The 115,343-nt window shown below is 34.3% G+C and carries 80 protein-coding genes, 3 tRNA genes and 1 pseudogene (2 of these 84 running past the window's edge); 45 read left to right on the plus strand and 39 right to left on the minus strand.

Translation table 11 applies throughout. The features are described 5' to 3' along the window. The 9 genes in view from J3U36_RS04515 to J3U36_RS04555 are tightly spaced (at most 34 nt apart) and all read left to right on the plus strand, a layout consistent with a single transcriptional unit that may run on beyond the window. On the plus strand, positions 1–1,287 hold the 3' portion of the coding sequence (locus J3U36_RS04515) for a glycosyltransferase family 2 protein (protein WP_267377966.1). Its footprint begins 465 nt before the window's first position; the window shows 1,287 of its 1,752 coding nt (coding positions 466–1,752); the start codon falls outside the window, past its left edge; its stop codon occupies positions 1,285–1,287. Then, positions 1,277–1,693 (plus strand): acyl-CoA thioesterase, encoded by a 417-nt coding sequence (locus tag J3U36_RS04520; RefSeq protein WP_065559108.1) that lies wholly within the window; start codon positions 1,277–1,279, stop codon positions 1,691–1,693. Before J3U36_RS04515 ends, J3U36_RS04520 begins: the two co-directional genes overlap by 11 nt. A 2-nt stretch (positions 1,694–1,695) precedes the next feature. After that, positions 1,696–2,301, plus strand: a complete 606-nt coding sequence (locus tag J3U36_RS04525) for an outer membrane lipoprotein carrier protein LolA (protein ID WP_267351646.1) — start codon at positions 1,696–1,698, stop codon at positions 2,299–2,301. 4 nt (positions 2,302–2,305) lie between these two features. Beyond that, positions 2,306–4,594, plus strand: a complete 2,289-nt coding sequence (locus J3U36_RS04530) for an MMPL family transporter (protein ID WP_267377963.1) — start codon at positions 2,306–2,308, stop codon at positions 4,592–4,594. A gap of 34 nt (positions 4,595–4,628) precedes the next feature. Further along, complete coding sequence (locus J3U36_RS04535) at positions 4,629–5,207, plus strand: DUF3261 domain-containing protein (RefSeq protein ID WP_267351650.1); 579 nt, start codon at positions 4,629–4,631, stop codon at positions 5,205–5,207. Next, entirely contained in the window at positions 5,204–6,385 is a 1,182-nt protein-coding gene (locus tag J3U36_RS04540; RefSeq protein ID WP_267377960.1) for a beta-ketoacyl-[acyl-carrier-protein] synthase family protein, read from the plus strand. Before J3U36_RS04535 ends, J3U36_RS04540 begins: the two co-directional genes overlap by 4 nt. Then, on the plus strand, positions 6,385–6,855 hold the full coding sequence (locus J3U36_RS04545; protein WP_267377958.1) for a 3-hydroxy-fatty acyl-ACP dehydratase: 471 nt from the start codon (positions 6,385–6,387) through the stop codon (positions 6,853–6,855). The genes J3U36_RS04540 and J3U36_RS04545 overlap by 1 nt, the downstream gene beginning before the upstream one ends. Positions 6,856–6,868: 13 nt before the next feature. Then, positions 6,869–7,600 (plus strand): 3-ketoacyl-ACP reductase FabG2, encoded by a 732-nt coding sequence (locus J3U36_RS04550; RefSeq protein WP_267377956.1) that lies wholly within the window; start codon positions 6,869–6,871, stop codon positions 7,598–7,600. Next, complete coding sequence (locus tag J3U36_RS04555) at positions 7,597–8,823, plus strand: beta-ketoacyl-ACP synthase (protein WP_267377954.1); 1,227 nt, start codon at positions 7,597–7,599, stop codon at positions 8,821–8,823. Before J3U36_RS04550 ends, J3U36_RS04555 begins: the two co-directional genes overlap by 4 nt. A 93-nt stretch (positions 8,824–8,916) precedes the next feature. Here the strand turns inward: J3U36_RS04555 and sohB are convergent, their stop codons facing one another. Then, complete coding sequence (sohB, locus tag J3U36_RS04560; RefSeq protein WP_267377952.1) at positions 8,917–10,026, minus strand: protease SohB; 1,110 nt, start codon at positions 10,024–10,026, stop codon at positions 8,917–8,919. 152 nt (positions 10,027–10,178) lie between these two features. Here sohB and J3U36_RS04565 point away from each other — a divergent pair, with 152 nt between their 5' ends. Continuing rightward, positions 10,179–11,879, plus strand: coding sequence for a formate--tetrahydrofolate ligase (locus J3U36_RS04565; RefSeq protein ID WP_267377950.1), 1,701 nt, complete (start codon positions 10,179–10,181; stop codon positions 11,877–11,879). Then, a complete protein-coding gene (locus J3U36_RS04570) occupies positions 11,879–12,301 on the plus strand; it encodes an RnfABCDGE type electron transport complex subunit B (protein WP_220216642.1) in 423 nt (140 codons plus the stop codon). The genes J3U36_RS04565 and J3U36_RS04570 overlap by 1 nt, the downstream gene beginning before the upstream one ends. 62 nt (positions 12,302–12,363) lie before the next feature. Here J3U36_RS04570 and typA read toward each other — a convergent pair whose 3' ends face one another. Together typA and hemG are read right to left on the minus strand one after the other, a co-directional pair. Continuing rightward, positions 12,364–14,190: a translational GTPase TypA gene (gene typA, locus J3U36_RS04575; RefSeq protein WP_065559098.1), complete on the minus strand. Its 1,827-nt coding sequence runs from the start codon at positions 14,188–14,190 to the stop codon at positions 12,364–12,366. 155 nt (positions 14,191–14,345) lie between these two features. Next, the gene (gene hemG, locus J3U36_RS04580) at positions 14,346–14,888 is read right to left on the minus strand and encodes a menaquinone-dependent protoporphyrinogen IX dehydrogenase (RefSeq protein WP_220216641.1); all 543 of its coding nucleotides are present in this window, start codon (positions 14,886–14,888) and stop codon (positions 14,346–14,348) included. 137 nt (positions 14,889–15,025) lie between these two features. Here hemG and glmU point away from each other — a divergent pair, with 137 nt between their 5' ends. Then, complete coding sequence (gene glmU / locus J3U36_RS04585) at positions 15,026–16,402, plus strand: bifunctional UDP-N-acetylglucosamine diphosphorylase/glucosamine-1-phosphate N-acetyltransferase GlmU (protein WP_267377947.1); 1,377 nt, start codon at positions 15,026–15,028, stop codon at positions 16,400–16,402. A gap of 13 nt (positions 16,403–16,415) precedes the next feature. Then, positions 16,416–18,186: pseudogene (glmS, locus tag J3U36_RS04595) on the plus strand (glutamine--fructose-6-phosphate transaminase (isomerizing)). 144 nt (positions 18,187–18,330) lie between these two features. On the opposite strand, the gene J3U36_RS04600 reads toward glmS, so the two are convergent. Then, complete coding sequence (locus J3U36_RS04600) at positions 18,331–18,648, minus strand: hypothetical protein (protein ID WP_267377941.1); 318 nt, start codon at positions 18,646–18,648, stop codon at positions 18,331–18,333. 517 nt (positions 18,649–19,165) lie between these two features. Here J3U36_RS04600 and J3U36_RS04605 point away from each other — a divergent pair. The 5 genes from J3U36_RS04605 to J3U36_RS04625 all read left to right on the plus strand — a co-directional run bounded on the left by J3U36_RS04605 (position 19,166) and on the right by J3U36_RS04625 (position 24,730). Continuing rightward, positions 19,166–19,360, plus strand: coding sequence for a hypothetical protein (locus tag J3U36_RS04605; RefSeq protein ID WP_267377939.1), 195 nt, complete (start codon positions 19,166–19,168; stop codon positions 19,358–19,360). Between the two features lie 87 nt (positions 19,361–19,447). After that, positions 19,448–20,332 carry a hypothetical protein gene (locus tag J3U36_RS04610; RefSeq protein ID WP_267377937.1) on the plus strand — a complete coding sequence of 295 codons (885 nt, stop codon included), beginning with the start codon at positions 19,448–19,450 and terminating at the stop codon, positions 20,330–20,332. A 169-nt stretch (positions 20,333–20,501) separates the two neighbouring features. Next, positions 20,502–21,767, plus strand: coding sequence for an HlyD family secretion protein (locus tag J3U36_RS04615; protein ID WP_267377935.1), 1,266 nt, complete (start codon positions 20,502–20,504; stop codon positions 21,765–21,767). Continuing rightward, positions 21,767–23,887, plus strand: coding sequence for a peptidase domain-containing ABC transporter (locus J3U36_RS04620; RefSeq protein WP_267377933.1), 2,121 nt, complete (start codon positions 21,767–21,769; stop codon positions 23,885–23,887). The genes J3U36_RS04615 and J3U36_RS04620 overlap by 1 nt, the downstream gene beginning before the upstream one ends. Before the next feature lie 669 nt (positions 23,888–24,556). Beyond that, entirely contained in the window at positions 24,557–24,730 is a 174-nt protein-coding gene (locus J3U36_RS04625) for a hypothetical protein (RefSeq protein ID WP_267377931.1), read from the plus strand. 602 nt (positions 24,731–25,332) lie between these two features. Here J3U36_RS04625 and J3U36_RS04630 read toward each other — a convergent pair. Further along, positions 25,333–25,857, minus strand: coding sequence for a DUF4225 domain-containing protein (locus J3U36_RS04630; protein WP_324169797.1), 525 nt, complete (start codon positions 25,855–25,857; stop codon positions 25,333–25,335). 391 nt (positions 25,858–26,248) lie between these two features. Between J3U36_RS04630 and J3U36_RS04635 the strand changes: the two genes are divergently transcribed. The 4 genes from J3U36_RS04635 to rlmKL all read left to right on the plus strand — a co-directional run bounded on the left by J3U36_RS04635 (position 26,249) and on the right by rlmKL (position 32,199). Next, positions 26,249–28,150 carry a PTS mannitol transporter subunit IICBA gene (locus J3U36_RS04635; RefSeq protein WP_267377929.1) on the plus strand — a complete coding sequence of 634 codons (1,902 nt, stop codon included), beginning with the start codon at positions 26,249–26,251 and terminating at the stop codon, positions 28,148–28,150. A gap of 77 nt (positions 28,151–28,227) precedes the next feature. Continuing rightward, positions 28,228–29,406, plus strand: a complete 1,179-nt coding sequence (locus tag J3U36_RS04640; protein ID WP_267377927.1) for a mannitol-1-phosphate 5-dehydrogenase — start codon at positions 28,228–28,230, stop codon at positions 29,404–29,406. Then, positions 29,396–29,947: an MltR family transcriptional regulator gene (locus J3U36_RS04645; RefSeq protein ID WP_267377926.1), complete on the plus strand. Its 552-nt coding sequence runs from the start codon at positions 29,396–29,398 to the stop codon at positions 29,945–29,947. The genes J3U36_RS04640 and J3U36_RS04645 overlap by 11 nt, the downstream gene beginning before the upstream one ends. A gap of 131 nt (positions 29,948–30,078) precedes the next feature. Next, positions 30,079–32,199, plus strand: coding sequence for a bifunctional 23S rRNA (guanine(2069)-N(7))-methyltransferase RlmK/23S rRNA (guanine(2445)-N(2))-methyltransferase RlmL (rlmKL, locus tag J3U36_RS04650; RefSeq protein ID WP_267377925.1), 2,121 nt, complete (start codon positions 30,079–30,081; stop codon positions 32,197–32,199). 82 nt (positions 32,200–32,281) lie between these two features. Here rlmKL and J3U36_RS04655 read toward each other — a convergent pair whose 3' ends face one another. Then, positions 32,282–32,710 (minus strand): universal stress protein, encoded by a 429-nt coding sequence (locus tag J3U36_RS04655; RefSeq protein WP_267377924.1) that lies wholly within the window; start codon positions 32,708–32,710, stop codon positions 32,282–32,284. A 582-nt stretch (positions 32,711–33,292) separates the two neighbouring features. Here J3U36_RS04655 and J3U36_RS04660 point away from each other — a divergent pair. Next, on the plus strand, positions 33,293–33,877 hold the full coding sequence (locus J3U36_RS04660; RefSeq protein WP_267377923.1) for a Maf family protein: 585 nt from the start codon (positions 33,293–33,295) through the stop codon (positions 33,875–33,877). 34 nt (positions 33,878–33,911) lie between these two features. Here the strand turns inward: J3U36_RS04660 and J3U36_RS04665 are convergent, their stop codons facing one another. The 10 genes from J3U36_RS04665 to J3U36_RS04710 form a co-directional block, all read right to left on the minus strand. Beyond that, positions 33,912–34,580 (minus strand): ABC transporter ATP-binding protein, encoded by a 669-nt coding sequence (locus J3U36_RS04665; protein WP_267377921.1) that lies wholly within the window; start codon positions 34,578–34,580, stop codon positions 33,912–33,914. Further along, positions 34,580–35,791: an ABC transporter permease gene (locus J3U36_RS04670; protein ID WP_267377919.1), complete on the minus strand. Its 1,212-nt coding sequence runs from the start codon at positions 35,789–35,791 to the stop codon at positions 34,580–34,582. The genes J3U36_RS04665 and J3U36_RS04670 overlap by 1 nt, the downstream gene beginning before the upstream one ends. Before the next feature lie 49 nt (positions 35,792–35,840). Next, entirely contained in the window at positions 35,841–36,314 is a 474-nt protein-coding gene (locus tag J3U36_RS04675; RefSeq protein WP_267377917.1) for a DUF4418 family protein, read from the minus strand. A gap of 15 nt (positions 36,315–36,329) precedes the next feature. After that, on the minus strand, positions 36,330–36,989 hold the full coding sequence (locus J3U36_RS04680; RefSeq protein WP_267351683.1) for an ABC transporter ATP-binding protein: 660 nt from the start codon (positions 36,987–36,989) through the stop codon (positions 36,330–36,332). 9 nt (positions 36,990–36,998) lie between these two features. Next, complete coding sequence (locus J3U36_RS04685) at positions 36,999–38,141, minus strand: ABC transporter permease (protein WP_267377914.1); 1,143 nt, start codon at positions 38,139–38,141, stop codon at positions 36,999–37,001. 16 nt (positions 38,142–38,157) lie between these two features. Beyond that, positions 38,158–39,444, minus strand: coding sequence for an ABC transporter permease (locus J3U36_RS04690; protein ID WP_267377912.1), 1,287 nt, complete (start codon positions 39,442–39,444; stop codon positions 38,158–38,160). A 23-nt stretch (positions 39,445–39,467) separates the two neighbouring features. Next, positions 39,468–40,718, minus strand: coding sequence for a Fe-S-containing protein (locus tag J3U36_RS04695; RefSeq protein ID WP_267377911.1), 1,251 nt, complete (start codon positions 40,716–40,718; stop codon positions 39,468–39,470). Positions 40,719–40,816: 98 nt separating this feature from the next. After that, on the minus strand, positions 40,817–41,383 hold the full coding sequence (locus tag J3U36_RS04700) for an iron transporter (RefSeq protein WP_267351689.1): 567 nt from the start codon (positions 41,381–41,383) through the stop codon (positions 40,817–40,819). 77 nt (positions 41,384–41,460) lie between these two features. After that, positions 41,461–42,666: an FTR1 family iron permease gene (locus J3U36_RS04705; RefSeq protein ID WP_267377909.1), complete on the minus strand. Its 1,206-nt coding sequence runs from the start codon at positions 42,664–42,666 to the stop codon at positions 41,461–41,463. A gap of 6 nt (positions 42,667–42,672) precedes the next feature. Beyond that, positions 42,673–43,311, minus strand: coding sequence for a nitroreductase family protein (locus J3U36_RS04710; protein WP_065559077.1), 639 nt, complete (start codon positions 43,309–43,311; stop codon positions 42,673–42,675). A 452-nt stretch (positions 43,312–43,763) separates the two neighbouring features. On the opposite strand from J3U36_RS04710, the gene J3U36_RS04715 reads away from it, so the two are divergent. Beyond that, complete coding sequence (locus tag J3U36_RS04715; protein WP_267377907.1) at positions 43,764–44,720, plus strand: TIGR01212 family radical SAM protein; 957 nt, start codon at positions 43,764–43,766, stop codon at positions 44,718–44,720. Positions 44,721–44,783: 63 nt separating this feature from the next. Then, positions 44,784–45,113, plus strand: coding sequence for a DUF2645 family protein (locus tag J3U36_RS11395; RefSeq protein ID WP_411596944.1), 330 nt, complete (start codon positions 44,784–44,786; stop codon positions 45,111–45,113). 340 nt (positions 45,114–45,453) lie between these two features. Here the strand turns inward: J3U36_RS11395 and J3U36_RS04720 are convergent, their stop codons facing one another. Continuing rightward, positions 45,454–45,924: a hypothetical protein gene (locus J3U36_RS04720; RefSeq protein WP_267351697.1), complete on the minus strand. Its 471-nt coding sequence runs from the start codon at positions 45,922–45,924 to the stop codon at positions 45,454–45,456. Between the two features lie 227 nt (positions 45,925–46,151). Here J3U36_RS04720 and J3U36_RS04725 point away from each other — a divergent pair, with 227 nt between their 5' ends. Genes J3U36_RS04725 through J3U36_RS04735 form a run of 3 tightly spaced genes read left to right on the plus strand, consistent with a single transcriptional unit; the run spans position 46,152 to position 49,719 of the window. Continuing rightward, positions 46,152–47,276, plus strand: a complete 1,125-nt coding sequence (locus J3U36_RS04725; RefSeq protein ID WP_267377905.1) for a glycosyltransferase family 4 protein — start codon at positions 46,152–46,154, stop codon at positions 47,274–47,276. Next, positions 47,269–48,072 carry a lipopolysaccharide core heptose(I) kinase RfaP gene (gene rfaP / locus J3U36_RS04730; RefSeq protein ID WP_267377903.1) on the plus strand — a complete coding sequence of 268 codons (804 nt, stop codon included), beginning with the start codon at positions 47,269–47,271 and terminating at the stop codon, positions 48,070–48,072. Before J3U36_RS04725 ends, rfaP begins: the two co-directional genes overlap by 8 nt. 15 nt (positions 48,073–48,087) lie before the next feature. Next, on the plus strand, positions 48,088–49,719 hold the full coding sequence (locus J3U36_RS04735) for a DUF2813 domain-containing protein (protein WP_267377901.1): 1,632 nt from the start codon (positions 48,088–48,090) through the stop codon (positions 49,717–49,719). A 54-nt stretch (positions 49,720–49,773) separates the two neighbouring features. On the opposite strand, the gene ettA is transcribed toward J3U36_RS04735, so the two are convergent. Then, entirely contained in the window at positions 49,774–51,441 is a 1,668-nt protein-coding gene (ettA, locus tag J3U36_RS04740) for an energy-dependent translational throttle protein EttA (protein WP_267351704.1), read from the minus strand. A gap of 230 nt (positions 51,442–51,671) precedes the next feature. Between ettA and J3U36_RS04745 the strand changes: the two genes are divergently transcribed. Continuing rightward, entirely contained in the window at positions 51,672–52,532 is an 861-nt protein-coding gene (locus J3U36_RS04745; protein ID WP_267377899.1) for a hypothetical protein, read from the plus strand. A gap of 53 nt (positions 52,533–52,585) precedes the next feature. Here the strand turns inward: J3U36_RS04745 and nfsB are convergent, their stop codons facing one another. Further along, complete coding sequence (nfsB, locus tag J3U36_RS04750; RefSeq protein ID WP_267377897.1) at positions 52,586–53,230, minus strand: oxygen-insensitive NAD(P)H nitroreductase; 645 nt, start codon at positions 53,228–53,230, stop codon at positions 52,586–52,588. A 448-nt stretch (positions 53,231–53,678) separates the two neighbouring features. Between nfsB and leuA the strand changes: the two genes are divergently transcribed. The 4 genes from leuA to leuD all read left to right on the plus strand — a co-directional run bounded on the left by leuA (position 53,679) and on the right by leuD (position 58,466). Further along, positions 53,679–55,226, plus strand: a complete 1,548-nt coding sequence (gene leuA, locus J3U36_RS04755) for a 2-isopropylmalate synthase (RefSeq protein ID WP_267377896.1) — start codon at positions 53,679–53,681, stop codon at positions 55,224–55,226. 69 nt (positions 55,227–55,295) lie between these two features. Further along, positions 55,296–56,375 (plus strand): 3-isopropylmalate dehydrogenase, encoded by a 1,080-nt coding sequence (gene leuB / locus J3U36_RS04760; protein WP_267351712.1) that lies wholly within the window; start codon positions 55,296–55,298, stop codon positions 56,373–56,375. A gap of 68 nt (positions 56,376–56,443) precedes the next feature. After that, the gene (gene leuC / locus J3U36_RS04765; RefSeq protein ID WP_267359070.1) at positions 56,444–57,853 is read left to right on the plus strand and encodes a 3-isopropylmalate dehydratase large subunit; all 1,410 of its coding nucleotides are present in this window, start codon (positions 56,444–56,446) and stop codon (positions 57,851–57,853) included. Between the two features lie 10 nt (positions 57,854–57,863). Next, positions 57,864–58,466, plus strand: coding sequence for a 3-isopropylmalate dehydratase small subunit (gene leuD / locus J3U36_RS04770; protein WP_267377894.1), 603 nt, complete (start codon positions 57,864–57,866; stop codon positions 58,464–58,466). A 322-nt stretch (positions 58,467–58,788) separates the two neighbouring features. On the opposite strand, the gene J3U36_RS04775 is transcribed toward leuD, so the two are convergent. The 5 genes from J3U36_RS04775 to yccX all read right to left on the minus strand — a co-directional run bounded on the left by J3U36_RS04775 (position 58,789) and on the right by yccX (position 62,438). Then, a complete protein-coding gene (locus J3U36_RS04775) occupies positions 58,789–60,204 on the minus strand; it encodes an RNA polymerase factor sigma-54 (protein WP_411596973.1) in 1,416 nt (471 codons plus the stop codon). Continuing rightward, positions 60,204–60,929 carry an LPS export ABC transporter ATP-binding protein gene (gene lptB / locus J3U36_RS04780; protein WP_065559064.1) on the minus strand — a complete coding sequence of 242 codons (726 nt, stop codon included), beginning with the start codon at positions 60,927–60,929 and terminating at the stop codon, positions 60,204–60,206. Before lptB ends, J3U36_RS04775 begins: the two co-directional genes overlap by 1 nt. Position 60,930: 1 nt before the next feature. Beyond that, a complete protein-coding gene (lptA, locus tag J3U36_RS04785; protein WP_065559063.1) occupies positions 60,931–61,491 on the minus strand; it encodes a lipopolysaccharide transport periplasmic protein LptA in 561 nt (186 codons plus the stop codon). A gap of 3 nt (positions 61,492–61,494) precedes the next feature. Next, positions 61,495–62,058 carry an LPS export ABC transporter periplasmic protein LptC gene (gene lptC / locus J3U36_RS04790; RefSeq protein WP_065559062.1) on the minus strand — a complete coding sequence of 188 codons (564 nt, stop codon included), beginning with the start codon at positions 62,056–62,058 and terminating at the stop codon, positions 61,495–61,497. Positions 62,059–62,159: 101 nt separating this feature from the next. Further along, complete coding sequence (gene yccX, locus J3U36_RS04795) at positions 62,160–62,438, minus strand: acylphosphatase (protein WP_267359064.1); 279 nt, start codon at positions 62,436–62,438, stop codon at positions 62,160–62,162. A gap of 162 nt (positions 62,439–62,600) precedes the next feature. Between yccX and J3U36_RS04800 the strand changes: the two genes are divergently transcribed. Next, a complete protein-coding gene (locus J3U36_RS04800; protein WP_267377890.1) occupies positions 62,601–63,200 on the plus strand; it encodes a CHAP domain-containing protein in 600 nt (199 codons plus the stop codon). Positions 63,201–63,342: 142 nt separating this feature from the next. Here the strand turns inward: J3U36_RS04800 and J3U36_RS04805 are convergent, their stop codons facing one another. From J3U36_RS04805 to J3U36_RS04835, 7 genes are all read right to left on the minus strand, one after another. Continuing rightward, positions 63,343–65,979, minus strand: coding sequence for a filamentous hemagglutinin N-terminal domain-containing protein (locus J3U36_RS04805; protein WP_267377888.1), 2,637 nt, complete (start codon positions 65,977–65,979; stop codon positions 63,343–63,345). 332 nt (positions 65,980–66,311) lie between these two features. Then, positions 66,312–69,242, minus strand: a complete 2,931-nt coding sequence (locus tag J3U36_RS04810) for a filamentous hemagglutinin N-terminal domain-containing protein (RefSeq protein WP_267377886.1) — start codon at positions 69,240–69,242, stop codon at positions 66,312–66,314. A gap of 707 nt (positions 69,243–69,949) precedes the next feature. Beyond that, positions 69,950–72,535, minus strand: coding sequence for a filamentous hemagglutinin N-terminal domain-containing protein (locus tag J3U36_RS04815; protein WP_267377884.1), 2,586 nt, complete (start codon positions 72,533–72,535; stop codon positions 69,950–69,952). A 513-nt stretch (positions 72,536–73,048) separates the two neighbouring features. Continuing rightward, on the minus strand, positions 73,049–75,883 hold the full coding sequence (locus tag J3U36_RS04820; RefSeq protein ID WP_267377882.1) for a filamentous hemagglutinin N-terminal domain-containing protein: 2,835 nt from the start codon (positions 75,881–75,883) through the stop codon (positions 73,049–73,051). Between the two features lie 734 nt (positions 75,884–76,617). After that, complete coding sequence (locus tag J3U36_RS04825; protein WP_267377880.1) at positions 76,618–79,407, minus strand: filamentous hemagglutinin N-terminal domain-containing protein; 2,790 nt, start codon at positions 79,405–79,407, stop codon at positions 76,618–76,620. Positions 79,408–80,416: 1,009 nt separating this feature from the next. After that, positions 80,417–83,431 (minus strand): filamentous hemagglutinin N-terminal domain-containing protein, encoded by a 3,015-nt coding sequence (locus J3U36_RS04830; protein WP_267377878.1) that lies wholly within the window; start codon positions 83,429–83,431, stop codon positions 80,417–80,419. An 831-nt stretch (positions 83,432–84,262) separates the two neighbouring features. Then, positions 84,263–85,954 carry a ShlB/FhaC/HecB family hemolysin secretion/activation protein gene (locus tag J3U36_RS04835; protein ID WP_267351733.1) on the minus strand — a complete coding sequence of 564 codons (1,692 nt, stop codon included), beginning with the start codon at positions 85,952–85,954 and terminating at the stop codon, positions 84,263–84,265. Positions 85,955–86,147: 193 nt separating this feature from the next. Between J3U36_RS04835 and J3U36_RS04840 the strand changes: the two genes are divergently transcribed. Continuing rightward, the gene (locus J3U36_RS04840) at positions 86,148–86,717 is read left to right on the plus strand and encodes an anthranilate synthase component II (RefSeq protein ID WP_267377876.1); all 570 of its coding nucleotides are present in this window, start codon (positions 86,148–86,150) and stop codon (positions 86,715–86,717) included. 7 nt (positions 86,718–86,724) lie between these two features. After that, on the plus strand, positions 86,725–88,479 hold the full coding sequence (gene pabB / locus J3U36_RS04845; RefSeq protein ID WP_267377874.1) for an aminodeoxychorismate synthase component I: 1,755 nt from the start codon (positions 86,725–86,727) through the stop codon (positions 88,477–88,479). 45 nt (positions 88,480–88,524) lie between these two features. Here the strand turns inward: pabB and J3U36_RS04850 are convergent, their stop codons facing one another. From J3U36_RS04850 to J3U36_RS04860, 3 genes are read right to left on the minus strand one after another with little or no spacing between them, the layout of a single operon-like run. Continuing rightward, positions 88,525–89,109 (minus strand): PqiC family protein, encoded by a 585-nt coding sequence (locus tag J3U36_RS04850; RefSeq protein ID WP_267351737.1) that lies wholly within the window; start codon positions 89,107–89,109, stop codon positions 88,525–88,527. Beyond that, the gene (gene pqiB / locus J3U36_RS04855) at positions 89,109–90,746 is read right to left on the minus strand and encodes an intermembrane transport protein PqiB (protein ID WP_267377872.1); all 1,638 of its coding nucleotides are present in this window, start codon (positions 90,744–90,746) and stop codon (positions 89,109–89,111) included. Before pqiB ends, J3U36_RS04850 begins: the two co-directional genes overlap by 1 nt. 15 nt (positions 90,747–90,761) lie before the next feature. Continuing rightward, positions 90,762–92,012 carry a PqiA/YebS family transporter subunit gene (locus J3U36_RS04860; protein ID WP_267377870.1) on the minus strand — a complete coding sequence of 417 codons (1,251 nt, stop codon included), beginning with the start codon at positions 92,010–92,012 and terminating at the stop codon, positions 90,762–90,764. 501 nt (positions 92,013–92,513) lie between these two features. Between J3U36_RS04860 and recA the strand changes: the two genes are divergently transcribed. From recA to J3U36_RS04895, 7 genes are all read left to right on the plus strand, one after another. Continuing rightward, the gene (recA, locus tag J3U36_RS04865; protein ID WP_267351741.1) at positions 92,514–93,554 is read left to right on the plus strand and encodes a recombinase RecA; all 1,041 of its coding nucleotides are present in this window, start codon (positions 92,514–92,516) and stop codon (positions 93,552–93,554) included. Further along, positions 93,554–94,054 (plus strand): regulatory protein RecX, encoded by a 501-nt coding sequence (locus J3U36_RS04870; protein ID WP_267377868.1) that lies wholly within the window; start codon positions 93,554–93,556, stop codon positions 94,052–94,054. Before recA ends, J3U36_RS04870 begins: the two co-directional genes overlap by 1 nt. 206 nt (positions 94,055–94,260) lie before the next feature. Further along, the gene (gene alaS / locus J3U36_RS04875; protein WP_267377866.1) at positions 94,261–96,894 is read left to right on the plus strand and encodes an alanine--tRNA ligase; all 2,634 of its coding nucleotides are present in this window, start codon (positions 94,261–94,263) and stop codon (positions 96,892–96,894) included. Between the two features lie 135 nt (positions 96,895–97,029). Then, positions 97,030–97,230 (plus strand): carbon storage regulator CsrA, encoded by a 201-nt coding sequence (gene csrA, locus J3U36_RS04880; protein WP_065559044.1) that lies wholly within the window; start codon positions 97,030–97,032, stop codon positions 97,228–97,230. A 129-nt stretch (positions 97,231–97,359) separates the two neighbouring features. Further along, positions 97,360–97,452: transfer RNA gene (locus J3U36_RS04885), tRNA-Ser, on the plus strand. 20 nt (positions 97,453–97,472) lie between these two features. Beyond that, positions 97,473–97,549, plus strand: a tRNA-Arg gene (locus J3U36_RS04890). A gap of 17 nt (positions 97,550–97,566) precedes the next feature. Further along, positions 97,567–97,643 (plus strand) — tRNA-Arg (locus tag J3U36_RS04895). Positions 97,644–97,903: 260 nt separating this feature from the next. On the opposite strand, the gene J3U36_RS04900 is transcribed toward J3U36_RS04895, so the two are convergent. Continuing rightward, a complete protein-coding gene (locus tag J3U36_RS04900; RefSeq protein WP_267377864.1) occupies positions 97,904–98,152 on the minus strand; it encodes a DUF4190 domain-containing protein in 249 nt (82 codons plus the stop codon). A 594-nt stretch (positions 98,153–98,746) separates the two neighbouring features. Here J3U36_RS04900 and serS point away from each other — a divergent pair. Both serS and rarD read left to right on the plus strand, forming a co-directional pair. Beyond that, entirely contained in the window at positions 98,747–100,039 is a 1,293-nt protein-coding gene (gene serS, locus J3U36_RS04905; RefSeq protein WP_267377862.1) for a serine--tRNA ligase, read from the plus strand. 68 nt (positions 100,040–100,107) lie between these two features. Further along, positions 100,108–101,004 (plus strand): EamA family transporter RarD, encoded by an 897-nt coding sequence (rarD, locus tag J3U36_RS04910; RefSeq protein WP_267377860.1) that lies wholly within the window; start codon positions 100,108–100,110, stop codon positions 101,002–101,004. A 62-nt stretch (positions 101,005–101,066) separates the two neighbouring features. Here rarD and pflA read toward each other — a convergent pair whose 3' ends face one another. The 4 genes from pflA to J3U36_RS04930 form a co-directional block, all read right to left on the minus strand. Beyond that, positions 101,067–101,849, minus strand: coding sequence for a pyruvate formate lyase 1-activating protein (gene pflA / locus J3U36_RS04915; protein ID WP_218837373.1), 783 nt, complete (start codon positions 101,847–101,849; stop codon positions 101,067–101,069). 237 nt (positions 101,850–102,086) lie between these two features. Further along, positions 102,087–104,369 carry a formate C-acetyltransferase gene (gene pflB / locus J3U36_RS04920; protein ID WP_220215723.1) on the minus strand — a complete coding sequence of 761 codons (2,283 nt, stop codon included), beginning with the start codon at positions 104,367–104,369 and terminating at the stop codon, positions 102,087–102,089. Positions 104,370–104,438: 69 nt separating this feature from the next. Further along, positions 104,439–105,287: a formate transporter FocA gene (gene focA / locus J3U36_RS04925; protein ID WP_267377857.1), complete on the minus strand. Its 849-nt coding sequence runs from the start codon at positions 105,285–105,287 to the stop codon at positions 104,439–104,441. A 417-nt stretch (positions 105,288–105,704) separates the two neighbouring features. Further along, a protein-coding gene (locus J3U36_RS04930) for an SdrD B-like domain-containing protein (RefSeq protein ID WP_267377855.1) crosses the window boundary here: on the minus strand, positions 105,705–115,343 show its 3' portion. Its footprint extends 246 nt past the window's final position; the window shows 9,639 of its 9,885 coding nt (coding positions 247–9,885); the start codon falls outside the window, past its right edge; the stop codon is at positions 105,705–105,707.

Below are 115,343 nucleotides of genomic sequence, written 5' to 3' on the forward strand. Positions count from 1 at the left end.
TCAATTAAAGATAGCATGTGCGGATTACGTATCTATCCTTTGCAACAAACATGTAATTTAATTGCGCATTATCAAATTGGCAAAAGAATGGATTTTGATACAGATATTATGGTGAGGTTGTACTGGCAAGGTATGCCAACAATTTTTGTTCCTACTCAAGTCACTTATCCTAAAGATGGCATTTCACACTTTAAACCATTAAAAGATAATTTACTCATCACATGGATGCATACCCGATTATTTTTTGGTATGTTGCCACGTATCCCAACATTAATTAAACGAAACACATTCCAAAAGGCTTCACCGTCACATTGGTCACAGATAGAAGAAAGAAAAGGTCTTTGGGGAATCAAATTGATCCTCAAACTTTACCAAATTTTTGGTAAAAAAGTGGCAAAAACGATCATGTTTCCGGTTATAAGTTATTTTTGGTTAACCGGAAAAAAACAACGTCAAGCATCAAAAAACTATTTGCAACAAGTTAAACAATTTTATGAAAATGTCCCGTTAGTTGATAAAAAACAACTGACTTCTTTTCGGCATTTTCAGCGTTTTGGCGATTCACTCTTAGATAAATTAGCCAGCTGGCAAGGGGATATTAACATTCAAGATATTTATTCATCCAGCAAACAAATATTTTTCGATTTAATAAATAAAAAACAAGGCATAGTATTAATCTGCTCACATCTCGGTGACATAGAAATGTGCCGAGCCATTGCAGAGTATTCACATGATGTAAAAATTAATGCATTAGTGTTTAAAAAAAATGCCGCACGATTTAACCAAGTATTAAAAGAAGTCAATCAAGCCTCAACCTTTAATTTAATTGAAGTTGATAGCTTAGGGCCAGATACAGCAATCTTACTTAAACAAAAGCTTGAAGCCGGTGAATGGGTCGCTATTGTGGGTGATAGAACATCAAGCAATCCTCACCAAAGAATTCAAGAAAACAGCGTAATCTGGGCTGATTTTTTGGGTAAACCAGCGCCATTTCCTAAAGGTAGTTTTGTTTTGGCATCAGCTTTAGGTTACCCTGTCTATTTAGTTTGGGGGCTGAAACCCAATGGGCGTTATCAAGTCTATTTAGAGCATTTTGCTGATAAACTGATTACATCAAGAAAAAATCGCCAAGCTGAACTTGAAATGATCATTCAAAATTATGCAAAAAGATTAGAATATTACTGTCTTTTATCCCCTTTAGACTGGTTTAATTTCTTTGATTTTTGGCAATTCAGTCAACCCGATCCCAATAAATTAAATATAAGAAATAAAAGTAATGAAAAATGATTTGAAACACAGCGTAACAATTGAATATACCACTTCATTCCATGATACAGATGCAATGGGAGTGGTATGGCATGGTAATTATCTAAAATTTTTTGAAAAAGCAAGAGAAGCCCTATTCCAAAAATTTAATTACGGTTATCAAGAAATGATCGACTCTGGCTATTTGTGGCCGATTGTTGATACGCGAATAAAATACATATCGCCGACGATAGCAGAACAAACATTAAAAATTGTTGCTACCTTGGTAGAATACGAACATCGGATAAAAATTAATTATCTCATTTTAGATGCTAAAACCGAAAAAAAAATGACATCGGGCTATACCATACAAGTTGCCGTCTCTGCTTCAACACAAGAAATGAGCTTTATCACCCCTCAAATTTTCTTAAATCAATTTGGATTATAAAAATGAATAAATTTATTGCGCTCCTATTGACTACCCTTGCAATATTTTTTTCAAGCCTAACTTACGCTATCACACTTGATGAACTGCAACACCAATTCAGTAAAAATGAAGTGATTCGAGCGAATTTTACGCAAAATCGTTATATAAATGGATTATCCAATCCGCTTCATTCAACCGGAAAGATGATTTTATCCCAAAAATGGGGATTATGGTGGCAACAACAAACGCCTTTTACGATGACTTTGAAAATGAATAATCAAAGAATGGAGCAACGCATCGATGATCAAACGCCTCAAATTATTACCGCTGAAAATCAACCTCAATTATTCGAATTTAACCATCTGCTAACAGCTATTTTCACTGCTGATAAACAAAAGTTAGAAAATAACTTCATGATAAATTTGTCAGAACAAGAGCATCAATGGACACTTATCCTTACCCCCAAACTTGCGCCATTGAACAAAATATTTAAAGAGATAATTCTGACTGGTCATAAACATTTAAATACGATAACACTCAATGATATGCAACATGATAAAACAGTGATCACTTTTTCAAAACATCAAACGGCTAATTTGACAGAACATGAACTATCATTATTCAAATAATTCAATGAAATCAAAAAAACGAGCTTTTTGGTGGCTGTTAGTCGTTATGGGTTTGATGCTTGCGCTCGGTTATCTTATTTTGAATAGCAAACTTAACAGTAGTGTCTTATCACTGTTACCGAAAGAACAAACTCACGATGTGCCGACAGAACTTATTAATGGATTTCAAGACAGGCTTGATAAACAACTGGTTTGGTTAATCAAACCGACAGATCCCCATAATTTAGCCCCCATAACATGGTGGTACCAAAATCTAAAACAACAGTCTTTCATCGCTCAAGTTAATGGGCTAATTGATGAAAATTTTCAGCAAAATTGGGGGACTTTTACTTATCAATATCGTTATCAATTATTGGATGCAAAAACCATTGAACGACTTAAAACTGGCACTCAATTTAGTTGGATTCAAAGCCAACTTTATTCGCCATTTAGTGGTGTTAGTGCAGCTGAACTTAACCACGATCCCTTATTACTTACCCGTTCATCTCAACTAAATCAACTAAGTGACACGCATCATTTAACAATAAAAAATAATTGGCTAGCAGCCCAAGATGCACAAGGTGATATCTGGTATATGATTTATGCTGAATTAAACGGTTCATCGTTTAATATGAACGCTTCACATCAAATGGTGACACAACTTAATTTGTTAGCTGAACAGTTAAAAACAAAGTGGCCTGATACTCAAATTTTAAAACGGGGCGTACTGTTCTATAGTGATCACGCAAGTACTGAGGCAAAAGCAGATATTACCACGATTGGCAGTTTATCCATTATTGGCATTATTATATTAATGATTACGGTATTCCGCTCTGTCAGACCTGTTTTTCTTTCATTGTTATCAATTTTTATTGGTATGATTTGTGGATTAGTTGCGGTTCTCTCAATATTTGGTGAAATTCATATTATGACACTTGTCATGAGTACCAGTATCATCGGCATCACAATTGATTATTCATTGCACTATCTAACCGAACGTTTGCTTCATGGCAATCGTGAATCAGCAATGAGCAGTTTGAAAAAATTAATTTCTACATTGTTCATTGCATTATGCACCAGCTTTATAGCCTATCTAATTTTATTAATTGCCCCATTTCCTGGTTTAAAACAACTTTCTGTTTTTGCTGTATTTGGTTTAACTGGTGCATTTTTAACAGTCGTATGTTGGTATCCTTTTTTAGTTAAAAAATTACCTGTTCGTGAACAAGTTGGTCAACATTTATTAACTTTTTGGCTTCAGCTTTGGCAATCGAGCGTGATGCAATGGGGCATGGTGATCTTTGCATTAATCTTTATTGCTTATGGATTAATACATTTAAAAGTTGATGATGATATTAGTAAATTACAAACTTTGCCAGCCGAACTACAACAACAGGAAAAACAGATAGTCAGTATTACACACCAATCAAACGAACAAAAGTGGTTTATTGTTTTTGGCGATAATGCTCAGCAAACATTACAGCGGCTTGAAAATTTTATCCCACAATTAGAACATGCAAAACAACAAGGCGTATTTGCACAATATCAAATAATTAATTTACCTTCTATTAAAAAACAGCAAAAAAATGTTGCGCTGATTCAGCAATATGCCCCTGAAATCCTAGCTTCATTGCAACAATTAGGTATTAATGCAAATCCACCAAACATTGTGCAACCTATTGATGTTATCACTCCCGAACAATGGCAACAAAGTGTAATTAGTCAAGGTAGAAAGTTACTCTGGTTATCATTGAAAGATGGGAAAAGTGCAACATTAATTCCCATTAGTGGGATTGAGCAATTAACTGAACTTAAAGCGTTATCCAAACCAGATCAAGGTATTTATTGGTTAGATCGCCGTTCAGAATTTAATACCATGTTTACCCATTATCGAATCCATTTATCACAATTAATGGTTGGAGCCGTATTAATTATTTGTTTGTGCTTTATTTTTTATAATATCAAACAAGGTTTAAAATTTGCGTTAAAAAGCACATTACCTACACTGTTATCAATTGGTATCGCGCTATCGGTACATGGTATAATAGGGCAAACAATAAATTTATTCTCAATGTTAGCACTGATTCTTGTCATTGGCATCGGTATCGACTATAGTCTATTTTTAAGTAATGATAAAAGCCAAACTCAAAGTGCACTATTGGCAGTGATTTTGGCTGCCTTAACAACATTATTATCGTTTGGTCTACTCATTATTAGCCATACTAGTGCAATTATGGGATTTGGTTTAGTTTTAACAAGTGGCATATTTGGCGCTTTTTTATTTGCTCCACTTGTTATAAGAAATAAAACATAAAACACAAATAAATAGAAATATCAGGAATTTTTGGATGAAGAAATATTTAGTTTTACTGATTTTAGCACTAACAACACTCATTTCAGCATGCGCACATCAATCTGAACAACCAAAAGCTTGGTTAACTAAGCAAATTAATATCAAATTGCCATCGCCCAAATTTAATCAACCTTATCACGACCAACAACTTCTTAAATTTAAATACCACAATCACGAAAATTCAATTATTACGTTAGTGGATGCGAATCAAAATCAATTGAAAGTTGTGGCATTATCTGCATTAGGAGTGCGGCTATTTGAACTTGAATATGACGGAAAAAATGTTAAAACTAAACAGAACATTTTTGTTAAAGAACTGCCTCCTCCAGAGCAAGTTCTATCAGATATTTTGTTTAGCATTTTACCAACCAAAGAGTGGCAATCTTCATTACCGAAAGGTTGGATTCTGGTTGATAATGAATTTAACCGAATCTTATCAGATGATAAAAATGAACCTATACTGACCATAACTTATCAAGAAAAACTGTCTGATCAGATCCGCAAACCGATCCGAATTGAACATCAAATATTTGGATATCAAATTATTATACAAAGTATGGATACAGCTAAATGATATATATAGCGGCACTTGGTGCAATTAATGCTTTAGGTAATAACCTTACAGAGATAAAACAAAATTTAACAGAAAAATCTGGCGCCAGACACTGTCTGGTTGAAGAAAATCACTGGTTATTAAATGGTAAAAAAACCTGGTTAGGCAAAGTGAAAGACAACTTGCCTGATATTCCAGAACATTTATCCCAATATGGAACACGCAATAATCAATTATTGTATGCAGCTTATTTACAAATTCAGCATGAAATTCATCAAACTATCGAAAAATACGGTACTCAACGTGTTGCTATCATAATGGGAACCAGCACATCAGGAATTCATGAAGGTGATATTTATATTAAACATTGTTTAACCAATAATAATCAACAAAACTTATTTACCTACAATCAGCAAGAATTGGGGGATCCGTCTTCGTTCCTTAAGGCTTTACTAAAATTACAAGGCCCAAGCTATACCATATCAACTGCTTGTACGTCGAGCGCAAGAGCAATTATCAGTGGTAAGCGACTTATTGAAGCAGGTATTGTTGATGCTGCAATAGTGGGCGGTGCAGATAGTCTTGGTAGAATGCCTATCAATGGTTTTAATGCCCTAGAAGCCCTATCAGAAAATCCTTGTATGCCTTTTGCCCAAAATCGTAATGGAATAAATATTGGTGAAGCAGGCGCAATATTTTTATTAACGAAAACTGAAACCAGTGACATTGCTGTTTTAGGTACTGGCGAATCCTCGGATGCTTATCATATATCTTCACCTCATCCCGAGGGCATTGGCGCTGAACAAGCGATGCAATTAGCGCTGGATGATGCCAAATTACAACCAAGCCAAATTGGTTATATTAATTTACATGGTACAGCAACCATATTGAATGATATCTCTGAAAGTAAAGCAGTCTACCGATTATTTAATCAAACATTACCACCCTGTAGCTCAACAAAACATCTGACCGGGCATACTTTAGGTAGTGCGGCTGCCACCGAATTAGCTATTAGTTATTTATTACTTGAACAAAATATTTATCTACCTAAACAAGATTTTTCAATATCGCAATATGATGAAAATCTGGATAAAATCAACATAGTTACTCAAGAAATGATGTTAAAAAAACCTATTATAATGTCAAATTCTTTTGCATTTGGAGGCAATAATACATCACTTATAATTGGAAAAGTTTAATGCAATATCATTTAGCAAGTTATTATTTACCACACGAAAAACCAATGGTCATGATTGAAAAGGTTCACTTTGTTGATGCACAGCAATGCATTTGCAGTATTGAGGTGAATAAACAAGGCATACTATCCCCTTTTTTAAATGAAGATGATACGTTACCAAATTTTTATGCCATTGAGTTAATGGCTCAAACTATAGGTGTATGGAATGGTTATCATGGCATGGTGAGTGATAAAAAACCCACACTTGGTATGTTATTAGGCGGACGCGCAATTAAAAGTACGTTAGACGCCTTTCCATGCAATAGTCATTTAATGATTCATGCAAATTTGGTACTTAATGATGCCAAATTGGCTAATTTTGAATGCAAAATTATGATCAATCAAGAAATCGTTACAACCGGAAAATTAAATGTTTATGAACCAGATGAATGCGAATTAGACAATTTATTTGGTCAACAGCGATTTGGATAGGAGAAGAACAATAATGGAAAGAACAGTACTTGTCACTGGGGCAAGTAAAGGAATTGGTCAAGCGATTGCTTACAAACTTTCACAAGATGGTTTCACTATCGCTGTTCATTACCACAGTGATAAGCAAGGCGCACTTGATACTCAAGCTACCATTGAAAAATTGGGTGGTAAAGCACGTTTAATACAATTTGATGTCAGTAACCATTCGCAATGTCAACAAACGATTGAGCAAGATATTGCACTTAACGGCGCCTATTATGGTGTTGTGAACAATGCAGGAATCATACGAGATGGCGCCTTCCCTGCACTAACAGAAAATGATTGGAAAGATGTTATTCATACAGATCTCGACAGTTTTTATAATGTTCTTCATCCTTGTATTATGCCAATGATTGGACTACGCCGTGGCGGGCGTATTATTGTTATCTCATCTGTCTCTGGCATAGCAGGCAATCGAGGGCAAGTTAATTATAGCGCAGCAAAAGCGGGGGTAATCGGCGCAAGTAAAGCATTAGCACTTGAACTGGCTAAACGAAAAATCACTGTTAATTGTATTGCTCCGGGATTAATTGATACTGGCATATTAGATATGGAGCCCATTGCACTGCAAGAAGCAATGAAAATGATTCCATTAAAACGAATGGGACAGGTTGAAGAAGTTGCGGGGCTTGCCAGCTATTTAATGTCAGATTTAGCAGGATATATCACACGCCAAGTCATTTCAATCAATGGAGGAATGATATGACCAAAAGAGTCGTTATAACAGGTATGGGTGGTGTCACGGCATTTGGCAATGACTGGTTAAGTGTACAAACAAATTTAAAGCAATTAAATAATGCCGTCAGATATATGCCTGAATGGGAAATTTATGACGGACTGCACACAAAATTGGGTGCCCCTATCGACAATTTTACCTTGCCAGAACATTATACCCGTAAAAAAACTCGCTCTATGGGTAGAGTGTCATTACTGTCTACTAAAGCAACAGAACTAGCGTTAGAAAAAGCAGGATTATTAGATGATCCAATCCTAACGAATGGTGAAACAGGTATCGCTTTTGGTTCTTCAACAGGAAGCACTCAGCCGGTTGCTGAATTTGCAACTATGTTAAACGAAAAACATACTAACAACATAACGGCGACCACCTATATACAAATGATGCCACATACAACAGCGGTAAACACTGGCTTATTTTTTGGATTAAAAGGTAGATTGATAACAACCTCGAGTGCTTGTACTTCTGGAAGCCAAGCTATTGGATATGCTTATGAAGCCATTAAATACGGGATGCAAACTATTATGGTTGCTGGAGGCGCTGAAGAGTTATGCCCTTCCGAAGCTGCTGTATTTGATACTTTATTCGCAACAAGCCAATTAAACGATCAACCAGAAAAATCACCACGACCTTATGATCGGGATAGAGACGGACTGGTTATTGGTGAAGGAGCCGGTGTACTTATACTGGAAGAGTATGAACATGCCAAAGCCCGAGGTGCTAAAATATATGGTGAAATTATCAGTTTTAAAACCAATTGCGATGCTAGTCATATCACACAACCACGCCAAGAAACCATTCAAATCTGTATGGAACAAGCTTTACAACAAGCAAGATTAGATCCTAAACAAATTGGTTACATTAGTGCTCACGGTACAGCTACCGCCAGAGGTGATATAGCCGAAAGTAATGCTGTTGCCAATATCTATGGTAGCCAAACCCCAATATCGTCATTAAAAAGCTATTTTGGACATACACTTGGGGCTTGTGGTGCAATTGAAGCTTGGTTATCTGTCGAAATGATGCATAGTGGTTGGTTCAACCCAACTATTAACCTTGAAAATGTCGATCCTGCTTGTGGTGACATGGATTATATTGTCGGTTCAGGTCGAAATTTGGATATTGAATATATGCAAACCAATAATTTTGCTTTTGGCGGTATCAACACTTCAATTATTATTAAACGTATCTAGTTTTTTTAAAAATAACAACTGTATAACTTAATTACAGTTGTTATTTTCTAGGGGAAGTAATTAATACTCAGTTTCAGGCGAATAAAAAGGGCATTACAGGCCATTTCCTTGCCTGAAAAACAATCTTTCAACGCTTTTTACCACATTTTTTGAGATTTTCTCAGAAAGTTTTTGTCTACGTTGATAACTGACAGAAATAATCTTATGCGAATCTAAATGAGATAAAATAAAATCATCACTGGTACTGATTTCATCCACCAAGCCTTTATCTTTCGCTTGTGTTGCAAACCAGTGTTCACCCGTTGCCACTTGATCGATATCGATATTGGGACGATACTCTTTAACAAAATCTTTAAATAACAGATGAGTTTCTTCAAGTTCTTGTTTGAATTTTTGGCGACCTTCATCAGTGTTTTCACCAAACATGGTTAACGTTCGTTTATACTCCCCTGCTGTTTGTAATTCAATATCCACATCATGCTTTTTAAGTAAGCGATTAAAGTTAGGAATCTGAGCAACCACACCAATCGAACCAACGATAGCAAAAGGTGCTGCAACAATTTTATTGGCAGTACATGCCATCATATATCCACCACTTGCTGCCACTTTATCAACGACAGCAGTAAAAGGAATATTACGAGTTCTGAAACGTAATAATTGTGACGCAGCTAATCCATAACCATGTACAACACCACCAGGACTTTCAAGTTTAATCACGACTTCATCTTCAGGTTTAATAATCGCTAATACCGCCGTAATTTCTTGACGTAATTCTTCAACTTCGTGCGCATCCATACTACCATTAAAAGATAACACAAATAGTTTGGGTTTGGTCTTTTCGTCCGTTTGGTTAATGGTCTGTGAATCTGGCGAATCTTCGGTGAGCCCAGCTTTAGGCTGTTCGCCCGCTTTTTCCTGTTTCTTTTTTTGCTTAGCGGCTAATTTTGCCTGTTTCTTCTCAAGCTTTTTCTGTTTTTTGAGATCTTTCATAAACTGCTTAGCTTCGAGCTCGTCCATGCTCGACATTAACATTTCATCTTTAACTTGTTCATACTCTTGACTGACATCTTTTACCGATAAGCGACCAGCAATCGTTGCCGATTTGCGACGCTGACTTAATATGAAGATCAGCACGGCTAAAATTGCAACAACAACAGTAGCTGTTTCAGCTAAGAAAAGAGAATATACTGAAAACCAATTCATTTAATAATTATCCTTTGATTGAATATTTTATTTATTATAACAATATAATTGAGGATTGTGCCGAAAATCAACAAAGATAAAAATTGTCGCTTTATTCGGCAATTCAAATTATTTATACTGTTAGCCCAATTTATTGTTATATGAGAACGAATATGTCTTTACGCCCAATTACCGAAATTGCCAATCAATGTAATATACCTGAAGAATTTGTCCTTCCTTATGGTAAACATGTAGCCAAGATCGATTTATCCATTATCAAAGAAAATCAAAACAAAACAACAGGCAAATTGGTACTTGTTACTGCTATTACGCCAACTCCCCTTGGAGAAGGTAAAACGGTCAATACCATTGGGCTAAGTGAAGGATTGAATTACTTAGGCAAAAAAGCGATTGCTTGCATTCGTCAACCCAGTCTTGGACCGGTATTTGGCGTAAAAGGTGGCGCAGCCGGTGGTGGGCAAGCCGAAGTATTACCGATGGAGACATTAAATTTACATTTAACAGGTGATATCCATGCGATAACAGCAGCGCATGATTTAGCATCGGCAGCATTAGATTCACGACTTTATCACGAAGATCGTCTTGGTGATGAATTCACAAACGAAACGGGATTACCTCGTTTAAATATTGATATTAATCGCATTGTTTGGAAACGCGTCATTGATCATAACGATCGAGCATTACGTAAAATCACTGTTGGCGTCGGTGGTGGTGTAAATGGCGTTGAACGACAAGATGGATTCGAAATTACCGCAGCTTCGGAGCTTATGGCAATTTTAGCTTTAGCTTCGGATTTACAAGATATGCGTGAACGCATTGGACGTATTATTTTAGCTTATAATACTAATGGTGAACCAATAACGGCTGAACAACTTGAAGTTGCAGGTGCAATGACAGTCCTACTTAAAAATGCCATTAACCCAAATCTGATGCAAACTGTCGAAAATACACCGGTTTTAATTCATGCCGGCCCTTTTGCCAATATTGCGCATGGTAACTCTTCTGTTATTGCGGATCGCATTGCATTAAAACTTGCTGACTATGTGGTGACTGAAGCAGGATTTGGATCGGATATGGGGATGGAAAAATTCTTCAATATCAAATATCGCCAAGCAGGAATCAAAGCTGATTGTGTTGTATTGGTAGCAACTGTACGAAGTTTAAAATCTAACAGTGGTAAATATAACATTAAGCCGGGTCAACCCATTCCAAAAGAGATATCGGAATCTAATGTTGAATTACTTGAAATTGGCGCAGCTAACTTGGCATGGCATATCAATAATGCCAAAAGTTACGGTTTACAAGTCATTGTAGCTATAAATCGCTTTCCACATGATAGCGAAGAAGAACTTGCTTTCTTACAAAAATACGCGGTTGAACATGGCGCATTGGCGTGTGAAATTAGTGAAGTCTTTACACAAGGTGGTAAAGGTGCTGAAAAACTGGCTGAGCATGTTATCAAAGCTTGCGCTATGCCGAGTAAAATTCAATTGCCCTACCCAGATAACATGCCATTGATTGATAAGATTCAAACTATGGTAAAAAAATATGGTGCTAATAAAGCAAATTTATCCGCTAAAGCATTGGAAAACATTAAAGAGATCGAAGCATTGAAACTGGATCATCTGCCACTTTGTATTGCTAAAACTCCTATGTCAATTAGTGCTGATGCCAACTTAAAAAATGTCCCTACGAACTTTAATGTCGATATCAGTCATTTAGCCATATCCGCTGGTGCTGGTTTTATCCGAGTTTATGCAGGAAACGTCATGACCATGCCAGGACTTGGTACCAATCCAGCTTATAGGCAAATTGATATTGACAAAGATAGTAATATAATAGGTTTAAGCTAATGCAAGAAGTGATTATGCAAACCAAACAACAATATAAAGCATTTATAGATGAACAAAACTGTATTGGCTGTGGCAAATGTATTCGCGTTTGTCCAACCGATGCAATTGTTGGCAGTAAACAAGTTTTACATACCATTTTGCCACAATTATGTACCGCATGTAGTAATTGTATTAATACCTGCCCAACGGACTGTATTACTTTAAGCACATTAGGCGTGAGACTAAGTGACGCAGAAGAGTTACAGTTAACGCAGAAAAAGCAGCAACGGCTCAATCACAATCAGTTAGTTCCACCGACAATATTATTTCCTCGCACTGTGCCAGCAAGTAATACTCAAAATGTAGTAAACCAAACCGATCGAAAACAGTCGATTGCTGACGCGATTGCCAGAGTAAAAGCCAAAAAAAACCTCGCTAAGTAGCGAGGTTTTTATTTAAGACTCAATGCCAACCAATTATTCATTCGGTTAACATCAAACATGTATTAGTCTTTATTGCCACTTCTGAATGCTCGTTTACGATCATTTTCAGTTAAATGACGTTTACGAATACGAATCGATAATGGTGTAACTTCGACTAATTCATCATCATCAATAAACTCTAATGCTTGTTCTAATGACATCTTAACAGGTGGTGAAAGCGTTGTCGCTTCATCAGTACCTGACGCACGCATATTGGTTAATTTTTTACCTGTTAAACAGTTAACCGTTAAATCATTTGATCGAGTATGAATACCAATAATTTGACCTTCATAAACTTCAGCACCATGACCTAAGAATAATTTACCACGATCTTGCAAGCTATAAAGCGCATACGCTAATGCTTTACCCGTACCGTTCGAAATCATTACCCCGTTATTACGTTGTCCAATTTCACCCGGACGCACATCATCATAATGACTGAATGTAGAATAAAGTAAACCGGTACCCGAGGTCATTGTCATAAATTCAGTTCTAAAACCGATAAGACCACGGCTTGGAATCACATAATCTAAACGTACACGTCCTTTACCATCAGGTAACATATTGGTTAAATCACCTTTACGTAAACCAAGTGCTTCCATCACTGAACCTTGATGTTGCTCTTCGATATCAAGCGTCACTTGTTCAAATGGTTCTTGTTTTTTACCGTCAATGTCACGATAAATAACTTTCGGGCGTGATACCCCTAATTCATAACCTTCACGACGCATATTTTCGATTAATACTGATAAATGCAATTCACCTCGACCAGATACTCTAAATGCATCCGGATCTGGCGTTTCTTCTACACGAAGCGCAACATTATGCACGAGTTCTTTTCTTAAACGTTCCAAAATTTGACGTGAAGTGACATATTTACCTTCTTTACCGGCAAAAGGTGAACTGTTGACATTAAAGAACATCGTTACAGTTGGTTCATCAACACTTAAAGCAGGTAAAGCTTCAACACAACTATTATCACAAATCGTATCAGAAATACCTAACTCACCTAATCCGGTTAAAGCAATAATATCACCAGCTTCAGCAACTTCTGCTTCATAACGTTGCAAGCCTAAATGACCTAAAACTTGCCCTACTTTACCCGTTCGTTTATTCCCTTCACTATCAATAATAGTGACTTGTTGATTTGGTTTTACACGACCTCGTTTAATGCGACCAATGCCTATAACGCCAACATAATTATTATAATCAAGTTGTGAAATTTGCATTTGGAATGGGCCGTCTAAATCAACTTTCGGTGGCTCAACATATTTTACAATCGCTTCGAATAATGGCGTCATATCTTCAGCCATATTTTCATGGTCAAGCCCTGCGATTCCCATTAAAGCTGAAGCATAAACAATCGGAAAATCTAATTGTTCATCAGTCGCACCTAAATTGACAAACAAGTCAAACACTTGATCGACAACCCAATCAGGACGAGCACCCGGACGGTCAACTTTATTAATAACAACGATTGGCTTTAAACCATGAGCAAACGCTTTTTGTGTCACAAAACGTGTTTGTGGCATTGGGCCGTCCATTGCATCAACCAGCAATAGCACAGAATCCACCATAGACATAACACGTTCAACTTCACCACCAAAATCAGCATGTCCTGGGGTGTCAACAATATTTATACGGTAACCATTCCAGTCAATCGCTGTGTTTTTAGCTAAAATGGTAATACCACGCTCTTTTTCAAGCGCATTTGAATCCATTATTCGCTCGTTATCGTCACCACGCAAATTATCAAGCGTACCTGACTGTTTCAACAATTTATCAACCAAAGTTGTTTTACCATGGTCAACGTGAGCAATAATGGCTATGTTTCTTAAATTTTCAATCACAATTAAAATCCCAATTAGGAGACAGATTCTTTAGGCGCAATATTGTACACCTTTTTGATCCAAATGTTGATCTATATCATAAAGTTTCTTTAAAAGAGTGCAATAAATTGATAACCATTTAGAATTTTTAAATTATATTACAAAAAATTAGATTATTAACACACTTCGGCATAAAACTGATCAGCAAACTCTTCTACTTTTGACCAATCTGTATATTCAATCATGGGTTTACTTACATCGGTATCACCTTTTCCAAGCCACATAATAAAACGGATCATATTACGGTCAAACCAATTATATTGTGGATAATAAAGTGCCCCAGCAAAGACAGCTTTGATGGTCGGTTTCCATAATATTTTAGCTAAAAACTTTCTGGTATATAAATTGGTTTCAGGGGTATTTTTATTGGGCTTTCTTGCCACCATATTCACCCCAAAAAATCCAGACTTTATTTGATTTAATTGCTGATAATGAGCATCAATAAATTTTTTCATTATTTTACTGTAAAAACCATAACGAATTGAACTTCCAAGTAGCACAGCTTGATAGGGTGTTAAATCGATTTTGGTATCCGGTAATAACTCAATCACGTCACAATCACACTTGTGACCCAAACGATTTTTTATTCGCTCCATGATTTTGAGTGTTTGTTTTTCGTGCGTTGTATAAAGTAACAAGACTTTAATAGCAGTAGTCATAACATTGCCTCTTTATTTTAAATATCGACTAATTATCAATATTACTTTTTTTATGATAAAAATTAACAAATTCGGGATGATTTCATGCAAAACTTTGATTATAGTATTAAGCTAATTTAACCAGACCGGAACTGAATATGACGATTTCACCTCCAAAACTGAGTGCAATTATTTTGGCGGCAGGAAAAGGCACACGGATGTATTCCAACCTTCCTAAAGTTTTACACAAAATCGGCGATAAACCGATGTTACAACATGTTATTGATACTGTTCAACAACTTAATCCCCATTATATCAATATTATTTATGGACATGGCAAAGATCAGCTTGAAAAGGCACTGGAAAATCAATCCGTAAATCTTGTTTTTCAAGCTGAGCAACTCGGAACAGGACACGCAGTCCAGCAAGCCATACCTTATATTCAAGATGAAGAAGATATTTTGATTTTATATGGTGATACGCCACTTATATCGGTTCAAACATTGCAAACTTTAATTGACAATAAACCCAAACAAGGTATTGCACTGTTAACCGTTAAACTGGATGATCCAACTGGCTATGGACGTATTGAGCGTAAAGATGGCAAAGTGACCGCCATTGTTGAACAAAAAGATGCCACGCCAGAACAGCAAAAAATTAATGAAATTAATACGGGTATTATGATCGTAACAGGAAAACTATTGAAAAACTGGTTATCTCGTTTAACAAATCATAATGCACAAAAAGAGTACTATCTTACTGATATTATCAATTTTGCTTATCAAGATGGATATGACATTATTACTGCTCACCCTATTGAACAATTTGAAGTTGAGGGAGTCAATAATCGTCTACAATTGGCCACACTAGAGCGCCACTATCAACAGCGACAAGCAAAACGTTTACTTACCGCTGGCGTGACTCTACTTGATCCCGAGCGATTTGACTTACGAGGTACACTTTCACATGGTATGGATGTCACCATTGATTGTAACGTCATCATCAATGGCAATGTCAAATTAGGGAATAACGTCTTTATCGGTGCTGGATGTATCTTAAAAGACTGTATCATTGGCGATAATAGTGAAATTAGTCCTTATAGCATAATTGAAGATTCAATCATTGCTGAACAATGTACGATAGGGCCTTTTGCTCGATTACGTCCAGGCTCAAAACTCGATGAAAAGGCACATGTCGGCAACTTTGTTGAACTTAAAAAAGCCCATTTAGGCAAAGCCAGTAAAGCGGGTCATTTAAGTTACCTTGGAGATAGTGAAATAGGGAGTAACGTTAATATCGGTGCAGGCACTATCACTTGTAATTATGATGGTGCAAACAAATTTGAAACCATTATTGAAGACGATGTCTTTGTTGGCTCTGATACACAGTTAATTGCTCCAGTGAAAATTGGAAAAGGCGCAACCATTGCAGCAGGAACAACGGTTACTAACAACGTGGGGGACAATGAACTTGTGGTAAGCCGTGTTAAACAAAGACAAATTAGTGGCTGGAAGCGACCTACAAAATCAAAATAGCGAGGAGTAAACTGTGTGTGGAATTGTCGGTGCCATTGCTAACCGTGATGTAGCAGAAATTCTGTTAGAAGGCTTAAAACGATTAGAGTATCGGGGTTATGATTCGGCTGGTCTTGCCATTATATCGCCTCAAGGTGAATTACAAAGAGTAAGGCGAGTTGGAAAAGTCAATAAACTGAAAGAAGCACTTGATAGCAAACCATTAAAAGGCTCGATAGGCATTGCGCATACACGTTGGGCTACACATGGTGAACCGACAGAACTCAATGCGCATCCCCATATTTCCGATTATATTGCCGTTGTTCATAATGGTATTATTGAAAACTATGAACCACTCCGTCTTAGTTCACGATATTATTTCAACTGATAATTGTTCATTAATTAATGCGGTAAAAAAAGCCATACCATTACTACGAGGAGCTTATGGTACCGTAATTATGGACATACGAAATCCTGACCAACTTGTGGCGGCTCGTTCCGGTAGCCCGTTAGTAATTGGTTGTGGTATCGCTGAGCATTTTATTGCCTCAGATCAACTTGCTTTATTACCCGTGACCAATCAGTTTATCTATTTAGAAGAAGGTGATATTGCACTGATTACACACAAAACCGTTTCTATATTTGATAAAAATAACAATCAAGTTAAGCGCCCATTTGTCACCTCTGATGTTAAATATGATGCAGGAAGTAAAACAGGCTATAACCATTACATGCAAAAAGAGATATACGAACAACCTAATGCAATTAAAAATACATTGGAAGGTCGTATACAGCATGGCAAAGTCAATTTATCCGAATTAGGCGAACAATCTAACACGATACTTAAGCAAGTTGAGCACATCCAAATTGTTGCTTGCGGTACCGCGTATAATGCTGGTATGGTTGCTCGCTATTGGTTTGAAGCATTAACAGGGATTCCTTGTGATGTTGAAATAGCCTCAGAATTTCGCTATCGTAAACCTGCTAAGCGTAAAAATAGTTTATTTATTTCACTATCTCAATCGGGTGAAACCGCTGATACACTTGCCGCATTAAGGTTAGCAAAAGAAAATCACTATTTAAGCACCTTAGCCATATGTAATGTCGCTGCTTCAACGTTAGTACGTGAAGCCGAACTGGTATTATTAACCAAAGCAGGGGTTGAAATTGGTGTAGCTTCAACGAAAGCATTTACCACTCAATTGACTGTATTACTACTACTTGTTGCCAAATTAGGTCGATTAAATCAGATGGCTCAAAGTACGGAACAAGCAATTGTCCATGCTCTCCAAACCTTGCCCAATCGTATTGAACAAGTACTCATGGCGGAACCGAAAATCAAAAAACTGGCCGAACAATTTGTTAATAAACATCATGCACTCTTTTTAGGACGTGGCGAGCAATACCCGATTGCCATGGAAGCATCATTAAAATTAAAGGAGATCTCGTATATCCATGCAGAAGCCTATGCCGCAGGTGAACTAAAACATGGGCCTTTAGCCCTTATTGATGCCGATATGCCCGTTATAGTGATGGCACCCACAAACGACATGCTAGAAAAGCTAAAATCAAATATTGAAGAAGTTCGGGCTCGGGGCGGTCAACTTTATGTTTTTGCCGAACAAGATGCAGGATTTGTAAGCGATGATACAATGCATATCCTTAACCTGCCTTATATTGAAGAGTTAACGGCACCTATCTACTACACGGTACCAACCCAATTGCTTGCTTACCATGTAGCTTTAATCAAAGGCACAGACGTTGATCAACCTCGTAATTTGGCAAAATCGGTGACTGTTGAATAGCTTTTTAAATATATTATCTAACAGTCTTAAATTTTAAATTGACCTATCAGACAAGCCTCTTTTTTAACGAGTTCAAATAACCCAATATTATCCTTAGACTGATTGGGTTAAGTAAAAATGGATTAATTCAAAAATTATTTAAGTTTAAGCTGTAGCTTTTTTCTTTTTGAATATAAAGAATAGAATGAATGCGATTAGCATTAAAATGACATGGAAACCTACATAGAAAAAATAAACACCGCTATTTCCGCCATTATTAGCTGCACTTGCTAGTAATAATGAAGGCGATAAAAACGCAGTACTAATAATATTGATTCCGAATGTAACGCCTGAAAGTGTAGGGAATTGGACAAAAGTGATCAAAGCTAAAATGCTACAACCCATAGCAATCCATAAACCACCAACTGGAATAAAAATAGATAATGCTGCAAAGATTAATGCAATAATAGATAATGCTTTCATGTATACCTCAATGTAAAAAACTAATCCTAAAATGAATATTTCATTTTCGAAATTATAAATATTAAAACTGCCTTGTAAAGGCAGGTAGTAATGATAACAGAAATTAACTTTACATCAAGTTAAAAGAATCAAATGGTTATCTAAAATATTTCGCTAAAGACCCACTGCAAAGCTTGTTTGAATTGTAATTCAATGACAATCAACAACCGATAAACGGAGTTATTCATAAATATATATAAAAATTTATTTAAAAATTCATATTGACCAACTTCAAAACAAAACCTTAAGTATCATCAGAGCTTATAACGAAGTTAATCAAACTTAACTCAAAACAATAAATGTTATTTAAATTAATTATTAATATCAAATATTATTTCCTGCAATTAAATAATTAAATTTTTACTTATCTAAAAAATTTACGAATTATTTAAATTTTATTGACATTAAAAAAATAATAAATTAACATTTATTTGACGTTGTTAACGTCATTTTTACATTTAAATTACAAGGAGCTATTATGTTTATTAAAACAAACAAATCTTTAGAGACATCAAAACTCAACGGGTCTCAAATAATCGACCTTAACGAAAATGAGATTAATTTAGTTAACGGTGGTCGTCGTCGTGGAACCATTGAAGGCGGTTGTCAAATTTCAAGAGGAAATGGTAAAAATAAATGGCATTGTGGTGTTACTGTCGGCACGTCATGGTAAATTCTAACTGAGTTTCACTAATATTTATGCAGTAATATAAACTTTTACTGCATAATTTTTTGTCATACAAATTATAGAACAGTTAAAATGAAAAAAATATTATTAAGTGTAGCTTTTTTTTCAATAATTCCATTTTTATCACAATCCCAAGAATTAGAATGGTTCTTAGATGAAGATGAGCAAGGTCTACTATTTATAGCATTAAAAATTAATGATCTTGATGAAGAACTTACATGTATACTAGATACAGGAACTACAGAGGTCTTAAATTTACCAATAGATACTATTAATAAAATTGAAGATAAAGTTGAAAAAGATGATAAACGAAAGCGTACTGATATACTAGGCAACATCCAATATTCTCGTCAATTTATGTTACGAAACGTTAAAATTAATAATTTATTTTATGAAAAATTAGAAATTGAAGAGTATAAACCTTGGGGAGCTATTTTAGATATAAATACTGGAGAGAAAAAAGCAAAAAAAGAGCAAAATTTTGATTATCAACATGTTGCAGTAGCTGGTTTAGGCTTTTTTGTAAATAAAGTCGTTACTTTTGATATCATAAGTAACAAACTCATTTTATCTGATAATTTTACAAAACAAATTGAAAACGATTGGTTAGAAATACCTTTCACTAAAGGTTCAAAAGGACATTTAATATTAAATGCTACTGATGATGTCAAAAGTTATGCATTAATATTCGATACTGGTGCAGGAAAAAATATAATTAGTTCTAAAAAACTTTCTAATAACAAAGAATTAATAAAATTAAAGGAGTTTCCTTTTTATATTACGGAACTATCTTTTGTCAATATTCCTAATTTCAAAGATGATTTTATAGTACTTGATGGGTTAACTGATGATTTGCCTGCTGATGGCATACTTGGCAATGATTTTTTATATAGTTATATCGTAAAGATTGATTTTAAAAATCAGAAAATGTGGATAAAACCTCAACCGGAAGAATAATATATCGTAAATTTGCGGTATTTAAACTTATACCCTATCAACATATGCAATATATAAAACAAGAACCAATTTAAAACAATAAAATTGGCATTAAATATAAAAACTCCATCATAACTAAATTTATAGTAATAATGGGAAAATTTAATAAGTCAAAAATTAAATTAAAAATATGAATGAATCGAATGAATCTTTATTTAGAAGCGAATGTATTGAAAACAATAAAGTTACGATAGTTGGTCAAATAATGCTTGTTACTCCGTTTAGTATAACATTAATCAATATTTTTTTTCTTATAATATTTATAGCAATAATTTACCTTTTTATTTTTTTTGATTATGGAAGAAAAATACATGTAACTGGCACTTTGTTACCAGTTGAGGGAGTTGTAACAATTTTGTCAGCTGAACCTAGTATCGTTGACCAAATACTAGTGAAAGAAAATCAAAAGATAAAAATGGGTCAAACGTTATTTGTTTTAAGAAATTTGAAATATAGCTCCACACATGATGCAGTACAAAAATTCTTAGTTAACAAAAAAAATAGCTTAACCCATCAGCATAATATTTTTCTTAATCAAAATAATATTAAAAAAATATCATTAGAAAAAACTTTAAAAAATTTAGAAGAAGAAAAAAATATTTTACAAACACAGATTTTAGTACAATCAGAACGAGTAGAAATCGCAAATGAAATATCAGAAAAATTTAAAAAACTCATAAAAGCAGAATCAGTTTCAATAATTGATTACAATAACAAGCAATCAGAATTACTTGATCAAAAATCTATATTATTTGATCTTCAACAAAAACTTACATCAACAGATCGTAATATTTCAGATCTTGAAACTGAACTTCTTCAAATACCCTTACAAGAAAAGCAAGAGATATCAAAATTTGAACAAGAATTAAGTTTAATAGAAAAAGAGCTGATTGAAAACGAGGGGCTTATGTTGATGAATATTGTTGCTCCTAAAGATGGAGTTATTAGTACTATTATGATTTCGAAAGGACAAAGCATTGGAGATGATGCCATCATAGCTACACTTTTGCCTGAAAATCAAAATCTTGAAGCTAATTTATTTATTCCATCTAGTGCAATTGGTTTCTTAAAAGTTGGATTGCCTGTATCAATTAGATATGATGCTTTTCCATACCAAAAATTTGGTCAACATAACGGTATTATTAATGAAATTTCTAATAACACCCTATATTTAAATGAATTAAAATCAATTGGTATCTATTCCCAAAAATTTAACGATGAAAAGGATGCATTTTATCGCGTCAAAGTAAAATTAGATGATCAAACTATGAAAGCTTATGGTAAGAACTATCCTTTGAAAGTTGGTATGACTTTAGAATCAAATATTATTCTGGAAAAAAGAAAGATTTATGAATGGATATTTGAACCTATATTTAGTATTAAAGGTAATAAATAATGCAACATCAATTAAATTTATCATTTATTAGTAAAAGAAAGTTACCTTTATTTTTACAAAGTGAATTATCTGAATGTGGTTTAGCATGTATTGGTATGATTGCTCATTATTGGGGAAAAGAATTTAGTTTAAATGATCTAAGACAAAAATACCCTTTTACTTTACGAGGAGCTTCACTTAAAAATATTATAGATATTGCGGTAGATTTAAAATTTAATTGTCGTCCAATAAAATTAGATATCGATAACTTAAAAAATTTAGCATGCCCTTGTATTTTACACTGGGATTTAAATCATTTTGTGGTATTAAAAAAAGTAAAAGGAAATAATGCTTATATTCATGATCCTGCTATAGGTAAAATAAAATTAAATATTCAACAGGTTTCAAAACATTTTACTGGAATTGCAATTGAAATCACACCTTCATCATCATTTTCTCCCTATAAAGCAACTTCTAAAATAACTTTTAAATCTGTAATGGGGAAAGTTATTGGATTAAAAAAAGGGTTGCTACAGTTATTTATGTTAGGCATCCTCATTCAAATATGTATGCTTATTTCACCATTATATTTACAATGGATTGTTGATGATGTAATTGCTGTAAATGATAAAAACTTATTAATAGTTTTAGGCTTTGGGTTTATATTATTAGCTTTATTACGCGTTTCAATAGAATTTATAAGGGATTGGTTTATAACAATTTTCTCAACTCAATTAAACTATCAATGGAGAGGAAATGTATTTAACCATATATTAGGACTACCAATAGAGTGGTTTCAAAAACGCTCTTTAGCTGATATTTTATCTAAATTTCATTCTATTCAAGAAATACAAAATGGTATAACAACAAAAGTAGTGGCGAGTCTAGTTGATGGTATTTTAGTTATAACAACATTCATCATGATGTTTTTATATAATACTACATTAGCCATAATTTCTTTTATAAGTATATTTATTTACGCTATTTTAAGAAGAATAGCTTTTGATTTGCAAAAAAATCTTTCATCAGAATATATAATTAATCAAGCAACCCAAGAAAGTCATTTTTTAGAGACAATAAAAGGAATGCAAACTATTAGATTATATAATTATGAAAAAGAACGCGCCATAAAATGGATGAATTTATCAGCAAAAGAATTTAATGCCCATCTAAGATATGAAAAATGTTCTTTACTAATTAATTTTTCTAATAAATTAATTTTTAGTTTAGATAGAATTTTTATAGTTTGGTTTGCTACAGTTTTAATTTTGAATACTTCTTTTTCAATTGGTATGCTATTTGCTTTCGTAAGCTATAAAGATCAATTTACAGATAGAATAATTTCATTAATTGATAAAATTAGTGACATTCTAATGCTAAGGATACATGTAGAACGCTTAGCTGACATTGTATTATCAAAAACTGAAAGTTCATCAAACAATAATTTAATTTCTACCAAAAATATGATATCTGATTTAACTATTAAATTAGAAAATGTTTCTTTTCGCTATTCACAAAATGAGCCTTATATTTTAAATAAAATAAATTTGACAATTCCTATGGGTCAATGTATTGCAATTACTGGAGCATCAGGATGTGGAAAGACAACATTAATGAAAATAATATTAGGTTTACTTTCTCCCACCGAAGGAGAGGTTTTCATTGGTGATATTCCACTTTCTCTTATCGATAAAAAAGCTTATAGAAACTTGATAGCAACCGTAATGCAAGAAGATAATTTATTTACGGGAACAATCGCTGAAAATATCTGCTTTTTTGAAGCAACACCAGATTTAGAAGAAATAGAAAGATGTGCTATTGATTCAGCTATTCACAATGAAATCATTAATATGCCAATGAATTATAATACCCTCATTGGGGATATAGGTACAGGATTGTCAGGTGGGCAAAAACAACGAATTTTATTGGCAAGAGCTTTATATCGCAGACCTCAAATATTAGCGCTTGATGAAGCTACAAGTCATCTAGACATATCAAATGAAGTTAAGATAAATAAGTCAATGGTGAAATATAATTTTACTAAATTAATTATTGCACATCGTCAGGAAACCATTAATTCATCAGAAAGAATTATTATGTTAAAAGACGGTTATATAATTTCAGATAGTTTTTTGAATTGATTATTTTATCTTTTTTTATTTATTAGTATTTTTTGGGTTTTGAATAAAATTGAAATTGATATTAATTTATGTATACATAATTATAAATTCATTAAAAAATTTCAGCCAAATTTAATTTTGAAAAGATAAATGATATAAAGTCAATTTTCTATTCTTAATTTAGTATTATTTTTAAAAAATAATAATTATAAGCAATGATTATTTTAGCACCCATATAAATTTAAACATATTTATAATGAAGATTTCATTTTTCTTCTATACAAAAAGAATTTGTTATTAAATATCAAAAAATTTTAAAGAAATTACCATAGATGTGATAAAAACTAAATTTAGGTAAAAGTTCGAGCTAATTGCTAAGTTAATTAATATCTACAATTCAAGCATTAAGAAAATAATATTATATTTAAATTATAACCTATTATTTTAATAACTAGCTAACTTATTGAACAAATATTATAAATAACATTTATTATTTTGATTTATTTAAACCTTAAATTAATCCAATTATCCACAATTCTTAATAAAATACTTCTATAAAAATAATTTGCAAATAACATTTAAATTACAAATAATTTATTATATATTGACAGATTACAATCATTTGCTTTACAATTAATTTAATAGTTAACTATGTTATTACAATAAATTTACAATCAGCAAGGAGTTATTATGTTTATTAAAAAAAATGAAAGTATAGATTTTTCTGCATCTAAAGCATTTCAAATGAGAGAGCTTAAGGAAACAGAAATAAATCTAATTAATGGTGGGGTCAAATCAGGTTGTATATACGACCCAAAAGCACGAGACAGAAGAAAACGTCGAGGAAGAGATTTCTGGTTCTGAAAAAAATATTAATGAATTTTAATTAATATTTCCAAACAAAAAAGAATGTATGATTTATTACATTCTTTTTTCTAAAATTTTATTTTCTTATGCTATATCAAAAACATTAATTGAACTTGCAAAGTCAAAATAATTCGCTCTCATTAAACTCAATATTAATAGCCCAATTATTATTTGTTAATTTGTTACTGTTAACCATTTTAGTTGACTAATTATGCTACAATAACTACTTAAGTATATGTAAATTTATCTTCATCAAACATGAAAAAATCAAATACTTTATTTCCATTTTTTCTTTTTGTTAAATTCTTTAGGATATTCAACCCACCATATCGCAAAAAAATCAATAAAAAACAATACAAATGTTGACCATATTAAAAAATTATAATCTGAATTATACTTGGAAATATCTCCCCCTTTAGATAATAAAACACCATGAGAAATAGTGACAATATAGCTATAAATTAGACTGATACGCCTCTTCCATATTAACTTAGCATTATATCGATAATCATTAACGGTATGTTTTCTAAATTGAAAAGAAATAATAATTCCGAGAAAAGAATACAAATAAAATAAAAAATAATTTAAAAACACCACGTTTATTCATTAACCTCTTCATTATTTTCATCGGAATATATAGGATATGTTGAACCGTCTGGTGTGATACATTTGTAATAACCCGAACTTTTATTAGGATCCGAATTGTCTGCCATAACAAAATTACATGAATGGATTATTTCACCTACATTATTAATATTTTCTGGTTGAGGAATATATAATGCAGGTTCATCAGTCTCTTTATTTTTAAAGAAAATATTTTTAGCTTCATCTACAATGTCAGTTAGAGATATAGCATCACTCACTATCTCAACCGTTAGCCATTTTCCACTCATCCTTTTGAATGCTCTTTGCAAATCCTGAACACCATAATAATATAATTTAAAAACTTCTTTATTTACTGGATTAAATTCATTGATTTTTAATGTTTTATCTAATTTAGGTTCTAATTTTAGTTTACCATGAACTGAAATGCCCAAATCGACGAAATCATAAGCAAGCGAACCAACATATTTAGACATACCCAGCGCTTGAGCAAATTTTGATCGTGATGATTTTATAAATATTAAACGATATTATCAAGGCAAATAATTTAATTAACTTTATGATTTAAAATTTCTTTTTTTATTATTGGTTATATTTTAAACCGATTAAATATAACCATGATCAACTATAATCAGTCTTTTTGAAAATCATTTTTGTTATCGTTTTAAATTATCAATTAAAAATATTACATACTGTTTTTTCGAAATTTTTCAGATTATTTTCCTGCTGCTTTTGAATATTTTTAATTCATCACTCTTAAAATGTGATTTATATCACAAATTTTAAAAATACCCCTCCTTTTGCAACGTGATCTTGATCACGTTTACTGACATTTTCTAATGAATGCACGCCATGAACGTATCTAAAATAGTGTTAATTCAATGACATCAATCAATAAGGAAGGTAACGAAAATGAGTCGTTCAAACATAAAAGTGAAAGTCCAAAATTTTGGGCGTTTTTTAAGCAACATGGTTATGCCAAATATTGGCGCATTTATCGCATGGGGGTTGATCACCGCTATTTTTTTATACAATGCAAGAGATCCCAGTGCTGGGGGTTGGTTTCCAAATGAACGTGTATCAACATCGTTTATTGGGCCGATGATCACTTATTTACTGCCACTATTAATTGGTTATACCGGCGGTAAACTCATGTATAACGACCGTGGCGCCGTTGTTGGTGCGATTACGACTATTGGCGTAATTGTCGGGTCATCTATACCAATGTTTTTAGGCGCAATGATAGCTGGTCCTTTAGGCGGCTTTATGATCAAGCAATTTGATCGCTTAATAGATGGTAAAGTTAAAAGTGGTTTTGAGATGTTAGTCAATAACTTTTCAGCTGGCATTCTTGGTATGATGCTTGCACTAATTGCTTATTTTGCTATTGGTCCAGCCGTGGCTTGGTTAACCAATATATTGATTATCGCCGTCCAATTTATGGTTGATCATAGATTATTGCCACTCACCTCTATTTTGGTCGAACCGGCTAAAGTTTTGTTCCTCAACAATGCCATTAATCATGGTGTCTTTACCTCATTGGGTGTTACACAAGTAGCAGAAACCGGTAAATCGATTTTCTTTTTAATTGAAGCCAATCCTGGTCCCGGTTTAGGGCTTTTATTAGCCTATATGTTTTTTGGTAAGGGTGCCGCAAAAGGATCGGCTAGTGGTGCTGCGATCATTCATTTTTTTGGCGGAATTCATGAGATCTACTTTCCCTATGTGTTAATGAATCCCCGCTTGATTATTGCCGTTATTATGGGCGGAATGACCGGAATATTCACGTTAACAGTTTTTCATGCTGGTTTAACAGCTCCAGCTTCGCCCGGTTCGATTTTTGCTGTAATGAGTATGGCAAAAGGTTCCTATCTTGGCGTAATGCTTTCGGTCATGGCGGCGACGGCTGTCTCTTTTGTTATGTCAGCGATTTTATTAAAAACAACCAAAACATCGTCTAAAAGTCTTGATGATGCCAAATTAAGTCTCTCAAGCATGAAAGATGAGGCTAAAGGAAGAAAAAATGAAACGTTTGATATAACTAAAGTCAAAAAAATAATCGTGGCTTGCGATGCAGGCATGGGCTCAAGTGCAATGGGTGCCGGTGTTTTACGCAAGAAGATTGAAAATGCCAACTTGGCAATCAATGTTAGCAATCTAGCCATTAATGATCTGCCCGATGATGTAGATATCGTCATTACGCATCAAGATTTAACGCACCGAGCCAGACAGTATGCCCCCAATGCTTGGCATATTTCGTTAACTAACTTTTTAGATAGTGAGTTATACAGTCAATTAGTCGACCAACTTAACCAGGCATTAGGAATTGAACAAAAGATAACGACAAAAAATGCCCCCCAAACTTCCGATAATTCCCCTCTCTTCCAATTAACCGACAAAAATATTTTTTTAAATTTAACCGCCAAAACAAAAGAAGAAGCCATCCGTTTTGCCGGTCAAAAATTAGTAGAAAATGGCTATGTTGACCCTGCCTACATTGAATCGATGCTAGAACGTGAAAAATTGACTTCAACCTATTTAGGTGAATTTATCGCTGTCCCTCATGGCACCATTGAATCTAAAAACAGTGTAATTAATACAGGTATCGTATTTTGCCAATACCCCTCAGGTGTTCAGTTCGGTGATAACAAAGAGGATGAGGATTACGCCAAAATTGTTATTGGGATAGCTGCACGTAACAACGAACATTTGGACGTGATTGCAAAGCTGACCAACGCTCTCGATAACCCCAATACCATTACAAAACTCACAACAACTCACAGCGTGAAAGAGGTTTTAGCCTTATTAGGCTAATGCTGTTTTTGTACGCCTTACGTTTAAGTAAGAAAACTCGAACATTATTGAAACTCACAAGATATAAGGTATAAATTATGAAAGCATTACACTTTGGCGCGGGTAATATTGGACGCGGTTTTATTGGTAAATTATTATCTGATGCAGGATTTCACGTCACTTTTGCTGATGTCAATCAGCAAATTATTGATGAATTGGCACATCGTCATCAATATTCGGTCAATATAGTTGGAGAAGAAGCAAGTACTGAGATAGTCTATCACGTCGATGCCATTAACAGTACATCACCTAACATTTGCCACCACATTGCAACGGTTGATTTAATCACTACCGCTGTTGGTCCACAAGTATTGAATAAGATTGCCCCAATTGTTGCTCAAGGTATTTTGAAAAGATATCAACACGATAATCAAGCGCCGCTAAATATTATTGCCTGTGAAAATATGGTTCGTGGTACTACTCAATTTAAGCAAGCAATCTTTGCACAATTACCTGAAAGCTTACATCAATGGCTAGAAACACATATTGGTTTTGTTGATTCTGCAGTCGATCGCATTGTGCCACCGACCCTATCACCATCAGGTGATATATTAGCCGTAACGGTTGAAACCTTTTCAGAATGGATTGTCGATAAAAAACAATTTATTGGTACTATTCCGAATATAGCCGGTATGGAGCCTGTCGATAATCTTATGGCTTTTGTTGAACGTAAATTATTTACGCTCAATACCGGGCATGCCATTACGGCCTATTTAGGCTTTTACTACAATTTCGCAACTATTCGTGATGCAATATTGAATGAGCAAATTCGTTTCATTGTTCGTGGAGCAATGGAAGAAAGTGGGCAAGTATTGATTCATCGCTATAATTTTGATGATCAAAAACACATGGCATATATCGAAAAGATTTTATCCCGTTTTGAAAATCCCTATTTACACGATGATACCGCCAGAGTTGGACGTCAACCCATACGAAAATTAGGAGCAAGTGATCGTCTCATAAAACCGCTACTTGGCACATTTGAATATCAGATTAACAATTGTAATTTATTGATTGGTATTGCTGCTGCCCTTAACTATCGGAATAATGATGATGAACAAGCAGTGCAATTAGCAAAACAGATTGTTAATCATGGAGTGATACCCACTTTTTGTCAAATTTCGGGCATTGATAGTCATAATCCAGTTGTTCAACCAATCGAAGAACTTTATACTGCAATGCAAAATCATCAATTTTTATTAAAAGATGTCGGATAAAAGGCTACAAGAAGATAGAATCCTAGAAAAACTCAATCAGCAAACTGATATTCACAGTTTGCTGACTGTCGCCATTAAACTGATCAACAAAAGTGTGAATCGGTTGATTCTCAACATTTTTTGTAAGGAACCCCATGCCATTAAATTTGTAATTCCTTCACTTATTGGTAAAAATGGGCCTTTAAATGATACATCTGTTTGTTTAAAATTGCTTTTTGCTTTGGGCATTTTAAGCCGTGCAGATTATGAAGATATCGAATTACTTATTGCCATTTTAGATGAGCTGGATCTTAGTGATAAACACTATCATTATAGTGATGACGAGATTCTTGGACCGATAAGCTTATTACATGATATGGTGTTACCGCAAAATTGGGTGTTACAACAAGATCAAGTTGCCGAACTCGGGATTGTCGATAATTTTAAATCATCCATTTTACAAAATCGTTATCAGCAAATGATCCGTTCAGCGCTGATTATTGCGATCACCGCTCTTATACTTCGAATAAGTAATAAACCCAAACATAAAGATCATGATTAACTGTCTATTACCGACTTTTTAACGTAAAAATTATTTTAAGTGGGTAAAGTTAGCAGTAATGATCGGCTTTATTTCCCACTCTTTCATTTAGTCGGTATAATGCCACCATTTTATTGTAAATTGGGTTATTCATGAAAACGTTATTTGCCAGCACCTCGCGCGGACTTGAGGAGTTACTTAAGAAAGAGTTAGAAGAGTTAGGCTCGATCAATTGTAAAATTACTCAAGGTGGTGTCTATTATGATGCCGATGAAACAACGTTATATCAGTCTTTATTATGGTCTCGTTTAGCATCACGCATTCTATTACCGCTTGCTGAATTTGATATATATAGTGATTTAGATCTCTATTCTTGCGTTTTTAATCTAAAATGGACTGATATTTTTGCCGTCGATAATTCATTTGTCATCAATTTTGTCGGGGTAAATGATTTTATCCGTAATAGTCAATATGGCGCATTGAAAATCAAGGATGCAATTGTCGATCATTTTGTCCGACAAACAAATAGGCGTCCTAATGTTGTAAAACACGATCCCGATATTCGAATTCATGCTTATCTTCATAAAAATCGTGTTACGCTATCCCTCGATTTAAGTGGAGAGAGCCTGCATCAACGTGGTTATCGTCAACAAATAGGTCAAGCACCACTAAAAGAGAGTTTAGCGACAGCAATCATTTTACGATCAGGCTGGCAAATTGGTGAACCGCTACTTGATCCTATGTGTGGTTCGGGTACATTGTTAATTGAAGCAGCCATGATTGCAGCTAAAATCCCACCAGGATTTCATCGAAAACAATGGGGCTTTTTAGCATGGAAAGGGTTTAATCCTACACTTTGGAATGATCTGCTATTGAGAGCAAAACAGAACATTTGCCAACCCAAAGGCGTTTTTATTGGTTATGATAATAATGCAACAGTGTTGGAACGTGCACAACAAAATGCACGTTATGCAGGCGTGAGCGATTATATTAGTTTTGCCAAACAAGATGTAACTCAATTAATCAATCCACTTTCATCCGAATCATCAGGCATGATTATCAGCAATCCGCCTTACGGTGAGCGTTTAGAAAGTGAACCTGCACTCATTGCCCTACATACTGCGTTAGGTCAACTTATTAAACAACATTTTGGTGGTTGGCGCCTTTCACTGTTTAGTGGTGCCCCACAACTATTAGATTGTTTACAAATGCGTGCAGATAAGCAATTTAAGGCAAAAAATGGCCCACTGGATTGTGTGCAAAAAAATTATGTCATTGCCAAACGCGATAACACGCTAGCGGTTTCTAATCCTAATTTACCGGCAGCGGATTTTGCGAATCGATTACGTAAAAATAAGCAAAAACTGGAAAAATGGGCTACTCAAGAGCAATTGGAATGTTATCGTCTTTATGATGCTGACCTGCCTGAATATAATGTTGCCATTGACCGTTACAAAGACAAAGTTGTCGTGCAAGAATATGCAGCGCCAAAAAATATTGATCCTCAAAAAACACGGCAACGGCTATTTGATATCATTAATGCGACTATGTCTGTATTAGAATTAACAGCTGATCAACTGATCTTAAAAACACGGGAAAAGCAAAAAGGTAAACAACAATATCAAAAACTTGCTCAAAAGCAGGATTATTTTTTAGTGCATGAATACCCCATCAATCACCGTAAAACCCAATTTTGGGTAAATGTGACTGATTATTTAGATACAGGCCTATTTTTAGATCATCGCTTGGCACGTAAAATGATAGGTGAAATGAGTGATAATAAAGATTTTCTTAATCTGTTTGCTTACACAGGAACTGCCACCGTTTACGCAGGGTTGGGCAATGCAAAATCAACTACCACCGTGGATATGTCACGTACCTATCTGGAATGGGCAGATCGCAATTTAAAACAAAATGGTTTAACGGGTAAAAAACATCGCTTAATTCAAGCTGATTGTTTGCTCTATCTTGCACAATGCAATGAACAGTTTGATCTCATTTTTATCGATCCCCCGACATTTTCAAATTCTAAACGCATGAATGAGACATTTGATGTTCAACGTGATCATCTTAAGTTAATGAGCGATCTAAAACGATTATTAAGACCAAATGGCGTTATTGTCTTTTCAAATAATAAACGAGGTTTTAAAATGGATGCGCACGGTATGCAAAAATTGGGCTTAACCTTTCAAGAAATCACTAATAAAACACTCTCATTAGACTTTAAACGCAATAAACAGATTCATTGTTGTTTTATTGTCAAACATCTATAATTACAAACCCTCTTACGAGGGTTTGCTTAATCCCTTAGTGTCTGTTTTGCTATTTGCTTAAATTAACTGTTTTTTGGATTTTTTAGCGCACCACTAAAACCGAGGTTTGTGCGCCACGAACAACACCTGACGCATTCGATCCAAGCAGGTGAGTCGTGATATTAGGACGTCTGGATCCTAAAATAATTAAGTCTGGCATGATTTCGTTTGCTATTGATAAAATTTCGTCACGTGGATTACCAAATGCAATCGAAAAGGATAAATTTTCGCGCGGAAGATTGATGGTATCGAGTAACCGGTGAAATGCTAGTTCTGTTTGCACCGTTGCCTTATCTTTAAATTCATCAAAACCAAATGAATAAGCATTTACTATAGCGGATGCAATAGGTAAAACGTGGAAAAAAATAACGTCTGCATTTGATAATTTGGCTAAACATTCCAAATGTGGAATCACTTTTTTGGTTAGATTATCTTCAAGAATATCAATCGGAACTAGAATTTTTTTATACATAATAAGTACCTCGCAAATAACATCTGATAACATATCTTTTATGTTAAAAAATAGAGTTAGTGAAAATCATCATACTAGTTTTAAATTTATTCGCTAATGTTTTTTCGATAAATAAGCTTGTAGATACTTGCTACTGTTTTAACTTGTTTTCGATAAAACTAAATGTTAGGTACTATGGTATCAAGCTTGTTCCTAATCGTTAAAATAGTTTACCGTGGTGATCTAAATCAACTTATCGTAAGCAATAGAGTTATTTCAAAAATGTAATTTAGGTCAACGCTGAATCATTGATGATACTTTACACTTTCAATCAATGTTTGATAATGTTAATTTTATGATTACTTTATCGGGGAAAAGAGACTAATTGAGATCATCTATTGTCCAGACCAATTCAGCCGATGTTACAATTGAAGTAAACAATCAAAAAAAGCGTAGAGGTAAACAATTAATAGAAGAAGATCCCCAAAATGTCAATGAATATTAATTTATTACATTATTCGCAACCCCTAAGACTATTGATTATAAAGAGCATATCGGTTTTAATACTCTTCCTTCAGCTTGGATTTTAGAAGATAACTTAACATGAAAATCATATTAGCATCCACATCACTTTCACGAAAAAAAGTACTGGAAAAATTAGCCATTCCATTTGAGTGTGTTGCCCCTATTTGTGACGAAACTCCACTCTCAGGAGAATCTGCAAAACAATTAGTTGAGCGTTTAGCAAAGCTTAAAGCCCAATCATTAGTAGCTCAATACCCAAATAGCTTAATTATTGGTTCTGATCAAGTAGGCGTTTTAGATGATCACATTGTTTGTAAACCCCATACTGTCGAAAACGCCCGTATGCAATTAAGAAATAGCAGTGGTAAAGCGTTTTATTTTTATACTGGTATGACTGTTATCAATACCGTCAATGGACAATCCACCACAATTTGTGAACCTTTTAAAGTTACTTTTCGCCAGTTAACCGATGCTGAAATTGACGCATATATTTTAAAAGAGATGCCATTACAGTGTGCTGGTAGTTTCAAATGTGATGAGCTCGGCATTACTTTATTTGATAAATTAGAGGGTGAGGATATCAATTCGTTAGTGGGTTTACCCTTGTTAAAATTGAATAAAATTATGATAACAATGGGATATAATCCGCTTTTGATCTCATAAGTCAGTGTTCACTAAGTAACACACTGACTTATCTTTATTCATCGGTCAATCGACCCGCTGACATTTTCATGATTTTTTGGCTATAACTTGCCACATCATTATCATGAGTGACAATTAATAACGCAGTACCTTGATGATGTATATCGGATAAAAGTTGCATAATATCGGCGGCGCTTTCGTCATCCAAATCACTTGTTGGTTCGTCTGCGATAATGATTTGAGGCTGGCAAATCAGTGAGCGTAAAATAGCAACACGTCGCATTTCACCGCCTGACATATTAGCAGGATAAGCATCTTGCAGATAACTGACCTTCGCCTTTTCAAGTAGGCTTTGTGCATAACTTAAACACTGTTGATTTTTGCGTTTGGTTAAATAAAAAGGTAAGCGAATATTTTCTAATACTGTTAAATTTGGCAATAAACTGCTACCTTGTGGAATGTAACCAATCTGTTGATTACGGAACGCAGACACTTGCTGATCATCCAGTTCAAATAAATTGGTCTTATTAAGTATGATTTTACCTTGAGTTGGCGTAAGTAAACCGGCAATCATGTTAAGTAAAGTTGTCTTACCACTGCCTGATTTCCCCATTATGCAAACAAACTCATCTTTATTCATTGTAAAACTTACGTTATTTACTGCCGAAAAAGTTTGCTTACCTCGTTGATAATCCTTGCGTAAATTTTTAATCTCCAACAACATTACTCACCCTCTCTTAATGTGCGATAAGTATCAAATTTAGTTATGGATAACGCAGAGTAGATACATGAAAATGGCCCTATAATTAAAGTAAGAATAAACACTATTGTGGCATAGATTAATGCATCTAACAGTGAAATGCTCATACATGGCAAACCAATAGACTGGCAAATCAATAAGCTAAACGCATATAACAACACCGCAGCAATGACAATTCCAGCAATAGCGCCTAATGCACTAATAATTAATGATTCACGTAGTAACATGCTGACAATATCACGACGTGAGGCGCCTAAAATACGCAGTAGTCCAATTTCTCGTTTACGCTCATTTAATGTCGAAGAAAAAATGATAAAGATCACCGCAATAGCCAGTATCCAGAAAGTAGCAGACAGACTATACACAATGGTCGAAAAGCTGTTTAAATATTTAGCTATATTGCTTAACATACCTTTAGTCATAACAAAGTCAATATTATAATCTATAGCATATTTGGGCATGATTTGATTGACGACATCTTTAGGTTGAGAATCGGGATCAACCTTGATAAAAATCGACGAGGCATAATTGGCAAAATGATCGACATCACCTTCAATTAATTTTGCTTCTTTCATTAAAGACTGTGCCGCTGACATGGTCATAAATACCGAGGTGTCAAACCCCATACCTGTTGAATCCATTTTTGCTGCCACTTTATAGGGATGATTATAAAACATAATTTCATCCCCAATATTTGATGTAATTTTTGCGCCGACCACGACTTCATTATCGTTTAATGGTTTAGTTAGCTGGGTTTGCAACCAAGGTTTTATAACAAAATCGCTATGTTGATCAAAACCAATTAATTGCACTTTAGAACTGCAACATCCAGCGTTTAGCGAAGCAATAAAAAGTTGCGGTGAAATGGACTGTATTCCTTTAATATTTTTGATTTTTTCCATTAAATCAACTTTCAAATAAAAGCTACTCGGTTCTCCACGCAATAATGCAACTTCAAGATTTTTTTCATAGCCATAAGGGACAATCAGGATATCCGCACCTAGACGATCGGCCATACCCGAAATCCCTAAACTCAGGTTTTTCATTAAGACACTACCACCAAACAACGTCGCCGAAAATAGCATGATAATGATAATTAAACTACAACTACGAAAAGGTCTACGCTGTATATTTCGCCATGCTAAATTAGCAATAATTATTGGGGTTTCTTGCATGTTTTAAATCCATCTATCTACTATTTTTTAATATTCTTATAATTCACACTCAAATTTTTTTAACGATTTTATTCAAATAGAATACATTAATTAAAGACACCAAAAATAAAACACCAGATAGTAAAACTAAAGCTGGTTTAGCGCCCATATTACAACGCATCATCTCGTTTGAGCATACCCCAATTAAAACAGTCGGAATGGCGATGGCCAAAAGTGAGATACAAGCTAACGCCATACTTAAACCAAGACGAACAAACATTGTCCGACTTAGTAACATTAATGTGCCAATGGCGATAATCAAAGCACCGATACCTAATTCGGCTCGGGCTGTCCAAAAGCACTTCATAATTTTACCAGCTCCTGTATGACTATGTCCGGTATTAGCAACCTGATTATGTATGTCGTTAGCCGTATTTATTAGGGTATCGGGATGTGGACAGACAGGTAAAATATACAACGGAAATAGGATAATCATCAATCCAAGAAACATAATAAATAGTGATAAAATTATTCGATTTTTCATATCATTGAAGCCTTATTAATTATTAATCACACGGGCAACTTTGCCATGCTCTAAAACAACCGTGGTTTGTGCATGTTTTGAAACTTCAACCGAATGTGTTACAACAATAATAGTGCTGCCCTCTTCATGTAGTTGATGAAGTAAGTTCATTACCATTGCTTCATTACTTTCATCTAAATTGCCAGTAGGTTCGTCAGCTAATATTAATTTTGGATAGTTAATTAAGGCTCGCGCGATACATACACGTTGTTGTTCACCACCAGACAACTGACGCGGTAAATGTTTAGCTCTTGCAGCCAACCCTACTCGTTCTAATGCCTGCAAAGCTTCGTTTTCGTCAACCATACTATGATAATATTGCGCTACCATCACGTTTTCGAGTGCCGTTAAATAAGAGACTAAATGAAACTGCTGAAATATTAATCCAATTTTATCTCGGCGAATTTCGGTTAATTGTGGTAATGAGAGTTGAGTAATATCCTGACCATCAAGAATTACTGACCCAAGTGAAGGTTTATCCATGCAACCAATAATATTCATCAACGTGGTTTTACCACTCCCCGACGGTCCCATTATAGACAACCATTTTCCTTCTTCCACGGTTAAATTCACTTCCGATAATGCATGCAGTGAACCATAAATTTTAGAGACATTATTAACTTCGAGTATATTCATACTTATTTCCTATTCGCCACGTAACACAAGCGCTGGCTCGACTTCAAGCGCACGTTTTACGGGAATTAAACACGCAATGACTGTCACAATAGCTGAAATAACAATTGTTATTGGGATAAGATAAAACTCAATTACAATAGATCGACCAAATACATTAGTGCTTATCACCTGTGCAAAAATCAGTCCACACACCACGCCTATCACTCCACCGGTTATGCCTAAGATTAACCCTTCGGCCAAAAACTCTTTAGCGATACTTTTGTTATTTGCACCAATGGCTTTTTTCAGTCCAATTTCTTTTCGACGCTCCATGACAACCGTCATCATAGTCGTCGCAACACAGATCATGGTCAGTATTAGCACCACCAAAGTGACTAAATAAAGTAAGGAAGACAGTTTACCCAATACGGAGGATTCAGATTGAGTTACCCATTTAATTAAATGAGGATCGACCGTTAAAGAGTTTGCTTTTATTTTATCAATATAGTGTTTTAACTCATCTTGTGTGGCTGTAATACTCACTTCTACCACTTCGGCTTTATCGCTATCTTTCAAAAATTCATCTAAATCATGTAAACCAATAAAAATATAACCGTCTTCAGTGCGTCCTGTTTTAACAATACCCGTAATTGTTAACTCCTCGTTATAGCGAGAATTTTGTTTGGTTTTTCCTAAAACCGGCATTGTGCTACCAATGGTTAATTTGGCAAAGTTTGCAATATCGGTACCGATTAAAATTTCATGAGAATGTTTAGGTAGTTCGCCTTCAATTTTCCAGTAAGGACTTGTTTTAATCACTTGTTCAAAATCCGTACCGACCATAATATAAGGCTGTTGGTTACTGCGAATAGATTCATAACGAAACGGGGTTACGCCAAGTAGTTTTTCTTTGGGTAATAAACTTACCGCTTGTGAGACATCTGCCATTGTCATCATTGATTGATTATCAGCAGGCAAGAACAACATATTGGCGCCATAGGAGCGAAACTCTTTTCCCATTTGGCGAGGAATATCATAACAAAGTGTTATCATACCAAGTAAAACTGTTGCCCCTATTGCCACACCAAGTAAAGCAATAAGAATACGTGAACGGCGACGAATAAGAGAGCTAAATACTGTTTTAATGATAAAGCGCTGATTTTTATTAATCATGATTTTGACCTTTCAATTACCGTCCATGTAAAACATCAGTTGGGCGTAAAAACATCATAAAACGCAATGCCGGTAAACTTCCCATAAACGTAATAAAACTCACCATAATCAATACCAATGGGATGATGAGCATTTTAGGCTCAATAAATGAACCAAATACCGTGTGACCAATAATCTGTGCAAAGCCAAGACCGATAAAATAGCCGAAAATTCCGCCTAATAATGCAATAATAAAAATCTCGGTTAATACTAGCATTGCAACAGCTTTATTGGTTGCGCCAAGTGCCTTTAAAAGTCCGATTTCAGTACTCCGCTCAATGACATTAGCAGTCACTAAATTAGAAATAGCAAGTGCTGAACAAATTAACGATAGAACCGTTAATAAAAGCATTAATAACTGCGTTTTTTGTAAAATAGATCCCTCTGATTCGGCGACTTGCATAATGGCTTTTACTCGCACATCTGGCATCAACTCTTCTATTTGATAGGCGATCGAACTGATATATGCTGTACAATACCAAGTATCCCATTCTGTTCTTGATAAGCTATTAGGATCTTGCGCTGCTTTACGAGCCAATTCATTCTCTGGCGTTGTTAATGCACTCACTTCGACCCGTTCAACAAGCCCTTCTTTATTGGCTAAGTGTTGCGCAACAGGGAGAGAAACATACAGTTGAGAATCCTCAATTCCGCCACTATGAAAAATATTATTGATGGTCAATGTAATCGTATTTTTAGTGTGTGGCGAAATCAGTTCAATAGTATCGCCGATTTTTAAATTCCACTGTTTAGCGACTGTCTCGCCAACCATCACTCCTTGCAAGTTATCATCTTGCATGGCGCTTCCTTCAATCGTCCACCATGACTTCATCGCTAACATCCCCGTATCCACTTCATCGCCCGTTGGAATATTAAGATGCTTATTAAACCATGTTCCGACCAGAGTAATTGGTTTATCATTAAAGGTTGCTTGTGTGGTGAAATATGGGGCAAAATCAACAATATTATATGCCCAGAAAATCATTTTAATTTTGACTAAATCATCTTGCTTGATATATTGAATAGTGGCTTGATTTTCATCATTATCAATTTGATACAGTTCACTAACCAAAGCCGTTCCACGTGGCACAATGTTTAAATTAGCGCCATAGGCTTTAAGTTCTTGATTCACTTTATCACCTACATCAAACATGACATTCAACATGGCGGTTGCTAACGATACTCCTAAAGCAACGGTTAATGCTATCAAAAACAGCTTCTTTTTTTGACGAACTAATACGCTTAGTAACATTGTGCAAAACATATCTTCTTCCTTTGGGAAACCATTTACTTAAAGCGGCTTTTTTCTGCTTCAAGGTGAGCTGTACGAATTACCATGTTTCCGTCAATAATTTCATATTTAAGTGGAACCGGATTACAACCACCTGAAAATCCGATAGTGGCAATATTCATAACGACATCACATAAAATACAAACGACTTGATTGCCACGCTGATAATAACCACTTGCACCACAAATATCACAAGCATCAAAGCCTACTCCATAAGCATTTTCACTCTTCTTGATAACGATAAAACGTACTAGCGTTCCATCGCTTGCTTGAAAACCATACCGATGCAAATTGCCGTCATTGACTTGAGTAAGTGGGATAACAACTAAACCCTCTTTATTTGCTGAAACCGGTTCAGCTGGCGTTAACTCTACCCCTTTTTCAAATATATAACGCGCACGTGTAACGGTATAAGCGGTCATTGCCATGCCAGCCATGAGTAATAACGAGGTTCTTCTATCTGTGCGTAGCTGTGCTTTAAGTTTACGAATCTGAGCCGGATTACTTCCTACTAACGAAGCCGTTTTAGATTTTATATATAAAATAACCGTGAATAACAGCACAATTGCCATAAAAATAAATGTAAATAAATTGACATGTGCCAGAATAAAAATAACTAAATCCATCATCCATTTTTGTGTGGAGATAAGACGTCGGACAATTAAAATTTGAAGTAAATTAATGCTGTTTGCAATCGTGTATATCAGCAAGGATAAAACAGAAATGGTAATAACCCATTTAGTTGATAACCGTTCACATATTCGACAAGTCAATTGACCAATTAATACCGCTAATAGCAACGCAAAACCATAACCAATCCATTTAAACAAATAATCATTATTAAAAATCGACTCCATTCCTACATCAAATTGGAAAGGATAAAGCATTAGATTAGGTAAGCACTGTGCCATTATTAAACCAATTGCCAATATGAATAAACCATTAAATATGCAGTTAAAAAATAACGCCGACGAGCGGACTTGAATAAGTATAATAATTAACAACGGAATAGTAATAACTAACCAACAAATAATGACACCAAGATCATAATATTCACGCACTGCAAATGCTGTGTTACGTTTTAAAATGGTATAAGTTAATGCAACAATAGAGCCTAAAATAAAACCGACAACGATAAATGTTTTGATAGGACGGGGATTGAATTTAGTCAGTAGCGCACAAAGCAACGCTATCATAATTGCGGGAACAAAAGTATTATCAGTGACGTTGATAAGGTATTGAAGCATAATAATTGCCTAGCCATTACAATTTATTATTGACGAGTTTAAATCTCGTCAATAATAGAGTACTTTTTTAAAATTTTCTTATTGTTACAAAACAAAAGTTACCAAGCTCGTGGGATATAATCAAAGTCCCAAGATACTTCAATAGGTTTGCTCCAGAAACGACCTTCTACGCCAGTTTCTTGATCTACATGTAATAAGTAACCTTGTTTTTCTGGATTTTCAATAGTGAAGGTAACTTTATATTTTCCAGCTCCATCAAGTTTAACGTTATTACCATAGTGAGGACCGTCAGAAGCATTCATCGGCATGAAATTACCTTCGATTGTTTTATCACTACCTTGTTTTTGAATTTTATATTTTACGGTTAAGTAAGGAACAAAATCACCGACACCATATCCTAAATTATTATCAGCTGTAGCTGAAATGTCAGCTTCAAGGTGCATATCCGATTTTGATGCAGGTAGTCCTCCCATTCCAGCGGGTTCCATATCCACTGGTTGGAAATATACGGCACCGATATGCAAAGGCCCTACCGTCACTTCATCACCAATAGGAAACTCTTCAAACCCTTTTTCTTCACCAGGTGCTGGCGCTGATGCAGCATACGCAAACGAAGATATTGCAAGTATTGACGAAATTCCTGCGGTTAATAATATTTTTTTCATTTCAAACTCCTCTAATTTTAACTACTCTTTATTACGAAATAACTAAATTGCTATCGCTACCAATACTTGCTTTTTTTCTATTTTTTCCGTCTTTTGAGATACTTTGTTTTATAGTACGAAATGGAAAATGCAACGACTATCACCATGAATATTTGTGGGAGTAATGTTTCAACAGTTGGATATATTCCAAGCACTTCAATTGAGCGTACAAAATCAACGGGGGTTACATGGATAATATCAGCTTCTTGTAACTCTTTGACACCACCACCGGCAAAAGCAATAGCCATGATATACATTAATATACTCGTGCCAATAAAAAATGGTTTAAGAGGCAGTCTCATTGTTCCAAAACGAATGATAATAAAGATTATGGCTAATACTAGCGTTCCGATTGCTAGCCCATACCAAACCATGTCCATGTGTTCTCTACTTTCACTCAACATAGCTTGATAGAATAAGATTGTTTCTGCACCTTCGCGGAAAACCGCTAAAAAGGCAGCAAATCCTAATGCAATACTACTGCCTGAAGATATAGCACTTTTAACCTTACCTTCTACATAATTTTTCCAAGCTTCTGCTTCAGCTTTTGAAAACATCCAATTACTTATGAAAAATAAGACCACTGTCGCTAATAACATTGCGACACCTTCAATAATCTCTTGATTTGCCCCGCTAAGATTGACAATGGAATTAAGTGCAATTGCAGCAAGGACACTAGCAAAAACGGCGAAAAGTGAACTCATATAGACAACTTTCACCATTTGAACATTTCCTGAACGCACTAAGTAGGCCGAGATAGCAGCTATCACTAATATTGCTTCTAAACCTTCCCGGAAGATAATGATAAATGAAGCTAACAACACACTCCAACCGCTCTCTTTTTTGCCGTCTAATTCGTTAGCATCTTCATGAAGCATTTTCAAAATGACATCGATCTCGGCACGAACAGTTTTATTTGAAGCACCATCTGACATTAAACGCTTAATTTTTGCGAATTGATATTCAGTATCGGTTCCACGCTTACCCGAAATATAAGACATAACTGCGCGTTCAACACCGTGTTTTTCATAAAAACCAAAATAAGCATTATTAACGCGAGCTTTAGCCTTTTCAGGATCTTTCATAAAATAGAGATCATAGGCATCATTAAGAATGACATCCATTTCGTCAATAATCGCATTCCATGTTTCATATTTTTTTTCAGCTGCATAAGATGAAGAAGCAAAAGCAACTACGCTAACAAAAAATAGCAATGTTAGCGTTAAATATTTTTTCACAGCCATAATCTCTTATTTTCCTAATAACATTAAACCTATTGGTTTATTGTCTGAAGGTAACTGCAATTCTTGACTAATAACGTCTGGTTTGATGGCATGAATATAACGTGCACTTAAATCCAAAGCCGCTGAAGCCAAGTAGACGTTTTGACTCATCGCACCTACAGCAATATTGCCAAAATTATTAGCTTTTTCTTCTTTGATATTATTAAAAGCGGCTGAATCAGTAACGAAAATCAGCACATAATTAGCTCGTTTTACAAAATTTTGTAAACCAACATCGGCACGAATATCTTTATTGTTTATTTCTTTTAGATAGTGCCCTTCCCACTCATACAAAAAGGTTCCCTTTTCACTTGCAACATAGATTCTTACATAAGGTTGTTTACCCGTACCCATTGGAACAGTCCATCCGGTTGTTCCTCGATTCAAACCACTTGCAGCCCAAAGCACAGTAGAAAGTTCTTCATCCGAAATTTGTCCATTAGGAAAACCAGGACCAGGTGTTGATGACCGTTTTGTTAAACTTTCAAATAAACTCATGCCATCTTTTGTTTGAGGAGCAGGTAAAGTAATATCGGCATAACATAGAGAGATAGAAAATAATGATGAGAATAAAATGACAACTATTTTTCGCACAATATACTGCATAATTACCTCTGACATTTTTGTAATCTAATGGAGTTGCTATCTTATTGCTAATAATTCCAATTATCAATACAAACTATCATTTTTATCATTAAAGTAATAAGAAAATTAGTGATAATTTTTTAACGTATTGATTTGTAATCACCTATTTTTTAAAAAACGTTAATACCTTTAATCCGATTAAATTACCTTTACTTAAATTTTTTTATAACTAACTTTTATCTTATTTATTACTGAAATGTTATAGACACTTTGTTATCATTAACACAATTTTTAATTCAAAATTAAATGCTTCTTCTCGAAATCTTTGTTTGCAGGATAGGGACATTGATAAAAGTCCTTTTGGAAGGTAGATTTTTATTAGCAAATGCGTACAAGAATAGAAAAAATTTGCCACAAGTTGAATTTAATTCATTTGCTTCGTAAAATAGCCAAAATTTTATTTTTGGCTGATTATGCAACTTCATTTAGTCGTTAATACATTTGGTTCTGACCTGCAACGCCGTTACGGCGAAAAAATTTATAAACTGACTTTACATGGTGGTTTTAGTTGTCCTAATCGTGACGGAACTATCGGTGTTGGTGGTTGTACCTTTTGTAATGTCGCTTCGATCATTGATGAGTCCATTCAAGTAAAAACGATTTCACAGCAGCTTGCCCAACAAGCGCGTCAGATGAAAAAATCCAAGCGCTATCTTGCCTATTTTCAAGCCTATACCAGCACTTATGCCGAAGTTGAAATACTCAAAAATATGTATGAAGAAGCACTCAATAGTGCGGATATTATCGGGCTTTGTGTCGGTACTCGCCCAGATTGTGTGCCAGATGAAGCGCTGAATTTACTTGCCAGTTATCAAGCAAAAGGCTTCGAAGTTTGGCTTGAGCTTGGCTTACAAACGGCTCACGATAAAACGTTACACAATATTAATCGTGGACATACATTTGATGTCTATCATCAAACGGTGCAAAAGGCTCGTTGTCTTGGTATAAAAGTTTGTACTCACTTAATCATTGGTCTGCCTAAAGAAACCAAGCAGGATAATTTAATGACGCTTGATAAAGTGTTAAATAGTGGTGTAGATGGTTTAAAACTGCATCCGTTACATATCGTAGAAGGCAGTATTATGGCTAAAGTGTGGCGTGCAGGTCGGCTCGACATACTCTCTTTAGAGCAGTATGTCGATATTGCTGGCGATATTATTAGGCAAACACCAGCCCATATTTTGTATCACCGCATCTCTGCCAATGCTCGTAAACCTACCTTACTTGCCCCTGATTGGTGCGAAAATCACTGGCAATCAATGAATGCTGTAGACCAAAATTTAAGGCAATTTGGTGCTCAAGGTAGCGCGATTAACGACACATATCATTGTAAACAATCTAAAGATTCAATTGACAATTTAGGCAGTTAGCGGTTTAATTCCTAACAAAGATTTTAAAAAAACAACATAATTTAAGGATTCTATTTTTTAAGGATGAAAACATCAAGAGTTAACATTGCATCTAAAAGATTTGCAAGCGTTGTTAAAGTTAATATTCTTCCATTTATATACTGTATTTTTTTATTTTTTTTAATAAAGATTTTTTCAGCAGATAAATATGAATGGTTGGTCGATTCAGGCGTGTTCAATAATCTATGTCAATTACCAGTAGGTGGACGATTAACAACTGAACCCATCATTGTTTTAATTCCCTGCTTTCTTATTTTATTTTTACTCAAAAATAAAATGATCCGATACACATATATGTTAATTGTGCTTATCTATCTTTTGTGGTCTTTTTATTTGCGTTTCAATTGGTGCTAAAGGTAAAATTAAAAAGTCTGTTTAGATAATTTGTTTTTAACAGCCCCATTAAGGTTTAATTTTGCTAATAAAGCTTTGGAGTACAATTTTGTGAAAATTAGATCCTTTATGCTATTAAAAAGGATCTAAAACGGCATTAAGAATCAATATCAACGTTGATAGAATTGCCCACAACAATGCATGTTAACGTATTAGTATGAATTAAAATAAAAGTGTAAAGATCGCTAGATTGTGGAACCGAAATAAAGAATAACCAAAGCGAAATTACCGATTTAAAATCATTTAACATCGCTTTGGTTCATTAAGATTTAGGGGGATTTTCAATAAAAATGATTCAAATCTAAACTTTTGAATGATTGTCTAAACGTTCATTTATATCGCTGACAATTTTAGATAATGTTTCACGCTCTAAAAGAGAAATATCAATTTCACACTCTTTGTTATCATACTTAATGCATAATGTTTCATTAACACTACAAAATAATACTAATAATCCTAATGGCAGTAGTAAAATAGATAGAATGATTTGCCCAATATCCCCAAAATGTGAAAACAAATCGATAATTTCTTTTATTCCTAAACAGACTATTATTGCGCCGATCAATCCGCCTTTAAGATTATATGTACGAGTAATGGAAAGAGAATGAATACTTTTTATTGGAATTTCTCTTTTTTTACCGGCAAGATTGGATAAAGGATTCTTGCTAAAAGAATTAGTTAATTCATCAATGTTGACAACATCATCATTAATTTCAATTTTAGTTTTCTGCCAAGGCGTTAGCAGTGATTGTTTGAATTGATGTACGACCATTTTTTTCCTTGTTATAATTTTTAGATAAAAATAAAGAGTTAACTTTATGGGCGCAGAATATTATCATTTAAAAATCATTCAAACAATAAAATTCATCATATTTTTAAATTAAAAGCGCAAGCAAAAAACGACCTATTTTTTCGCTAAAAACTAACGATAAAATCTATTTTTTGTACCTTGTCTAGCAACAAGTATATAATATGCCTTTCACACTTGAGGCAATGTGCATGCAACTCGCTTTTTGTATCTATAAATATTTTCCTTTTGGTGGTCTGCAACGTGATTTTTTGCAGATTGCTAATGCTTGCTTAGCTCGTGGACATAAAGTTCGTGTCTATGTGATGGACTGGCAAGGCGATAAACCTGTCAATTTTGATATCATCTTAGTACCCAAAAAAGGGCTTTCAAACCATCATCGAAACCAAAATTATTATTATTGGGTAAAAACACATTTACAAACGCATCCTGCTGATTGTGTTGTTGGTTTTAATAAAATGCCTAATTTGGATGTCTATTTTGCAGGCGATACTTGTTTTGCAGAAAAAGTGTCACATAAGGGCTTTTTTTATCAATTATTACCACGCTGTAAGCATTATTTGGCATTTGAAGATGCGGTATTTAATCCACATCACCACACACAAATAATGGCTCTTACTAAACAGCAAATACATGACTTTGAAAAGTATTATCACACCCAACCTTCACGTTTTTCATTACTACCACCTGGTATTGCACAAAATCGTCAATATAATTCTGATTCACCAATAAAACGTCAACTATTTAGACAAACCAATCAGATAAATCAGGATGATTTTGTCATAGTACAAATTGGTTCAGACTTTAAACGTAAAGGGGTTGACCGTACATTATATGCAATTGCTGCATTGCCTGAAGACTTAAAACAAAAATTGGTTTACTTAGTTGTAGGACAAGACAAAGCTGATGATTATCAAAAATTAGCTAAACAGCTTGGTATTTTACCGCGAGTTCACTTTTTTTCGGGTCGTGATGATATTCCTGATTTTCTATTTTCAGCCGATTTACTGCTGCATCCGGCAAGACAAGAAGCCGCAGGTATGGTATTAGTTGAAGCATTAGCAGCAGGTGTACCGGTCATTGTATCTGGTATTTCAGGTTATGCCTATCATATCCACGATGCTAATGCTGGCGTTGTACTTAACGAACCGTTTGTTCAATCTGAACTCAATCAAGCCGTCTATCATGCCATCACGGATAAACAACAATTGTTAACTTGGCATAATAATGCCATCCACTATGGCGAAACAGCGGATTTATATCATTTGGCTGAACGTGCCACAGACATTATTTTAGGTTGTAGACATTATGAATGAAATCAAACTTAAATCACCGTTCGATCAGATATGGAAAAATAAAGATCCGTTTACTGAAGTTGAATTGATTTCGGGCACTATCTATCGAGCAGTTAATCAACGAAAAACATTAAATTTTGAACAAGATGGACAATCATATTTTATTAAAATTCATCGTGGTACAACAATAAAAGAGATCTTAAAAAATCTGTTATCATTCAGATTGCCCGTTTTAGATGCCAAACAAGAATGGGATGCAATACATCGTTTAGAGCAAGTGGGTGTCAATACGATGGATGGACGCGCTTTTGGGCGTAAAGGTTTCAATCCTCTTACCCGTCATTCCTTTATTATTACCCATGATCTTAATCCTGCTATTAGTTTAGAAGATTTCACACAATCATGGGCGACAACACCGCCTAGTTATCACTTAAAGCGTTTATTAATTATTTATCTGGCAAAAATGATCGCCAATATGCATGCAGCAGGTGTTAATCATCGTGATTGTTATCTGTGCCATTTTTTACTTGATTTACCACTGTTTGAAAATCATCAACAAATAAAATTGTCGGTTATTGACTTACATCGAGCACAAATTCGTCAGCAAGTACCCACCCGCTGGCGTGATAAAGATCTGATTGGACTCTATTTTTCATCCCGCAATATTGGCTTAACAACGCGAGATATTTGGCTATTTTTAAAAGTTTATTTTAATAAGCCGTTAAAAACAATTTTACGAGATGAACACAAGTTGATTAGTCACACTCAACAAAAAGCAGAAAGAATTCGTAAACGTACGGAAAAATATCATCTTTAGCAATAAGGAGATACTATGTTTATTGAACAAATCGATATTGAAGGATTTCAAGGAATAAGCCGATTATCATTAAAATTAAATTCACAAGCCAGTGTTCTGATTGGTGAAAACCGTTGGGGACGTTCAAGCTTAATCCGTGCACTAACCCTTTTATCACTGGATAAAAAATTTTATCAATTTGTTGATTCCGATTTTTATCACGATAAACATGAAAATTATGGCAATAAAATTAGTATTACTGCAACTTATTGCGAATCTTATGAAAATGAGCTGAATAACCAAAGTCATCAAACTTTACAAGCTGTTGCTTATCAAATAGAACAAGATAATTTTAGACGAATTACTTATCAACTCACGGCTAATAAACACAATACAAATATTATTAGCCAACATAATTTAGTTGATTATCACAACAAGCGCTATACGCTTTCCGATCCAGATTCATTCATTGCAACCCTTATTGAACTTAATCCAGTAGTCGCCCTTAAAAATGCAACGAATACGCCTAACCTACCTGTCACCAATCAACCTTTATCAGAATATTTTATAGATCAACTTTCTAAACAGTTACACGAACACTCAGCACAGTTAAGTCAAAATGAATTGCAACAAGGCTTAAAAGCTGGACGTGCTTTATTAGAATACTATTTTGGCAATCCTGAACAACGTTATCAAAATGTCGCAAAGAAAAATAGCCCTCGTAGTGAAGATTGGAATTCACTTGAACGCATTAATAATATTTTAGATGAGCTTGATAATCGCTATTTACGGACAGCTTTGTTAGATATTTTCGGCTCTATTATGATTGCCAAAAGTGATAATCCTTTAACGCAAAACGCAGTACCAATTTTAATTTTAGAAGAGCCAGAAAGCCAACTTCATCCAATTATTCTATCAATTGGTTTCCGATTACTTAAAAATCTACCTACACAAAAAATCATCACCTCCAATTCAAGTGATCTCGTTTCTCTCTTTCCATTAGAAAATATTTATCGGTTGATTCGTCTACCTGATCAGATAGTGACAAAATATATTGCACCGAATTCATTGAGTGTTGATGATAACCGTCGAATCTTATTTCACGTTCTCTATCGACGGGCAAGTGCTATCTTTGCACGTTGCTGGCTATTAGTGGAGGGTGAAACGGAAGTCTGGTTACTACGAGAACTCGCAGAACAAAGCGGATATCATCTTAGTTCTGAAGGCGTGCAGTTACTGGAATTTGCTCAATGTGGTTTAAAACCATTAATTAAGTATGCCAATAAAATGGGGATTCACTGGTATGTCATTACCGACGGCGATATGGCAGGTAAAAAATATGCTGAAACGTTAAAATCTTTGTGTCCTTCGGATAAAGACCCGAATGAGTATTTAACTATTTTGCCCGCTCGGGACATCGAGAATTTTCTTTTTAAAAATGGTTTTAGCCATGTGTATAAATTAGCGGCCTATCATACTGTTGAATATATTGATTTGCCCGTCCATAAAATTATTCAAAAAGCGATCCATAATAGCTCAAAACCTGATTTAGCGATTGCAGTTTGTGATGATGCAAAATCAAGAGGAGTAAAATCGATTCCTCCTCTTTTAATTGACGCTTTTTCGAAAATAAATAAAGCCTCAAATAAGCTCGATCCAACATTATAGCCAGTTAAGTCCCTGTCATATTCCGCCGTAGTTATCGGCGGAAGTCGATACAACCTATTTTGCTATACGTTTGTATTTGGCACGTTTCGGCTCTAAGGCTTCTGCCCCTAAAGTCCGTTTTTTCCACTCTTCATATTCGGTAAAGTTACCTTCAAAGAACTCCACATGCCCTTCATCTTGGTAGTCTAAAATATGGGTTGCAATACGATCTAAGAACCAACGGTCATGCGAAATAACTAATGCACAGCCCGGAAACTCTAATAACGCATTTTCCAGTGCTCGCAGTGTTTCGACATCTAAGTCATTGGTTGGTTCATCCAGTAATAGTACATTACCACCAACTTGTAATAACTTAGCTAAATGCACCCGACCACGTTCACCACCAGACAACTCACCAACTCTTTTTTGCTGATCAACGCCTTTAAAATTAAAGCGACCAACATAGGCACGGCTTGGAATTTCGAAGTTACCAATACGCATAATATCTTGCCCATTTGAAATTTCATCCCAAACAGTCTTATTATCATCCATACTGTCACGGAATTGATCGACAGAGGCAAGTTGTACGGTATCACCTAATGTGATAGTTCCTGAATCTGGTTGTTCTTTACCCGATAGCATTCTAAATAGCGTCGATTTACCCGCACCATTTGGACCAATGATCCCAACAATCGCCCCTTTAGGAATACTAAATGACAGATTATCGATTAATACTCGATCACCATAGGATTTAGTTAAGTTTTGCACTTCGATAACTTTATCACCTAAACGTTGCCCAGGCGGAATAAAGAGTTCATTAGTTTCATTACGTTTTTGGTAATCGTTGCTATTAAGCTCTTCAAAACGGGCTAGACGGGCTTTGCTTTTTGCTTGGCGACCTTTTGGATTTTGGCGTACCCATTCAAGCTCTTTTTCAATCGATTTACGGCGAGCAGATTCGGTTGCCGCTTCTTGCGCTAATCGCTGATCTTTCTGTTCAAGCCAAGATGAGTAATTACCTTCCCATGGAATACCTTCGCCACGGTCTAGCTCTAAAATCCAACCAGCAACATTGTCTAAGAAGTAACGGTCATGGGTTACAGCGACTACAGTGCCTTCATAGTCATGTAAAAAGCGTTCTAACCATGCCACAGATTCAGCATCTAAATGGTTAGTCGGTTCGTCAATTAATAACATGTCCGGTTTTTCCAGCAATAACTGGCAAATAGCAACACGGCGACGCTCACCACCCGATAAATTTTCGATTTTTGCATCCCAATCAGGCAGGCGTAGCGCATCGGCAGCTCGTTCTAATTGATTATCCAGATTATGCGCATCTTGCGATTGAATAATTGCTTCAAGTTCAGCTTGTTCTTTGGCTAATTTGTCAAAATCAGCATCTGGATCAGCATAAGCCGCATAAACTTCATCTAAACGAGCCAATGCTTTTTTGGCATCACCAACAGCTTGTTCAATTGCTTCACGTACAGTTTGCTTAGGATCAAGTTTAGGTTCTTGCGGTAAATAACCTATTTTTATGTCCGGCTGTGGACGAGCTTCACCTTCAATTTCGGTATCCACTCCTGCCATAATTCGTAGTAATGTCGATTTACCTGCCCCATTTAAGCCAAGAACACCAATTTTAGCACCAGGGAAAAAACTTAAAGAGATATCTTTTAAAATATAACGTTTAGGAGGAACAATCTTCCCAACACGATTCATGGTATAAACATATTGCGCCATAAAACATCATCCGTTTGTTAAATTAATCATAGCCAAGTTAATTTTACTTACTATAAAAGTCATGCCGTATATTGTAACGATTCTGTCAATGGGGTCTAGGGTTATTTGTCGAATTGATTAGATTTATTCACTCTCTTTTATGTTTAACATGCAATATAATTGGTTTTATATATAATTAATAACCTATTAAATTGACAGTATGAGTGATAAAGACCATTTTAGGAGCAAGAATGAGTAACATCACAGTTAATTGCCATATTGATCGACAATATATTGTCGATACTTATTACGCGCTGCAAGATTGTTTGGATGATGAGTTTACACAAAAAATAGATGATTCAATTGCTGATAATATGCGTAATTTTACCTTCACCTTCGATAATGAAAAAATAGTGAAGCTAAATAACGATAAAAACGAAGTCAGTACTTTCTATTACTCTGATCTATATCAAATAAAAGAAACCACAACTGGGTTATTTTTTTTTTATAATAAGATAATTTTTGAATTTGTTCGTTATGATCTGTTTCAACAGGATGAGTTACTGCTGCTAAAAGATTATCTGGCTCCTTATTTAAGCAAAAATCAACAACCCGAAATAGCAACGATAAATTATCAATTTGACTATCAACGATTATATGTTTTATTTCGTCATATATCTCGCAATCATTACAAAACTACGTTGACTTTATCTATTTTCTTTTCCGTTTTAGGTTTGTTGGCGGCAATTATAAAAAATTTGCCACTGTCTGTATTAGCTTTCATATTAGCTATTATTTTATTACCTACGATACTTAATTTTAGTCTTAAACAGCAAGCAAGAAAACAGGTTTTAACATTAAATGAACGCTTTCGCAGTATGACCTGTATTTTTTATAATGATCATATAGCATTCAATTACCAAAAAAGAGTAGAAAATTATTTTAATATTAACTATGCTGAATTTTTCAAAATCGAGAAAACACCAAAAGGTTATGCGTTTTTTATACAGCAAGATATGGGTTATTTCTTTTTTTATGAAGAGTTTTCTTTTAAACAACAACAAGTGCTGGAAGAGAAACTGAACCACTATAGCAATTATTCAGAGAAGTAATACCATACCCTTTTTACTCATCCCACCTAATACGAGGTGGGATGTTAATCAGATTATAAGAAGGTGAAGATTTGATCTTTCGGCAGACGTGATTTAGGACGATGCGCATTACCATCATCTTGAGCACGATAACCTAATGTTGCAACCACAATGCTTTTCAATCCTTTGTTTTTAAGATCTAAAATTTCATCCATTTTTGCAGAATCGTAACCCTCTATTGCAGTAGAATCCACACCAATTGCCGCAGCGGCAAAAAGCAATTGCCCTAATGCAATATAGGCTTGTTTACCTTCCCAACACTGTTGCGATTCAGGTGTTTTGCTATTTAAATTTACAAAATAACGTCGGCCCTGATCTTGAGACGCCTTTAATTCCGCCGAAGGCAAACGTCCGTCTTTCTCTTCTTGATTAAGGAGATTGACTAAATGGGCTTCATCCAACGGGGTTTTAATGCAAAAAACAATAGTATGTGATGAGCCGGTGACACGTGGTTGATTAAAATCAGCTATTGCTGGCAAAATTTTATTTTTAGCGGCTTCGTTGTCAATAATATAAAAATGCCACGGTTGAGAGTTAACCGAAGATGGACTGTTTCTTAATACTGTTAAAAGTTGTTCAATCACCTCAGCCGGAATTTTTTTAGTTGGATCATAATGTTTTGTGGTATAACGTTTTTCTGAAATTTCAACTATGTTCATTTTAATGTCCTTAATTAATGATTTAAATAATTAATACCATAAGAAATAGTATAACCAGAATGATAAGACGCTCAATATATTATTTTGATAGGACGAACTTTGAAAATTAGTCGAGAATAATAGTTAGAATAAGGCATAGACAATTTTAGTTTAGAATATTTTTTATTCATTGACAAATAATCGTTGACACATTCATCAGCATTTGATAAAAATAACACCAATTTATTTTGTATAACTGTTGAATTTAGAGATTTTTATGTTTATTAACTTTTTAACTCACAACCTCAGCCTCCTCCTCGCATTATCTTGCGCGGATAGCTTGTGTTTGGAGTAAAAGTTTTAAATATAAAATACTCGACAAATTAACAAGAACCCGCGCTAAAGTGCGGGTTTTTTGTTTTATAACGCTAAACACCGAGATAGCGCTAAATAAGAAAAGGAAAAAACAATGAGCAACCAAGTCATTATTTTTGATACAACATTACGTGATGGCGAACAGGCATTACAAGCAAGTCTAAGTGTAAAAGAAAAATTGCAAATTGCATTAGCTTTAGAACGAATGCGAGTTGATGTTATGGAGGTTGGTTTTCCTGTTTCATCTCCCGGTGATTTTGAATCGGTACAAACCATTGCAAAAACCATCAAAGATAGTCGGGTTTGTGCGCTATCACGCTGTATTGATAAGGATATTGATGTTGCAGCTGAAGCATTGAAAGTTGCGGATCAGTTTCGCATTCATACCTTTATGGCAACATCGACGTTACATGTACAAGATAAATTAAAAATGACATTTGATGATGTCGTTGACAGGGCTGTGCACTGCATTAAGCGTGCACGTAATTATACTAATGATGTGGAGTTTTCTTGTGAAGATGCAGGTCGTACCCCAATTGATAACTTATGTCGGATCGTTGAAGCGGCAATTAAAGCCGGGGCAACGACGATCAATATCCCAGATACTGTCGGTTATACTGTTCCTTATCAATTTGGTGGCATTATTCGTACCTTATTTGAACGTGTCCCGAACATTGATAAAGCGATTATCTCTGTTCATTGTCATGATGACTTGGGTATGTCGGTGGCTAACTCGATTAGCGCGATTCAAGAAGGTGCTCGGCAAATTGAAGGGGCGATGAATGGTTTAGGTGAACGAGCAGGAAACACCGCTTTGGAAGAAGTGATTATGGCGATCAAAGTTCGTCAAAATATCCTAAATGTTCATACTAATATCAATCATCAAGAAATTTATCGTACCAGTCAAATTGTCAGTCAAATTACCAATATGCCAATACCGGCGAATAAAGCCGTTATTGGCAGTAATGCTTTTGCGCACTCATCCGGTATTCATCAAGATGGTATTCTAAAAAACCGAGAAACCTACGAAATCATGACCCCAGAATCAATTGGGTTAAATCAAGTTCAATTAAATCTTACCTCACGATCAGGGCGTGCAGCCGTTAAACATCGATTAGAAGAATTAGGCTACCATGATACAGACTATAATTTAGATCAAGTTTATGAAGCTTTTCTTGAATTGGCAGACAAAAAAGGACAAGTTTTTGATTATGATCTTGAAGCATTAATATTCATTAATCAATTGAAAGATGAACAAGATCATTACAAATTAGATTACTTTAATGTTCAATCAGGTTCCACGGTCGTATCGACTGCATCAGTAAGCTTAAATATTGGTGATCAAAAATTCTCTGATGCAGCAACTGGTAATGGCCCCGTCGATGCCGTTTATCAAGCAATAAATCGTATTACTGGCGAACCTATTTCAATTGTTAAATATCAATTGGCATCAAAAGGTCAAGGCGAAAATGCGCTAGGTCAGGTTGATATTGTTGCTGAATATAAAGGTCGAAAATTTCACGGCGTTGGGCTAGCTACCGATATTGTGCATTCGTCAGCTTTAGCATTGATAAATGTCTTGAATAATGTTTATCGAGCAAACCAAGTTGCCGAGGAAAAACAAAAATTACATCATGATTGAGAACGAATCTTGTTTTGTTCATCAGGAACAAAATAACCAATTTTAATGAGATTGTTAAGGAATAAAAACATGTCACAAAATTACCATATTGCAGTATTACCCGGGGATGGAATTGGGCCAGAAGTCATGAAACAAGCCTATAAAGTGCTTGATATTATCCGTCAAAAATATCAACTTTCTATTACCACAAGTGAATACGATGTGGGTGGCGCAGCGATTGATATTCATGGCTGTCCACTACCTAATGACACACTTGAAGGTTGTGAAAAAGCCGATGCCATATTGTTTGGATCTGTTGGCGGGCCTAAATGGACACATTTACCCCCTGATCAACAGCCAGAACGTGGTGCATTATTACCACTACGTAAACATTTCAAATTATTTGCTAATATGCGACCAGCAAGTCTTTATCAAGGTTTAGAAGAACTTTGTCCTTTACGTGAAGACATTGCTAAACGTGGCTTTGATATTTTATGTATGCGGGAATTAACTGGCGGAATCTATTTTGGTTTACCCAAAGGACGTGAAGGCACAGGTGCCCAAGAAAGAGCTTATGATACCGAAGTCTATCATCGATTTGAAATTGAACGTATCGCAAAAATGGCTTTTGAAGCAGCCAAAATTAGACGTAAAAAAGTCACCTCGGTAGATAAAGCCAACGTTTTACAAACATCAATATTATGGCGAGAAGTTGTCACTGAAATTGCTAAAGATTATCCCGATGTCACGCTTGAACATATGTATATTGATAATGCCACTATGCAACTGGTGAAAGACCCTTCACAATTTGACGTGATTTTATGTTCAAACCTATTTGGCGACATTTTATCGGATGAATGTGCCATGATAACCGGTTCAATGGGAATGCTACCTTCTGCGAGTCTAAATGAGCAAGGTTTTGGGTTATATGAACCCGCTGGTGGTAGTGCGCCCGATATAGCAGGAAAAAATATTGCCAATCCAGCCGCCCAAATACTCTCTTTAGCATTATTAGTCCGTTATAGCTTAAAACGTGATGATATTGCTAAAGCAATTGAAAATGCAGTTAATCAAGCGCTGGAACAAGGCATCAGAACAATTGATTTAGCTCGAGGCGGTCAGTATGTTTCAACCGATGAAATGGGCGATGCTATCTGCCGTTTTATCTAACAAAATTTAATATGCTTAAGTTGAAAAAATTCGGTTAATCTTCAGGATAACAATAAAGGAATAAAGCAATGTCAACAAACCCAAAAACATTGTATCAAAAATTATATGATGCGCATGTTGTGTATGAAGCGCCAAATGAAACACCTATTTTATATATCGACCGTCACTTAGTTCATGAAGTGACCTCACCTCAAGCTTTTGATGGTTTACGGGCGATGAATCGAAAAGTGAGACAACCCCATAAAACCTTTGCAACCATGGATCATAATACCTCAACCAAAAGTAATGATTTAAATGCATGTAGCGAAATGGCTCAAATTCAATTAACTGAACTTGCCAAAAATGCTGAAGAATTTGGTGTTTCACTTTATGGGCTACACAGTCCATTGCGAGGTATCGTCCATGTTGTCGGCCCAGAACAAGGGATGACATTACCCGGTATGACAATAGTTTGTGGGGATTCACATACCGCAACACATGGCGCATTTGGCGCACTCGCTTTTGGTATTGGCACATCAGAAGTTGAACATGTATTAGCAACGCAAACCTTAAAACAAGGTCGTGCTAAAACCATGAGAATCGAAGTGAAAGGTCAAGTGGCCGACGGCATTACCGCTAAAGATATTATTTTAGCCATTATCGGTAAGACAACCAGTGCTGGTGGCACAGGGCATGTCGTTGAGTTTTGTGGTGAGGCCATTAAAGCCTTATCAATGGAAGGCCGTATGACACTATGTAATATGGCAATTGAAATGGGAGCTAAGGCTGGTCTGGTAGCACCCGATGAAGTCACCTTTGCATACTTAAAAGGTCGCCAATTTTCACCAAAAGGGGACGATTTTGACAAAGCGGTAGATTATTGGAAAACCTTAAAAACCGATGACGGTGCACATTTTGATCGTGTTGTTACTCTTGAAGCCAAAGATATTGCCCCACAAGTCACTTGGGGAACCAATCCCGGACAGGTCACATCCATTGATGCCGCTGTGCCAAATCCAAATGATTTTGCCGATCCCATTGAAAAACAGTCTGCTCAGCGTGCATTAACCTATATGGGATTAACCGCAGGGACAAAAATAAGTGATATCAAGATTAATAAAGTCTTTATTGGATCCTGTACTAATTCTCGAATTGAAGATCTCCGTGCCGCAGCAAAAATTGCTCAAGGACGTAAAGTCGCTAACGGCGTGCAAGCTTTGGTGGTGCCTGGTTCGGGGCCTGTGAAGCAACAAGCTGAAGCCGAAGGTTTAGATAAGATTTTTATCGATGCGGGTTTTGAATGGCGTCTACCTGGGTGTTCAATGTGTTTAGCCATGAATGATGATAAATTAGCGCCAGGGGATCGCTGTGCATCGACCAGTAATCGTAATTTTGAAGGGCGACAAGGTCGAGACGCCAGAACGCATTTAGTCAGTCCTGCTATGGCTGCCGCAGCAGCAATCACTGGCTATTTTACAGATATTCGCAAACCATTTTAAGGAGACGGTCATGGCAAAATTTACAACACACACAGGACTAGTCGTTCCTTTAGATGCGGCTAATGTTGATACCGATGCGATTATTCCAAAACAATTTTTACAAAAAGTAACTCGTACTGGATTTGGTAAACATGCTTTTCATGAATGGCGTTTTTTAGATGATATTGGCGAACAACCAAATCCAGAATTTGTGTTAAATAAACCTCGTTATAAAGGCGCCAGTATTTTATTAACACGTGAAAATTTTGGCTGCGGTTCATCCCGTGAGCATGCACCATGGGCATTAGCAGATTATGGGTTTAAAACGATTATCGGTTCGAGTTTTGCCGATATTTTTTATAACAACTCGTTTAACAATCAACTATTGTTAGTGAATCTGTCAGAAGAAGACATTGATGAACTTTTCAAAATTGTTGAAGCCAATGAAGGAATCGAATTTACTATCGATCTGGTTAACGAAGTCGTGATTGCAGGCGATAAGCAATATCCTTTTAAAATTGATGCTTTTAAACGCCATTGTTTATTAAATGGATTAGATAATATTGGTTTAACGCTACAACATGAAGATGCAATCAGTGCATTTGAACATAAAATCCCTTCTTTTTTAGCATAAACTCTTAATGAAGATATCATCGCTTATTACTATTTAAGCGATGATATATCACCTTTTTTTAAAATAAGTTACCCAAGAACATTTCACTTAGATGACCAATATAATATATACTTCCGCAACTTATTTTTACATCAGAAAATTATGACTATAAATTGTTCATAAGGAATAAAAAGTAACAAAGAATACGACAATAAATCATCAAGATGAGTGAATTCAATTAAACAATCTAGCGATCATTTTCAATGGTTGATAGATTGTGCTTCATCACCAGTCAGTAAAGTTATCACCCATAAATGATGATTGAATAAAATTAACGGTATAACTAAAGTTGTTTGCGTTGATTTGACGGTGGAATAGATAACGCTTCTCGATATTTGGCGACGGTACGGCGTGCAATAATAATACCCTGATCTTCAAATATTGAGACTAACTTACTATCACTTAACGGTTTTTTTCGGTCTTCTGCTGAAATATATTTTTTGATTAAAGCTCGAATTGCAGTAGATGAGGCTTCACCACCTGATTCCGTATTAACATGGCTGGAGAAAAAGAACTTGAGTTCAAATATTCCCCTCGGACATTGCAAATATTTTTGCGATGTTACTCTCGAAACAGTGGATTCATGCATATCAATTGCCGTGGCAACATCAGATAAAATCAACGGTTTCATCTGCTCTGTTCCATGCTCAAAAAAAGCTTGTTGATGTTCAACAATAAATTGACTCACTTTGAATAAAGTTTCATTGCGACTTTCAATACTTTTTATAAACCAATTCGCTTCTTGCAAATTTGCACGAATATATTGACTATCGCTATCATTAGCCGATTTTGCCATTTTCGCATAGTGTTGATTAATGCGTAGGTTGGGTATGGTATCAGTATTCAACTCAACCTGCCATTTACCAGCCACTTTTTTAACTAGTACATCGGGAACAACATAATCAGGTTGCGTCGTATTCAGCAGGTCACCAGGATAAGGATGTAAATGCTTGATAAATTCAATCGATGCTTTAAGTTGTTCCTCACTCACATTGAGTAATTTTTTCAATGTTCGATAATCACGGCTTGCCAATAATTCCAAATGATTATCAATTATCTGTTTAACTAATTTTGGGGCATCTAAATATTGAATTTGAATTGACAGACACTCTTGTAGCGTTCTGGCTCCCACGCCAATTGGGTCAAAATGCCAAATCCGCTTTAAAACAGCCTCAATTTCATCAAGCTCTATTTCAGCATTACCTTGCGCTTCAAGCAGTTCTTGAGTTGTCGCCGTTAAATAACCGCGATCATCAATGGCTTGAATGATTGAAATTGCAATGGCGCGATCAGTCTCGCTAAAAGGGGTAAGATCAAGTTGCCATTTCAAATAATCGTATAGCGTTTCATGAGTTTCACCCTGATAGATAGGTAATTCATCGTTACAATAATCCGAATAAGTACCAGACGGCGTCCCAGCTGAATAAATATCATCTAAGGATGCATCTAATGGTATATCCTCAGGTATTTCTGGGCTATCTAATGCGTCACGGGTATCTAAATTTTCAGTCACCGCACTTTCGTCAACGTTAATTTCGTCATAGTGTTCAGCAATTTCTAATAAAGGATTATTTTCAAGTGCGGTTTGAATTTCTTGTTGTAATTCCAAAGTTGACAACTGAAGTAATCGAATAGCAAGTTGTAATTGTGGTGTCATCGATAATTGTTGGGATACTTTCAGCTGAAAACTAGGTTTTATCATAGTCTAAATTCATTTCCTAAGTAAACGCGTTTGACATATTCGTTACTTAAGATACTACTTGGTGTTCCATCGGCAATCAAATGACCTTTATTGACGATATAAGCTCTTTCGCAGACATCTAAAGTTTCACGTACATTGTGATCAGTGATTAAAACACCAAGTCCACGATCACGTAGATGTTTTATTATATTTTTAATATCAATTACTGAAATCGGGTCAACGCCAGCAAAAGGTTCATCCAACAAAATAAATTTTGGATTAGCCGCTAAAGCTCTGGCAATTTCAACTCGTCGCCGTTCACCACCCGATAAAGATTGACCAATACTATCCCGAATATGCGTAATATGAAATTCTTCAAGCAGTTCTTCTGCTCTTTCTAATTTTTCATTTTTATCTATGTCTCGGCGAGTTTCTAAAATCGACATGATATTATCAATAACAGATAGTTTTCTGAAAATTGAGGCTTCTTGAGGTAAGTAACCTATTCCTTTTTGAGCACGTTCATGTAATGGTAAAATACTAATATCATCGTCATCCAGATAGATTTTACCCGCATCTAACGCCACTATACCAACGACCATATAAAATGTGGTTGTTTTACCTGCGCCATTAGGCCCTAGCAATCCGACTATTTCGCCCGAATTGACTGTTAAGCTCACATCTTCCACAACGCGCCGTTTTTTATAAACTTTGGCTAAATTTTCTGCCTTTAATATTGACATTTTATTTATTCATCTCTTTAACTTGATTAGGTAAGATAGTGCTCTTAACTCGTGCGTTATTATTTGAATGTGCAGTAATGTATTGTTTTTTGACATCATAAGTAATGAGTTCACTGCTAACATGATTATCTTGTTGATACATGTGGGCATTACCTTGCAATGTTACCTTATTGTCTTTAACGCTGTAGATTACTTGTGAAGCGTGACCTGTTACAATTTTATTTTTTTCAGGTAAGATTTGCTTAAACTTTACTGGTTTGCCATAAGCAGTGATTTTTTGTTTTGATGAATCTTGCATATCTGTAATAACAACTTTATCTGCAATAATAGTTAATTCATCTTGAACAATATTCACATTACCACTAAAAGTAATGGTATTTTTTTCAATATCAATTTGTTGATTATCGGCATCAATAGCAATCGGTTTATTGTTAATTGTTGTTTTTGGCGTTTGTTCTTGATTTTCATTTGAAATTTGAATATTGGATTGATCCGCAAAACAACAAAATGACACAGATAATAGTAAAAATAATGGAAGAATAACTTTTTTTTGCGAACTCATTTTTTATTTTGCCTCAGTATTATAATACGTTTTTATATTTTCAAGGATATTAGCCGTTTTGGCTTGTAAATCACCATCTAACCCAATGCCTGTAGAGTAAAATCCAATGCCTTTGAGTATTACAGGGTCTTTAGATGTGACATGTTGTGTATTTAAATCAACCACCGCTTTATCCGTTTTTACTTGTTGCAATTGAGCATCTGGCACAAGATTATCTAACTGAACATCCTGATAAAGATAAATCAATTTATCATCAGTCAAGGTTGCTTTTTTTGCTTTAATATGCCAAGTGGCAACATGATCGGCATCATAAAGGGTAAAATTAGGTAAATCAAATTCGGTATTATCCGTATCATCAAAATAACGGACATGTGCTGATTCAATTTTATAAATAATTTCTCCTGATAAATCATAAATTTTAGTTATCATTTCATCACTTTGATAAATAGGCGTATTAGATAAATCTGTAATAGGTTGAGTGACAACATCATTATCTTTCTGATAATTATAGTAAACGCCAATCACAATAATGAGAAGTAAAATACAGATTAAGTTTTTTTTATTCATAACAGAAGTCAATTACGCTCATAAAGTTAATCACAAGTTAGGAAAAAATATTATTTAATTAAGCCAGAAATTTAAGATATTTTACTGCATTTTTCATTAAATTAATATCTGACATTAAAAGAAGTTAAATTTTCTTGGAGTGGTAATTCACTCATATTAATTTGGGTAATGCGAGCAGATCGCGGTCCACCATGCTCAAACCACAGTATTAGCTGTGAAATCTGTTGATTATTACCTTGTGCAATTATTTCAACGGCACCATTTTCTAAATTCTTAACATAACCCACTAAGCCTATTTTTACTGCTTGTTGATAAGTAAAAAAACGAAAACCGACACCTTGCACCGAACCACTTACTATAATTTTAATTAGTCTTATCATGTCACAACCTTATACGACTATTTTCTTAGTCCATAATAATGAAGTTATATTGATATTTGAATCAATATATTCATATTTTATATATTTTACTTTTATTGATAAAAAGCTATGATGAATAAAAAACAAAACCTAAATACTCAAATGATTAAATAAGGAATAACAATGAAACGACTCTTCAAATATAAAAAAAGTTTGTTTTTAATTATGTTGATTTTGTCATTAAGTAGCTACCTTTTTTGTCAACAAATTTATGCGTATTTTCTGGTTGATACAGATAAAGTAGGCGTTGTTGTCGATGAATTTAATGGTGTCAAAGTTTACTATAATGGTCATGTAGGTAATGTGAGTGGACGCAATACGTCTAAAGATGGATATAATCTCGGTTTGAAATACCAATGCGTCGAATTTATTAAGCGTTATTACTATGAGCGCTTTGATCATAAGATGCCAGATAGTTATGGTCATGCGAAAGATTTTTTTGATGATTCTATCGCCGACGGAAAAATCAATCCCAAACGTAATCTACTGCAATATCACAATGGTTTAGGGTCAAAACCTCAAGTTGAGGATATCATTGTCATGGGATGGAGCAGATATGGTCATGTCGCTATTATCAGTAAAGTCAGCGATAATGAGATAGAAATTGTCCAGCAAAACCCTGGTCCTAATGCTAGCTCTCGTGAAACGATTCCTTTAATTTATAAAGACGGTCTATGGAAGATTGATTCATTTCGGGTTTTAGGCTATCTGCGTAAAAATTAATGTTAAATTAATCATTATTAAGAGAATATAAATTTAAAAACTATTTATAATTTATATAAATAGTTAATTACGATCCCAGTTTTTTCCATCAATAAACTAGGATCGTTATTGTTTCTTGTAAAAAAGCAGTTCAATAATTTACTTATAACTCTTTACTTTTGATATCTCCAATAATCAATCCATTATTGATTAGTTCAGGAACATCAACATAAATATTAATACCATAAATTTTACCGTGCCAATCATTATTAACTTTTTTTGCTTTTATATAAAGCTCTTTATCCCCAATTAGTTGACCTTGATTATAAACTTTATCAACATCAATTTTCTGTACAGTGTTAGATCTAACTAGATTGTGATTTTCAAATTCGTTACCTGATATTGATAATCCTAATCCAGCAATAATTACACCGTTCCAATCATTGAACAGTTTAGTTGGTGTTAAATCTATCGTATGTTCAGAAATAAGTTTTCCTTGATTATAAACATCCTTAGATTTTATAGACATTGTTTTGTATACATCAACAATATTATTATTTTCAAACTTTTCTCCTGAAATATTGATATCATATCCTTGCATTTGACCTTTCCAATCATTTATTAAATAATCTGAATTGGTATTTAAGGTTTGTTCAGAAGCTAATGTTCCTTGATTATAAACTTTTGTTGAATCTATACTTAATAACTTTTCTGCAGTAACTTGGTTATGGTTTTCAAAATTTTTTCCAGTAATCGTGATATTGCTACCTTTAACGAATCCATTCCAATCATTTTTGAAATAGCCTTGACTTATCAACGCTGATTTAAAAGATGATAATTCGCCTTGGTTATATAAATCAGTAGCGTTAATTGTTAAGTTATTATACCCTTCAATTAAATTATGATTTTCAAGTTTTTCACTTGATAGTGATATATTGTAAGAAGTAATCCTACCATTCCAGTCATTTTTGAAAATTTTGCCGTAAATGGACAGATCCCCTTTTGAATTCAGTTCTCCTTGATTGTAAAGATATTCTTTTTCAGAAATAGATAAATTTTCACCTCCATATATTACATTGTAGTTTTCTAAATTTGAACCAGTTAAAGATATTGAATTAGCTGTTAACTCACCTTTCCCTGCATTTATAAAGTAAAAAGCGTTTATATTAATGCGATCGGATAAAAGTTTTCCATAGTTATTCAAATGAATTACCGAACTATCTAAATCAACTGAAGACTTAACTAAACCATAATTTTTAAATGACGACCCCTTTATATTAATATATTTACCAATTTCAATATTTCCAGTGCTGTTATTTATAAAGTCATCACTATTTACATAAAGATGATATGATTTTATCGTGCCTTGATTTTCAAAAATACTAGAATTTAGTTGGATGTTTTGGTTCTGTGATTGAATCAAACTTTGTTTGTCGTTAAAAATAGTGTAACCAGATAGGGCAATATTATTTTCCGCCAATATTTTGTTTGCATTATACGTGTTGTTAGCTTTCATAGTTATATCATTACTTGCTTCAATAACACCATAATTTTTAACATATTGAGCTTTAAGTTGAACATTTTTTGATTTGATATCATTTGTATTTAATATATAACCGCTATCAGCAGTAAATTGTTCTCCAGCGGAAATCTTACCGAAATTTTCTACATATTGACTTTGTATATTAAGATTTTTTCCACTTTCTATAGTCGTATTGTTTCTTATTTCAGAACTATTAAAATTGATTGAGTCCTTTGCCATCATATAATTGTTATTAATAATGATACCATTGGCATTGATGTTAAGGTCTCCAGCACTTACGCCCAACGTTCCTGAATTACGCACACCGACACCTTGTTCATTTGCACTCAATGTAATTTTACCTGCGTACATGCCACCTAAAGCAGATACATCAATACCATAATTAAATCTATCTTGATAGATTTCATCTTTTTTATTCTCAGTAAAGCTTAAATCTGTACCGACATTATTTTGACCTGCTATCACATTAATTTCTTTATTAGCCCATAATTCAGCATTAATTTTCACACTTCGAGCAATGATATCCGTATAATCTTGCCCGGTATTTTTTAAGCCTTGACCCGTAACATAAATATGTCCACGTTCAACTTGATACCCAGTCAATTTTCCGTTTTCTACTAGCGGTTTACCGGTTGTTAAAGTTGCTCGGTCAGCATTGATAAAACCACATCCATTACAGGTTATACCCGCTGGGTTGGCAATGATCACTTGTGCTTTTGGACCGGCCACTTCAATGTATCCATTCAACTGACTAATATTAGGTGAATTGACTTCATTCAAAATGACTTTAGCGCTTTGTGTGAGTGATATATTACCGTTAACAAACTCCACTAATTGCGTTGCATATCGATCTGTTCCATTATTTAATATCACTCCTTTTTTGGATACATCAAATTGAGTATATTTATTATGTGAAACCCCACTACTCGATGGATTAGTAATATTAATTATTTTGATGCCGTCAGAATGTTGATAAATATCGGGGCGTTGACTACGATCGGCTGTTTTGTCTGCGACAATATTGGTAGCATAACAGCTATCAATCAGACTAACCATTCCCAATGCGATATACGATATAAATATTAAAGGTTTTATTTTGAAGGGTTTTGCTGGGTAAATTGAACCGTGTTTTTGATAAATTATTCCAACTTTATTTTTATTACTTGCCACCATTTGATGCGATTTAACCAGTTCGGATACAACAATAAATACATTTCGAGCTTTATTAAAAATAATTCGATATAAATTTCTATTCATATTATTTCCACCTTTCATCAATTGTTAATGCATTAAGTTATATACAGCTAATTTTTAGATAAATAAAAGTTCAGTGAATATTGGAAAAATTTGACACAGTAATTAAAACTTAAGAATTTTTATCGTTTATTAATATCATCAATAAGATCTATTAATTTTTTTAGTCTAATGTTACATCAAGAACATTTAAATTAGATAAGGAGGATCAGCGAAACAATTTAAGTTAATTACAACTCATTGAGGGAATTATGATAAATTCCCTGTGATATCGATTTTTTTATTGAATAATAACAATAGGATACCTCATCAAACCTTAGTATAAAGATAAGATTTTATTGATTTTTCTGATTGTTATAATCGCGATGCATTATATGGAAAATAATCATATCCGTAATATTAGATATGATAGTTTCCGTTTTTATTGTATTTTGTTTGTCATTGGAAAAAGTATTATTATCTAAAGTGAAAAATATCTCTGAAGCCGAATTTTCGATTTTATATCGCTGATTATGTTGAGTGTTATCTAATTTATCAACATTAATTGTACCTAAATTGTTGATATTATTTCCACCTGCTACATTGATATTATTAGTTTTGATAATTCCTAACCAATCATTCTTAAATTGCTTAGTTTCTGTATATATCTCATTTTTGGCAAATATCTCGCCATTATTATAAATTTGTCCAGCTTTAATAACGAGTTTATCCTTTGCGTTTACGATTTTTCGATTGTCAAAATTTTCACTGTTTATTTCAATTTTATTAGCGCTGATTTCCGCTTGCCAATCGTTTTTAAAATTAGTGCTTTTAGTCGTTAATCGCTCAACAGCTATTAATTTCGCTTGATTATAAATATCAGCTGTATCAAGTTTTAAATTTTTATTGGCAGTAACTTTATTGTAGTTATCAAACCTACTATCTTCAAATGAAACCAAATCATTAACAGTAATACCATTTAGACTTATTTCATCGGCATTCACCTCTCCTAACCAATCATTTTTAAAATAATTACTGGATATTGCTATTTTATCCTGAGCCAATAATTTTCCTTGATTATATAATATTTCAGTAGAATTGATTTCAAGTTGTTCTTTAGCAATAATTTGATTGTAATTATAGATTTTTGATGAAGATAATTTAACTTTATTCGATTTTATGATGCCTTCCCTACCATTTTCCAATTTGCTGGCGTTTAAAGATAGCGACTCCTTTGCTAACAATTGACCAAAGTTGGATACTTCTTCAAGTTGTAAATTCATGTTATCTGCATCAATAACACCAAAGTTAGTTAAATCTGTCCCTAAGTCATCATTTTTGATACGTATTTTTGAACTTTTTAAAATACCTTGCCAATCATTTTTTAAGTTTTTGATATTTAATTCCATCTTATCTTTAAATGCGATATTACCATTATTGTACATTCCGTTAGTTAATCTTATATTAGCCCAATTACCGGTAATCCAACCATGGTTATCAAATTGCATACCGTTTACATTGATTCGATCCTCTGCAATGATTTTACCTTGCGATGTATTGGTTATTTTCGATTCAGATGTGTTTCCTAAGTTTACCGTTGGTGATTTTACTTCACCTTCATTAACGATATTATTTCCTTCTAATGAAACATTTTCTCCAGCTTGAATTGAGCCTTTATCCTTATTGGTGATATTATCACTATGTACGATTAAATCTTTTTCTGAGGTTAATTTGTTCTCATTTGTCACGTCATCTGCAACTATGTTTAATTTATCCTTAGCTTCAACTTCACCGTAATTTTCAACGTTTTTACCCTCTAAATCTACATCTGCTGATTCAATTTTCCCTTCCCAATCATTTTTTATATTATCACCCGATACACTAATTTTATCGGTGGTTGATACATTTCCCGCATTTTCAGTATAATTAGCAGAAATTTTTATCATTTGTGCTCTTAATCTTCCAATATTTTTGGTACGTTTGGCTGTTATTGTAATAGCTACAGCATTTATATTACCTGTCCATGTACTAATAAATTCTTGACTAAATGAAGTAATATTTTTTCCTGCTGACAATTTACCCTCATTCGCAACCAATTTAGATGCTTTTAGATTGATATCTTCTTTCGCTTCAACGGTTCCATAATTTTTTACTTCTGTTTTTGCCATTAAACTGACATTTTTTTGAGCGGCAATTGTGCCATGATTTTCTATTTGTTGACTGTTTAATAAGATGTCTTTTGTTGCTTTAAGATTACCACCGACATTATTTAAAATTTTACCATCCACCGATAAATTTAACGTCCCCGCATTAGCCATAAGTATTCCATTATTACGTACACCTACCCCTGTTTCGGTACCTATCATCTTAATTTTTCCAGCATACATTCCACCTAACGCTGAAACATCCAGCGCAAATTCTGGTTGTGCAGTATTGGTGTCTGATACAATTTTTTCAATCTTTGTCAGATCTGCTTTCACTTTGCCTTGACCGGTCACAATAGTGATTTCTTTATTTGCCCATAACTTGGCATTGACATTCACACTACGTGCGATTAAATCGGTGTAATCTTGCCCTGAATTTTTTAATCCATCCCCTGTAATGGCTATTTGCCCTTTTTCAATATGATAACCAATCAATTGTCCATCTTTCATTAATGGTTTACCGGTCGTCAAGGTTGCCCTATCTGCATTAATAAAACCACAACCATTACAGGTTATACCGGCCGGATTGGCGATGATCACTTGGGCTTTTTGACCGGCCACCTCGATATAACCATTTAATTGGCTGATATTTTGCGAATTCACTTCGTTTAGTATGACTTTGGCGCTATTTTGCAGTGATGCATTACCATTAATATCACCGGCTAATTGTGTTTTACTACCGTCACGAGAGTTATTTAAAATGACGCCATTTTTTGAAACATCAAATTGCGTATATTTATTATGTGAAACGCCCCCTTTTGTTGGCGTTGCGATATCAATTTGTGTTACGCCGTTTGGTAAGCCTTGAATGGCTGGACGTTGCGCTTGATTGGCATTTTGATCGACAACGATATTATTTGCGTAACTAGATTCAACAATGCCAACCATACCTAAAGCGATATAGGATAAAAATACTAAGGGTTTTAACATAAAGGATTGATTTTTATGTTTAGAAATCACTTCAATTTTTTTTGTAGTCTGATTATGACTTGTCATGACTTGATGGGAACTAACCATTTCGGATACCACAACATACAATCCACGAGTCTTATTAAAAACAATACGAAAAAAATTCTTGTTCATAGTATTTCTCACCTTTCATCTATTTTCTAACATGCTAAGACAAATCATATTTATCTATTAAACAATGGGTCATGCTCAATAAATCCATATTTTTTTATAATTAACCAAACAAATAATTATTGAAATTGATACAACTAAAAATGACAACGATAAGATTTATATATTTGGAACCATTACCACAATTTGATTGCCCCTAAAATAAACAGGCAAATAGCAACGGAAAATTTTATATGATTTAGATAACTTAATTTTTTTATAATAAACTTTAACTTTATATTTAGTCAAAGATTTTATTTATTTTTTTGTCAATTTTCGAGTTTAACTAAGTTAGACTTTAATTCTTTTGAAGTTTATGCCACACAATAAAATCTTAATATTTGGTTTGATAGTCCACGTATTAAGGAGTTCATGTCAAATCAGATGCATTATTAATCCGATTAACAAATCATTGATGTTTTTTGAACAGTTAAATGATCAATGTTGTTAATAAATCTTTAGCACAAAATTATCGATAAAAAAAACAAAATGTTATTGCAAAATAATCTGTCAACAAAGGGAAGGAAATTGAAAGAAAGGATTATCAAAGGAACGAAATGTGGCATTATTGGCTTATCAGTCATTTAAACACAACTGATAAACCAATATGATATTTTACCGAGATAAAATTTTATTTATCATGATTAAAACTTTTAAATGTTGGATAAATACTAATCACTGATTTCTTGTAATTCTTTTGCATTTATCTGTCCAAAATTTTCTATCCCATTTTCAACTTTTAATACAAGAAGATTAGTATCGATAACGCCAAACCAATCATTTTTGAAATGTTTACTGACACCGTCTATTTTATTTTGGGCAAATAACTCTCCATTATTGTAAAACTCTGTTACGTTAATCTTCAATGTATCATTAGCACGGATTGATTTTCGATTATCAAATCGTCCTTCAATTATTCCTTCTTCATTTATTTGTCCTTCTATTTTAATCGTGTTGGCACTGATTTCACCTTGCCAATCATTTTTAAAGTTGTTACTGACTATATCTAATTCTTTTGATGAATGAATTTTTCCTTGGTTATAGCCATCTGTAACTTTAATCGTTAACTTTTTAGCAGCAGTGATTTCATTGTAATTTCTAAAATTTTCAAACTGAGTAAATATTTCATTAGCCTTTATTAGGCTTTGCCAATTATTTACAAAATTACTGCCTGATAAATAAAAATAAGTCGCTAAAATTTTCCCATAATTATATAAATTATTAGTAATCACATTCATCGAACCAACCTCTATTAGACCATAGTTGGTAATATCATTATCAAAATTAACAGAACTAGGCTCAATCATAGCGTAATTGGAAGATAGTTTACCGTTCCAATCATTTTTAAATTCATGATAGTTAAAATGTAAATTTGATTTTATCGCAATTTGACCTTGATTATACACTTTTCCCATCGATTCAATATCTCCAGCATCACCACTTACCAATCCCCAATTATCAAAATGTTTCATCGTTATGGAAACAGCTTTATCGGCTTCTATTTTTCCACGCCAAGTATTAACCACGGTTCCAACATGTCCGGCACTTAAAACTACAAATGAACTTTTAATATTACCTTCATTAACTATATTTGTTCCAGATAATGAAACAACTTCTCCAGCTTGAATTAAACCTGTATCTTTATTGATAATATTTTTTTCACTAACGACCGATATTTCCTTTCCAGATGTTAGTTTATTTACGTTCATAACATCAGCAACAATGCTTAATTTAGCCTTGGCATTTACTTCGCTATAATTCTCAAAATCTTTCCCTTCTAAGGTAATATTTTTCGACTGAATTACACCAAACCAATCATTTTTGATTTTATCACTCGATACAGTAACGCTTTCTCCTGCTGATAAATCACCCGCATTTTCGGCATATGATGCTTTAATTTCCACCTTTTCAACCGCATTCATTTTGCCCACATTTTTAGTGTGCCCTGATTTTAATACAATTGTGTTGGCGCTCACATTCCCTGTCCATGTACTAAGAAAGCCCTCACTTTCTGCGCTAAGATTATTGCCTGCAGACAATCTATTTTCGTTGGCAATCAATGTATTAGTTTTGATTTTGATATCTTCTTTCGCTTCAATAATCCCATAATTTTTTATCTCTGTTCTACCCAACACGTCGACATTTTTTTGACTGGCAATTGTGCCATGATTTTCTAATTGTTGACTGTCTAGCAAGATATCTTGTGTTGCCTTAATATTACCCCCCACATTATTTAAAATTTTACCACTAACCAATAGATTCAACATTCCCGCACTTGCCATGAGTGTCCCATTATTACGAACACCTACCCCTGCGTCAGTACCCACCATCTGAATTTTTCCGGCATACATTCCGCCTAACGCTGATACATCTAGAGCAAACTCAGGTTTTACAGTATTCGTGTCTGATACCACATTTTTAATTGTTGCCAGATCTGCACTCACTTTGTTTTGACCTGTCAGAATAATGATTTCTTTATTCGCCCACAATTCCGCATTAACCTTTACACTACGTGCAATTAAATCGGTATAATCTTGCCCTGAATTTTTTAATCCATCCCCTGTTATGGCTATTTGACCCTGTTCCACGTGATAACCCGCCAATTTTCCATTTTCCACTAGCGGTTTACCGGTGGTTAAAGTTGCCCTGTCTGCATTAATAAAACCACAACCGTTACAGGTTATGCCTGCCGGATTGGCGATAACTACTTGGGCTTTTTGACCGGCCACCTCGATATAACCATTTAATTGACTGATATTTTGCGAATTTACTTCGTTCAATATTACCTTGGCGCTATTTTGTAGTGATGCATTACCATTGATATTACCGGCTAATTGCGTTTTACTACCGTTTGAAGAATTATTTAAAATGACACCATTTTTTGATACGTCAAATTGGGTATATTTATTATGGGATACGCCATCATTGTTTGGTGCTGTGATATCAATTTGCGTTACACCGTTTGGTAAACCTTGAATCGTTGGGCGTTGCGCTTGATTGGCACTTTGATCGACAACGATATTATTTGCGTAACTGACGCCAGTCATACTGACCAGTCCTAACGCAACATAGGATAAAAAAACTAACGGCTTTAATAAATAAGATCGGGGATTATCGATCGAGTTATTGTTGACGTGAATACGCTTGCCTTGCTGACCTTTACTAACCACAACGTGATGTGATTGTGCAATATCAGACACAACAACAAATAATCCACGAATCCGATTAAAAACAATACGATAAAAACGTTTATTCATAATATTTTACCTTTCATCTTTTTGTTAATAGCCGTAATAAATCATATTAATATTAAATTATGGACAGCAAATTTTCTAAAATGACTTCAGAATCAGATAAGACTATTAAAAAATTTAATACGAATTCAACTAAAACGGCTGCGTTATGATTAATGCTTTAAAAAGCACGCAAATGACTTACAGAACACTTAATGACTTTTATTAAGCTAACGGTGCAAATAAAATTTTTATATTGTTTAGATAACTTAATGTTTATATATTAAACTTTAAATTTTCATTTAGTCAAAGAATTTTACCTAATGAATTGTAAGCAAAATTTTATTTTCAAATTTCAAAATGGTTAAAAACGAAGACTTGTATTGATATCTTTTTTTGATAATGATTAAAGGTGAGAGATAAATGTAGATAACATTTAACATAATAGAATCTTAACAACCTGATTTAGCAAACGAGAAATAACGTTTGGTAAACCAGGTGAGTAATTTTATCAATTAAAGCTTACTGTCATGCATTTTATTGATTAACGAAAATACCATTGATCACGCCAATGTTGTTAATATAGGCTATTTTAGATTCAATATATTTTGCATTAATTATTCCATGGCTGTCGTTGGTCAATGTCCTAGCTGTTAACTTAATATAATCATCTGAAGTTATTTTTCCTTCGTTATAGATGAGGTTAGCGAGTATACTAATTGATTTATTGACAGATAGCGTTCCATAATTATTAAAATTATAGTCAATATCTAAATCAATAGTGTCTGATGCTATCCAACCAAACCAATCATTATGAAAATTTCTACCGTGTAACTGTATTTTATTTTTAGCCAGTAACTGACCATTATTGTATAAACTACTTACGTTTAATTTGAAATCATCATTGGCTTTTGCAAAATTTCGGTTATCAAAATTTCCGCCTTTGATTTCGATTTGGTTAGCATTGATTTCGCCTTTCCAATCATTTTTAAAGTTATCAGTTTTTATTGCCAATTTATCGGATGCAAAAATCTTCCCTTGGTTATAGCCGTCTTTCACTTTGATCACCGATGAATTTAATGCACTAATTTCATTATAATTATCCAACTTATTGGTATCCATTGTAATTAAATCGGCTTTGATTTCACCTTTCCAGTCATTTTTAACTTCATTGCCTTTTAAAATGATTTGTTTATTGGCAAATAATTTTCCTTGATTATAAAACTGGTTACCCCCATTAACTGACAGTAATTGACCCGCCTTGAGTTCATTATGATTTTCAAAATTACGCGTATTTATATCCACCTCATCAGATTTGATAATACCTTGCCAACTATTTACAAATGCATTGTTTACTACAGATAAAGTATGATTAACTAAAAGTTGACCATAATTATAAACATTATTATTCAAAATATTTAAATTATCAGCATTGATGACGCCATAATTAGTGATAGTAGCATCCGATTTCGTTTTGTTGATATGCATATAATTACTGGCTAATTTGCCATTCCAATCATTTTTAAAATCTTTAATGTATAAATTCAAATTGTTATTTAGCGTAATTTGACCTTGGTTATACATATAATCTTGTAATTCCATTGATCCATTATCCGCATTTATCTGTCCAGAATTCTCAAATTGATTAGCATGAATATCAAATAATTGCTTAGCATTGATTTTTGCTCGCCAAGTATTCACAACTTTCCCAACCTCTCCTTCCCCTAAAAATACTGAGTCACTATTGATTGTGCCATCATTGATGATGTTATTTGCAACTATTGAAACTTTGTCCTCAGCTTTGATCAATCCTGTATCACTATTTGTAATGTTGGTTCCTTTTAACAATAATTGCTCATCTGATAGTAATTTATTGATATTATTTATATTTTCTATCGATATCACTAAGTTTTCAGCAGAATTAACTTCGCCATAATTTTCAAAATTTTTCCCATTCAAGTTAATATTTTTAGCGTTAATAATCCCTTGCCAATCATTTTTGATATTGTCGCTTGTTAAGGTAATTTGTTTTCCTGCCGTTAAGTTCCCATTATTTTCTGCAGTTGAAGCATTAATGGTGACAGTTTCATAGGCTTTCATTTTACCCACATTTTTAGCTTGCTTAGCATTAATCACAATGTTATTCGCTTTTACATCCCCTGACCAAATACTAATAAACTCATCACTGGTTGTTGAAAGAGAATTTTTTGCAGACAGTTTTCCTTCATTGGTAATTAACGTATGGGATTGAAGTTTAAGGTCATTTTTGGCTGTGATTGTGCCTAAATTTTTAATTTCAGATTGACTTTTTAAGACAGTTCCTTCAGAGGATTGCATCGTTCCTTTATTAATAATTTTGCCATCAGCAGAAAGATTCAATGAACCGGCACTCGCCATCAGTTTTCCTTCATTTCGTACCCCTACACCATTTTCGGTACCGACCATTTTAATTTTACCTGCATACATTCCGCCTAGCGCAGAAACGTCCAATCCAAACTCAGGCTGATCAACTTGATTATTAAATCCTTGCTTTTCAATGGTATTCAAATCAGCACTTACTTTAGCTTGTCCTGTGATAACATTAATTTCATTATTTGCCCATAATTCCGCATTAACATTGACACTACGTGCAATTAAATCGGTGTAGTCTTGACCTGAGTTTTTTAAACCATAGCCATTAATTTCAATACGTCCGCCATCAACTTGGTAACTTTGCAATTTACCATTATCCATAATGGGTTTACCCGTCGTTAACGTGACTCTATCAGCATTAATAAAACCGCAACCATTACAAGTTATACCGGCAGGATTGGCGATAATGACCTGCGCTTTTTGACCTGCAACTTCAACATAACCATTTAACTGACTAATATTTGGAGAGTTAACTTCATTTAAAATCACTTTTGCACGATTTTGTAATAATCTATTACCATTAATGTCGCCAGCTAATTGGGTATTAGTTCTTCCTGTCGCATTATTGAGTATGACACCATTTTTGGATACATCAAATTGGTTATATTTGTTGTGAGAGACACCGCTATTACTTGGCGCTGCAATATCAATTTGTGTTACGCCATTTTGCAAGTTGTGCACATTAGGGCGTTGTGCTTGGTTAGCCGTTGGATCGACAACGATATTATTGGCATAACTGACATTAACCACACTAACCAAACCCAATGCAATATATGACATAAAGACTAAAGGTTTTAATCTGCAAAACTGAACATGCTGGATTGGATTAGGGTTAACATGAACTGTTTTGATTTGTTTAGCATTATTGGTTACGACTTGATGCGATTTAGTCATTTCAGATACCACAACAAACAATCCACGGACTTTATTGAAAATAATGCGATAAAAATTCTTATTCATAGTATTTACACCTTTCACCTATTATTTTGTTAAAACGTAAAAAATAAAATCATCATATTAAACAAATGATTATTTCAATAAATCTACAAAAATAGTTAAATACGGCAATACAAATAATATTTTGAATTTGATGCAACAAAAGGAAATCGATAGGATGATAAATTACGTTAACATTAGCTAGTTATCCACTAATTAACCATCATCCTTGGTAGAACAGAAAGAAACAGACACACCAAATTAACATCATTTAGATAATTTGATTCATGTATAATAAACATTAAATTTATATTTAGTCAAAGTTTTATTTGTGCATCCGTAATTTACATTTCTTTGTTAATCCAAACAATTTTTAGGGTTAGCTAAGACTTTTGATAACAAGATTTTTCTAATTTATTAATTTATCACTTAATTTATTTTCTGTTTTGTTAAAAAAGTATTTCTATTAAGCAGATAGTTGGTGTGATCAAATCGGTTTTAATATTTGGGCACTTGATGATGTTTTAATTTTATTCGGTCTAGATATTTCTATTACCAGTAATTTTATTGATATTAATTAGGTAAGTTATAGAAATTTTTATGTTTTTTGGGGATTAAAGTGAATGAGTAGAAAGCTCATAAGTTGACAAAGATTGAAAAAATTAATTTTTAAGATCCTAGCTTACCTATTGATGATATATTTCAGTAAACTAGGATCTCATCTTTACAACAAAACAGAATTAATTGATCAAATTAATCTATTCATCTTTTGCATTAGTGGACTTTCCATTAATTAGACCACGATTAACGATTTTATCAGATAAATTGTCAGTAATAATTTCAGCATTAATCACACCATGCCAATCATTGAGAAAATGATTACCCGCTAATTTAATCTCTCTTTTCGAAATCACATTGCCTTGGTTGTATGTATAATTAGAATTAATAGTTAACTGATCACCAGCTTCAACCTCACCAAAGTTTTCCATATTTGTTATAACATTCAGATCAATATTTTCAGCTTTAATTGAACCAAACCAATCATTTTTTAGGTTGTGACTGACTACTTTTACTTGTTGGTTAGCCAATAATTCACCATTGTTATTAAAATCATTCAGGTTAATATTCATTGTATCATTCGCTATTAATTTATTACGGTTATCAAATCTATTACCTGTGATTTCAATGTTATTTGAATTTATTTCACCAAGCCAATCATTTTTGAAATTATTGCTATTAATTAATAACTTGCCTTCAGTTAAGAGCTTAGCTTGATTGTAAGCGTTTTCGACATTGACATTCAGCTCAGAATTAGCAAAAACTTGATTGTAATTGTCAAATTTTGCACCTAGCAACGTAATATTATTAGCTTGTACTTCGCCTTTCCAATCATTTTTGAAGTTGTCACTCGTTATAGATAAATCATTTTTTGCCAATAATTTACCTTGATTGTAAACATTCTTAACATCAATATTGAGTAAGTCATTGGCATTCATTTCGTTATAATTAATAAATTCACCCGTTTCGTTAACTTGATCATTGTTGGTTTTAATGTTCACAAGATTTATTTGATCAGCATTAACTTTACCGTTCCAATCATTTTTAAATGAATCAAAAGATAGATTAATTTTGAAACTTGGTGTTTCTGAACTTTCAGAATGTGGTGAAGGTTCGGGTGAAATTGATGATAAAATTCCTTGATTATAAAGTATTCCTTTTACGGCGATATCGATGGATTGTACACCATTAACAGCACCATAATTTCTAAAGTTATTGCCTTTTAAATCAACGATTTTCGATTGCATTGTACCATTCCAATGATTAAAGACATCATCACTAATAACATTCATATTTTCTATTGATGCTAACACACCGTTATTGGATAACATTTTGGACTTTATGGATAATTCTTTTTGCGATCGAATCTGACCTGTTGAATGATTTTGAATGTTCTGACCTGCTAGCATTAATTTATTATCTGAGGTTAACGTATTAATATTATTTATATCTACAACGTCAATGATCAAGTTGTCAGTTGCGTTAATTTCTTTATAATTTTCTAGATTTTTTCCTACAAGTTCAATATGTTTTGACTGAATCACGCCAAACCAATCATTTTTGATTTGATCAGTGAATATCGCAAGAAATTCTCCCGCAGTTATATCACCAGCATTCTCAGCATATGATCCACGAATGTTCATTTTTTCAGCCGCATTGATTTTACCTACGTTTTTAGTGTGTTTTGCCAATAAGCTAATTGTATTGGCACTCACTTTCCCAGTCCATGTACTAAGAAATTCATTACTTTCTGAATTAAGAGTATTTCCTGCTGATAATTTATTTTCGTTGGCAACCAATTTAAATGCTTTTAGATTGATATCTTCTTTTGCTTCAACAGTACCATAATTTTTTATCTCTGTTTTTCCCACCAGTTCGACATTTTTTTGACTGGCAATTGTGCCATGATTTTCTAATTGTTCACTGTTTAATGAAATGTCTTCTAAAGCGTTAAGGTTACCACTTACGGTATTTAAAATTTTGCCATTTGCTAATATATCTATTGTTCCTGCACTGGCCATAAGTACCCCATTATTACGAACACCTACCCCTGCTTCAGTACCGACCATCTTAATTTTTCCGGCATACATTCCACCTAACGCTGATACATCCAGTGCAAATTCAGGTTGTTCAGTATTGGTGGTTGAGGCGACTTTTTCAATACTTTTCAGATCTGCCCCCACAATCACTTGACCTGTCACAATATTGATTTCTTTATTAGCCCATAACTTGGCATTGACATTTACACTGCGTGCAATTAAATCGGTATAATCTTGCCCTGAATTTTTTAACCCATCCCCTGTAATGGCTATCTCACCTTTTTCCACTTGATAACCAATCAATTTTCCATCATTCATTATCGGTTTACCGGTGGTTAAGGTTGCCCGGTCTGCATTAATAAAACCACAACCATTACAGGTTATGCCGGCCGGATTAGCGATAATCACTTGGGCTTTTTGTCCAGCCACCTCGATATAACCATTTAATTGGCTGATATTTTGCGAATTCACTTCGTTTAATATTACCTTGGCGCTATTTTGTAGTGATGCATTACCATTAATATTACCAGCTAATTGTGTTTGGCTATCATCACGAGAGTTATTTAAAATGACACCATTTTTTGATACGTCAAATTGGGTATATTTATTATGGGATACGCCATTATTGCTTGGTGCTGCGATATCAATTTGTGTTACACCGTTTGGTAAACCTTGAACGGTTGGACGTTGTTCTTGGCTGGCATTTTGATCAACAGCGATATTATTTGCGTAACTAGATTCAACAATACTAACCATACCTAATGCGATATAGGATAAAAATACTAAGGGTTTTAACGTACAGGATTGATCTTTTTGCTTATAATACCCTTCCATTTTTTTTGTGGTTTGATTATGACTAGCCATGACTTGATGAGATTTAACTATTTCAGAAACCACAACAAATAATCCACGAACTTTATTAAAAACGATGCGATAAAAATTTTTATTCATAGTATTTTTCACCTTGTATCTAATGCTGATGTATGAAAACAAAAGCATATTAAGTTATTAAAAATTAATTAAATTTATAAAAAAAATTAATATCCTTTTATTAACAAGCAAAGATATTAATGGGTTACTACAACTTGAAAAAAATATACAAATTCTGTCATTCGGGTATTTATGGGGATTTTCTATTAACCAACAGAAGATTAATTAGTTTTGATTATCATCAATTTTATGTCGTTAACATGAATAGTTTGACCACTGACTCAATATTTAAAAATTGACGTAAAAAGAACAGTATTTCAAATCACTCATTGGATCTTATTAACAAATAGCTATTGGTTAAATATTGTTTTTATTTGATATATAAATGTAAGTTAATCTTATTTAACATGACTAATAAATATCAAAAAAACAAATAATACTGGAACTGATTGATTTCACAATGGTGTGTCTTTTATTGATTGATGTGAAATTGTGCCTATACCACAAGGCATTCATTGGATAAATAAAGTGTACTATATAAACATTTATTTGAGGTTCGGTCAAAGACTTTATTAAATTATTTTATATATTATTGAAAGAATTTAATTCAATTTTAATTTAAATCAAAAAAATTTAACTTTAGTAAATTTTTATATCAATGTTTTGCGATTTTAATGTTTATTTTTTTAATAAGATGAAAAAATTAGTTTCTAATTAACCATTATTTTTACTTTACTACGTTTTTTCGACATTTATTGCTTTTTAAAGAATAGTGGTGGTTTTAGGGGTAAAAATTTATATGAACAGCATCTAAAAACAGCAATGTTAGAGAAAAGAAGAATTCCATTTGGTCACAATTTTTTTAAGATAGCTAACATTAAAGAGCAGGTTAAATCGGTTTCTATTTTCAGTATATGATTATTTAAATTTCGAAAAATAGACCCTGGTTTTCTAATTTTTTATACATAGAAAACCAGAATCTTAAGTTATAAACAACTGTTCAAGTTAAAAAACATTAGCAATCCATAAGTTATAGTTGATTTTCATCATTTATAATTCCTGTTATTAATCCATAATTCTCAATGTGATTCACTTTCGTTTTAATGTATTTTGCATTCATCACAGCTTTCCAATCATTTCTAAAATAATCAGCATATAACCAGATGTGCATATCAGAATCAACTCGTCCGTAATTATAAAAATTCTTTGTCACAATATTCATTAAATTACTTGTTTCAAATTTTCCATAATTCGATAACTGAGTCGAAAGAATATCTAGGTTTTCAGCTTTAATCAAACCATACCAATCATTTTTAAAATTGGTGCCGCCTATTTCTAGATCTCCAAATGTAAATAAAGTCTTGTTATTGTAGAAATCATTAACGTTGATAGTTATATATCGATTAGCTTTTATTTCGTTCATGTTGTTCATTTTTCCACCGGCGATATCCAGTTTATCGGCATCAACATGACCTGCCCAATCATTTTTAAAGTCTGCACTATATATACCAATATGATTATTAGATGTGAACCGACCTTGATTGTAGATGTTGTTAACAATGATTTGTAGATCATTAGTCGCATTAAAGGTACTATGATTGTCCAGTTTATTAGCAAATATTGTCACTAAATCAGCTTTAACAAGACTTTCATTTCCTTCATTTGAAAAATATGAGGTATTAATATCTAAATTTTCATCAGATAATAACTTAAATTTGTTATATAACTGTTTAACATCGATTTTTAGGGAATCTTGAGCAGTTATCAAACCTTTATTTTCTAATGTTGTACCGGATAGATCAATTTTGTCAGCGCTTATTGAAGCATTCATCTCATTTTTTATTTTGTCACTCTGAATGCTTAATTCATGTTTCGCCAATATCTTCCCTTGGTTATAAAAATCCTTAGATTTAATTTTAATTTGATCTTTTGACTGTATCGAACCAAAGTTAGAAAAACTTTCATTGACGATCTGTTGGTCGAAATCAATTAAATTAGCGTTGATTGTTCCTTGCCAATCATTTTTAAAATTCTTATTCTGATTTACTTTTAGAGTTTTTATTGCATCAAATTGACCATTATTGTAAAAATCATTACTTTCAACGATTATTTTACTGGATGAGTATACCGAACCTTTATTTTCAAAATAATCATTATTGGCATATAATTCACCGACTTTTATTTTGCCAAAAGCGGTATTAATAAAGTCACTACCCACTTCATAAAAATAGCCTACATCGATAAGACCTTCGTTAACACTTTTATGTGGATTTATTAACTTGAAATAATCAGCTATTATTTTGCCATTGATGCCATTGTTATAGTTTATTTCAGCAGATATATCCAATGCGCCAGTTAAAATTGTACCATCAGAATCGAAATTTTGTGTTATAACTTCCGCATCATAAGCGTTTATTATTCCGTCTTTTTTGTTAGAAAATTCTATACTATTAATCCTGATTTCGTTTCTTCCCACTAATTCATTAAGATTCGTGATACTTTTAACATTCATAGTTAATCTATTGTCGGCAACAAGTTGACCATAATTGACAAATTCGTCACCAAAAATTTTGATATTATTTGATTCAATTTTGCCTTTCCAATCATTTTTGAATTTTCTACTGTTTATAGTGACTTCTTTTTTAGCAGCTAATTTTTTATTATTTTCAAACTGATTTGCGAGCAGATTAATTGTGTCATTTACGTTAATATTGCCTGTATTTTTTGCCATATTCGCATTAATTTTTAGATTTTGCGCTTTTATATTTGCTGAATAACTATTATCAAACTCTTTACTCGTTGTTGTAATCTGTTTACCCGAAGATATTAATCCTTGGTTACCAACCCAACTTTCTGCATTAAGCGTGATATCACCTTGCGCATTTAATCTATCAACATTTTTTATTTCTGCTTTACTGGATAATACAATGTTTTTTGAACTTTCAATTGTTGAATGGTTTTCAATTCCACCATAAGTCGTTTTGAATTCAAGGTTTTGCGCTGAACTGATATAACCAGCATTAATTACTTTGCCATCGTTGGTTACAGTTAATGTTCCTGCATTTGCCAATAACGTCCCATTATTTCGTACACCAACGCCATGTTCTGTCCCAACCATTCTAATTTTATCCGCATACATGCCCCCTAATCTTGAGACATCTATGCCAAACTCGGGTTGTCCAACGTGATTATCAAAACCTTGTGTATCAATATGTTTTAAATCCGCGCTAACTTTTGCTTTACCCGTTATGACATTGATTTCTTTATTTGCCCATAATTTAGCATTGATATTGACACTTCGAGCGATCAGATCACTATAATCTTGTCCGGTATCATTTAGACCATTACCTGTAATTTGAATATGACCTTTTTCGACCAAATAGCCTTCTAGGTTACCATTTGTTACAATCGGTTTACCGGTTGTTAACGTGGCTCTATCTGCATTGATAAAGCCACAATTATCACAGGTAATCCCAGCTGGATTAGCGATTATCACCTGTGCTTTTTGTCCGGCGACTTCAATATAACCATTTAATTGGCTGATATTGTTAGAATTAACTTCATTTAAAATGACTTTTGCGCTGTTTTGTAATAGTGGATTACCATTGATATTTCCTGCTAGTTGTGTATTCGTGCCACCAGTAGCATTATTAAGAATCACACCCTTTTTTGACACATCAAATTGAGTATATTTATTATGAGACACACCGTTTCTACTCGGTGCAACAATATTGATTTGTGTTGTACCATTTTGTAATTCCTTAACGACAGGACGTTGATTTTGATTGGCTAAGGGATCAACCACAATACCTTTTGCATAAGTTGTACCAACAATACTTACCATACCTAATGCAATATAGGATAAAAATGCAAGTGGTTTTAATGTGCAATATTTTGTATCGTTATTTGAATTCTGTTTAATATCCGTTTTTTTAGCTTTTCGGCTGCAACGTGATATCGCCTGATGTGATTTTACAATTTCAGATACCACAACGAACAATCCACGAGTTTTATTAAAAACAATGCGATAAAAATTTTTATTCATAGTATGTCTCACCTTTCATAGATCTACTCTTTTTTACTCAAAAAGAATCGGAATTTTCTTAAAAACCAGTCATTTTATAAAAATCAATTTATTCTATTATCAAGGCATAAATTAAGATTACTGTTTTACAAAATGACTAATATCAATTAGTTACTACAATGAAAAAATGACTACAGTGTAATTAACAATCTGTTAATTGAATTGAATCAAATCCAATTAATATCAATAGTTAATATAACTTTTTACTGCAAAATGTAATGTGAAATTAAGCTCATATCCATTAGTCATCGTTTTGTATAAGTTATCGATAGTTAACTTTCATAAAATAGGACTATTCAAATAAGGTTAATTCAAGTTATAAAAAGGAAATTTAATAGAATCTAACAACCTGTATAGCGAAATTAGATGGCTATTCTTTTATGGCTGACTGAATGCTTACAATCAACAAAAATAGTGACCTTTTTAATGTTATGTATCTTATCTTGGTGGTAAGAGTTAAGACTTTTCCGCGATTAATAAACACTTAAAAAAACTGTAATCAATTTATTAATATTTGATCGTTTTATCATCAGTTTACAAAGTAATGATAAAACCCATGATTATGCGGTTTAGATAAGATAACTTATATATAATAATCTTTAAATAAACTTTCAGTCAAAGGTTTATTTAAAATATCTTCATTAGCTTTACAAAAAATTTTTTTAATTTTTCTTCATTAACTAATGCATTAATTATTATGGAGTTATTTAATTGATTTTATTTAGTACTTATTATTGTTTATTGAAAACAATAATAAGTACTAATTTATTGTTGGCTAAATGATAGGTAACACTAATAAGTCCAATTTAAATAGAATCCGAGTGTTAAATGATTAGTATTAAATTTGTCAGGTTTATGTAGGGGCACGCCAGCAAACATATCATAATAAAGACCAAAGTGACGTCCTCTGATTCCGATAGCCGAACCGACTAATTTTTTACCCGTCAGATTTTCGGAATTTCCCCCAAATACGCCACCGGCATCCAGTCCTAAATATAATTGCTGGTTTAGTGGCGTATACCATATTAAATCATTGCGAATAAACCAGCCATTATCGGCACTTAACATCTCTTCACCATCAAATCCTCGTACCGTCCAACGACTACCAATCGAAAATCGATCCGGTGCAGTTAATTTATTACGTCGAGTGTATTGTCCTTGTGAATCAAGGCTGTATCCAAAATTTTGATTACCGAGTTTAAAAGGCACATAAACGGATAAATTAGCATTAATGATATCGGTTAAAGCACTACCGATTTCAGATTTTTCTTCAAATGCTTTTTGTGCGCCAAACCAACGTACGCCTTTTTGATAAGATGCACCTGCATAAACAACGATATTATCGAAGTAGTGACTATGCTGTAAGCCAATTCGCCAATTGCTTGTTTTGCGCCGCTGAATTTCGATTTCAGTATCATTGATGAAATTGTGAGACTCTCTTAAATTGATGCCATAACTTAATATTGTTTTTTGCGCTTCATTACGGTGCAATACTCGGCTTATTTGAAAATTATAATATTTACTCCGTCCTTTATATTGATAATCGACCACATCCGAAATTTTTTGATTATAGGTATTTGCATACATCGAGGCATCAAAAAGCCAATAACCAAATGGGACAGAATAGGCGAATAGATAATTTTTTGAGCCATAATCGTCCACGCCCTCTAAATTATGTCCACCAGAAACATAAAAACTGTCACTAAGACCAAGTGGATTATCCAAATAAAGTGTGAGCCCACCTTGATAGCGACCCGTACTTTTTGATCCCGAATTATCTAACGATAATCCTATTCGCCAATATTTCGATTGTTGACGTTGGATAACAATATCTGTTTCACCGGCCTCTTCTCCTGGTAATAATTGGATTTGAGCACTGGCAGTTGGGATTCGCTGAAAATTTTCAAGTCCTTGTTCGATAGCGCGTAAGTTAAGTAAATCCCCTTTTTTTAATGGCATATTACTTGTTAAATTGGCTCTGGTGTCACTATCTGATGAATAAAAAATATTTCTTACCGTTCCTTTCAGCAACAATAAAGTAAATGTTCCTGAATTAAGATCTTGTTGAGGCGCCAAAACCCGTGTTGTGATATAGCCATAACTAATAAGCTGATTTTGTAATTCCGTCATCAGTAAATTTAAACCTTTGCCACCCAAGCAACGACCTTCCGCTTGTTTGGCTAACGTATTTAACGGTATGGTAATTGGAAAGGCATCACGTTCTAACAATTCAACATGTTGAATCGGAAAACAAAATTCCTCTTCAGGAAAATTGATCGTCTGAATTTTTTGTAAAGGTGACATTAAACTTACATTAGGTGTTTTAGTTGACAATGCCTCTTCTGTTGCTTTTTGTCTTTCTTGTTGGTAGATCAGCTGCTGATCACTGATCTTTCGTTCTTGTGCTGTCGGTAACTGCTCAGCAAATACGTTATTTGAAAAGATAAAACTTATTACTACAATTAACAATACTCTGATTTTCATCATTTTTCCTATTATTGTATTTTAGTTTGCGCTAATGTTAATTCGATAATCGAATTTAGTCCATAAAAAAATAGACATGCGTTAAAAATAATCAGTTCAATCGTTAAAATCTTTTCTAAATAAAAGAAAATATATTAGGATATATCAGCATGAAAATTTGAAATAAATCGTTTGAAATCTCGCAGGCAATATTTTGATTATACTAATTGATAATTATGATTCTTTTACGTTTAATATTTATGATTATCTTTGTCGAGCTAAAGCCAAAGTTAAAGTGATTAAAAATAATGAGATGACAATTGACCAATTGAAAAAATTGAACTTTTCTAAAATTGTTCTCTCACCAGGACCGGGGAGTCCTAGCAATGCAGGAATAACTCTTTCCGTTCTAGCTGAATTCAATCGTAGCTGCCCAATATTCGGGATCTGTTTAGGACATCAAGCAATAGCACAGTATTTTGGATATGAGATTGTCAAATCTCCGCAACCAATGCACGGTAAACTCGATAATATTAATCATGATGGTCAAGGAATCTTTACTGGAATTGACAATCCACTGACGGTAGTGCGTTATCACTCTTTAATGGTAAGGGATAATTTATTACCTGCATCATCACCACTCATTGTCACCGCACGAAATAAACAAGGATTGATTATGGGATTACGCCATAAATATTTACCTATTGAGTCGGTACAATTTCATCCTGAAGCAATCAAAACAGATTGTGGTTTGCAAATCATCAAAAATTTTGTTCATCAATAGGATTTACATGAAAGTTCATATCGATTTTGAAGGTCAACATAAATATTTTTGCGATCCCATAAAAATATTAGCAACAACTAAAGTGTCATCCATAAAAAAATGCTTAGAAGAGATTGAATCATTTATTGCACAAGGATTTTATGCAGTAGGATATTTAGCCTATGAGAGTGCAATGGGCTTTAATCAGGCTAATCAAACCCAATCCAATCCGCCTCAAGATACCGATTTACCTCTACTATTATTTGGTATTTATGATAAATACTCATCTCACCCCCCTAAATCAATACCTCATTATCAGGCAGAACCATTAGTATTAAGCTGTGATACAACTATTGAAGAATATAATCAAAAAATTGATTTTATCCGTTCTCAAATTGAATTAGGAAATACTTATCAAACCAATTATACCATTCAATTTAAAGCGCCTTTTGACGGAAATCCGATTGATTATTACTATTTTCTTCAAAAAAATAATCAGGCAGATTATTGCGCTTATCTTGAACATGATGATTATCATATTTTATCGATTTCACCCGAGTTATTTTTTAGGATTGAAAATAAAACGATTACCACCAAACCGATGAAAGGCACGGTAGGACGAGGTTTGACTACACAACAAGATAATCAACAACGCCTTTTGCTGATGTCAGAAAAAAATCTAGCAGAAAATATGATGATTGTTGATTTACTTCGCAATGATTTAAGCCAAATTTCCAAACCCGGCACGGTTGTTGTACCAACGCTCTTTTCTGCTGAAAAATATCCAACCGTGTGGCAATTAACCTCAACTATTGAGGGGCAATTAATTGAAGATATTCATTTATTCGACATTTTTCGAGCATTATTTCCATGCGGTTCAATCACCGGTGCGCCAAAAGTTAGTACGATGCAAATTATCGCTCAAATTGAGAACACTGCTCGAGGGGTCTATTGCGGCACGATTGGATATATTGAACCATTTGGACATAAAATGGTATTTAACGTGCCAATTCGCACATTAACGATAAATCAGCAACATATGCATTATGGTGTGGGTGGAGGGATTACCTGGGATTCCACTTCGCAAGATGAATATAACGAAATTTTAATTAAATCAGCAATTTTAAATCGTACAATTACCATACCAGAATACATTATTGAATCACTGTTACTTGAAAATGGTCAGTTTTTTTTATTGGATCAGCATTTAACAAGATTAACTGATTCTGCAAGTTATTTTAATTTTGAGTGCAATATCCGTATCATTAAGTTAGCCCTAATGAATCTGGCAAACACCTATTCTAAAAATTTGTATAAAATACGGATTTTACTTAGAGAAAATGGGCAATTTGAGATTAATCATGATAGTATTATCACGCCTTTGCAAATCGCCGAAATTGAGTTTGCTCCAAATTGTGTTAATAACCAGAATCTCTTTTTATACCACAAAACATCAATTCGGCATCATTTTCCGGCACTAACCCCTGCAAAAGAGTATATTAACTTTAATCAACATGACGAAATCACAGAGTTTGTTAATGGTAATATCGCGTTATTGGTTGATAATCAATGGGTAACCCCCAAAATCACCTCTGGCTTACTGGCGGGGACAATGCGGCAATTTTATTTGGAATCAAAACAATTAGTTGAAAAAACACTGACTAAAAAAGATGTATTATACGCTGAAAAAATTGCATTCATTAATAGTGTTCGCAAATGGGTGGAAATTGATGATAAAGTTTTTAACCACTTCAAACAACAATTAAAAAACGCAATGATATAAAGGTAACGATTTCGCCAACTCAATGGCGAAATGTTATCGAATCACTTAACGTATTATCAAGGTGGCAAAGTCACGCTCTTCATCCTGCCAACCTTTCGATAATGCATTGACTAATGCGGCATAGCCATTATTTTTTAACGCTATACGATGTTCAAAAAATTTTGTTTCAATATTTTCTTTACTATCTTTAACAACCCAACGCCCTTTTATTATCGCATCGCCGGTGTAACTGCCATGAAATCCATCAATAAATAGTTTTACGGTCAATGTTGGGGTAGTAATTGCTTTGGTTGAAACTAAATAATGAGGTAGAAAAATCGCTAAATCTTGTTCTAAACGATCACCAAGTTGTTGTGAAAGCGATGATCCCCATAAATTGTTTGAGGCCGTAACAAACTGAATATTATCCGTTTGCAAAACAATCCCTTGTTTGTTTAAAAAACTAGCTACATCTATGGATTCAATCCATATAAAACCATGCGCTGAATTCAAGGTTTGTGAACGTTGATTTTGTAAATGACTCTCTAATTGAAAGTAATGTTTTTCAGCGGTTCCTGAAGAACAGCCAACTAATGTCGTTAATAATGCCATAATCCCAATTGTAAAAATGCGATTTATTATGCTTTTCATTATTTTTTACCTTTTGCTTTGGGTTCCAAATCTTGTTTAACAGGTGCAGAGAATATTAAAGCATTGCTTTTATCATTCAATGTGCTTAACAATGGCGTTAACTCATCCATCATTTGTTGAATTTTTTGCAAACTCTCTTTTATTTGATTATTCATTTCTGAACCAGGTTGTAATTCTTTCATTGTATCGTTCAATGAGCGTAACGCTTTTTGCAGATCTTTTGGCATCGTTTGCATCTCTTTGCTTGCCATGATCTTATTCAACGAATTCATTAAACGCTCACTCGATGCCAATGATTGATTAAACTGATCCATTGTTTTATTTAATGGTAAATTATTGAAGTTATCTAATAATTGTAAAATTTTAGCTTGTATTTGTGCTATGCCTGTTGAAGTAGTGTCGATGGTATCATAACCATATTGCACAGCTGTTTTTTCATTGTATTCATTTTTTAAATCAGGGTAAAAATCCAAATCAATATACAGCGCACCCGTAAATAAATTTGATGTTTTAAGCGAAGCTCTTAAACCATTTTTTTGTTCTTCCATGATCTGCTTTGCAATATCGATTTTTTCATCCACTAAGTCGGATAAACGATCAGGCTCAATCTTAATTAAGACCGGTACTTTTTGATTCAGTATTGACGATTCATTTAACATGTCTATGGTATAAAATGGCACTTTGCTAACTGTACCGAGTCTTATTCCATGATACTCAACCGGTGCGCCAACATTTAGCCCCGATATGGAATCTGAAATCATGATCAGGAACTCTTTATATTGAGTGTATTGAGATTCTTGTATCGACTTTTTATCATCGTATAATTGATATAATGCATACTGCTGTGCTGGAGCCCCCAATTTAGATCCGTCGGGTAAATCAAAACTGATTCCCCCAGATAACAGAACATCTAAAGAAGGAAAATTCAAACTTGCCCCCATAGAAGAAAGTGTTAAATTAACTCCACCTTCTTTCCAAAATCTAACATTTTGTGTCACTAGCGCATCATAAGGCTCTTTGATGAAAATTTGATATTTCATTTTACGCGCTTCAACATCAAATAACGAGGTTTCTACATTCCCTACCCGATAGCCTCTAAACATCACTGAAGCACCACGCGGTATCATTCCGCTTTGATCACTTTCTAAATTTAACCGAATACCCTTAATACTAGGATCGGATATGGGTGGCGAATCGGACAATTCAAACGGATCATTTTTAAAGCTATGTTTATCATTTCCTGCGACTAATTCAATATAAACACCCGATAAAATCGTACCTAATCCCGTAACTCCATCACGCCCTATTTCTGGTTTAACCACCCAAAATATGGAGTCATTTTTAAGCAAAGGCTCCATATTTTTATAGATTCGTCCTTTGATGACAACTTGATTATAATCATCCGATAACGTCACTTGATCTATTATGCCTACATCAACACTACGATTTTTAATCACCGTTTTTCCAGCAACAATACCACTAGCATCTTTTGCCAGCAAAGTGAAGGATGTACCTCTATCAGCAAAATGAGAGTAAATTATCCAAAGCCCAACAATTACAGTAACAATAGGGATAATCCATATTGCTGAGATAGCTCTGATTTTGATAATTTTTGCTAATCTATTTGAATTTGTCATATGTTTCCTATAACGCTAATTTCTAATTGGTCTACGATCCCAAATTAATCGAGGATCAAATTTTTGCGATGCAATCATTGTCACAATTACGACGGTGGCAAAAAATACAACACCAATATCTGGATATACCCCCATCATTTGTTGATTTCTAACTAAAGAACACACGACAGAAACCACAAAGATATCAATCATTGACCATTTACCGATAAATTCGACAGCACTATATAATTTTTTCATTCTCAAACAATTTTGTTTATTTTTTCGCTTAACCGCTAAGGCAAAATAACAAAGCCAGCTAAGTGAAATAATTTTCAAAATTGGAATAACAACACTCGCTGTAAAAATAATTAACGCAACAGGAACATCACCCGCTTGCCACATATAGATGACCCCATCCATAATGGTTGAAGTCGATGATGAACCAAATACAACCGTTATCATAATGCCATATAAATTTGCTGGAATATAAATTAGTAATGAAGTTGTTAGTAATGCAATCGTCCATTGTATTTTATTACGGTTTCGAATCTGACTTTTCTGTTTGCATCGAGGACATTTAGCATACTCAAAAGGAACAATAGCCTGACAACAGCTACATAACTTTAATTTTTGACTGATTGCCGTTTTACCTGTTTTTAATTCGCCTTTAGCAAAATTATTTGTTTTAATCTCATTCCAAATTGCATCCGGAGAAAAAATAACTAACGCTTTTATATAAAAAAAGGCAAATAAACAAAAAGCCCAAAAAGAACTGGTTACGCCGATATTACCGTAACTCATCAACTTAACAAAGCTAACCAGTACCCCTGTTAGAAATATTTCTGGCATGCACCAGTGTTGAAATCTTTCGTATACAACTAACAGATCTCTTTTGCGATATTTTGAAAGCTCTATTTTAGAGCAAAGTAGCGCAATAATTGCTAAATTAATAACGGGAAAAAGCAATACAAACACGACAAAAAGCGCCGAAATATAACTGTAATTATCATCAAATAGTGTTTTAGGTATATCAATAACACTCACGCCATTAAAATTACCGACCAGACGAATATCAATAAATATAAAATGACTTGCTGCGATAACCATTATCAATGCACATATGGCGTAGATTAGCGCTTTAAACTTCATATCTGCATTATTTTTAGCTAAGGTGGTATTACAACGAGGACATACCGCCTTATGTTTCAAAAGAATATCAGATAGCTCTACAACCAAATCGCAATTTGGGCACAATTCATATTCATTACATTGTTTATCAATGGTCATTATTTTCCTTTATGTAAGCGCTAATGAGATATGTAAAAAAAGTTAAGTTTAGCATAACATTTAAGTCTAAAGCTTTAAACAATTTGATCGACAAAAAATTGACTTCACTAAGATTAACTTAATCCGTATATGACTTATTAATCGCATTAAACTCACAGTAACAAATACCATTTTGCAGGAAAAACGAGCAAATAATATCCAATTTTTACCTTATTTACTTTCTATTTTTTCAATTATTTTTTTTGATAAACAAGTTCATTGGTTTTTATTTGTCTCAATGTATTGCTGGCTAACACTTATCTCGAATTGAACTAAACTATCTCTATTTTTAGTCCCTCACTTAAGTCTAAATTAGCGCATGAATTTAGTCGACATCATGAAAAAAAACATTTTATTATGTATCAGTTATTATCTATTTTATTTAAAGCAAAAAAAACTTGATACTGTATAACAATACAGTATAATACCACCCAATATGCTAACTCAGTGGAATTTTATTATATGAACGAAAACAAACAACGTGCACTTTCAGCAGCATTAAGTCAAATCGAAAAACAATTTGGTAAAGGTTCTATTATGCGTTTAGGGGATACCCAAACGTTAGATGTTGATGCCGTCTCAACTGGTTCTTTAGGACTTGATATTGCATTAGGCATTGGTGGCTTACCAATGGGGCGAATAGTTGAAATTTTTGGACCAGAATCATCAGGTAAAACCACATTAACATTATCGGTTATTGCACAGGCTCAAAAAGAAGGTAAAACTTGCGCATTTATTGATGCAGAACACGCCTTAGATCCAATTTATGCAGCTAAATTAGGCGTACAAGTTGATGACTTATTAGTTTCACAACCCGACACCGGTGAACAAGCACTTGAAATTTGTGATGCATTAGTTCGTTCTGGCGCAGTTGATGTGATCATTGTCGACTCGGTAGCAGCATTAACACCTAAAGCTGAAATTGAAGGTGAAATGGGTGATTCGCATATGGGGTTACAAGCTCGTTTGATGTCACAAGCCCTGCGAAAACTTACTGCAAATATTAAAAATGCGAATTGTTTAGTCGTATTTATTAACCAAATTCGGATGAAAATTGGTGTGATGTTTGGTAACCCAGAAACCACAACTGGTGGTAATGCACTTAAATTCTACGCATCTGTTCGTTTAGATATCCGTCGTACTGGTGCAGTAAAAGAAGGCGAAGATGTGATTGGTAGTGACACACGAGTTAAAGTTGTTAAAAATAAAGTCGCAGCGCCATTTAGACAAGCTGAATTTCAAATACTATATGGTTGTGGTATTTCTAAAGATGGTGAATTAATTGATTTAGGTGTCAAACATAAATTAGTTGATAAAGCGGGGGCATGGTATAGCTATAACGGCGAAAAAGTGGGTCAAGGAAAAGCGAATTCAATTAAATTTTTACAAGAGCATCCCGAAATTGCCAATGAACTTGAAACTAAATTACGAGAACTATTATTAAATAGTCCTGCGGTTTTTTCTGATGAAGACGCATCACCAGAAGATGAAAGTTTTGAGTAATGAGCAAAAAACTCAATAAATCTATCTTAAATAAAGCTGTGCAATTACTTGCACAGCGTGACCATTCATCCTATAAATTAAACCAAAAACTAACACTATTTTTTGCCAAAAAAATCAAAAGTTCGGACGAAGAGTATCACGAACAATACCATCAACTTAGCTCAGAAATTAATGATGTTATTGAGTATTGTATTGAGCAAAATTGGATGAATGATGCCCAATATATTGAAAAATATATTACTATGCGAGCTAACAAAGGATATGGTAAATACCGAATTGCATTAGAACTTAAGCAACGAGGTTTACCAACTGACTTAAGCCGTGAAATTCTGAATAATTCAGATATAAATTGGTCTGAAATTGCTCACCAACAATTAATTAAAAAATTTAAACAAATTGATCCCAAAAATAAACCTTTGTGGTACAAAAACATACAATTCTTAACAACCCGAGGTTATACACAAGATGATGTAAAAAATGTGTACAGTTTGTTGACTTAAACTGGTAAAATATCTAAAATGTATTCAATCGAAGTTTGAACGATACCCTTTACGAATAAAGCTCACTAGGTCATTTTATTTTTTCCTTATTTACTTGTAATATTAGCTAGATTCACTGCAGTATAAAGAACATCTACTATTCAACTTTAGTTGTAACGGGTATATTACTATATTTAAATATCTATCATTTTTATATGGAAGCCTAAATGAAAAGCACTGCAGAAATTCGTCAAAATTTTCTTGACTTTTTCAATAGCAAAGGACACGAAATCGTAGCAAGTAGTTCCCTTGTTCCACATAATGATCCAACATTACTATTCACTAATGCTGGAATGAATCAATTTAAAGATGTATTTCTTGGTATAGATAAACGTCCTTATAGTCGAGCAACAACAGCACAACGTTGCGTACGCGCTGGCGGTAAACATAACGATCTTGATAATGTTGGCTACACAGCTAGACATCATACTTTCTTTGAAATGCTAGGTAATTTTAGTTTTGGTGATTACTTCAAACGTGATGCAATTCATTTTGCATGGGAATTATTAACCAGTAAAGAATGGTTTAATCTTCCAAAAGATAAGCTTACTGTTACTGTTTATGAAACAGATGACGAAGCTTATGCTATTTGGGAAAAAGATATCGGTATTCCAAAAGAACGTATTATACGAATTGGCGATAATAAAGGTGCACCTTATGCATCTGATAACTTTTGGCAAATGGGTGATACCGGCCCTTGTGGACCGTGTACCGAAATTTTTTATGATCATGGTGATCATTTATGGGGTGGACCGCCAGGTAGCCCTGAAGAAGATGGTGACCGTTTCATTGAAATTTGGAACATCGTCTTTATGCAGTTTAATCGCCATGCCGACGGTACCATGGAGCCTTTACCTAAACCTTCTGTTGATACAGGTATGGGACTTGAACGTATTGCTGCCGTACTGCAACATGTTAACTCTAATTACGATATTGACTTATTTAAACAGTTAATTAAAGATGCAGCTGAAATTATTCAAACTAAAGATTTAGAAAATAAATCTTTGCGAGTTATTGCCGATCATATTCGATCTTGTGCGTTTTTAATTTCAGATGGTGTGATGCCTTCCAATGAAGGTCGTGGCTATGTATTACGTCGAATCATCCGACGAGCAGTACGACATGGTCATATGCTTGGCGCAAAAGGAATATTCTTCTATAAACTGGTAAAACCATTAATTAACGTAATGGAAAATGCCGCAGTAGAATTAAATAATAATCGTGAACATGTTGAAAATACCCTGAGACTAGAAGAAGAACAATTCTTAAAAACATTAGAACGTGGTTTATTCTTACTTGATCAAGAATTAGCAAAAATTACAGGTCATGTTTTACCGGGTGATATTGCCTTTAAGCTTTATGATACTTACGGTTTCCCATTAGACTTAACGGCTGATGTCTGCCGTGAAAAAAATATCACGATTGATGAAGTCGGTTTTAATAACTGTATGGAAGAGCAACGAAAACGCGCGCGTGAATCAAGTTCATTTAGTGTTGATTATAGCAATGTGATTAAACTTGATGAGGTAACTGAATTTTTAGGTTATCAAGCAACAGAATCTTCCGCAAAAGTTATAGCGATTTTTAAAAATGGCCAAAAAGTTGACAGTATTCATGCCGGTGAAGACGCTATTGTGATATTAGATAAAACCCCTTTCTATGGTGAGTCTGGTGGTCAAATTGGCGATAAAGGTGTCTTAACCAATGCTAACCTTGAATACACCGTTTTTGATAGTCAGAAATATGGTAAAAGTATTGGTCATTTAGGGCAGATCGTAAAAGGATCCCTAAAAGTTGGTGATAATGTTACTGCAGCGATTGATGTTGAGCTACGTGAACGCATTCGTCGTAATCACTCTGCTACACATTTATTGCAAGCTGCACTGCAACAAATTTTAGGCAATCATGTTCATCAAAAAGGTTCATTAGTCAATGATAGCTATCTGCGTTTTGACTTTTCACATAATCAAGCCATAACAGCAGAGCAAATTACTGAAATTGAAAATCTGGTGAATCAACAAATACGTCGTAACTTACCTGTCGATATTGAGTTAATGCCAATAGATGAAGCTAAAAATAGAGGCGCTATGGCATTATTTGGTGAGAAATACGAAGACATTGTTAGAGTGCTAACAATGGGAGATTTTTCGATTGAATTGTGCGGAGGTACGCATGTTGATCGAACTGGTGATATAGGTCTATTTAAAATTACCTCAGAATCCAGCATTGCTTCTGGTGTTCGTCGTATTGAAGCTACAACAGGGCAAAATGCAATGGAGTACATACACCATGAATCCAATTTGTTAACGCAAATTGAACAATTGGTAAAAAGCGACAAATCTACAGTTTTAGTTCGTATTGAGCAATTGCTTGAACAAACTAAACAGTTAGAGAAAACCATAGAGCAATTAAATGCACAAAAAGCTAGCCAACAAAGTGCACAACTGCTCAATCAATGTGAAAACATTGGTAATAAAAATTTGCTAATCGCTAAACTTGATAATGTCGAAGCGAAACAATTGCGCACAATGATTGATGATCTTAAAAATCAATTGAAGTCTGGAGTAATTGTTCTTGCTGCTGTTAATGGTGACAAAATTAATTTAGCTGCTGGTGTAACAAATGATTTAATTAATATTGTTAAAGCTGGCGAATTAGTATCTCAATTAGCATTAATGGTAGGTGGTAAAGGTGGTGGGCGGCCTGATTTCGCCCAAGCAGGTGGAATGGATCTTTCAGCGTTACCAGGAGCGTTATCTTCTGTGAAAAAGGAAATCAGTAATAAATTACAAGCTAGTTAGTGAGATAGATTCGATTGACTTAAAACAAGCCAACAGAGTTTGTCTTTTAAATCCATTATTGTGTTTATTGATGGACTAACGAAGCTACTTTTTATAACAGTTTGGATATATAAATAACTGAGAGTAGGAGATCGAATGTTAATTTTAACTCGGAGAGTAGGTGAAACACTAATTATTGGTGACGATGTTGTTATTACCATTTTGGGCGTGAAAGGCAATCAGGTCAGAATTGGTATTAATGCACCTAAAGAAGTTTCTATTCATCGTGAAGAAATCTATAACAGAATCCATCAAGCACAAAACAAGGCTGATGAGGTTTCTGAGCCTAAAGAATAGCAATATTTTGGGCACGAATTAAACAACTAGAACGCGTAAGCAAAAAAATGTTTGACTTATTTTTTGTAAACCGTAATATGTGCGCCACACATAATGATTTTGTTGTTCAGATAAAATCATGGTTGTTTTGGTGAGATGGCCGAGAGGCTGAAGGCGCTCCCCTGCTAAGGGAGTATGCGGTCAAAAGCTGCATCGAGGGTTCGAATCCCTCTCTCACCGCCATTTTTAAAAATTTAAAATATGCATCCGTAGCTCAGCTGGATAGAGTACCCGGCTACGAACCGGGCGGTCAGGGGTTCGAATCCCTTCGGATGCACCATTTTTACGAACTTACAAGCATCCGTAGCTCAGCTGGATAGAGCACTCGGCTTCGAACCGAGCGGTCAGGGGTTCGAATCCCTTCGGGTGCGCCATTTAAGCATCCCAAAAGATTCTTCGATTTATGCTAATCAATCAAAGGTTATAATGTGTAAAACCACCTAAAAAATTATTCTATACGCATATATTAATCATCTGCTCTACTCTACACTTTAGCATGTTTACCAATACCCCAAAAATGCTTATATAAAACGCTCTACAACGCTTTTTATGTTTCTCAGGCATCTAATGTCATCTATTCCTACCCAAGCCCTAAAAAGTGTTTTAAGCAAGATTAGAAGTCAAAGTGCACATTCTAAGTTAATACTAAAATGAAAAATGAACACCATAATAAAAGCGTTATGATTCCACAAATTATCCCTGTTGTTGCAAAACCAAAACCCCTTTTATTATTATTTTTTATATCACTCATAGCAACAGCACTCAATACTATAGCGACAATACTTAAAATATTGATGACCAAAATAGAAACCAGTGATGAAATTCCGCAACTCATCCCCGCTATAGCTAAACCACTTGTTGCTTTATATTGTTGTTGATCCATTTATCTTTTGCCCCTTGATACTTTTGAAAAATAAAATAAATAGCAGTTAAGCATAAGATTATCGTTTTAGCAGATCAATATAAGATATATTTCACTTTATCAATCATAAATCACCGCTATTAAAATTATTTTCGTGATAGATGCGAATAAGATCGATATCAGTAGCAATTGACATATAACAATAACTAAATGATTTAGATAATGATTTAATACTGTATAAAAATAGGAAAATAGATTTAAAACCAATATGAAACATCGGTATGATAAAATTTACCAAAAAATGATTGTTAATAACTTGTATTTGTTTTTCTTTTATGAATAATAGTCGAGATAAAATATTCAGCAGTATAAGCAAGAAAAATAAATGATAAAATAATTGCTTTTATCCAATTGAACTACATTGATTGACGAATATCAGTTAGATTTCTTCGGGTATACCACTCTGGTTGAATCCCGATATAAATCGAGTATACTAAGCTCAAACTTTAAATATTTATAATCAGTCTGCTTTTTTATTTTAAATATGGTCGTCGCTATATTAAAATAACCATTAAAGTAGATAGATATCTTTAATTAATCATAATGGACTTTTTTATGTTGGACCCGAATTTACTCCGAAATGAATTGGATCTTGTCGCTACTAAATTAGCGCGCCGTGGATTTAAATTAGATGTTGATAGTATTCGTCAACTAGAAGAAAAACGTAAAGTGCTACAAGTTGAAACCGAAAGCTTACAGGCTGAGCGTAATGCACGTTCTAAAGCTATTGGTGAAGCTAAAGCTCGTGGTGAAGATATCACGTCCGTACGTGAAGAAGTCAATAAGCTTGGTGAAAGACTCAACAGTGCTAAAGCTGAGCTCGAAATCTTACTGAATCAAATTAAAGATATTGCTTCAAATATTCCAAATATACCGGATGATTCTGTACCTGACGGTAAAGACGAAAATGATAATGTTGAAATATCGCGTTTTGGTACGCCAAGAACATTTGATTTTCCAGTACAAGATCATGTTGCTTTAGGTGAACGTTTTGGTGGGCTTGACTTTGCTGCGGGTGTAAAACTCACTGGGGCTCGATTTGTGGTGATGAAATCTCAAATTGCGCGTTTACACCGTGCTATCGCTCAATTCATGTTAGACCTTCATACCGAGCAGCATGGCTATGCTGAAATTTACGTACCTTATTTAGTTAATAAGGCCACTTTATTTGGAACAGGTCAATTACCAAAATTTGCAGGTGACCTATTTCACACAAAACCGCTCGATGAAGAAGCAGAAAGCAGTAATTATGCATTAATCCCAACCGCTGAAGTTCCAGTAACAAACTTAGTGCGTGATGAAATTTTAGATGAAAGTGAGCTTCCATTAAAAATGACCGCTCATACACCTTGTTTCCGTTCTGAAGCAGGATCTTATGGTAAAGACACACGTGGTTTAATTCGTATGCACCAATTTGATAAAGTTGAGTTAGTGCAAATAGTGAAACCAGAAGAATCCATGCAAGCGTTAGAAGAGCTTACTGCTCATGCTGAAAAAGTGTTGCAGCTATTAGAACTGCCTTATCGAAAAATTGTGCTATGTACCGGTGATATGGGCTTTGGTTCTTGTAAGACCTATGATCTTGAAGTTTGGGTTCCTGCTCAAAACACTTATCGAGAAATCTCTTCTTGCTCTAATATGTGGGATTTCCAAGCACGTCGTATGCAAGCTCGTTATCGTAGCAAAGCAGACAATAAAACTTATTTAGTCCATACTTTAAATGGTTCTGGATTAGCGGTAGGGCGTACATTGGTTGCCATTATGGAAAACTATCAGCAAGCTGATGGAAGCATTAAAGTTCCATCCGTTTTAGTCCCATACATGAATGGTGTCGAAATAATAGGCTAAAAAACATTTATTAACTCTATAATAGCGCTATTCATTAGCGCTATTTTTTTATTAATTAAGGTGAAATCATGATAAAAGGTGTTGTCCTGTCAATACTCGCATCATGCCTTTTTGGCTTACTTTATTATTATCCCGTGTTATTGCATCCCTTGTCAGTTACTGATATCTTTTGCTGGCGATTGTTGACTTCTTTTCCTGCGATTGTGATTTTAATTTTAATCGAAAAACAGTGGTCTGCCATTTATCTACTTTTTGTCCGTATAAAAACACATCCCCTTCTCTTAATTGGGTTATTGTGCTCATCACTATTATTGACAGTCCAGATGATGATCTTTATCTGGGCTCCTATCAATGGACATGGCTTGTCAGCTTCATTAGGCTATTTCTTATTACCATTAACCATGGTTATTTCAGGACAGCTGTTTTATCAAGAAAAACTCAGTTTTTTACAAAAAATAGCAGTGGGGCTTGCGGCATTAGGGGTCGCTATTGAAATTGTCAATACAGGCGCATTTTCGTGGGAAACAGCCGTCATCGCCCTAGGATACCCCGTTTATTTTATGATACGCCGAAAATTACAAATAGAGGGCATTGCAGGCACATTTTCGGACTTCTTCTTTATTTTTATTGGGTGTTTGATCTATTTTATTCTTAACTACAGTTGGGATGAGATTATTCATGACATTACCCATTTTCCTATTTTTATCCCTATGCTAGGAATCATTACCGCTATTGCTTTTGCAATGTATTTTGTTGCAAGACGATTACTACCGATGGGATTATTCGGATTACTTGGATATGTAGAACCTGTTTTGCTTTCTATGGTATCGGTAATATTTTTGCATGAATCTGTATCGTCAGAGCATATCATCTCATATGGGCTTATTTGGTTGTCTGTCTGCGTATTAGCATTAGAAGGGAGTATATTTGTTTTACGAGCGATAAAACGTAAAAGAATTCGGTAAATAACATTCGATAAATAACAAAAAAGCACATTTTAATGTGCTTTTATTTGATATAGTGAAATTTATTTACTAAACGTGACCGGCTGACCATAACTTTCAATAATCGCTTGGATTCTGTCTAAGGTTTCTCTTGGAGGTGCCTCAACGCCTTCCAATTGATATTTATCCCCTATCGTATCCCACTTATAAGCCCCCATTTTATGATAAGGCAATAATTCAACACGCTCAATATTGTCCATTCCTTGAATAAATTGACCTAGTAGATGCGCAGAATTATCATCATCCGTCCAGCCTGGCACAACGACATAGCGGATCCATGTTTTTTTATTAATTTTTTGAAGATATTTAGCAAACTCAAGTACCCGTTTATTCGAAACACCGACCAGTTTTTGATGTATTTCATCATTCATCTGTTTTAAATCAAGCATCACTAAATCCGTTACTTCCATTAACGCATCAACAGTCTGATCAAGTTGTCTAGCATAACCGTTGGTATCCAGACAGGTGCTTATACCCTCTTCATGACAAGCCTTAAACCATTCTGTAATAAATTCAGATTGCAACGTTGCTTCACCACCCGATGCGGTGACGCCGCCCCCATTAGGCATGATAAAACTTTTGTAAGAAACAATTTCTTTCATTAGTTCATCAACCGTGACCTCTCGTCCTGCTTTCAAATCCCAAGTGTCACGATTATGACAGTATAAACAACGCATTAAACAACCTTGAAAAAAAACAATGAAGCGAATTCCTGGCCCATCAACAGTACCAAAAGATTCGAAAGAATGAATACGACCTTTAATCGGTTGCTTTGTTGTCATAATGATATTGTTATTTTGTTCCATAAATTTTCTCTAATGGTTGCTCACATTGCTTATACGTTATTTTAACTCAGATACGGTTTAGCTTTCACCAATTACACTAATCAGAAACGCTTTTTAATTTAGGTAATTATATAGGTTAAAAATGAATGATATCAACACAACTACTCTTTTACGAATAATGAATATGAATTTAGTCAATATTATAAAAAAATAGCGCCCTTTTAGGACGCTATTTTGTCGTAATTAAAATCAACTAAATTACATAGATTGTGTAAAAGTACGTGTAATGACGTCTTTTTGTTGTTCTTTAGTTAATGAGTTGAAACGCACTGCATATCCAGAAACACGAATGGTTAATTGTGGATATTTTTCAGGATGTTCCATCGCATCTAATAATGTTTCACGATTCAATACGTTAACATTTAAGTGCTGACCACCTTCAACTGATGCTTCGTGGTGGAAGTAACCATCCATTAAACCAGCTAAGTTACGTTTACGTGCATTATCATCTTTACCTAATGCATTTGGTACGATAGAGAAAGTATAAGAAATACCGTCTTTAGCGTAAGCAAATGGCAATTTAGCAACAGATGTTAATGAAGCAACCGCACCTTTTTGGTCACGTCCGTGCATTGGGTTAGCACCTGGTCCAAATGGCGCACCGGCACGACGACCGTCTGGCGTATTACCTGTTTTCTTACCATATACAACGTTTGAAGTAATGGTTAATACAGATTGTGTAGGAATTGCATTACGATAAGTTTTAAGTTTTTGAATTTTCTTCATGAAACGTTCAACTAAATCTACAGCGATATCATCTACACGTGGATCATTGTTACCGAATTGTGGATATTCACCTTCGATTTCAAAATCTACCGCAAGACCGTCTTCATCACGAATGGTTTTTACTTTTGCATATTTAATTGCAGATAATGAGTCAGCAGCAACAGAAAGACCAGCAATACCACATGCCATAGTACGAATAATATCACGATCGTGAAGAGCCATTAATGATGCTTCATAGCTGTATTTATCGTGCATATAGTGAATTGCGTTTAGTGCTGTCACATATTGTTTTGCTAACCAATCCATAAAGTGATCTAAACGAGCAAAGACTTTGTCGAAATCAAGATATTCATCAGTGATTGGATCTTCTTTCGGGCCAACTTGCATTTTTAATTTCTCATCCACACCACCATTGATTGCGTATAGAAGAGTTTTAGCAAGGTTTGCACGCGCACCAAAGAATTGCATTTGTTTACCAACAATCATTGGGCTTACACAACATGCGATTGCATAATCGTCGTTGTTAAAGTCTGGACGCATTAAATCATCATTTTCATATTGTAAAGATGACGTATCAATCGATACTTTTGATGCGAACTCTTTGAATCCACTTGGTAACTGTTCAGACCAAAGAATAGTCATATTTGGTTCTGGTGATGGACCCATGGTATATAAAGTGTTTAAGAAACGGAAAGAAGTCTTAGTAACTAATGTACGACCATCAACACCCATACCAGCGATTGATTCTGTTGCCCAAATAGGGTCACCAGAGAATAATTCATCATATTCTGGAGTACGTAAGAAACGAACCATACGTAATTTCATTACGAAGTGGTCAACAATTTCTTGAGCGTCTTTTTCAGTAATTAATCCAGCTTCAAGATCACGTTGGAAATAAATATCAAAGAATGTTGAAGTACGGCCTAAAGACATAGCGGCACCGTTTTGAGATTTAACCGCAGCTAAATAACCGAAGTAAGTCCATTGAACAGCCTCTTGTGCCGTTTTCGCTGGTCCAGAAATGTCGTAACCATATTTAGCAGCCATTTCTTTAATTTGACCAAGCGCACGATGTTGTTCAGCGATTTCTTCACGACGTTGCATTGTCATGGCTAAATCAACACCATTTTCAAAATCCGCTTGTAATGAATTGAATTGTGCAAATTTGTCTTGCATCAAATAGTCGATACCGTAAAGTGCTACACGACGGTAATCCCCAATGATACGACCACGTCCATACGCATCAGGAAGACCAGTGATAACACCTGATTTACGACAACGAAGAATATCTGGTGTATAGATATCGAAAACACCTTGGTTATGGGTTTTACGATAATCAGTAAAGATTTTTTTGACTAAAGGATCAAGTGTTCTGTTGTATGCTTTACAAGAGTTCTCGATCATTTTGATACCACCAAACGGGATAATCGCACGTTTTAATGGTTTCTCAGTTTGTAGGCCAACAATTTTTTCTAAATCTTTTTCAATGTAACCTGCATCATGAGCAGTAATTGTCGAAATAACACTTGTATCAAAATCTACAGGGGCATGGGTAGCATTTTCAATTTTGATGCCTTCCATAACTTTATCCCATAATTTAGTTGTCGCATCAGTTGCGCCAGCTAAAAAAGACTCATCACCCTCATATGGTGTGTAGTTTTTTTGAATGAAGTCGCGGACATTGACATTATTTTGCCAATCACCATCTTTAAATCCTTTCCAAGCGACCGCTTGTACTTCGTTTAAATTACTCATAGTTTTTCACCTCAGGTTTACTAAAATTTCTATCTACTCTTTTGTATATAAGGGTAAATATCATAAAAATCAATGTGGCTTACGTAAATATAATGCCCAATAAGGCAGCGCAACGGCTAAACCACCTAAAATATTCCCGATTGTTACAGGAATCAAATTCTTTAACACAAAATGCTCAACGGTTAATTCTTTGAATGCATCCGGTGATACACCTATTGCATGCCAAAATTCCGGAGAAGCAAAATTGTTGATCACAATTCCCATTGGGATCATGAACATATTAGCAATGCTATGCTCAAAACCACTTGCCACAAACATTGCTACCGGTAAAATCATGATTAGCATTTTATCTAATAAACTACGACCAGCGTAACTCATCCAAGCCGCCAAGCACACCATTAGATTGGCTAATAAACCAAGAAAAACAGCTTCAATAAAAGTATGATGCAATTTATGATCTGCAGTTTGCAGAACATTTAGTCCCCACATACCATTGGCTACCATATATTGACCTGAGAACCATATCACGCCAACAAACAGTATAGCACCAATAAAATTACCAATATAGACTAAAATCCAATTGCGAATCATTCTAAACCAACTGACTTTATGCGTCATTTTCGGCAAAATTGTTAAAACTGTTGAAGTAAAAAGATCTGCTCCACAGCAAACAACGAGCATAAGTCCTAATGAGAAACAAATACCACCGACTAACTTAGCAAGTCCAAACGCAACGGTAGATGTACCTGTTGTCACAGTAATATAAAATACAAAAGCAATTGAGATAAATACACCTGCAATAATGGCAGATAAAATCGTACTACTTGGGTGCTTATTTACTTTATAATTACCGACCTCTTCAGCGATTTGGGTCATTTGTGCGGGGGAAAGAGAATCCACAAACTTATCATTACTCAATGTTAACATCCTCAAAAAAACTAGGGTTTTATGAGGCGGATAGTATACTCTTAATTTATGTCAAATCATCAATTTTTTAGTTAAAAAAATTTAAAAAATTATAACTCATTATTTTTATTTTATTTTTTTACATTTATTAACATAAATAATAACATTCTGTTTTGATTTAAAAAGTGTTTAACAGTTTTAATAAGCTTTTAAAACAGACAGTTAACTATTTCATAGCAATTATAAACGATTTTTTTGCATTGCTGTTGACTGAAGAAATTCCGATAAAATAAAAAAATTTTCCATCCTTTTTCTGATATATCGAAAAAGGAGGAAAATAAAATAGAACAAGTCTTAAATAAATATGTAAATGTAACTTCACGTTACAATTTGGATATCCTTATCCAAATTTTGCCCGTAATCCAATTGTTATGGATTACTTACCTCTGAAACTAAGAAGTCAACTTTGCTAGGTAACCCCGGTGATACTCGAATCACTTTAGGATTACGCCCAATCACTTCATAGCCTTTTGGTAATGTTCTGGTATCCAATTTAATCACAAAATTGGCTCCTCTTTCCCAACGACCACCCGATACACCGACTAGGTGATAACGACCAATTGCATCGGTTGTAATGATTTCACCCCGAGCCGTAACCAATTTGATCCCACCCAATCCTTCTTCACCTTCATCTTGAATACCGTTACCATTTTTATCGACATACACTTTTCCGAAAATAAGCGCATCATCAAATAATGGATCAGCCGTAACCGTCACGGTTGCATGAGATATATTGGAGACTACTCGTCCGGTTAATGAGTTTATCGCTTTCGCTGTATTGGTATATTCACCTTGAGTCACCCCCGAACCGACCACCAGCATATAAGTAAGCGTTATTTCATCGTTAGATTTCAATTTGATGACCTGAGATGTGACCGTTCTTCCGCCACTAGGATCAGCAACTTTTTTACCATCAAGACGCGTTGAACCTTTAACAAACTTAAAGCCTGCCGGTAAGATATCTTGTATCTTGATAGCTGAAGCACGCGGACTATTATTGATAATTCTAATTGAGTAAGGCACGATATCACCTACAACGACATTATCTTTCTGTGCCATTTTAATTATCGTGACATCCTCATCCGAATTACGATACCCCAATAGCATTTCATTCGCTAACCGTGTCAAAGTTGTTGACATATCTTTTAACATGACAGGCACAGTGTGAGCACCACCCACACCATTGAATGTTACCGAAGCCGGTGGATTAGCTAAATTAATTAAGTCATGTTCAATTACTTTACCGTTATTGTCTGCGTATTGATCAAATGACGGTATCAAATCAAATAAAGGATTACCACGACCAACATTGACACTACCATCGTTATACTCGCCATACAGGACTCTAACAAAGTATCGCACTGCACCATTATTATTGGTATCAATAATGAGGTTACGGAAACTAAATTTACCATTTTCACCACTTATTGACTTAACCGGTTGACCATTTTTATCTAAGATGTGTTGTTTATCACTATCTAATAAGTAAACATTCACACCTTTTAAGCCATTATAATTAGCAGCACCTTTTAACCCTCCGCCCTGATTATCATCAAGAATTCTTCCTTCAATGAATCCTCCATTGATATAACCAAAGTTTTGATCGATTAAACTACCCGAAATATCTAATGTTGCCACGTTTTCTGTTTTAGGGGTATTTACGGTGCCATTACGATCATGATGCGCATCATCCGGATCAAAGCTTGCTCTTAAAGTCGTCGGTATACCCGTAACTTCAATTTTCCATTTACCCGGAATAATATTGTTAATTTCATAATCAACATCACTCGCTGCTAATGTGTGTGTAAAGTGGATAGCAGGATTGTTTACATTCTCGAATAATAATGTGACCGGCGCATTAACTGAGCTATCAATTGAAGGATTGTACTCTCCATCATCATTGTTATCTAAGAACACTTTACCTTTAATACCACTTATCCCACTCCAAGCAAAAATTACTCCTTGAGCATGATCGGTTGCACTCGCAAACTGGTAAATTTCCTCCATTTCGTTATCAGTCTTATTCGTTGTTGCAGCAATATTACTATCTGTTAGTAAGAAACTACTTATATAGTTAGAATTTTGAATAGAGACTTTAACTTTGTAGTTAACACCTGAAACTAGGTTTTCAAACTTATATTGACCAAGATCATTAATATTTGTGCCTGTACTTATTGCCTCAACACTATCAACCAAATCATTTTCGACAAATAATTCAACGGCATAATGCGGGAATAGTGAATCAATACCAATATCTTGAGCTGTTATTGTGTTACCATCATTGGTATCGATATCAATCACAACTTGACCACTAATGCTTGCTTGACCTTTTAGACCGAAATCAACATTGGTGACTAATGGAGAAGATGCCGCATTCATATCTAGTTTTGTTCCATTTGGAACATCAGTAGCAGGCATACCTTGTGGTTTAACCACATAGCTATAACTATAGCCTGAACCTGCTACTGGTTGAACAGTAATAATCCATTCACCCTCTGCAATATTATTGATTTCATATTGACCGTTAGCATCACTCACAGCGGTTAGAAGAATATTAGGATTATTCGCATCCCTTGCTTCAACGGTAACGCCGGCTAAAGTAGTATGATATGTCTGATGTATACCTTTTCCTGAGTAATCTTTATAAATTTTGCCTTTTAACGCTTTTTGACTCTTATAACCATAATCAATATTGTCAACTTGTTGATTAACACCCGCTACCACTAACATATCATGATTACTTGCATTTCCACCATTAACCATGGCTGGACTGAAACTGATTTGATATCCAGACTGCAATAAGGTGCTATCATCAACGCTCACTTCATATTGATTATATGCCGTTAGATTATCAAACTGGTAATGACCATTGCTATCCGTTGTCGTTCTGATTTCAGGCGCACCACTTAAGCCATTACTTTTGAGGGTAACAGGAATACCATTTAAAGGTCTATCAATAGCTGCCGCATGGTAATTCAAACTAGCATTATCATTGATATCCATATCGACAACCACTCGCCCAGCAATTTTAGCACTCCCCTTCAAGCCATAGTCGATAGTTTTACCTGCGGTATCTGTGGCAGAAATGGTTAGTTTCAACTCGCCAGGATTGACCTGATCAATGGATGAATAATTAACAGCATAATTGACGTAACTATAATTCCAATCTTGAGGATAACCCGTAATTTTAACAATCCATACACCCGACGTTAGATTGTTTATTGCATAACTTCCATCAGCGAGTGAAACGCTCGAAACTTTTGCGTTATTACTTTGATTGATGGCGCTCACCTCAACCCCAGATAATGTAGGATAATTAGCATTATGAACAGCATTACCCATAATATCTTGATAGATATGACCACTTATACCTATATTACCTTTATAACCAAAATCATTACTGATTTTCTGGTCGTTGTCCGCTGAAACAACTACAGGGGCAATATCGAATGCGTTATTCGTCGATGACTTACCTGTCGGACTAAAGCTAATGACATAACCACTTAAAGCGTTTGCAGGATCCGTCACTCGAATTCGATAATTACCACTCGATAAACCATTAAATTCAAAATAACCATTACTGCCAGTGTTCGTTTGTTTATAGATAACAGTATCATTAGTTGGATCGATTAGGTTTATGGTTAAATTAGCAATACCGGTATCACCTTGTGACAATTGTTCATCGACATCGTTATCCAGAACAACCATACCTGTAATTATACTTTGACCTTTCATACCTAGATCAAGTTTGATATCTCGACCGGTATTTGAATCAACCTGATAACTAATACTATTAGTATTGGTCCCAGTTGGATTTACTGATTTTTTAACAAAATAGCTATAAACTAAACTTGAACGTGTTGGATGTGAAACCGAAACTGTCCATTTGCCTTCAGTAATGTTAGTAAACGAAAACTGACCATCGCTACCAACTGTTTGGCTTTCTGTCACTTTTTTGTTATTCCATTCACCTTCAATTTTTACAACAGCACCCTCTAATTTTGTATGGAATGTTTGATAAGAACCATTTCCGCTTGCGTCCAAATAAACTGTTCCTGATAAGTTGCGTTTAATTTGATAACCGAAAGCACGTTTTTCTGGATTAAGTTCATACCGACTGTCATTCGGACCATTAATATCAAACGTTGCTATCGCCGATGGCGTTGCTGGATTTCCTGGACTAAAGACAAGTTTATAATCATTATGATTTACTGTGCTTGTAATTTCATAATTATGTTGACTTAATCCGTCTATTTCAAAAGCACCTGTAAATGGGTCAACCGATATATCTTTAGGTGCGAAGCCCGATTTATTGTTTGCTGAATTTAAGGTTATTACTGGGGTTATTGGTGTAGATAACTGACCAAATGCCATATCGTTTTGACTATATTGATCATCATCATCTCGGTCAATAACCACATAACCTGTGATTTTACTGCTACCTCGATAACCGATATTGATATTGTCAATTGAAGGTTGATTGACAGTTAAGTTAATATCTAATGACAAACTATTATTCTGCCCAACAATCGTTCTGTTATTCATTGAAGTATAATTTAAAGCATAATTATTCCAATCTGCCACTGTTTGTGAGTTATCAGCAGAAAGAACCCATTGACCTGGTGACATATTTTCGAATTTAAAATTTCCTGAACTGTCAGTTATTACTGAAAATGTTGCTTGATTATTAGTCGCATTAGAATTTGGGCTTGGCACTTTTGTCAAATTAAGTTTGACCCCAGCAAAGCTGGTATCAACATCTGTTTTACTTTGACTATTATCCACATCAATCGTTACTTGTCCTGCGATAATACCGTCATAATTAAATCCAGTACTACTACTGAAATCATCATTAGTTAGCGGCATAAAATCAATGATATTTTTATTATTTGCTATCTCTGATGCAGGAATAAGTTTAGCGCCATCTGGTGTAATGACTTCTACTTGATAATAATAATTTATAGGTAGCTTTTCGAAAAGATATTGACCATTTTTCGATGGATTACCATTTAAAGAAATATTATCCGTCTCAATTGTTTTAAGCGTTTTATATTGATTTGAGCCTGGAACCTTGTAATTTAGATTCACCTTCACACCATTAGTAAGCTCATCAACCGTTTTGATTTTATTGTTATTAAAATCAATCCAGACATCACCACCAATTTTTTGCTTACCTAAAACAAGATAATGATTATCAAGTGATCCTTCTAAAGGTAATCCACTGACAGGAATAACGATATTTTGTGCTTGATTTCCTGATTTACTTTGTTTGAAATCATAGTCACTAATCGAATTCATTATGATTTTAACAGAGTAATTAACACCCGTTCCGTATAATAGATTGGCAAAATGATAATGACCATTGTTGGTTTTTTGAGTCATCAATGGCTGTCCACTGGCATTTAATCCTGAATATAATTCAACAGTTGCCTGTACCGAGCCATCAAGTGGATGCGCAAATTGATTTGTATGATTCAAATCTTGGTTAGAATCGTTAAAATCGATATACACATTACCTTGAATACCATCATAGCTAGCCTGATTATAATAGAATATTTTACCGTCAATACCTCGATTATTGATAATGATATTTGATATGGTATCAATCGGTTGCACTGAGTTTTCGCTATTCCCAACAATAACATAGTTTTGTGGGGCTAAAATAACACTGACTTTATAGTTACCATCTGGCAAATTATAAAAATGATATTCTCCATTTGCATCACTATACTGGCGAACCATTTCTTTATTCGTCGTAGCATCGTATAAACTGAGTAATACCCCACCTAATGGCTCACCGGTTGCAGCAGCAGGATCACCAATTAATGTTTTGCCCGAAATACCACTATTTGTTGCGGTAGTGCTGGTTATACCTGCCGATGGATTAGCATTTGTCTTCCCTGCTAATAAGAAGTATTTACCTTTCTGACTACCACCTTTAGTATTAAAAGATATCGGATTTAAAGTTTTGTTCGTATTGTTATCCGCATTCGCTATCACGCCATAACCGCTCGGCGGTTCAATTTCAACAGTATAAAGGCTAGCTTTCGAATCATCTTTACTTAAACTAAAACTATAATAGCCAATTTCATTGGTTTTAATCGTACTAAATGGCGTACCTGTTGCGTCACTTCCTTTATATAAATTAATAGTTACATTTGAAACAGGAACATCACCCGTTCTATTGAAACTGATATCGGGTTGGCCATTATTATTGATATCGATCATGACATAACCCGATATCGATGCATCCCCCTCTTTTTTATAAATGAAGTCTAAACCACCACCTGATAAAATTGGCGTCGACGCAGTGATTTGAACATCGTTCACGGTATCAGAAGGACTTTTCAATTCATAACGTTTATCTAAGCCTGTATCCGTTACTTTTATCGTGTAATTATCATTTAAAAGATGACTGAAACGATATTTACCATTATTGTCCGTTTTGGTATAAGAATATAATTTATTACTGCCTTTACGATAAATTTCGACACGTACACCAGTGATTGGCACGTCACCCTTAGACGCATCAAAACTACCATTATCATCATAATCGTAATAAAGCTGACCGCTAATTTCAGTATTATTATTGGCTCTAATTAACCAATATTGATTCGGTACACCTCTTGGTAATAAATAAACCTGCATATATTCCAAATTTGTTTTTATTTCATTTGGAAGATAAGTTTTTTCTGTTTTAGATGCGCTGCTATTACCAACTAATTTGAAAGCACTATGATCCAATCCATTTAATCGCAATAACATACTTGTCAGATATAAATTATTATACCGAGTTGAGTTTTGTTTATTATAAACAAATCGCCCATTTTGTTTTACTTTGTTATCAACAAAATCAGGATCTGCAAGGATAGAATCGATACTTTTCGTTCTATCATAGTAATTAGGATAAATTCTGGGTGTAAAGACCCCTTCTACAGATAAATCTGAAAGGTTATACCGTTGTAATTCATCTGATGTTAATAAAACCGATTGCTCATTTTTTTCAGTTGATCCGGTGATGTCTAAATAAATATTACCTGACAAGGCTTCAGTGAGCCCTGAAGGCGCTATCGTTGCTTGCATAAACCATTGATTATTATCATCCATATTTGCTAATGTGCCATCAGCTAATACTTCAAAATTTACTGTACCAGGAGGTGAAGAAGGATCCTTATCGGCAATATCTAAATATTTAGTTTTATCTGCTTGATGAACAATACGGTATTTGCCTTCTGGTAATGATTTTAGATTGATCGTTCGATAGTAATCACCAATAACACTCCATTTTTCATAATTACTTCCATTCCAGAAATAGAGATCAAAATATCCATCGCCTTTCTCAAGTGTTTGTTCACCTGCATAGTCCATATCGCCATTGAGATCATTAACCGGTGCCCCCGAAAATTGTCCTTTTCCTTGCATTAGAAAGTTTTTCGTCATCGGGACATCTAGTTGTTTAAATTGTACTTTATAACTTGGTGCTAACTCTTTAGCGGTATTTGTGACAGCCGTTGTACCTGAATAGATAGCTTTAACGATATAAGTCACATCTCGATTAATACCATCTTGTTGCCCTTGAAAACTATATTCACCCTTGGCATTGGTTAGTTTTTTCCCAATAAAATTACTTCCATTTTCAGTACAATCATTGGTACCGTCATCTTCACAAAGTAAAACAATAGCATTCTTTAATGGTAAGTCATTAGCATTGTACATTTGCCCGGTTTGTATCTCACCATCACCTAACCATGTATCTAACAGTACTGAACCACGAAGAACATCTTCATTAATTTTCAATTTATACCAGATGTTAGTATCCCTGTTATATTTGTTACCACCACTCGCATTAACAACAATGCTTGATATCGTTTTTTTATTATCATTAGGATCGATACTTGAACCGCTATTCTGATCATTATTTTCGAAATCAACATCGCCAGCCTTGATATTACTGTCGCCACCATACTCCTGTTTAGCCGTAACACGATACTCTCCATTAGGCAAATTGGTGAAATTGTAATAACCCTTGTTATCTGTTGCAAATTCAGTGATAACTGTCCATTTTCCAAATACTTTACGCTCCAAAGTAACCCGATTTTGTTTAATTGGTGTATCTTGATTTGGATTATAAGTGCCTAAAGCCCCTCGATGGCTATTATTTAAATACACATATCCAGAAATCGTATTGGGTCTTTTTGGTGTAAAGTAAAGGGTATCTTCCCAAGTTCTATTTGGAGTGACATTAATCGAATATTCGCCATTATATGATTCGGGATAATCCAAATTATCCGTATCATATTCAACAACAGAATAATAAAATAAACCCGCATGATCGATAGGATAATTTTGTGAGCCTCTTACGCCATAAAAACCCGGTTTTTGATAGCTGACTTCTAATTTATTACCTTGTAAATCGGTTGCTTGAGTCACACCATCTTCTTCAAAAAAGGCTATTTTAGTATAAGTACTGGCGGTAATTGCTTCAAGCCCATTAATTGTAGAACTCCAGCTCCAATTTCCATTGGCTGTTTTCAAATAATTGACGACTAATAAATTACCTAAATCTTTACGTATTGGTGAATACCAAAAGTTTTGGTTGGTTTTTCTCTCGTTAAGTTTGGGTACGATAATCTCTTTAGCAGCAATGTTAGCTTGTGTACCATTACTTAATGTGACTTTTCCTTTATGCGTACTTCTTGATTTAGAGGAGGTACTGGTTGACTTACCGTCTGTGTCATTGACAAAAACAGTATTATTTAAATTTATATTTGACTCTGTGACAACAACTTTATAATCTTTGTCTTTTACTAATCCGACAAATTGATAGGCGCCCAAATTACCGGTAAATTGATAAGCAATTTTTTCCCAATCGGTTCCATTATGTTGGTAAAGTTCGACAGTGGTATTAAGTCCTGTACTACCTTGAGCCGCAAGCGGAATATTATTGCCCGTTTTACCTGAATCCGGGCCTGCTATAATATATTGCTGAGGTCCTAGTACAAACACATTTCCAGATATACTGGATAAAGATGTATCGTTAGGATCTAATTGAAACAAGAAATTAGGACCACTAGGCACCCCAGTTGAGTCAGGTATTGTTAATTGTGCTTTTGCCCTGTTTTTACTATCAGTAGTAAAAGGTGGAGAAGTGACATTTGTTACCTGAATATCATAAGTTGCAACAGCGAGATCACTAAAGCTGTATTTACCATCACCACCTGTAATAACGGTATCGGTTCCCATTACTTTGGTTGTTGTACCGGAATAATACAACTCGACCCTCATATTTTGTAGACCAGTATCAATATCAGCTTCATAGGTATTATTGTTATTTCTATCAACCACAACAACACCATCAACAGAATTGGTATTACGATGTTTAAGATTAAATTGCCCACTTTGATCTGAACCTTCCATCTTAAAAGAAATAAGTTCAGCATATTGATGACTATTATCTGGTAATATGACGTCCCATAATTTATAATTTCGAGTTTTTAAAAAGAGATCAACGTCTTTATCAAAAAAAGCCTCATATTTAACCTGTAATAATGTATTTTTTATCTCTATTTCGCCATTACTATCTGTTTTTAATACGATATTATTATCCGTATTGGTTACCATCCCAACCGTTGATTGAGTTCTCATTTTTACAGGAATGTTGTTAATACCTGCATCTGTACCATTTTTAACTTTTAGATGAATAGTTCCCCCTTTTCCTTTTAAAAAGAGGTTTTGACCTAATTCACCTGTTGCCCCTCTAACAGTTACGTTTTTGGAAACGCTTTCCCCATTATTGGTTGCTATTTCAACGATATAATTTCCTAAAGTGTTAACTTCAAAGTTATACTGGCCATTATCGTTTGTCTGTTCATTTGATATTAAAATCCCTTGATCATCTTTTAATGTCACGGATAAGCCTTGTAACGGAAAGGTTACATTTTTTGCGGTATCATCGTAGTCTAAAAATACCCTTCCCGCTATTGGAATTGCATTAGCTACCGATACAAT

The sequence above is a fragment of the Gilliamella sp. B3817 genome, assembly GCF_026536705.1.
GTDB classification, from domain to species: Bacteria; Pseudomonadota; Gammaproteobacteria; order Enterobacterales; family Orbaceae; genus Gilliamella; species Gilliamella apicola_I.

Coding starts and splice junctions, on each gene's coding strand:
- J3U36_RS04520 (WP_065559108.1), top strand. CDS start 1,277: ATGAAAAATGATTTGAAACACAGCGTAACAATTGAATATACCACTTCA.
- J3U36_RS04525 (WP_267351646.1), top strand. CDS start 1,696: ATGAATAAATTTATTGCGCTCCTATTGACTACCCTTGCAATATTTTTT.
- J3U36_RS04530 (WP_267377963.1), top strand. CDS start 2,306: ATGAAATCAAAAAAACGAGCTTTTTGGTGGCTGTTAGTCGTTATGGGT.
- J3U36_RS04535 (WP_267351650.1), top strand. CDS start 4,629: ATGAAGAAATATTTAGTTTTACTGATTTTAGCACTAACAACACTCATT.
- J3U36_RS04540 (WP_267377960.1), top strand. CDS start 5,204: ATGATATATATAGCGGCACTTGGTGCAATTAATGCTTTAGGTAATAAC.
- J3U36_RS04545 (WP_267377958.1), top strand. CDS start 6,385: ATGCAATATCATTTAGCAAGTTATTATTTACCACACGAAAAACCAATG.
- J3U36_RS04550 (WP_267377956.1), top strand. CDS start 6,869: ATGGAAAGAACAGTACTTGTCACTGGGGCAAGTAAAGGAATTGGTCAA.
- J3U36_RS04555 (WP_267377954.1), top strand. CDS start 7,597: ATGACCAAAAGAGTCGTTATAACAGGTATGGGTGGTGTCACGGCATTT.
- sohB (WP_267377952.1), bottom strand. CDS start 10,026: ATGAATTGGTTTTCAGTATATTCTCTTTTCTTAGCTGAAACAGCTACT.
- J3U36_RS04565 (WP_267377950.1), top strand. CDS start 10,179: ATGTCTTTACGCCCAATTACCGAAATTGCCAATCAATGTAATATACCT.
- J3U36_RS04570 (WP_220216642.1), top strand. CDS start 11,879: ATGCAAGAAGTGATTATGCAAACCAAACAACAATATAAAGCATTTATA.
- hemG (WP_220216641.1), bottom strand. CDS start 14,888: ATGACTACTGCTATTAAAGTCTTGTTACTTTATACAACGCACGAAAAA.
- glmU (WP_267377947.1), top strand. CDS start 15,026: ATGACGATTTCACCTCCAAAACTGAGTGCAATTATTTTGGCGGCAGGA.
- J3U36_RS04600 (WP_267377941.1), bottom strand. CDS start 18,648: ATGAAAGCATTATCTATTATTGCATTAATCTTTGCAGCATTATCTATT.
- J3U36_RS04605 (WP_267377939.1), top strand. CDS start 19,166: ATGTTTATTAAAACAAACAAATCTTTAGAGACATCAAAACTCAACGGG.
- J3U36_RS04610 (WP_267377937.1), top strand. CDS start 19,448: ATGAAAAAAATATTATTAAGTGTAGCTTTTTTTTCAATAATTCCATTT.
- J3U36_RS04615 (WP_267377935.1), top strand. CDS start 20,502: ATGAATGAATCGAATGAATCTTTATTTAGAAGCGAATGTATTGAAAAC.
- J3U36_RS04620 (WP_267377933.1), top strand. CDS start 21,767: ATGCAACATCAATTAAATTTATCATTTATTAGTAAAAGAAAGTTACCT.
- J3U36_RS04625 (WP_267377931.1), top strand. CDS start 24,557: ATGTTTATTAAAAAAAATGAAAGTATAGATTTTTCTGCATCTAAAGCA.
- J3U36_RS04635 (WP_267377929.1), top strand. CDS start 26,249: ATGAGTCGTTCAAACATAAAAGTGAAAGTCCAAAATTTTGGGCGTTTT.
- J3U36_RS04640 (WP_267377927.1), top strand. CDS start 28,228: ATGAAAGCATTACACTTTGGCGCGGGTAATATTGGACGCGGTTTTATT.
- J3U36_RS04645 (WP_267377926.1), top strand. CDS start 29,396: ATGTCGGATAAAAGGCTACAAGAAGATAGAATCCTAGAAAAACTCAAT.
- rlmKL (WP_267377925.1), top strand. CDS start 30,079: ATGAAAACGTTATTTGCCAGCACCTCGCGCGGACTTGAGGAGTTACTT.
- J3U36_RS04655 (WP_267377924.1), bottom strand. CDS start 32,710: ATGTATAAAAAAATTCTAGTTCCGATTGATATTCTTGAAGATAATCTA.
- J3U36_RS04660 (WP_267377923.1), top strand. CDS start 33,293: ATGAAAATCATATTAGCATCCACATCACTTTCACGAAAAAAAGTACTG.
- J3U36_RS04665 (WP_267377921.1), bottom strand. CDS start 34,580: ATGTTGTTGGAGATTAAAAATTTACGCAAGGATTATCAACGAGGTAAG.
- J3U36_RS04670 (WP_267377919.1), bottom strand. CDS start 35,791: ATGCAAGAAACCCCAATAATTATTGCTAATTTAGCATGGCGAAATATA.
- J3U36_RS04675 (WP_267377917.1), bottom strand. CDS start 36,314: ATGAAAAATCGAATAATTTTATCACTATTTATTATGTTTCTTGGATTG.
- J3U36_RS04680 (WP_267351683.1), bottom strand. CDS start 36,989: ATGAATATACTCGAAGTTAATAATGTCTCTAAAATTTATGGTTCACTG.
- J3U36_RS04685 (WP_267377914.1), bottom strand. CDS start 38,141: ATGATTAATAAAAATCAGCGCTTTATCATTAAAACAGTATTTAGCTCT.
- J3U36_RS04690 (WP_267377912.1), bottom strand. CDS start 39,444: ATGTTTTGCACAATGTTACTAAGCGTATTAGTTCGTCAAAAAAAGAAG.
- J3U36_RS04695 (WP_267377911.1), bottom strand. CDS start 40,718: ATGCTTCAATACCTTATCAACGTCACTGATAATACTTTTGTTCCCGCA.
- J3U36_RS04700 (WP_267351689.1), bottom strand. CDS start 41,383: ATGAAAAAAATATTATTAACCGCAGGAATTTCGTCAATACTTGCAATA.
- J3U36_RS04705 (WP_267377909.1), bottom strand. CDS start 42,666: ATGGCTGTGAAAAAATATTTAACGCTAACATTGCTATTTTTTGTTAGC.
- J3U36_RS04710 (WP_065559077.1), bottom strand. CDS start 43,311: ATGCAGTATATTGTGCGAAAAATAGTTGTCATTTTATTCTCATCATTA.
- J3U36_RS04715 (WP_267377907.1), top strand. CDS start 43,764: ATGCAACTTCATTTAGTCGTTAATACATTTGGTTCTGACCTGCAACGC.
- J3U36_RS11395 (WP_411596944.1), top strand. CDS start 44,784: ATGAAAACATCAAGAGTTAACATTGCATCTAAAAGATTTGCAAGCGTT.
- J3U36_RS04720 (WP_267351697.1), bottom strand. CDS start 45,924: ATGGTCGTACATCAATTCAAACAATCACTGCTAACGCCTTGGCAGAAA.
- J3U36_RS04725 (WP_267377905.1), top strand. CDS start 46,152: ATGCAACTCGCTTTTTGTATCTATAAATATTTTCCTTTTGGTGGTCTG.
- rfaP (WP_267377903.1), top strand. CDS start 47,269: ATGAATGAAATCAAACTTAAATCACCGTTCGATCAGATATGGAAAAAT.
- J3U36_RS04735 (WP_267377901.1), top strand. CDS start 48,088: ATGTTTATTGAACAAATCGATATTGAAGGATTTCAAGGAATAAGCCGA.
- ettA (WP_267351704.1), bottom strand. CDS start 51,441: ATGGCGCAATATGTTTATACCATGAATCGTGTTGGGAAGATTGTTCCT.
- J3U36_RS04745 (WP_267377899.1), top strand. CDS start 51,672: ATGAGTAACATCACAGTTAATTGCCATATTGATCGACAATATATTGTC.
- nfsB (WP_267377897.1), bottom strand. CDS start 53,230: ATGAACATAGTTGAAATTTCAGAAAAACGTTATACCACAAAACATTAT.
- leuA (WP_267377896.1), top strand. CDS start 53,679: ATGAGCAACCAAGTCATTATTTTTGATACAACATTACGTGATGGCGAA.
- leuB (WP_267351712.1), top strand. CDS start 55,296: ATGTCACAAAATTACCATATTGCAGTATTACCCGGGGATGGAATTGGG.
- leuC (WP_267359070.1), top strand. CDS start 56,444: ATGTCAACAAACCCAAAAACATTGTATCAAAAATTATATGATGCGCAT.
- leuD (WP_267377894.1), top strand. CDS start 57,864: ATGGCAAAATTTACAACACACACAGGACTAGTCGTTCCTTTAGATGCG.
- lptB (WP_065559064.1), bottom strand. CDS start 60,929: ATGTCAATATTAAAGGCAGAAAATTTAGCCAAAGTTTATAAAAAACGG.
- lptA (WP_065559063.1), bottom strand. CDS start 61,491: ATGAGTTCGCAAAAAAAAGTTATTCTTCCATTATTTTTACTATTATCT.
- lptC (WP_065559062.1), bottom strand. CDS start 62,058: ATGAATAAAAAAAACTTAATCTGTATTTTACTTCTCATTATTGTGATT.
- yccX (WP_267359064.1), bottom strand. CDS start 62,438: ATGATAAGACTAATTAAAATTATAGTAAGTGGTTCGGTGCAAGGTGTC.
- J3U36_RS04800 (WP_267377890.1), top strand. CDS start 62,601: ATGAAACGACTCTTCAAATATAAAAAAAGTTTGTTTTTAATTATGTTG.
- J3U36_RS04805 (WP_267377888.1), bottom strand. CDS start 65,979: ATGAATAGAAATTTATATCGAATTATTTTTAATAAAGCTCGAAATGTA.
- J3U36_RS04810 (WP_267377886.1), bottom strand. CDS start 69,242: ATGAACAAGAATTTTTTTCGTATTGTTTTTAATAAGACTCGTGGATTG.
- J3U36_RS04815 (WP_267377884.1), bottom strand. CDS start 72,535: ATGAATAAACGTTTTTATCGTATTGTTTTTAATCGGATTCGTGGATTA.
- J3U36_RS04820 (WP_267377882.1), bottom strand. CDS start 75,883: ATGAATAAGAATTTTTATCGCATTATTTTCAATAAAGTCCGTGGATTG.
- J3U36_RS04825 (WP_267377880.1), bottom strand. CDS start 79,407: ATGAATAAAAATTTTTATCGCATCGTTTTTAATAAAGTTCGTGGATTA.
- J3U36_RS04830 (WP_267377878.1), bottom strand. CDS start 83,431: ATGAATAAAAATTTTTATCGCATTGTTTTTAATAAAACTCGTGGATTG.
- J3U36_RS04835 (WP_267351733.1), bottom strand. CDS start 85,954: ATGAAAATCAGAGTATTGTTAATTGTAGTAATAAGTTTTATCTTTTCA.
- pabB (WP_267377874.1), top strand. CDS start 86,725: ATGAAAGTTCATATCGATTTTGAAGGTCAACATAAATATTTTTGCGAT.
- J3U36_RS04850 (WP_267351737.1), bottom strand. CDS start 89,109: ATGAAAAGCATAATAAATCGCATTTTTACAATTGGGATTATGGCATTA.
- pqiB (WP_267377872.1), bottom strand. CDS start 90,746: ATGACAAATTCAAATAGATTAGCAAAAATTATCAAAATCAGAGCTATC.
- J3U36_RS04860 (WP_267377870.1), bottom strand. CDS start 92,012: ATGACCATTGATAAACAATGTAATGAATATGAATTGTGCCCAAATTGC.
- recA (WP_267351741.1), top strand. CDS start 92,514: ATGAACGAAAACAAACAACGTGCACTTTCAGCAGCATTAAGTCAAATC.
- J3U36_RS04870 (WP_267377868.1), top strand. CDS start 93,554: ATGAGCAAAAAACTCAATAAATCTATCTTAAATAAAGCTGTGCAATTA.
- alaS (WP_267377866.1), top strand. CDS start 94,261: ATGAAAAGCACTGCAGAAATTCGTCAAAATTTTCTTGACTTTTTCAAT.
- csrA (WP_065559044.1), top strand. CDS start 97,030: ATGTTAATTTTAACTCGGAGAGTAGGTGAAACACTAATTATTGGTGAC.
- J3U36_RS04900 (WP_267377864.1), bottom strand. CDS start 98,152: ATGGATCAACAACAATATAAAGCAACAAGTGGTTTAGCTATAGCGGGG.
- serS (WP_267377862.1), top strand. CDS start 98,747: ATGTTGGACCCGAATTTACTCCGAAATGAATTGGATCTTGTCGCTACT.
- rarD (WP_267377860.1), top strand. CDS start 100,108: ATGATAAAAGGTGTTGTCCTGTCAATACTCGCATCATGCCTTTTTGGC.
- pflA (WP_218837373.1), bottom strand. CDS start 101,849: ATGGAACAAAATAACAATATCATTATGACAACAAAGCAACCGATTAAA.
- pflB (WP_220215723.1), bottom strand. CDS start 104,369: ATGAGTAATTTAAACGAAGTACAAGCGGTCGCTTGGAAAGGATTTAAA.